This window comes from Clostridium sp. LS (assembly GCF_002760435.1).
Taxonomy (GTDB): Bacteria; Bacillota; Clostridia; order Clostridiales; family Clostridiaceae; genus Clostridium.
Genome location: NZ_AUUU01000101.1, coordinates 1 through 106,409, shown reverse-complemented (window position 1 = coordinate 106,409; position 106,409 = coordinate 1). Strand labels below are relative to the sequence as shown.

84 protein-coding genes and 1 pseudogene are annotated in these 106,409 nt (G+C 29.8%); 64 read left to right on the top strand and 21 right to left on the bottom strand.

Features of this window, described 5'->3' with window-relative positions; all coding sequences use genetic code 11:
* Positions 1-165: 165 nt before the first annotated feature.
* Together COL3_RS20535 and COL3_RS20530 are read left to right on the top strand one after the other, a co-directional pair.
* Positions 166-612, top strand: coding sequence for a MarR family winged helix-turn-helix transcriptional regulator (locus COL3_RS20535; protein WP_008421171.1), 447 nt, complete (start codon positions 166-168; stop codon positions 610-612).
* Positions 613-646: 34 nt separating this feature from the next.
* Positions 647-2,056, top strand: a complete 1,410-nt coding sequence (locus COL3_RS20530) for an MFS transporter (RefSeq protein ID WP_035282972.1) — start codon at positions 647-649, stop codon at positions 2,054-2,056.
* A 270-nt stretch (positions 2,057-2,326) separates the two neighbouring features.
* Here COL3_RS20530 and COL3_RS28930 read toward each other — a convergent pair whose 3' ends face one another.
* Complete coding sequence (locus COL3_RS28930; RefSeq protein WP_180277968.1) at positions 2,327-2,473, bottom strand: hypothetical protein; 147 nt, start codon at positions 2,471-2,473, stop codon at positions 2,327-2,329.
* 290 nt (positions 2,474-2,763) lie between these two features.
* Here COL3_RS28930 and COL3_RS20525 point away from each other — a divergent pair, with 290 nt between their 5' ends.
* The 3 genes from COL3_RS20525 (at position 2,764) to COL3_RS20515 (ending at position 7,747) form a co-directional block, all read left to right on the top strand.
* Positions 2,764-4,212: a GH25 family lysozyme gene (locus tag COL3_RS20525; protein ID WP_008421167.1), complete on the top strand. Its 1,449-nt coding sequence runs from the start codon at positions 2,764-2,766 to the stop codon at positions 4,210-4,212.
* Positions 4,213-4,386: 174 nt separating this feature from the next.
* Positions 4,387-5,175, top strand: coding sequence for a ribonuclease H (locus COL3_RS20520; RefSeq protein ID WP_242982164.1), 789 nt, complete (start codon positions 4,387-4,389; stop codon positions 5,173-5,175).
* Between the two features lie 124 nt (positions 5,176-5,299).
* Complete coding sequence (locus COL3_RS20515; protein WP_008421163.1) at positions 5,300-7,747, top strand: EAL domain-containing protein; 2,448 nt, start codon at positions 5,300-5,302, stop codon at positions 7,745-7,747.
* Between the two features lie 43 nt (positions 7,748-7,790).
* On the opposite strand, the gene COL3_RS20510 is transcribed toward COL3_RS20515, so the two are convergent.
* Positions 7,791-8,669: a DHHA1 domain-containing protein gene (locus COL3_RS20510; protein ID WP_008421161.1), complete on the bottom strand. Its 879-nt coding sequence runs from the start codon at positions 8,667-8,669 to the stop codon at positions 7,791-7,793.
* Positions 8,670-9,037: 368 nt separating this feature from the next.
* Entirely contained in the window at positions 9,038-9,412 is a 375-nt protein-coding gene (locus COL3_RS20505; RefSeq protein WP_008421159.1) for a hypothetical protein, read from the bottom strand.
* A gap of 689 nt (positions 9,413-10,101) precedes the next feature.
* On the opposite strand from COL3_RS20505, the gene COL3_RS20500 reads away from it, so the two are divergent.
* The 11 genes from COL3_RS20500 to COL3_RS20455 all read left to right on the top strand — a co-directional run bounded on the left by COL3_RS20500 (position 10,102) and on the right by COL3_RS20455 (position 24,485).
* Positions 10,102-11,322, top strand: a complete 1,221-nt coding sequence (locus COL3_RS20500; RefSeq protein WP_008421156.1) for a metallophosphoesterase — start codon at positions 10,102-10,104, stop codon at positions 11,320-11,322.
* A gap of 151 nt (positions 11,323-11,473) precedes the next feature.
* On the top strand, positions 11,474-11,599 hold the full coding sequence (locus COL3_RS29630) for a hypothetical protein (protein ID WP_008421154.1): 126 nt from the start codon (positions 11,474-11,476) through the stop codon (positions 11,597-11,599).
* 159 nt (positions 11,600-11,758) lie between these two features.
* Complete coding sequence (locus tag COL3_RS20495; protein ID WP_008421150.1) at positions 11,759-12,835, top strand: galactose ABC transporter substrate-binding protein; 1,077 nt, start codon at positions 11,759-11,761, stop codon at positions 12,833-12,835.
* 117 nt (positions 12,836-12,952) lie between these two features.
* On the top strand, positions 12,953-13,900 hold the full coding sequence (locus COL3_RS20490) for a transglutaminase domain-containing protein (protein ID WP_008421147.1): 948 nt from the start codon (positions 12,953-12,955) through the stop codon (positions 13,898-13,900).
* A 513-nt stretch (positions 13,901-14,413) separates the two neighbouring features.
* Positions 14,414-14,776: a sulfite exporter TauE/SafE family protein gene (locus COL3_RS20485; RefSeq protein WP_008421145.1), complete on the top strand. Its 363-nt coding sequence runs from the start codon at positions 14,414-14,416 to the stop codon at positions 14,774-14,776.
* A gap of 156 nt (positions 14,777-14,932) precedes the next feature.
* Positions 14,933-15,874: an ADP-ribosylglycohydrolase family protein gene (locus tag COL3_RS20480; protein WP_008421143.1), complete on the top strand. Its 942-nt coding sequence runs from the start codon at positions 14,933-14,935 to the stop codon at positions 15,872-15,874.
* Positions 15,875-16,132: 258 nt separating this feature from the next.
* Positions 16,133-18,139 carry a glycosyltransferase family 39 protein gene (locus COL3_RS20475; protein WP_008421141.1) on the top strand — a complete coding sequence of 669 codons (2,007 nt, stop codon included), beginning with the start codon at positions 16,133-16,135 and terminating at the stop codon, positions 18,137-18,139.
* A gap of 288 nt (positions 18,140-18,427) precedes the next feature.
* Positions 18,428-19,900, top strand: a complete 1,473-nt coding sequence (locus tag COL3_RS20470; protein ID WP_008421138.1) for a protein adenylyltransferase SelO — start codon at positions 18,428-18,430, stop codon at positions 19,898-19,900.
* Between the two features lie 236 nt (positions 19,901-20,136).
* Complete coding sequence (locus COL3_RS20465) at positions 20,137-21,207, top strand: HD domain-containing phosphohydrolase (protein WP_008421136.1); 1,071 nt, start codon at positions 20,137-20,139, stop codon at positions 21,205-21,207.
* Between the two features lie 17 nt (positions 21,208-21,224).
* On the top strand, positions 21,225-24,074 hold the full coding sequence (locus COL3_RS20460; protein ID WP_008421134.1) for a response regulator: 2,850 nt from the start codon (positions 21,225-21,227) through the stop codon (positions 24,072-24,074).
* Positions 24,075-24,122: 48 nt separating this feature from the next.
* Positions 24,123-24,485, top strand: a complete 363-nt coding sequence (locus COL3_RS20455) for a response regulator (protein ID WP_008421132.1) — start codon at positions 24,123-24,125, stop codon at positions 24,483-24,485.
* Between the two features lie 229 nt (positions 24,486-24,714).
* Here COL3_RS20455 and COL3_RS20450 read toward each other — a convergent pair whose 3' ends face one another.
* On the bottom strand, positions 24,715-27,054 hold the full coding sequence (locus COL3_RS20450) for a PAS domain-containing sensor histidine kinase (protein ID WP_008421128.1): 2,340 nt from the start codon (positions 27,052-27,054) through the stop codon (positions 24,715-24,717).
* Positions 27,055-27,296: 242 nt separating this feature from the next.
* Here COL3_RS20450 and COL3_RS20445 point away from each other — a divergent pair, with 242 nt between their 5' ends.
* On the top strand, positions 27,297-27,596 hold the full coding sequence (locus COL3_RS20445) for a hypothetical protein (RefSeq protein WP_008421126.1): 300 nt from the start codon (positions 27,297-27,299) through the stop codon (positions 27,594-27,596).
* Between the two features lie 507 nt (positions 27,597-28,103).
* Positions 28,104-29,321, top strand: coding sequence for an HDOD domain-containing protein (locus COL3_RS20440; RefSeq protein ID WP_008421124.1), 1,218 nt, complete (start codon positions 28,104-28,106; stop codon positions 29,319-29,321).
* Positions 29,322-29,488: 167 nt separating this feature from the next.
* Here the strand turns inward: COL3_RS20440 and COL3_RS20435 are convergent, their stop codons facing one another.
* On the bottom strand, positions 29,489-30,121 hold the full coding sequence (locus tag COL3_RS20435) for an aldehyde dehydrogenase family protein (RefSeq protein ID WP_008421123.1): 633 nt from the start codon (positions 30,119-30,121) through the stop codon (positions 29,489-29,491).
* A 343-nt stretch (positions 30,122-30,464) separates the two neighbouring features.
* On the opposite strand from COL3_RS20435, the gene COL3_RS20430 reads away from it, so the two are divergent.
* A complete protein-coding gene (locus tag COL3_RS20430) occupies positions 30,465-30,764 on the top strand; it encodes a SoxR reducing system RseC family protein (protein WP_008421121.1) in 300 nt (99 codons plus the stop codon).
* 92 nt (positions 30,765-30,856) lie between these two features.
* Here COL3_RS20430 and COL3_RS20425 read toward each other — a convergent pair whose 3' ends face one another.
* The gene (locus COL3_RS20425; protein ID WP_008421119.1) at positions 30,857-31,843 is read right to left on the bottom strand and encodes a glycoside hydrolase family 18 protein; all 987 of its coding nucleotides are present in this window, start codon (positions 31,841-31,843) and stop codon (positions 30,857-30,859) included.
* Between the two features lie 274 nt (positions 31,844-32,117).
* Here COL3_RS20425 and COL3_RS20420 point away from each other — a divergent pair, with 274 nt between their 5' ends.
* Positions 32,118-32,879 carry an SDR family NAD(P)-dependent oxidoreductase gene (locus COL3_RS20420; RefSeq protein WP_008421118.1) on the top strand — a complete coding sequence of 254 codons (762 nt, stop codon included), beginning with the start codon at positions 32,118-32,120 and terminating at the stop codon, positions 32,877-32,879.
* 110 nt (positions 32,880-32,989) lie between these two features.
* Here the strand turns inward: COL3_RS20420 and COL3_RS20415 are convergent, their stop codons facing one another.
* Positions 32,990-34,375, bottom strand: coding sequence for an MATE family efflux transporter (locus tag COL3_RS20415; RefSeq protein WP_008421116.1), 1,386 nt, complete (start codon positions 34,373-34,375; stop codon positions 32,990-32,992).
* A gap of 97 nt (positions 34,376-34,472) precedes the next feature.
* Positions 34,473-36,005 (bottom strand): sigma-54-dependent transcriptional regulator, encoded by a 1,533-nt coding sequence (locus tag COL3_RS20410; RefSeq protein WP_008421115.1) that lies wholly within the window; start codon positions 36,003-36,005, stop codon positions 34,473-34,475.
* Positions 36,006-36,393: 388 nt separating this feature from the next.
* Here COL3_RS20410 and COL3_RS20405 point away from each other — a divergent pair, with 388 nt between their 5' ends.
* Complete coding sequence (locus tag COL3_RS20405) at positions 36,394-36,945, top strand: 3D domain-containing protein (RefSeq protein ID WP_008421113.1); 552 nt, start codon at positions 36,394-36,396, stop codon at positions 36,943-36,945.
* A 234-nt stretch (positions 36,946-37,179) separates the two neighbouring features.
* Here COL3_RS20405 and nrdJ read toward each other — a convergent pair whose 3' ends face one another.
* Positions 37,180-39,273, bottom strand: a complete 2,094-nt coding sequence (gene nrdJ / locus COL3_RS20400) for a ribonucleoside-triphosphate reductase, adenosylcobalamin-dependent (RefSeq protein ID WP_008421111.1) — start codon at positions 39,271-39,273, stop codon at positions 37,180-37,182.
* Between the two features lie 460 nt (positions 39,274-39,733).
* Here nrdJ and COL3_RS20395 point away from each other — a divergent pair, with 460 nt between their 5' ends.
* Positions 39,734-39,922, top strand: a complete 189-nt coding sequence (locus COL3_RS20395; protein WP_008421108.1) for a hypothetical protein — start codon at positions 39,734-39,736, stop codon at positions 39,920-39,922.
* Between the two features lie 170 nt (positions 39,923-40,092).
* On the opposite strand, the gene COL3_RS20390 is transcribed toward COL3_RS20395, so the two are convergent.
* Complete coding sequence (locus COL3_RS20390; RefSeq protein WP_008421106.1) at positions 40,093-40,857, bottom strand: DeoR/GlpR family DNA-binding transcription regulator; 765 nt, start codon at positions 40,855-40,857, stop codon at positions 40,093-40,095.
* Between the two features lie 157 nt (positions 40,858-41,014).
* Between COL3_RS20390 and COL3_RS20385 the strand changes: the two genes are divergently transcribed.
* Positions 41,015-41,800, top strand: a complete 786-nt coding sequence (locus COL3_RS20385) for an HAD family hydrolase (protein WP_008421103.1) — start codon at positions 41,015-41,017, stop codon at positions 41,798-41,800.
* Positions 41,801-41,869: 69 nt separating this feature from the next.
* Here the strand turns inward: COL3_RS20385 and COL3_RS20380 are convergent, their stop codons facing one another.
* On the bottom strand, positions 41,870-43,894 hold the full coding sequence (locus tag COL3_RS20380) for a glycosyltransferase family 39 protein (RefSeq protein ID WP_242982161.1): 2,025 nt from the start codon (positions 43,892-43,894) through the stop codon (positions 41,870-41,872).
* Positions 43,895-44,186: 292 nt separating this feature from the next.
* On the opposite strand from COL3_RS20380, the gene COL3_RS20375 reads away from it, so the two are divergent.
* The 5 genes from COL3_RS20375 to COL3_RS20355 all read left to right on the top strand — a co-directional run bounded on the left by COL3_RS20375 (position 44,187) and on the right by COL3_RS20355 (position 48,697).
* Entirely contained in the window at positions 44,187-44,450 is a 264-nt protein-coding gene (locus tag COL3_RS20375) for a cupin domain-containing protein (protein ID WP_008421099.1), read from the top strand.
* Between the two features lie 29 nt (positions 44,451-44,479).
* Positions 44,480-45,358 (top strand): cation diffusion facilitator family transporter, encoded by an 879-nt coding sequence (locus COL3_RS20370; protein ID WP_008421097.1) that lies wholly within the window; start codon positions 44,480-44,482, stop codon positions 45,356-45,358.
* Positions 45,359-45,506: 148 nt separating this feature from the next.
* A complete protein-coding gene (locus COL3_RS20365; protein WP_008421095.1) occupies positions 45,507-45,872 on the top strand; it encodes a metalloregulator ArsR/SmtB family transcription factor in 366 nt (121 codons plus the stop codon).
* Positions 45,873-45,894: 22 nt separating this feature from the next.
* Complete coding sequence (locus tag COL3_RS20360) at positions 45,895-48,102, top strand: heavy metal translocating P-type ATPase (RefSeq protein WP_008421092.1); 2,208 nt, start codon at positions 45,895-45,897, stop codon at positions 48,100-48,102.
* A 169-nt stretch (positions 48,103-48,271) separates the two neighbouring features.
* On the top strand, positions 48,272-48,697 hold the full coding sequence (locus COL3_RS20355; RefSeq protein WP_008421091.1) for a hypothetical protein: 426 nt from the start codon (positions 48,272-48,274) through the stop codon (positions 48,695-48,697).
* Positions 48,698-48,886: 189 nt separating this feature from the next.
* Here COL3_RS20355 and COL3_RS20350 read toward each other — a convergent pair whose 3' ends face one another.
* Positions 48,887-49,795 carry a DMT family transporter gene (locus COL3_RS20350; RefSeq protein WP_008421090.1) on the bottom strand — a complete coding sequence of 303 codons (909 nt, stop codon included), beginning with the start codon at positions 49,793-49,795 and terminating at the stop codon, positions 48,887-48,889.
* Between the two features lie 305 nt (positions 49,796-50,100).
* Here COL3_RS20350 and COL3_RS20345 point away from each other — a divergent pair, with 305 nt between their 5' ends.
* Positions 50,101-51,006 carry a ComEC/Rec2 family competence protein gene (locus COL3_RS20345; RefSeq protein WP_008421089.1) on the top strand — a complete coding sequence of 302 codons (906 nt, stop codon included), beginning with the start codon at positions 50,101-50,103 and terminating at the stop codon, positions 51,004-51,006.
* Between the two features lie 132 nt (positions 51,007-51,138).
* Positions 51,139-51,948 (top strand): DUF2935 domain-containing protein, encoded by an 810-nt coding sequence (locus tag COL3_RS20340; RefSeq protein WP_008421088.1) that lies wholly within the window; start codon positions 51,139-51,141, stop codon positions 51,946-51,948.
* 338 nt (positions 51,949-52,286) lie between these two features.
* On the opposite strand, the gene COL3_RS20335 is transcribed toward COL3_RS20340, so the two are convergent.
* The gene (locus tag COL3_RS20335) at positions 52,287-53,150 is read right to left on the bottom strand and encodes a hypothetical protein (protein ID WP_008421087.1); all 864 of its coding nucleotides are present in this window, start codon (positions 53,148-53,150) and stop codon (positions 52,287-52,289) included.
* A 245-nt stretch (positions 53,151-53,395) separates the two neighbouring features.
* On the opposite strand from COL3_RS20335, the gene COL3_RS20330 reads away from it, so the two are divergent.
* The 6 genes from COL3_RS20330 (at position 53,396) to COL3_RS20305 (ending at position 62,164) form a co-directional block, all read left to right on the top strand.
* On the top strand, positions 53,396-54,337 hold the full coding sequence (locus COL3_RS20330; RefSeq protein WP_008421086.1) for an ABC transporter ATP-binding protein: 942 nt from the start codon (positions 53,396-53,398) through the stop codon (positions 54,335-54,337).
* Positions 54,338-54,349: 12 nt separating this feature from the next.
* The gene (locus tag COL3_RS20325; RefSeq protein WP_008421085.1) at positions 54,350-55,093 is read left to right on the top strand and encodes an ABC transporter permease; all 744 of its coding nucleotides are present in this window, start codon (positions 54,350-54,352) and stop codon (positions 55,091-55,093) included.
* A 29-nt stretch (positions 55,094-55,122) separates the two neighbouring features.
* Positions 55,123-56,082 (top strand): ABC transporter permease, encoded by a 960-nt coding sequence (locus tag COL3_RS20320; protein WP_008421084.1) that lies wholly within the window; start codon positions 55,123-55,125, stop codon positions 56,080-56,082.
* Between the two features lie 67 nt (positions 56,083-56,149).
* Positions 56,150-58,717 (top strand): LuxR C-terminal-related transcriptional regulator, encoded by a 2,568-nt coding sequence (locus COL3_RS20315; RefSeq protein ID WP_008421083.1) that lies wholly within the window; start codon positions 56,150-56,152, stop codon positions 58,715-58,717.
* Between the two features lie 277 nt (positions 58,718-58,994).
* Positions 58,995-61,463 carry an EAL domain-containing protein gene (locus tag COL3_RS20310; RefSeq protein ID WP_008421082.1) on the top strand — a complete coding sequence of 823 codons (2,469 nt, stop codon included), beginning with the start codon at positions 58,995-58,997 and terminating at the stop codon, positions 61,461-61,463.
* A gap of 224 nt (positions 61,464-61,687) precedes the next feature.
* A complete protein-coding gene (locus COL3_RS20305; RefSeq protein WP_008421081.1) occupies positions 61,688-62,164 on the top strand; it encodes a hypothetical protein in 477 nt (158 codons plus the stop codon).
* A 92-nt stretch (positions 62,165-62,256) separates the two neighbouring features.
* Here COL3_RS20305 and COL3_RS20300 read toward each other — a convergent pair whose 3' ends face one another.
* Positions 62,257-63,999, bottom strand: coding sequence for an FtsH/Yme1/Tma family ATP-dependent metallopeptidase (locus COL3_RS20300; RefSeq protein ID WP_008421079.1), 1,743 nt, complete (start codon positions 63,997-63,999; stop codon positions 62,257-62,259).
* Between the two features lie 508 nt (positions 64,000-64,507).
* Between COL3_RS20300 and COL3_RS20295 the strand changes: the two genes are divergently transcribed.
* On the top strand, positions 64,508-65,209 hold the full coding sequence (locus COL3_RS20295; RefSeq protein ID WP_008421077.1) for a GGDEF domain-containing protein: 702 nt from the start codon (positions 64,508-64,510) through the stop codon (positions 65,207-65,209).
* Between the two features lie 72 nt (positions 65,210-65,281).
* Here the strand turns inward: COL3_RS20295 and COL3_RS20290 are convergent, their stop codons facing one another.
* On the bottom strand, positions 65,282-66,247 hold the full coding sequence (locus tag COL3_RS20290) for a glycosyltransferase family 2 protein (RefSeq protein WP_008421075.1): 966 nt from the start codon (positions 66,245-66,247) through the stop codon (positions 65,282-65,284).
* Positions 66,248-66,420: 173 nt separating this feature from the next.
* Between COL3_RS20290 and COL3_RS20285 the strand changes: the two genes are divergently transcribed.
* The 5 genes from COL3_RS20285 (at position 66,421) to COL3_RS20265 (ending at position 71,367) form a co-directional block, all read left to right on the top strand.
* Complete coding sequence (locus tag COL3_RS20285) at positions 66,421-66,645, top strand: HypC/HybG/HupF family hydrogenase formation chaperone (protein ID WP_008421072.1); 225 nt, start codon at positions 66,421-66,423, stop codon at positions 66,643-66,645.
* The gene (gene hypD, locus COL3_RS20280) at positions 66,632-67,711 is read left to right on the top strand and encodes a hydrogenase formation protein HypD (protein ID WP_008421070.1); all 1,080 of its coding nucleotides are present in this window, start codon (positions 66,632-66,634) and stop codon (positions 67,709-67,711) included. The genes COL3_RS20285 and hypD overlap by 14 nt, the downstream gene beginning before the upstream one ends.
* 37 nt (positions 67,712-67,748) lie before the next feature.
* A complete protein-coding gene (hypE, locus tag COL3_RS20275) occupies positions 67,749-68,756 on the top strand; it encodes a hydrogenase expression/formation protein HypE (RefSeq protein WP_008421068.1) in 1,008 nt (335 codons plus the stop codon).
* A gap of 101 nt (positions 68,757-68,857) precedes the next feature.
* Entirely contained in the window at positions 68,858-71,128 is a 2,271-nt protein-coding gene (hypF, locus tag COL3_RS20270; protein WP_008421067.1) for a carbamoyltransferase HypF, read from the top strand.
* Positions 71,129-71,202: 74 nt separating this feature from the next.
* The gene (locus COL3_RS20265; RefSeq protein ID WP_008421064.1) at positions 71,203-71,367 is read left to right on the top strand and encodes a DUF3787 domain-containing protein; all 165 of its coding nucleotides are present in this window, start codon (positions 71,203-71,205) and stop codon (positions 71,365-71,367) included.
* 48 nt (positions 71,368-71,415) lie between these two features.
* On the opposite strand, the gene nifJ is transcribed toward COL3_RS20265, so the two are convergent.
* The gene (gene nifJ, locus COL3_RS20260) at positions 71,416-74,934 is read right to left on the bottom strand and encodes a pyruvate:ferredoxin (flavodoxin) oxidoreductase (protein ID WP_008421062.1); all 3,519 of its coding nucleotides are present in this window, start codon (positions 74,932-74,934) and stop codon (positions 71,416-71,418) included.
* Between the two features lie 251 nt (positions 74,935-75,185).
* Positions 75,186-76,100 carry a DMT family transporter gene (locus COL3_RS20255; protein WP_099716699.1) on the bottom strand — a complete coding sequence of 305 codons (915 nt, stop codon included), beginning with the start codon at positions 76,098-76,100 and terminating at the stop codon, positions 75,186-75,188.
* Between the two features lie 137 nt (positions 76,101-76,237).
* Between COL3_RS20255 and COL3_RS20250 the strand changes: the two genes are divergently transcribed.
* From COL3_RS20250 to COL3_RS20195, 12 genes and pseudogenes are all read left to right on the top strand, one after another.
* Positions 76,238-76,789, top strand: a complete 552-nt coding sequence (locus COL3_RS20250; protein ID WP_008421057.1) for a hypothetical protein — start codon at positions 76,238-76,240, stop codon at positions 76,787-76,789.
* Positions 76,790-76,935: 146 nt separating this feature from the next.
* Positions 76,936-78,042 (top strand): DUF362 domain-containing protein, encoded by a 1,107-nt coding sequence (locus COL3_RS20245; RefSeq protein ID WP_008421054.1) that lies wholly within the window; start codon positions 76,936-76,938, stop codon positions 78,040-78,042.
* A 280-nt stretch (positions 78,043-78,322) separates the two neighbouring features.
* Positions 78,323-80,383: pseudogene (locus COL3_RS20240) on the top strand (thioredoxin domain-containing protein).
* 225 nt (positions 80,384-80,608) lie between these two features.
* Positions 80,609-81,079 (top strand): chemotaxis protein CheW, encoded by a 471-nt coding sequence (locus tag COL3_RS20235; RefSeq protein WP_008421049.1) that lies wholly within the window; start codon positions 80,609-80,611, stop codon positions 81,077-81,079.
* Positions 81,080-81,092: 13 nt separating this feature from the next.
* Positions 81,093-82,784, top strand: coding sequence for a methyl-accepting chemotaxis protein (locus tag COL3_RS20230; protein ID WP_008421047.1), 1,692 nt, complete (start codon positions 81,093-81,095; stop codon positions 82,782-82,784).
* A gap of 53 nt (positions 82,785-82,837) precedes the next feature.
* Positions 82,838-83,647: a protein-glutamate O-methyltransferase CheR gene (locus COL3_RS20225; RefSeq protein WP_008421045.1), complete on the top strand. Its 810-nt coding sequence runs from the start codon at positions 82,838-82,840 to the stop codon at positions 83,645-83,647.
* 161 nt (positions 83,648-83,808) lie between these two features.
* Positions 83,809-86,442 (top strand): chemotaxis protein CheA, encoded by a 2,634-nt coding sequence (locus COL3_RS20220; RefSeq protein ID WP_008421043.1) that lies wholly within the window; start codon positions 83,809-83,811, stop codon positions 86,440-86,442.
* Between the two features lie 32 nt (positions 86,443-86,474).
* A complete protein-coding gene (locus tag COL3_RS20215; RefSeq protein ID WP_008421041.1) occupies positions 86,475-88,595 on the top strand; it encodes a hybrid sensor histidine kinase/response regulator in 2,121 nt (706 codons plus the stop codon).
* Between the two features lie 33 nt (positions 88,596-88,628).
* Complete coding sequence (locus COL3_RS20210; protein ID WP_008421039.1) at positions 88,629-89,054, top strand: response regulator; 426 nt, start codon at positions 88,629-88,631, stop codon at positions 89,052-89,054.
* Positions 89,051-89,446 (top strand): response regulator, encoded by a 396-nt coding sequence (locus COL3_RS20205; protein ID WP_008421038.1) that lies wholly within the window; start codon positions 89,051-89,053, stop codon positions 89,444-89,446. Before COL3_RS20210 ends, COL3_RS20205 begins: the two co-directional genes overlap by 4 nt.
* Positions 89,447-89,461: 15 nt before the next feature.
* Entirely contained in the window at positions 89,462-89,947 is a 486-nt protein-coding gene (locus tag COL3_RS20200) for a chemotaxis protein CheD (protein WP_008421036.1), read from the top strand.
* Entirely contained in the window at positions 89,907-90,980 is a 1,074-nt protein-coding gene (locus COL3_RS20195) for a chemotaxis response regulator protein-glutamate methylesterase (protein WP_099716696.1), read from the top strand. Before COL3_RS20200 ends, COL3_RS20195 begins: the two co-directional genes overlap by 41 nt.
* A gap of 96 nt (positions 90,981-91,076) precedes the next feature.
* On the opposite strand, the gene COL3_RS20190 is transcribed toward COL3_RS20195, so the two are convergent.
* Together COL3_RS20190 and COL3_RS20185 are read right to left on the bottom strand one after the other, a co-directional pair.
* Entirely contained in the window at positions 91,077-92,327 is a 1,251-nt protein-coding gene (locus COL3_RS20190; protein WP_008421033.1) for a HAMP domain-containing sensor histidine kinase, read from the bottom strand.
* Positions 92,324-93,001, bottom strand: a complete 678-nt coding sequence (locus tag COL3_RS20185) for a response regulator transcription factor (protein ID WP_008421031.1) — start codon at positions 92,999-93,001, stop codon at positions 92,324-92,326. Before COL3_RS20185 ends, COL3_RS20190 begins: the two co-directional genes overlap by 4 nt.
* A 219-nt stretch (positions 93,002-93,220) precedes the next feature.
* Between COL3_RS20185 and COL3_RS20180 the strand changes: the two genes are divergently transcribed.
* From COL3_RS20180 to COL3_RS20160, 5 genes are all read left to right on the top strand, one after another.
* Positions 93,221-95,065, top strand: a complete 1,845-nt coding sequence (locus COL3_RS20180) for a hypothetical protein (RefSeq protein ID WP_008421030.1) — start codon at positions 93,221-93,223, stop codon at positions 95,063-95,065.
* Between the two features lie 194 nt (positions 95,066-95,259).
* A complete protein-coding gene (locus COL3_RS20175) occupies positions 95,260-96,150 on the top strand; it encodes a hypothetical protein (protein WP_008421028.1) in 891 nt (296 codons plus the stop codon).
* A gap of 2 nt (positions 96,151-96,152) precedes the next feature.
* Complete coding sequence (locus COL3_RS20170; RefSeq protein WP_008421026.1) at positions 96,153-97,175, top strand: radical SAM protein; 1,023 nt, start codon at positions 96,153-96,155, stop codon at positions 97,173-97,175.
* Between the two features lie 87 nt (positions 97,176-97,262).
* Entirely contained in the window at positions 97,263-97,988 is a 726-nt protein-coding gene (locus COL3_RS20165; protein WP_008421023.1) for an ABC transporter ATP-binding protein, read from the top strand.
* A complete protein-coding gene (locus tag COL3_RS20160; RefSeq protein WP_008421021.1) occupies positions 97,981-99,615 on the top strand; it encodes a hypothetical protein in 1,635 nt (544 codons plus the stop codon). The genes COL3_RS20165 and COL3_RS20160 overlap by 8 nt, the downstream gene beginning before the upstream one ends.
* Positions 99,616-99,673: 58 nt before the next feature.
* Here COL3_RS20160 and COL3_RS20155 read toward each other — a convergent pair whose 3' ends face one another.
* Together COL3_RS20155 and COL3_RS20150 are read right to left on the bottom strand one after the other, a co-directional pair.
* Positions 99,674-100,729 carry a galactose ABC transporter substrate-binding protein gene (locus tag COL3_RS20155; protein ID WP_008421019.1) on the bottom strand — a complete coding sequence of 352 codons (1,056 nt, stop codon included), beginning with the start codon at positions 100,727-100,729 and terminating at the stop codon, positions 99,674-99,676.
* A gap of 94 nt (positions 100,730-100,823) precedes the next feature.
* Positions 100,824-101,237 (bottom strand): AsnC family transcriptional regulator, encoded by a 414-nt coding sequence (locus COL3_RS20150; RefSeq protein WP_008421017.1) that lies wholly within the window; start codon positions 101,235-101,237, stop codon positions 100,824-100,826.
* A 125-nt stretch (positions 101,238-101,362) separates the two neighbouring features.
* Between COL3_RS20150 and COL3_RS20145 the strand changes: the two genes are divergently transcribed.
* The 5 genes from COL3_RS20145 to COL3_RS20125 all read left to right on the top strand — a co-directional run.
* On the top strand, positions 101,363-101,908 hold the full coding sequence (locus COL3_RS20145) for a cysteine hydrolase family protein (protein WP_008421016.1): 546 nt from the start codon (positions 101,363-101,365) through the stop codon (positions 101,906-101,908).
* Positions 101,909-102,112: 204 nt separating this feature from the next.
* The gene (locus tag COL3_RS20140) at positions 102,113-102,673 is read left to right on the top strand and encodes a GNAT family N-acetyltransferase (RefSeq protein ID WP_008421014.1); all 561 of its coding nucleotides are present in this window, start codon (positions 102,113-102,115) and stop codon (positions 102,671-102,673) included.
* A gap of 79 nt (positions 102,674-102,752) precedes the next feature.
* A complete protein-coding gene (locus COL3_RS20135) occupies positions 102,753-104,207 on the top strand; it encodes a peptidoglycan-binding domain-containing protein (RefSeq protein ID WP_008421011.1) in 1,455 nt (484 codons plus the stop codon).
* Positions 104,208-104,469: 262 nt separating this feature from the next.
* Positions 104,470-104,982 (top strand): GNAT family N-acetyltransferase, encoded by a 513-nt coding sequence (locus COL3_RS20130; RefSeq protein ID WP_008421009.1) that lies wholly within the window; start codon positions 104,470-104,472, stop codon positions 104,980-104,982.
* A gap of 287 nt (positions 104,983-105,269) precedes the next feature.
* The coding region (locus COL3_RS20125; RefSeq protein WP_099716695.1) for an N-acetylmuramoyl-L-alanine amidase family protein at positions 105,270-106,409 on the top strand (1,140 nt) is incomplete at its 3' end.

Here is a 106,409-nt window from a genome sequence, read left to right as displayed (position 1 = left end):
ACAATCAAAAAATAACAAGTCCATTTGCCAGCCTATTTTCCATCATGCTGCGTCGGTAAATTGACCTAATAGGCCCGCTGCCTGATGAAAAATATCCATGACAACTTTGGACTTGTTATTTATTTTCATGTTCCTTAATTGTTATATGATTAGGAGGTAAAAACTGTGGAAAGAGAAAATATACATTTTCTAATGCTTAATAGTAAGATTTTTAGAAACTCACAAATTTATTTAGATAGAGTTTTAAAAAAATACGAAATAAGTAGTGGTTCCATTTCATACATATTTACTTTAGAAAAAAATGAAGGTATTAGTCAAAATAAATTAAGTAAAGAAATAGGCAATGATAAAGCTATGTCAGCAAGAACGATTGCAAAACTTATAGAGTTAGACTTTGTATATAAGAAACAAGATGAAAAAGATAGCAGAGCCTGTAATCTATTTTTAACAGCAAAAGCTAAGGAACTAATACCACAAATTCGCAAGGATATTCAAGTTGTGGTGAACTTAGTAACAGAAGATTTAACTGAGGAAGAGAAAATTATTACTACAAGGTCCTTAAAAAAGATTTTAGATAGAACACAAAAATTAAAGGAAAAGGTTGAGGAATAATTTATTAAAAGGAGGAATTTAAATGGAGGAGAATATGGAAAAAGAAAATGTTAGAGGCAAATGGTCTATATTGGTTATTGTTTTAATGTTTACAGTTATGTCTGCCTTAGATGGTAGTATTGTAAATGTAGCATTACCCAAAATGGCTACTGCTTTAAATGTAACAACCTCAAGTATACAATTAGTTGCAACAAGTTACTTAATAGTTATTGCAGGGACAGTGTTGATTTTTGGAAGATTAGGAGATATGTTTGGGAAAGCCAAGATGTTTAAATTAGGATTGGGCCTGTTTACCTTTGGATCTTTGCTATGTGGCATTACAAATTCTTTTCCAATATTAATTTTAGCAAGAGTTGTACAAGCTATAGGAGCTGCAGGAACTATGGCTAATAATCAGGGAATTATTACAGAGACATTCCCGCCAAATGAAAGAGGAAAGGCACTTGGATTTTTAGGAACTTCTGTAGCACTAGGATCCTTAATAGGACCAGGTCTTGGAGGATTAATAGTGGGTGCAGCCAGCTGGGAATTTATTTTTTTAATAAATGTTCCTATTGGTATAGTAGCATTATTTTATGCTATGAAGTTATTACCTAAAGGTCGCAAAACAGTAAAAGGAAAGTTAGATATCATTGGCGCCGTATTATTTATATTTGTTATAGTTCCGCTTTTTGGTGCCTTAGATGAAGGATTAAATGTTGGTTTCACAAATCCAATGATTTTGTTAAGCTTTGCTGCCTCCATTATTTCATTTATAGCATTTATTTTTGTAGAAAAGAAAAAAGAAGATCCATTATTACAACTGCATATATTTGGCAATAAGTTATTTTCATTAAGTATATTTTGTGCATTTATAACATTTGTGGCAATATTCTGTAATAATATTATTCTGCCATTTTATCTTCAAGATGTAATGAACTATACTCCAGAACATACAGGATTAATACTTATGGTTTATCCTTTGCTTTTAACTGTAGTAGCACCTTTAAGCGGAAGTTTATCAGATAAAATTGGATCAGAAGTTTTAACTTTTATAGGTTTATTGCTTATAAGCTTAGGATTATTATTAATGGCTACTTTAAATGTAGATTCAAATTTATTGATTACAATAATACTTATAGGAATAATGTCTATTGGTATGGGATTATTTCAATCGCCTAATAATTCATTAATAATGTCTACAGTACCAAAAGATAAATTAGGAATCGCAGGGAGCGTAAATGCCTTAGTAAGAAACTTAGGAATGGTATGTGGAATAGCTTTAGCTACAACTCTTCTATATAGTATGATGAGTTTTAAAATAGGGTATCGTGTTACAGATTATGTTGTGGGAAGAAATGATGCTTTCATATATGGTATGAGAATTGTATATATAACTGCTGGAATAATAAGCTTTATAGGAGCCATATTAACTTTCTTAAGATTACGTGGAAAGAAATCTTAAGAAAGTTAAAAACTTGATTCTTAGCATTATATAGTAAGGAAAAACTTTTGAAACTTTGTTTTGAGCATAATTTTCCTCTTTAATTTAAGATATAAAATAAAAAACGAGTAGTGTAATCAACTGGATTTACGCGATTACACTACTCATTGTGTTATTTTCATTATATTAATTTTTCTATTTGTGCAAATTTTACTAGTGATAGTTTTCGCTATACTCTTAGTAAAATTCAAAATCTTATATTAATAGAAATTATAATTTTTCATTAGCTTTTTATCTTTGAATTGTATCAGTAGATATGTTCTTATTAGAAGTTTTATTTGCACGAACATAAGCATATTCAGGAGCTTTATATCCTGGCCCGTATAATAAAAATTCGATAATTTTCTTGATTAAAGTTTTATTGAATAATTTTTTCATTTAACATCACTTCTTTCTAGTATGTATACCTATATTATATTAGAAAATTTAGAAAATTGCAACATTATTAATGAATAACAATTATTAATTATCTTTATATCGTAAATTATTATAATAAAGTAGTTTATAAATTAATTATGTGTCCAATATTTTCCTTGATACCCATAGTAAAATTATTGTTTACAGAGGTGGACGATTATATAATTTAAATGAACTGTATTTACTGAGAAGTACTGTATTAGGGCAAATCAGCATTCATAACAAAAGATGAGTAAAAGGAGAACGATTACGTGGATATTAAAAAGAAACTTGCTTCATTTGTTTTAACTTTTGCAATTATACTAAGTTTTGGTCAAGGGATAAGTGTACAAGCTGCAACTGTTGATTCAAGTAGTAGTGATACACAATCATCAAATTCAGATCCAAATCCAGGGATACCTGAAAGCAAGCCAAATGCATTAAATGCTATTTCTAAGTATAACACTCAAAATATTAATAATATTGGAAATATCAATATAATATCAAATACAGGCTGGAAAAAAGAAAATGGATATTGGTATTATTATAAATCAGATAATACAAGGGCGAGTGGTTGGATTAATCCTGATGGCTATTGGTATTACTTAAATTATGATGGTAAAATGGCAACGGGTTGGTTAAACTCTTATAGTTCGTGGTATTATTTAGATAACTCGGGTAGAATGGTCACAGGTTGGAAGCTGCTAAATAATACTTGGTATTTTCTTAATAATTCTGGTGCTATGATAACTGGTCTTAATATAATAGATAATAAAACTTATATGTTTTATAGTAATGGGGCTATGACAACTAGGTGGATGCAAATAAATAATTATTGGTATTATTTTAACAATAGTGGAAGTATGGCTACAGGCTGGATCTTAAATAACGGAGTTTGGTATTATTTATATGATACTGGTGCAATGGCAAAGGGCTGGGTCAATGTTAGTGGAAATTGGTACTTCTTAAAGAACAGTGGAGCCATGGCAACAGGCTGGGTAAGTTCAGGAAGTGACTATTATTACTTAGATCCTTTTACAGGAAGATTACTTACAAACACAATAGCAGGTGGGTATCAAATCGGTCCTGATGGAAAAAGATCAGCAAAAGTTGACTCCTCAAATAGTGATTCTGGAGCAGTTACTGGGAGTATATATAAAGGTATAGATATTAGTCATTATAATGGACAGATTAATTTCACAAAAGTTAAAGCAGCTGGGATTCAAGTGGTTTACATGAAAGCTACCGAAGGGACAACTTATGTTGATAGTTATTTAGGGACTTATTATAATAATGCAAGAAATGCAGGACTAAAAATTGGTTTCTATCATTTTTTAGTTGGGACAAGCTCCCCTGAAACACAAGCACAAAATTTCTATAATAATATAAAAGATAAACAAAGTGACTTAAAGCCAGTATTAGATGTAGAAATAAATAGTTTTGATGTTATGGATTACACAATAAGATTTATTAATGAATTTAAAAGATTAAGCAATATGGATGTATGTATATATACATATTCAGATTTTATAAGTAATTTAGATAGTAGATTAGCTAAATATTCATTATGGGAGGCTAACTATTATAGGAATATTAATAATTTACCATCCAATAATATATGGAGTTCTAGAGCAGGCTTCCAATACACAGATCAAGGATCCATTGATGGAATTAGTGGTAATGTCGATTTAGATCAATTTACACAAGATATTTTTAGGTAATATTACGATGAGAACCAAGTCAAGAAGGAGGAGGTTCTCATTTTTTTATAGTTAACTTTTGGGTTAAGGTATGCTTTAGTATGATAAATATGTTTTTTGGAATATAATTGTTAATGAAAGAGAAAAGAAAAACTAATAATCATAAATCAATTTTAAGGAGTAATAAATGTGGAAATGAAGCTTTTTACAATGGAAATTATAGATAATAATAATAATAGTTTTAAAATTAAAATAAGTAATGATAAAGAGTACTTCTTAATAAAATTTGATCCTGTAAAAAAGGAATTATATTTTATAGATGATAATAATCTAACTAATTTTTTTAAGGTTCAGGAATATCAACTTAGAAAAATGCTGCATAATAAACGCATGGATACATATTATGTAGGATTTAAAGTAAAATTTGTTATAAGAGAAGACAAAGATGTTGCTGCTTTTAATGATAGAAGTAAAATAGTTGTGTTAGACAAGCGAAACAATAACTATGACAGCTACGTTATAGATGAAAATAGTGCTGAGGAAAAAATATTTAAAATTTTCACAGATGCCAGTTACCTTGAAAATAAGAATTACGGTGGTTTTGCATTTATAATAGAAGACTTGGAAGGAAATTATAATTTGTTTACAGAAAAAGTTGAAGGAATTGGAAGCAGCCAAGCCGAACTCGAAGCAGTAATAAAAGCTCTTGAATTATTAAAAGAGGTAGAAAAAATAAGAATAGTAACTGATAGCCAATATGTAAGAAAAGGCTTAACGGAGTGGCTGCCTCTTTGGAAATTAAATGGATTTAAAACCATCAATGGAGAAAAGGCTAAAAATATAGAAAAGTGGCTCTGCTTTGATAAGATATGTGAAGAAAAATATATTGAATTCCAATGGGTAAAAGCACATTCAAACCATTTTGAAAACTCTCTTTGTGATATGTATGCCAGAGATGCAGCTACAAATAAACTATTAACTTAAGGATGGCTTTGAAAAAACATTGAATAGTTCTAAATTTAATAATAGAATTATATTATGGCAAAAAATGCTCAATTATGTAGTTATTTATTAATAGATTTATAATTATGTTTTTTTAGATTATAAAGTGAGTTTTATTAAAATATTCTATAACGGAGATGGTATTATTAAGATTACATTATTTATATTATTATTTTTATGCTGTATTTTTTATTTGGTTTTAGGTATGTATTCCTATAAAATGGATAGGAAATCAAAAATAAATCAAGTATTTTTAGGGTTAAGTATTTGTTGCAGCTTTTGGGCGGGTGGATATGCAATGATGTTAACGTCTGAAGATATAAATATAGCATTTTTTTGGAGGGCTTTTGCTGTTTTTGGCTACTGTTTTTTTAATGGGTATTGGTTATATATTACGTTTTTATTCAATAGTACAGAATGTAAAAAATCAATATCAATAGTAAAAATTTTAGCGTTCATTCCTGCAACAATATTTTTTTTAGGTAATATTTTTATTGAACCGTCAGCAGCAATGACTAAAGTATATTATGGATGGATTGATGTATCTCCAGATATGTTTAGCCAAGTTAGTTATGGTATTTGGGCTACTATTATTGATACTTCTGGACTTGTAATATTGTTTTTAAGAGGTAAATATTCCAAAAAAAATAGAGTAAAAAGGCAAGCAAGTATTATTTTAATAACTTGTATTATCAGTGTCACTATAGGAATAATTACAGATTGTGTTTTACCTCTAATTGGTGTAGTTATCTTTCCTTCAGGGGTTTTGACGGTAACTATAGCCTTGGGAGGTGTTTATTATGCAATAAATAAGCATAAAATGATGTTAACCACCCCAAAATATATATCAGAGTACATTTTTAGAACTGTTATTGAACCTATTTTTATTTTGAATTTAGACTTTATTATTGAAAATTGCAATGATGCAGCATTATCTATAACTGATTACAAATTTTTGGAATTAGTTGGACAACCATTTAAAGGATTAATGGATGATGTGGATTTTAATTTTAAGGCTATAATGGAAAAAGGTTATGTAAAGAATGTTGAAGTTAAGCTAAAAAAGAATGATGGAAATTATACGGAATTCGAATTATCAAGCACAGTTATATATGATGAGTATAATGACGTACTTGGTATAGTAATATTATTACATGATATTTCTGAAAGAAAAAGAGTATCAGAAATAGAAAAAAACTATATGATGAAATTAGAAGATGCAAATATAATGCTTAAAATGCAGATTATAGATAGAATGAGAGCAGAAGAACAAATACGTCATTTTATATATTATGATGCTCTTACAGAGCTTCCCAATAGAAAAATGATGAGAGAAAATCTTAATATGTTATTGGAAAATAAAAATAATAAATTTGCAGTTCTTTTTATAGATCTAGATGGCTTTAAAAGCATAAATGACAATTGTGGGCACCAAGTTGGTGATAAGGTTCTTAAAAATGTGGCAGCTACATTAAAAGAAGTCATAGGCCTTAAGGATGATATTAGTAGAATTGGTGGTGACGAATTTATAATTCTATTAAGAAACTTAAAATCTAAGACTTATGCTCAAGAAATAGCAGTAAGGGTTCAAAATGCACTCAAAAAACCTTTTATATTTAATGAAGAACATTTAATCGTTGGTGCTAGCATAGGAATTAGTATATATCCTGATCATGGGGAGGATACAGATACTTTAATTAAAAAGGCTGACTTAGCTATGTATGAAGTTAAGAAAAATGGTGGTTTTGATTATGCAATATATTCTTCCAAAATGAACGATGCGTTTTTTGATAAATTAAAAATGAAAAAGAAGCTGAATAAAGCATTGATAGATAATGAATTTATAGTCTATTATCAGCCTATAATGGATTTAAAATCAATGGAAGTTTCATATTCAGAAGCCCTTATTAGATGGAAACATGGAGATAGAGTTATTTCTCCTGCAGAATTTATCCCCATTGCTAAGAATGTAGGTGAAATGGTTTCAATTGATAATTGGGTATTGCAAAATGCCTGTATGCAATGCAAGAGATGGCATGAACTTGGGAGAAATGAGGTTAGCGTATCAGTAAATACATCTTATGCTCAATTAAAACAACCTGAATTTGTACCATTAGTTCAGAATGTTTTAAAGATTTATTCGCTTCCTGCAGAATTTTTAAATATTGAAATTACTGAAGATGAAGCCATGGAAGATTTTGAAACAATTATTAACGTATTGACAGAGCTAAAAAGTATGGGGGTTAAAATCTCATTAGATGATTTTGGGACAGGCTATTCATCTATTAGCTATGCCAGCAGGTTACCTGTTGATAAACTAAAGATTGATAGGTCGCTTATAATGAACTTAGAAAAAAATTATAGAAATGTAATGATTGTAAAAGCGATTATAAACACAGGACATACTCTTGGTCTTAAAATGGTTGCAGAGGGAATTGAAACTGAAGAACAACTTAGAATTTTAACTGAGCTGGAATGTGATTATATTCAAGGGTATTTAATAGGAAAACCCATGGAAATAACGGAGTTTGAACATAAGTTTATTATTTCATAGCATGGAGAACATAAAATGGGAAACAGTAAGGAGTATGTCAATTTTATGATTTTTTAAAAGGCAGCTCCTTGCACTGAAACCCTGAAGCACCTTTGTGCCCGCCTCCGCCATATTTGATTGCTATTTTAGATACATCAACTGAATCTGAATACATAGATATTTTAAATAAATCTCCATCAAATGAAAATAACATAAATATTTCATACTTTCCTTGTTTGATGCTTTTAAAATAATCACTATTGGCCATACCTAAATTTACAGCAAAGCATTTATGGCCTTCAAATATTGTATCAAAGCCCATTTTTATATATTCTTTTGCCCAGCTGTCTCTATACTTTGCCATAACAACCCCTTCATGAATCATTTCTTGTTCAAAATTGACTTTTTTAAAGAACTTTAACCAATTCTTAGAACTAGGGCTGAAATCATAGGCATCGAAGGCAATTTGAAAATAACGAGTATTATCACCAAAATCAAATTTCCAAACATCCCAATCAGCAATTAATTTTGTAAACATAGGGGCAGCTTCTGTCATTAACAAATTAAAGGGGATGATATTTTTTTGACCTTTTTGAGTCATATGATTAAGATAGCAGTAAGTTAACATACATCCTGCAACTCCATCGTATCTAACACCTCTTATTTCAGGCTCAAAATCCTTATATTTTTCTATAGATGTTTTATGGTGATCTATCCAAGTAACATCTTTAGTTATCTTCAGTAGCTCAATCATGTCATCAGGTGATATTGAAAAATCAACAATATAGACTTGTTCATTAGGGTATATTGATTTCATAGGAAACTTCGTTCTATAGTCTATTTCTATAAACTCTTTAGCATAGCTATCTGTAATCATTAGACTTTTATGTATCCAAAATCCTGAACACTTTCCATCTGAATCATTATGATAAAAACATTTCATATAAAGTTCCTCCTAAATTTTAGTTCACCATATATTAATTATAACTTTATTTATTAATTTTATAGCTTATTTTTTAAATACATTTTTAAAAATACAGCCTCATAAAAATTTAAAAGTTTTTATTTTTGCATTATCCTTTACAAGATTCCAATGTCGTAGCTGAAACCTTGTATAGGATAGGATGAACCTAATTAATAGCCTAAATCCTATTGAAAATACAAACTATGAGGCTGTCAACGGAGAAATTATAATACCATATATGATACATACAGAGTTTAATTTTCAAATATATAAATATAAAATTAATAAGCTGAGATTTTCAATAAATTTAAATCTCAGCTTATTAATTTTTATAATGCTAATACAAATTAAAGAGGGTTCTTTTTTTGATTATTAACTTTATGGACCTTTGAAAAACCATTTATAGTATGCTCATTTTTTAATGTTCTCACATTTAAATCGTTTACGCTATTTTGTAAATTATCAATTGTGTTTGTTAACTCATTTATTGATTCTGCATTTTGTATATGCCCATCAAATAAAACTTCAATTTTAGGTTTTAAGTCATTTTCAACAGTAATATTGGTTTTATCAACTTTATATACTAGCTTATCAAGTTTTTCATTAATGTCAGCTCTCATATCGTTCATACTTAATTTCATGCCAGTAATATCTGATTTCATATCTTGAACTTCAGAATACATTTTATTAAGTAAATCAAACATTTTGCTGTTACTTGCCACAAGCAGCATCTCCTTTGGTTTAGTTGGATAGCCCCATGATATTGATTATGTTTTTTGCCTTACAATTTAATTACCTCCATTTAAAAAAGTATAGTTTGAATTTTCCATTTATATGTACTATAATTATTCCCCAAATTATAAATATTATATACATTTTTCCATTATCACTAATATGTTTTGAATGGTTGATTATTTTGTATTATCTCTTTAAGCTTTTTTTTTTATCAAATAACTATTAAAACTAGTAGAAGCAATTAGAATGTATCTAATAATTTAACATTAAGATATTTAATTTTACATTTCCATAATTTACCTTTAACAAATTAGGGTTAAAATCAATAATGTATAATTTAAATATAACATAGAAAGGAGAGTCTAAAAATAAACCGAAAATCCTATTTTTCGAAATTAATATAATAATAGAATATAGATTTATCTTTAAATAGATGAGGCGGGTAAGTCTATAAGATATATGAAGGGAGTTTAGGAGATTTGATAATGAATGTTTTAATCAGTACTAATCTAATTGATGGAAAGGAAATTGATAATATTTTTGAACTACTTGAGGAGCAAAAAGATCATTAAATCAGTGAAAAAGTTATTATTTTCTGGGACAATTGTTAATTAAGGAATTCAACTAGAGCAGTGCTGAATATAAATTAAGTTGTAAAATAATGAGGTGAAAGTGTATGAGAAAAAAGAGTTTATTATTAGGAATTGTTGTATCACTTATGATGGTAACTACAGGATGTTCCAGTATAACAACGGCTGCTTCTTCACAAGGCACAGCAGGACAAGCTGCTAATTCAGGGACAATTCAAATTATATATACGTCTGATGTACATTTTGGTTTAAAAAAAGATAGCTTTCAAGGAAGTAAGAATGTAGATTCAGATGTTGTAAATAAGGCTATGGTCAAAAAGATGAATTTGATGCCAACATTAACATTGCCATCTGATGGTGGAGTCAATGCAGATAAGAAAATAGGTGCAGTTGATGCTACAGTAGTAACTGGAGATATTGCCAATAGAGAAGAAGGTAAAGAGGGTTCTGCAATTCAGAATGCCGCTGCATCGTGGAATCAATTTAAAGCAGACTTTATTGATGGATTAACATTAACTGATAAAAATAATCAAAAATCACCGATATATTTAACTCCAGGCAATCATGACATTAGTAATGCTATTGGATTTACTAAACCTATGTATCCTGACAAAGATCCTACCTCATTTATAGAAATTTATAATAGAATGATGAAACCATCAACACCACTTACAAAGGATAATTTTGACTATTCTAAAGATAAGTTACATTATTCAAAAGATATAGGTGGAATTCATATGGAATTTTTAAATATTTGGCCTGATTCAGAAGAACGAGCATGGATGGAAAAAGACCTTGCTAGCGTATCTGCTAATACTCCAGTAATAATATTTACACATGTACCGCCGGTGGCAGAAGCAAAACTTTTTACTAATCCTAATGGAAGTCACGATATTAATGGAAATGATAAATTTGAAAACGAGATTGTAGATCAACTAGCAGATGGCAACACAGTTGATTCAGCTGATACAATAGAACAAGATGCACTTGCAGCATTTATTAAAAAACATCCTAATATTGTGGCATATTTCCATGGACATGACAATAAAAATGAATTTTATGATTGGAAGGGAACAGAAAGTAATCCAGTTAATCTTCATACTTTTCGTGTTGATTCACCAATGAAAGGAGATATTTCAGCTAAGGATGAAACTAAGCTTTCATACCAATTTATAGATATCGATCCTAAGGCTAAAAAAATGACAGTTCGTGAATGTTTATATGATGCAGACCCTAGTAATCCGAATGCATCAATCTCATGGGGGGCTTCTGAGACTATAGATTTAACGCCAGGAGAGAGCAATTAATGGTTAAATAAAGTATATAATAGATTTTCATGGAATAATTAGATGAGTTGAAGGCCAAGCTGTATTATTAAGTAATAATTTTTCTACACTTCATTTTCGATTATGAATATAAACTCAATAATCGGTCAAAAATAAAAATGAGGTGATAAGAATGACAAACTATAAATTTATTACAGATAACATTGAGAATGAATCAAATAATAAATCAAATACAGTAATGCCGGCAAAAAATAGAAAGAGACATAAACCAGTAAGGGGCATTCCTAGAGATATTTAATGAAGGGGTAAACCCGGTATAAATTAAAGCAAAAAGCACAGCGCTAAGTATAGATTAGCGCTGTGCTTTTTTTGATGATAATAGAATAAATTCTTCATTTTATATACAATCTAACACTAGAGTATAATTTTGAACAATTATATGAAGCGGAGGATTATTATGAAGATATTAAAAAAGATAATAGTAGAAATTACAGTTGGAGTGTTAATTATATTTACAACTGCGAATTTCACTCAAGTTAGCACATTAGCTAACCCAAATACAGATTTAAATAATAAAAGGATTGCTAACGTTGCTGTAATAATTCACAGACTTTATGATCCGTATATGATGGAACTTAGGAAAGGCTTGGAAAGTATTGAACAAGACAAGAATAATAACGTTAAGTTTACATTTTTTGACGCAAAAAATAATATTGCTGTACAAAATGAGATAATTGATTCTGCACTTAGAAGTAACTATGATTTACTTATATTAAACTTAGCACAGAAAAATGAAAATATTGTTGAAGATATTATTAATAGAGTTAAACAAAAAAATATTCCAGTAATTTTTTTGAATATCCCTCCAGAAACCGTATCTCAAGTTTCTGGAATTTATAATAAAGCCGCTTTTGTAATACCAGATTCTAAAACAGCTGGTATAGAAGAAGGCAAAATCTTATTTAACTTATGGAATACTAATAAAGCAATTTTAGATAAAAATAATGACAACATTTTGCAATATGTTTTATTACAAGGTGAAGCGGGTGATCCTCAAGCAATTGATAGAACAAAATATGCGCAATCAATTATTACAGATTCAGGAATAAAAACGCAACAATTGGCATTAGTAAATGATAATTGGATCAGAGATTTAGCTAAAGATTCAATGAATGGTTTATTCTTAAATTACAATGGCAGAATCGAAGCGATAATTGCTAACAATGATGCTATGGCTTTAGGTGCTATTGATGCACTTCAAAAATATGGATACAATAAAGGTGATAAATTAAAAAATATTGCTGTTGTTGGAATTGATGCATTACCAGAAGCAAAGGACCTAATTGACAAGGGATTTATGACAGGAACAGTTGTCCAAGATTCTAATGTTTTAGCTAAAATGCTCTACTCTATAGGAATGAACTTGATAAACAATTTAGCTCCAACAGAAAATACAAATTATAATACTTCCAAAGGAGAAATTATCATTCCATATAACTACCAACCTTATACAAATAAAGCAAATCCATTCTAAATATTTTGGTTTATTGAGGAATAATAGCCTTAATATTCATATGTCTTATGTATTTAACAAAATTATTATTTGGTATACAATTATATTATAAAAGTATCATAAATGGGAGGACATAGAATGAAAAGGTTGAAGTTAACAAAGATTATAACTAGTTCATTAATAATTTCGTCAGCATTATTATTGAATCCAATATCAGCACATGCAGAATGGAAGAAAGATTCAAAAGGATGGTGGTATGCAAGTAAAAACTCATGGTATACAGGTTGGAAATTAATTGATGGAAATTGGTATTATTTTTATTCAAATGGTTATATGGCTCATGATACTACTATTGATGGATATTATTTAAGCTCTGGTGGAGCTTGGACAGATTCAACAAATACATCATTACGGGAGCAAATATTAGAGAATATAAGCATCGAAAATCCTACATTCAAAATCGAATATTCTAGTAATGATAGAGATTTGAAAAACGTTGAAAATATTATAAATAATGAGATAGATAAACTAAAGATTTCAAATCCATATGAGATGCTTAATGTATCAAATTATACTTTAGACATATTAAGTGATGGCTCAGGCTATATTCATATTACAATTAGCTGTACTTATAAAATGACAGCAGACATGGCAGCTGAACTGGATACAAAAGCAAGAGAAATAGTTTCTAATATCGCTCCAGACAGTATGAGCCAGTCTGATAAAGAACTTGCCATTCATGACTGGATAGTTAATAACACAGAATATGATCAAACTTTTACAATATATGATCCATATAATACATTGCTTAAACATACTGGAGTCTGTGAGGGATATTCAATGCTGGCTCAAAAAATGTTTTCTCTTGCAGGAATTAAATCAACTATTGTACAAGGTACTGCTGATGGACAAGCTCATGCTTGGAATATGGTTTATATAGACGGTAAATGGCGTCATGTTGACTGTACTTGGGATGATCCAGTATCTTTTGAGGATATCTTAAGCCACAAGTATTATAACTTAACAGATCAGGAAATGGAAGCAGATCATTCATGGGACACTTCACTATATCCAAGTGCAAATTAGGTAGATAAATAATATGTAAACTAAGGCATATATTTTATTTATAGCCCACTAATATTTACAAAGGTATTTAATTTTTAGTGGGCTTCTATTATTTTTATATCAATAATCTTGATTTTGAAGTTTATAAGACCTGACGAGAGTGTTTGTAATATATGCTATAATAAATTAATAATGGAAATTGGTTTGCTGGTAAATTTAAAGATTTTGATGAATATAGAAGGGTGATATTATTGAGAATTTTAACTTTTGAAAGTTATCAGAAAATTAGATCTGGATGTATTGTAATGCTAGGCAGATTTTTGGAATCCAAATGCATCCCCTTATACAATTTTAATAGCAATGAAGATTTTAGATAGCATAAAATTTAAAGATAATCAGCACCCTATAATGTAGAGTATTTTTAAAGTTGTTTTGGAGAATAGTTTTATTTAAATATAATATTATTAATAATATTTTGTTTTTTCAAGGCTTAAATATATAATAATTGATTAAAGTAATTTAAGGAGGAAACTTATGTTTAATATAATAATTTATATAATAATAGGTATTGCAGCAGGTGTTTTAAGCGGACTTTTTGGAATTGGGGGTGGAATAATTATAATTCCCGCGTTAGTGTTCTTACAAGGATTTTCTCAATTGAAGGCACAGGGGACTTCTTTAGTTGCAATGCTTCCTCCAGTTGGCATTCTTGCATTTTTGGAATACTATAAAAAGGGGAATACAGACGTATTAGCTGGAATAATTATATGTATTACAATGCTTATAAGCGCTAAGTTTGGAGGCCTATTAGCCAATATGCTTCCAATGAGCATAATGAAAAAAGCATTTGGGATATTTATTATCTTAGTTGGAATAAAAACTTTTTTTGGAAAATAATTAAGTAAAAGGCATTATAAAGTAAAAGAATTTTGTTTAAATAGGTATGCAAATTTTTGTATACCTTATTTGAGTTAAAAGGATTATAATGGTAATGATAGAAAATATAAAATTAAGGGATAAATAGTGCAAAAAAGATGGGGGAGATTGTGAATTATGTGTAATAAATCATACTCGAAAAATAAAATATTGGGAGGAATATGGGGACTAATAATAGGGGATGCAGTGGGTGTTCCGTATGAGTATTATGAAGCTTCTCAAATACCTAAATTAGAAGAAATAGATTTGGATCCACCAAGTTGGTTTAAAAAATCATATACTGATGTGCCGATAGGGACTTATTCTGATGATAGTGCGCAATTTTTGTGTGTATTAGATAGTTATATAGAGTGCAGAGGTTTTGATGTTGATAATTTAGCATATAAAATATTTAAATGGTTAAATAATGGGCTTTGGGCTGTAGACAAAATTGTATTTGATGTTGGAAATCAAACACTTGCTGCACTTAAAATATATGGAAATGGAGTATCACCTCTTGAGAGCGGACTAATAATCCCAGAAGGTAAAGGGAACGGTTCACTTATGAGAGTTCTAGGAATTCCATTGTTGCACAGGGGAACAGATGAAGAGTTAGTAGAATTTTCTCATAAACAATCTTTAATTACCCATGGAAATGTATGCTGCCAAGTATGTTGCGCACTTTATTCATTAATAGCGAAGAATTTATTGTTAGAAAAAGGCTTTGAAGAAGCATATAGTAATGCAGTTTCAACGTTGAAGAAGATATATGAAAGTAAAAATGAGCATCTAAATGAATTAGAAAATAATATATTGCCTGATAATATATTATTAGAGTCTGGAACAGGATATGTAGTAGATTGTTTAAAGAGTAGCATTAAAGTTATCAGGGAGAGCAATTCTTATGAGGACGTAGTTAAGAAAGCTGTAGCCATGGGATACGATACAGATACAACAGCGGCAGTAGCAGGCGGGCTAGCAGGAATTATTTATGGTTATGATAATATAAAAAAAGAGTGGTATGAAAGATTACGAGGAAAAGAAAAGATATTTAAGCTTATTGATAAAATTGAGTTTTAATGCATATTCCAAGTTTATACATATTTATTTATCTGTATATAAATATTTTAATTTATAATAATAAATTAGGTAATAGAAAAGATTATTATAGTATTAAAAAAATAAGACTAGCTTAGTATTTACTATTAAGCTAGTTTTTGATTATGGTAATTAACAAAGCTCAATGAAAGTAAAAAGTAAATAATACTTAATCCATTAAAGAATAAAATTTATATTTATATGCAATATAATGTTAAATATAATTCAGAGGTGGTAAATTTGAAGGATAAAGCAAAATTTTTAAAGGAGAATTATTTATTAATTCCTGTATTAATATTATCTGCAGTTTTAAATTTCGCAAATTTAAAACTGGAGGGATATGGAAATATTTATTATGCTGCAGGTGTAAAAAGTATGCTCCAGAACTTTAGAAATTTTTTTTTCGTCTCATTCGATCCTTCTGGGTTTGTAACTATTGATAAACCGCCATTAGGTTTCTGGATTCAAACTATATCAGCAAAGATGTTTGGTTTTAGCGGATGGAGCTTGATTTTACCTCAAGCTCTCAGCGGAGTAATTTCAGTTGGCCTTATCTATTATTTGGTTAAAAGATCCTTTGGAAATATGTCAGGAATAGTTGCAGCACTGTGCCTTGCGGTTACTCCAATATTTGTAGCAGCCAGTAGAAACAATACTATTGATAACTTGCTGGTTCTAGTTTTACTATTCGCTTGCTGGGCTCTTTCTATAGCGGCTGAAAAGGGAAAAGTTAAATATCTTATTATTAGTTTAGTTCTTATTGGAATAGGTTTTAATATCAAGATGGTCGAAGCTTATATGGTTGCTCCAGCCATATATATTACATACCTTCTGTCCTCAATGATTACTTTTAAGAGGAAAATACTTCATCTTAGCATAGGTACGATTATTCTTTTATTAGTATCACTTTCATGGGCTATAGTTGTAGATTTAATTCCAAAAGATGTGCGGCCGTATATAGGGAGCAGCACTAATAACAGTGTTATAGAACTTATAATAGGCCATAATGGTTTGGAGAGACTTGGATTAAGCAATAAGTCTAAAATAAGTGGAAAAAGTAATTCATCGAATTTTAGTATAAATGCAAGAGCAATTGATTCAACAATTAATAGAACAATGTTAAATTTAAGTGGTGGAAGCACGGTTAATATAGAAGATAGTTTAAAAGCAAATATGTTTAGATTAATTTCAAATAAAAATATATCAGATCAAATTAGTTGGCTTTTACCATTAGCTTTCTTTGGATTTTTTTCAGCCGCAATTAATGAAAAGTTAAAACCCCCATTTAACAATAGTAAAAAAATAGATTTATTATTATGGTTTCTGTGGCTGTTTCCCGAATTTATATATTTTAGCAGTACAAAAGATTCATTTCATACGTATTATTTGACTACTATGGCACCACCCATTGCAGCTTTAGTAGGCATAGGAATAATAGCAATGTGGGAATTTTATAAAGAAAAAACGTGGAAGTCCTATTTATTGCCAGCTGCAATTAGTATTAATGGTGGAATTGAAATACTTATTTTATCTTATAATTATAATAAATCGATCGTATATAAATCCGTAATTTTGGAAACTGCTATTTTAGTATTTGTATCATGCATAATACTTTCTATAGTAAATCCATTTAGAATTAATAAAAGTACTTTGGGACATATTGAAAAAAAGGAGTACGGAGATGATTACAAACTTATTAAGGTAAAAATTATAAATAAAATAGTAGTAAGTGCTGCATTAATAGGAATTTTGATTCCTCCAACAGTTTGGTCTTTTACTCCAATATTTTATAGAATGGATCCAACTAGTCCATCAGCAGGATTAGAGCTTGCAAGTAACAGGCAGATAAGTATTGTTAATAATTCAAAGTTAATAAAATTTTTAAAGGCCAATAAATCAGGTGAAAAATATCTTGTTGCCGTACCAAGTGCAATGAATTATGCGGCAGACTTAATAATTCAAACTGGTGAACCTGTGATGACAATTGGAGGATTTAGTGGATTTGATAAAATAATTACTATAGATCAGTTTGAGCAATTAGTTGCTAGTAAAGAAATACGATATGTAATTGTTAAAGAAGGCCAAGGAAGTGAGAGCTTTAATGTAGGTAATCCTAATCATCCACTTACTGATTGGATTATAAAGAATGGGAAACGTGTGAACGTTAGAGAATGGCAGGAAGTTAATACTTCAGATAATAAAGAATCTGTTGCAGATGAAAGCGTTCAGTTATATGACTTGAAATAAAGCATCATATTAGAAATAAATATGATTGAGAATTATTAATGAAGCTATTAAGAAAAATAGTTTCGTTGACTATAAATCTATATCTTTATCCAGAATATGCAGGCAAAGCTAATACTTAATAAGAGTATTTTTATACGAAAAAGTATAATAAATTAATAGAAGCAGATACTAAAAAGGATGGCATTGTTTTGATATAAAAGTATATATCCAAAATATATCATAGAATGTCATCATTTTTGTTTACGTAAAATAAAAGTTAAATACAAAAGATAGAAGAAAGGAGATACCATGGAAGATACAAAAGTAAAAATTGAAACAGGCTGGAATTTAGATAATAGTTACGCTAATTTACCAAAAAGATTTTTTAGTAAACAGAATCCAACACCTGTACGAGGACCAGAATTGGTTATTCTAAATTATAAACTTGCCACATCCCTTGGTTTAAATATAGAGTATCTGGAAAGTAAAGATGGCATAGAAGTATTTGCTGGGAACAAGATTCCTGAAGGTTCTTTACCTTTAGCTCAGGCTTATGCCGGACATCAATTTGGATACTTTAACATGTTAGGAGATGGTCGTGCTATTCTCCTTGGAGAGCAAATTACTCCATCTGAAGATAGATATGATATTCAGCTTAAGGGTTCAGGAAGGACGCCTTATTCACGAGGCGGGGATGGAAGAGCAGCTCTTGGTCCAATGCTTAGAGAGTATATAATAAGCGAAGCAATGAAAGGCTTAGGTATTCCTACAACTCGAAGCTTAGCTGTTGTTAAAACGGGAGAGTCTGTTTTTAGAGAAACTGAATTGCAAGGTGCAATTCTAACTCGTGTGGCTGCCAGTCATATTCGTGTTGCAACATTTCAATACGCTGCAGAATATGGTGGTTTTGAAGAAGTTAAAGCTATGGCTGATTATACTATAAAGCGTCATTTTTCAGATGGTTGTGCAGCTGAGAATCCATATCTTTTCTTGTTAAAAGAAGTGATTAAGCGTCAGGCTTCCTTAATAGCTAAATGGCAGTTGGTTGGTTTTATTCATGGAGTAATGAATACAGACAATATGTCTATCTGTGGCGAAACAATAGATTATGGTCCATGTGCATTTATGGATACCTATGACCCTGAAACAGTGTTTAGCTCAATTGATCGTGAAGGAAGATATTCGTATGGAAATCAACCATATATTGGAGGCTGGAATTTAGCTAGATTTGCTGAAACTCTTTTACCACTGCTTAGTGATAATCAGGATAAGGCTGTAGAATTAGCCCAAGACGCAGTTTCAGATTTTGCGGATTTATATAAAAATAACTGGCTGTCAGGAATGAGAGCAAAATTGGGGCTATTTAATGAAGAGCAAGAAGACGAATCACTTATTTTCGCACTTCTAAATATGATGAAGGAATATAATGCAGATTATACAAATACTTTTAACGCATTAACTTTTGAAAGATTTACAGATATAGATATGTTTAAAACAAATGCATTTACTGAGTGGTACGAGGTATGGAAGGAAAGAAAAGGTAGGCAGCATGAATCAAAAGATTATTCTCATGCACTAATGAAAAGTTTTAATCCTGCTATTATACCTAGAAATCATCGAGTAGAAGATGCCTTAGAAGCAGCAGAGCATGGAGATTATAGGGTTATGGAAAAATTGCTCGAGGTTCTTTCAAATCCATATGCTCATTTACCAGAGCAATCAGCTTACGCAGCATTGCCACCGAAGTCTTCATGCAGGTATAGAACTTTCTGTGGTACTTAATAGGAGAAATGTGTTAAAAAACCTCATGACTATTTTAAAAACACTTGCTAAAAGTAGGTGTTTTTTTATTTTTATATAAGAGTAATTTAAGTTATTTGTTTTATTTACATTCATTTATGAAAAAGAACTAAAATTTAACTGGTTAGTTTTGTCTAAAAACAGTATAATTTAAAATGAGGTGTATATTATTTAATGGATAATATATATATAACTAATTATTTCATTTGGAGGAAAATATGAGAGTTGTAAGTGTCTCCAGTTTGAAGGGAAACGAAATTCTTGGAAAACAGATTTATGATGAAGCCGGCAGAGTATTACTTAGCGCTGGAGTGGAATTAAAGCCGTATTTTATTGAAAGAATTAAAGAACTTGGAATTTACTCAGTATATATTGAAGATGATATATCAAAAAATGTTGTTATTGAAGAAACTATTTCTGAAAAGACAAGGCAAATGAGCAAGCATGCTGTTAAGGAGATGATTGATAGACATTGCCGTGAAGGAAAAACTGATAATAGTAGTGTTATGAATTCAGTGAATTCAGTAATTGAAGATATACTATCCAATAAGGATGTTTTAATAAATGTTGCAGAAATAAGTGCAAGCGATAATAATATATATTCACATTCAGTAAATGTCTGTGTTTTAGCGACAATAATAGGAACTCACATGGGTTATAATATGTCAAAGCTTAAAGATATAGCTACAGCTGGAATTCTGCATGATATAGGCAGAATAAAACTCATGAATGATAAGAAACTTTTATCAGAATTTAAGACTAAGGAAGAATTAGATGAGTATATTGAATTTAATCATCCTAAGGTTGGGTATGAATTTCTAGGAAGTCAGCAAATTTGGAATGCATATGTTAAGGTTACGGCCCTAATGCATCATGAAAGAAGTGATGGCAGCGGCTTTCCTTTAAAACTAAAAGGTGATGAAATTAACCAAATTGCAAAAATAATTTCCATATGTGATGTTTTTGATAATATGATAACAGGTAGAAGTACAAATGAACCTAAAACTGTATATGAGGCTATTGAATATCTAGTGGGCATGAGCAATATTTATTTTGATGAAGAAATTGTAAGAAAATTTACGATGAATATAGCAGCTTTCCCAACAGGTAGCAGCGTAATGTTAAGCTCAAAAGAAAAAGGTTTGGTAGTTAGGCAAAATAACTCTATGCCGATGCGGCCTGTAGTAAAAGTAGTATATGATAAAGAGGGTAATGCACTTTTAGAGCCTTATGAGGTGGATTTATTAGAGGAATTAACTCTTTTTATTACTAAAACTTGTGAGTTTTAAATTTTGGGAGGGAGTTTATGAGTGATATAGAGGTTAACTTAAATAGTAAGAATTCCAATGATTATCTAAATTTATTGCATAATACTTTTCATAAATTAATGGAGGCTGATAGTGTTAATTATGTAGCTGAGTTAAAAAAATCATTGGGAGAGATTGGAACATTCTTTAATTTGGATAGAATTTATATTTATTATTTTTTAGAAGATTCTACTTTTATGAAGATAGAAGGTCAATGGAGTAAGATAAATATAAAGCCTAAAAGGGAAATTGAAGAGGAAGAGGTTGTTTATGCTTTTCCTTGGTTAATTCGTAAGATTAAGGATAATGATATTGTTACTATAAATAATATTGAGGAAATTCCTTTAGAAGCAATGTTTGAAGCAGAAGCTTTCAGAAAAGAAGGAATAAAATCTTCTCTTATTATCCCATTAAAAAATCAAAATAAAACAATTGGTTTTATTGGATATGAGAGTTTATCAAAAGTTATAGAATGGGAGCAGGAAGTAATTGATATTTTAAAACACATATCAAGGGCTTTTGCATACAAAAGGGTAAGAATTACAAAAGAAAAAGAATATGAAGCAACGATTAATGGGCAAGCTATTTTACTTAATAATTCTCAATCACAGATTTGGGCCCTAAAGAATGTTACATCGTATGCGACAGTAAATGAAGCTCATGCAAAATTTTTTGGGAAAGAAAAAAGTGAGTTAGAATATCAAGATTTATATGATATATTTGATGTAGATACTGCAAATAAACTTTCTAAAAATAATTGGGAGTTATTTCAAAGCAATGAGCCTGCAGAAAAGGAACTTGAGATTAAAAACTGGAAAGGTGAAGAAAGGCTTCTTCAAATTAAGTGTAAACCTGAATTAGACGAAGCAGGCAATATTAAATACTTAATTTGCACTGCTGAAGATATTACAGATCAAAGACTTGCGGAAAAGGAATTGTATAAGGCAAAAGTGGAGGCAGAAGCAGCGAATATTGCTAAGAGCCAGTTTCTTGCTAATATGTCTCATGAAATAAGAACGCCTATAAACGGAATATTTGGATTTCTTGAGTTATTGGAAACATCTAATTTGTCCTTAGAACAAAAGGAATTTATTCGTGAAGCAAAATCTGCTTCAGAAATGTTGTTATATATTATCAACGATATATTAGATTTTTCAAAGATTGAGGCTAAAAAATTAACTATGGAAAGCATTGAGTTCAATTTAAGAACTGCAATAGAAGATGCCGTTTCACTCCTTGTACCAAAAGCCACGAATAAAGGTATTGAGCTTTATTCCATGATTAAAGCAAATGTTCCAGAAGTAGTTATTGGTGATCCATCAAGGTTTAAACAGGTATTAAATAATCTTATAAGTAATGCCGTAAAATTTACTGAAAGTGGTGAAATTTCAGTTGCTATAGATTGCTTAGTGGAAGAGAATGAAATAGCTTTACTTTCTTTTGAAGTAAAAGATACTGGAATTGGAATTAAAGCAGAGAATATTCCTAATATATTTCAATCTTTTAGTCAAGCAGATACATCTACTACTAGGAAGTATGGTGGAACAGGACTTGGACTTGCCATATCAAGTGAATTGGTTAAAATGATGGGTGGCGAAATTTGTGTTGAAAGCAAATTTGGGGAAGGCTCAACATTTAAATTTAATGTGAAATTAAAGATTGCAAAAAGGGTCGCAGAACCAATATACATGTTTGAAAAACTTGATCATGCTAATATTTTAGTAATTGATGATAATGCAAATAATCGTGAAATTGTGAAGTTATATCTTCAAGAAAACGGATTGAAAGTATATGAAGCCGGGGATGCTGGTTCTGGTATAACTACAATTATTTCCAACGCAAATACAAACAATAAAATAAATATTGCTATCATAGATTATGAAATGCCAGGAATGAGCGGTTATGAACTTGCTAATGCTCTTAAAAACATTCCTATTGCAAAAGATGTGAAACTTATACTATTGACTTCATATGCAAAAAGAGAATGCGGTAAATCGGCAAAGGAATTTGGCTTTTCATCGTATTTGACCAAGCCTATTAGGCGAGATGATTTAATCAGATGTGTAGCTGTGGCATTAGGATTGAAGCAAGAAGAGGAAGAAGAACATGAAATTGAAATGGAAAGTGGCATTAAAGAAATACAGACTCAATTAAAGCCAAGGATTTTATTGGTTGAAGATAATGAAGTAAATCGTAAGATATTCATAAGTATGTTAAAATCACATAATATGGACTGTGATGTGGCATTAGATGGCAGCGAAGCATTAAAAGCTGTATCCGAGAAAGATTATGATATTGTTTTTATGGATTGTCAGATGCCTGTAATGGATGGATATGAAAGTACAGCTAAGATAAGACAGCTTGAAGGCGATAAAAAACATACAAAAATTATTGCAGTAACTGCAAATGCCATGGAAGGTGATAGTGTAAAATGTATTAAAGCTGGAATGGATGATTATATTAGCAAGCCTATTAATTTTGATATTATGTTTAGTATGATAGAAGAAAGTATTAGACAAAAAGAACCTGAAGTTAATTACAGCAGTATTTTAGATAAGTATATTGATAATTTTATTAAAATTACAGGACTTGAAGAAGAGGATGCAAAAGAAATATTTGAAGACTATATAAGATGTCTTCCGGATTTACTGGGTGGTATTGAAGATGCTATTAAGAACAATAACTTTAATAAGTTAGCTAAGTTAACTCATGAGTTAAAGGGGTCCTCTGGAACTTTAAGAATTACATCTGTTCATGAATTAGCAATAGAACTTGAGGAAAAAGCTAAAGAACAACAACTAGATGAATGTAATAGAATTTTTATTGAAATAAAAAATTTATTTTGTTAGAAGAGCTTTAAGATTATAGAAAATTAAAGTTTTAAAGGAGTTTTTAATATGAAAAAAGTGTTAATTGTTGATGATTCATCGTATATGAGAATGTTTGTAAAAAAGATTATTAAAAGAGCAGGTGTATTTATAATGTTTGAAGCATCAACTAAAGATGATGCTATTGAGATGTTTAAGAATGCAGGCCCAGAAATTGTGATTCTAGACTTAAACATGTCCGAAACAACGGGAGAAGGAATTCAGGTTTTATCAGAAATAATGAACATTAATCCTGAAGCAGTTGTAATTATTATTTCAGCAGTAGGATATGAAGATGTTAAAGATGAATGTTTAGAATTAGGGGCAAAAGGGTATATTAAGAAACCTTTTGATACTGAAGATTTATTGCAAATATTAGAGGAATATAAATAAGCTCATATTATTTATGAAATTTACTGGGTATTAAATACATATTCCCAATATATTAATAAATTACAAGTTATACATATAAACTATAATAGAAATCATAAATAATATTTTTTTAATGTTTGACTAGAAAACTAGGTATCCGTAGTCTACAAAGGGTCTTTTGATCTAATGTAATAGATGTCTTGTACCTAGTTTTGTTTAAACATGCTTAATTGTTATATGGATTTGTCTATTATAAATAAATATCCGAAAATTCAACATTTAGTGAATTGACTAATCTATTACTTCCTTCAAAAAGTGAAGTATTTGTATCTTCGTTACCTATATGTTCGTTTATAGGCAAAGTTATTTTAAAAGCACTGCCGTTACCTGGTTCGCTTTCCAGCTCTATTGTTCCATTTAAAACATCAACTAATTTCTTTACAAGGGATAAACCTATTCCTGTTCCTTCTGCTTGTCGTGATAAATTGCTATCCACCTGTCCAAATCTTTCAAATATGAGTTCTTGTTTATCTTTTGGGATACCAAGGCCTGTATCAGTTATTTGTATTATTATTGCATTTGTTTTTTTATCTTCGCTCAGGCTTACAGTAACAGTACCACCTGCATCTGTAAATTTAATTGCATTAGAAAGTAAATTTAAGATGATCCGCTCAAGTTTTTCATCATCGGTAGAGATGTTTTTACATTTTATATTGCATTTAAAGATCAACTCAATATTCTTTTGATCTGAATAAAGTCTCACTGATTGAGAAATTTGCTTTGTTAACGATACAATATCAATAGTTTTAATATGTAATTTAAATCTGCCAGAATTTATTCTTGTAATATCTAATAAATTATTTACAAGCCGCAGCTGTCTAAATGTATTTTGTTTTATATTTTTAATTAAATTTTTTGCTTTGTCTGGCATTTCGTTAATGTAAGCATATTCAATTAGTTGCACAGCTGAATAAATTACATTTAAGGGAGTTTTAAATTCATGGGAAATTAAAGAGATAAATTCATCCTTCATAGCTAGTGCTTTTTCGATTGCATATAGTTTCTCTTGCTCTGTTTTTATAATAAGCTGTTGTTGATGTTTTATTTTATCATTGTTTTCAATAATATGTGTGATATCATGAGCAAGAACTATTCCGTATTCAAAATTTCCCTTTTCATCGAAAATAGGCACAGCGCTTATTTCAAGATGAACTTTATTATGTTCGTTTTTAATTATCACGCGTTGCTGTTTTACGGTTATACCTTTAGAAACTTTAAAGATAGGTAAATCTTTAATATCTAACTCTCTATCATTATCATCGTAATACTTTGCTTCATTAAGGATAAAATCCTCAAGTTTATCAGTAGTTGTCATAGAATGATTTTTTCTTAAGTTTTTGTTTAAGGCTTTGTTTGTCCTAGTAAAGTTACCATATTTATCTATAACTATTAATGCATCATAAATGTTATTAAGTATTACTTCAAGTTCTTTATTTTGTTTTGATATGAGATTGTTGTTTTTTACAATTTCAGTGATATCTTGAATTACTATCACACCAGTATCAAGCTGGCTGTTTTCATCAAAAATAGGAATTACATTACAATTTAAATAATATTCTTTATTATTGTAAACATATTTAAGCTTTTGGCCTTTAATTTTTATACCTTTCAATAGCTTAACAAAGCATAAATCATCATAAGGGATAGGATTACCGGAAAAATCATAATATTTTCCTACATTACATGAGTATCCAACATAATTATTATATTCACTCTCTCCAAATAAACATCTTATTATGTTATTTTGCTTAATATACTTACCGTTTTTATCAACTATTGAGATTAAGTCTTCAACGCTTTCTATAACACTTTTCAATTGCTTATTTTTTCTTTGTATATGCTTTCTACTTAAGACTCGATCATTAACGTTCTCAAGCATAGACATGATGTACTTTACTTCTCCGTCTTCAGATATTGGTGTAATAGTATTATCCCAATAATCGTTTTTCCCTAAAATATGACCATGCAGTTCAGTAAAATAAGCTGGTTTATTATTCTTTACAATATTTGTTAAGAGATTTTTTGCACCAGATGCCTCAAAATTAGGAATAAATTCATCTATACATTTTCCATATACTATATCTTTTGAGTTGAATGGTTTTGGCATATAAGATAAATATTTTTTATTTGCTTTAATAAGCTTAAAATCATTTGAAGTGTAAATGCCTATGCCTACCTTGTTATCATTTATTAAATTTTCAACAAAAAGGAGTTTATTATCTAAGCGTGAATTTTCTATTTCACTAAAAATATAAATATTGGTAATGTTGTCGATATCTTTAAACTTTTTTATGTTAACAAACCTTACTTCAAAAGTTTTAGTAAACAAAATTAATCGAGTTTCGTTATCAGATATATTAATTTCATTACTGCTTCTAAATAATTCATTGAAAATTTTAGTAATATTTTTACCACATAATTCGCTTCTGGTAAATTGTGTTAGGTTTATAAAATTATTATTAACGTCTAGTATTATCTCATCTTTCTCTTTAATTAAAGATTTTTTTGTATTATAAAACTCATTATTCAAAATAGTCCCCCCAATACACAAAATTAATTTGAATTGTACTATTAGTACAAAATTATAATATCATATAACTTGATATTTTTGTATATTTTACTAAAATGTTAGAAAATTAGAAAAAATGGAACTTTTCAAAAATATTATTTTACTGTTCATTTTTTATGGCTTAATTAGTAATTCTGAATTCTTTTTATCATATTCTAATATAAAATTAATAAATTTATTTTAAATAAGGGGGCGTATTTAAATTGACAAGAATATATAATATCACAATGAGCACTCCGTTTGGAATTCAAAAAGGCAGAATTACACTTGTGATAACTGGGAATTCTTTATCAGGTGTGCTTGAAGGGATGGGAGCTAAAAGTGAATTCTATAATGGTAAAATTAGTGGAAATAATTTTGAATTTTCGGGACAAGCTAGAAGCTTAATAGCTAGAATACAATATCATGTTAAAGGAACTTTAAGCAATGAGGTAATATCAGCATCTATTAATACTAATCATGGAACTTTTTCTGCAAGCGGAACACTTGTCTCTCAATCGTAAAATTATAAGCTTTAGAAGTAGAGAGATAGGGAAGTAATGACATCTTTAAATCTGTTTGTAAATAGAAGGAATTACGGATTGTAAGTGCTACAATTATATTAGTTTTGAATTACAGGCAGTAAATTATATTTAATAAAATTTTACTGCCTTTCCTTATTTTGCGACAACACTATTTGCATATAATTATAAAAATATATTTATATTACATATATTTACATATTATCATTAAAGTGGTATAATTAATACATATTTAGAGGTTAATATAATAATTGTTGTTTTAATATAGAAATAATTATATATAATTGGTTATCATAATTAAAGATGTAGAAGAAAATAAATAAATTTCGTAGGAATAGATTTTGAAAGTGAAAATGGGATATTAATGAAGTATCAAGGCTTGTTGGAGCTACTTTTGGTAGTATAAATGAAAATGGATATAAGCCTTCATCAAATATGAAAAATGAAGCTTTAAGGAATTGGGAATATTTAAAAGTGAGGGGGAATATTATGGACGTATTTGTGGCTAGACAAGCGATATTTGATAGTAAGAAGGAAGTAATTGCTTATGAATTACTTTTTAGAAATAGCAATATTAATGAATTTATTTCCATAAAAAATGTGAACCCGACCTTAGATGTAATTAGAAACAGTTTTCTAGTCATAGGATTTAATAAAATTACTGGAGGTAAAAAAGCTTTTATTAATTTTGATGAGGATTTAATAAAATCAGAAATTATAGAAAGATTTTCAAAGGATCATATTGCAGTAGAAGTACTAGAAACAGTAAAGCCAGATTTTACAATAATTGAGTGTTGCAAAAGATTAAAGGAAAAAGGTTACATTATTGCACTAGATGATTTTATGTATCATGAACAATTCGATGAATTGATAAAATATATTGATATAATAAAAGTTGATTTTCTTGTTACAAAAGGCAATGAAAGAAAAGAGATAATGAGGAGAATAAAAAATAAAAATATAAAATTTCTAGCCGAAAAGGTAGAAACAGAAGAAGAGTATATGGAAGCATTACGATATGGATATTCCTATTTTCAAGGTTATTTTTTTTGCAAGCCAATGATTATCTCGGGGAAGGATGTATCTGGCTATAGGTTTATCTATATGAATTTACTAGAAGAGTTAAACAAAGATAATATAAATATAAAAAAAATAGAAGCCTTAATAAAAAATGATGTACTTTTATCATATAAGTTGTTGAAAGCAGTAAATTCAGCTCATTACTGTTTAAAAAGAAAAATTAAATCTATTGGTGAAGCTATTATGATAATCGGTATTAATGAATTAAGAAGATGGATTTTTATTATTTCACTCAAACAAATGGGGGAAAACAGTATTGATGAACTAGTAAAAATGTCTTTAATTAGAGCTTCTTTTATGGAAGCGTTGAGTAAGGAAATAAGATTTGATATTCTTGAATTTGATGCTTTTTTAAGCGGGATGTTTTCATTAATTGATGCGCTTTTAAAAATACCTATTTTAAATATTTTAAATGAGCTGCCAATTTCAGATTATGTTAAAGATGCGTTATTAGGAAGAAAGAATATACTTTCTGAACTTTTGAGCTTAGTGGTAGAATATGAAAGAGGAAATTGGATTGAGGTAAATAAGTTAATAAGGAAACTTAAAATAAGTGAAGAATTTGTAAGTGATTGTTACTTAGGAGCCATATTAAATCTAAAAAATTTAGAGGAAATAGATGTGTAAATAAACTAAAAAATATAATTTCTAATCATTATTGAAAATATAAACATTTTAATTATATAATTAGACCTTATCTTTGAAAAAGATTTTTCTAGGGTAAGGGTTTTTAACTAAAAAATGCCCCATATGGGGCTAAATAATATTGAATCAAAAAAGAAAAATACAATTTTCTATAAAGCTATTTTCTCTGTATTTTTATTATCAATTGCAGAAATTAAATTTATTTTCTCATGTCCGATTAATATATTAGTATTATCAATGCTAGGCTTCTTTACTGTTGTTACGAGATTTTTAGGGCCATTTACCGATTCTATTGCGTTGTTTATTAGTTTAATAGCATGTGCAAATACTTGTTTTACATTTTCATTAGATGAAAATACTATTGCATTTCCAGCTTTAAGCATTAATATGCTATTTTTAATTATAATTTCAATTGGGTTAGCACATGAAACAATTACTCCATTAACTATATTGGAATTTTCAATATTACTTGCAGCTAATCTAGCTTCAAGATATTTATCATTTTCGCAGTTTTTTAATGCAACAGTGTTATCACAAAGGAGTTCATCATATGATTTAGAAGTAATCTCCTTGCAAGTCATTAAACTAAGTTCTTCTAAGTTAGATTGTAAAACATTAGTAACTGCCGCTATAATTTCATTTTTTCTTGACAAACTATATTTTGAGAATTCTTCGCATGCTGTATAAGCTGAATCAATTGCATCGTTCATAGTATCAAATACACCATGATCGCCTTGTTTATCTATTATAATTGCATATTGGATTGGTTTTTTAATTATCATTGATATCCGTCCCCTTTATTTTCTTATTGCTTAAAATTAATTTATACAAATACTTCATAACACCAAATTAATTGAACAAGGTTAAATAATTAACGTTAATAATTTAACAATAAATTTCAAAAAAATATAGATAAATATTTTTCATATCTTAATTCTTATTATAACAATGTGTTGCTAACTATTCAAGTGGTTGTTGAGAATTTTCTGAATTTTATTTTAAGTTGTTAAAAAACTAACTAAGGAGCGTATTGTTCTCTGAATAAGGGAAATAATATTTGAACATTAAGTAGTATTTTAACAATTTAATATGCAATAACTTAAATTTATTATTGGAGTGATTAATGTGAAAATAGAAGATCAAGAAGAAAACATTACTAATTGTAAAAGTCAATCAGGCTCAAAAGAAAAAAAAACTAATATGCTAGTAGCAGCCTTTATTATTTTTATTTTTCCGATTATATCTATATTGGTTGGTGCATTTATTGGAGGATATTTAGGTACGTTTATTGATATTTCTACTAAAATATCTGAAATAATAGGAGGAATATTAGGATTCGCATTATCTGCAGTTATAATAAAATTATTTGATAAATCAGCAAAGGCGGATGAAAAAATTGAAAAGATTCATTGGGATGATCTATGAAATGCGGTGAATTAAAAGATAAAAATCATAGAATTTAAGGCATGTCCTAAAATACATTTAGATTAAATTTATTTTAGGACATTATTATCAGATTAGTTCCTCATAATTACAGGTAGATTAATTTTTTTTAAACCTATCCAAAGTTTATTTAGAAGAATTCCTTTGTAATCTTGATTATTTTCCCAAAACATTGCTCCTCCAAGGCCTTTGGATTTTATATATTTAACTTTGTAATAAATTGATTCCTCGTCCTCATAAGTTATAAATGAATCATTCTTTTTTAAGTAAGCAGCTTTAGCTTGATCATCCCAGTATCTTGTCCAACCATGTTTATTTATATAACTTTTAATGAGAGTTTTGTATGAAAGGTATTGATGATCACGTAATCCGAAGAAAGGAATGCCCAAATTAATTTTATATGCAGGTACTCCTGCTTTGATAAGTGCAGTTACTGATTCATCACAACTTATGCTCGAGCCAAGATTATAATTTGTAGGGTATAGGTTTGCGTTGTGAGTGCGGTATGCAAAATCATAGGTCATCAAGTTTATATAATTACATATATCTGCAATTTTACTTATTTCTGTATTATTGATATAGAATTCATCTGCTCCAGCAGCTATGCTTAGTATTTGATCACATCCTATTTCAGATCGTATTGCTTGAATCAAAAGTGTGAAATTTTCTTTATCTTGTGGACTGCATTTAATCAAGTCACAGGCACCACTTACAGGATATTCCCAATCAAGATCTATACCGTCTAATTTATATTTATATATAGCTTCTAAGCAGCTATCAGCAAAGATTTTTCTTGAAGATATTGAATAAGCTGCATCAGAAAAACCATTAGCGCCCCAGCCACCGATTGAAAGAATAACCTTTAAATTAGGATTACATGACTTAAAAGATACTAACTTTAATAAATCTTTACTATTGGATACAAAAATCTTACCTTTTTCAATATTTGCGAAAGCATAATTAACATGGGTTAACTTGTGTGCATTTATAGCACTAGGCGTGCCATAAACATATCCTATTATATTATATGGAGATGTTGGAACTAATTTTTTAATTTTCATAAGTCCTCCTAAGCTTATAGGGATAAGTTCATCAAATTAGATATTATACTTACAAAGTATTAAATTAATATCTTATTTGACCTAAAAATAAATGAGCATTAATAAATTTATTAATATAATAATTTATGTAAGTACAATCAATCTTATGGAAAATCAATTTATAATAAACAAAGATAGTGTATATATATTTAAAAATTATTAGCATAATAAGAATATTATGATTTTATTACTTATTATTTAGCAACTATGTATATAAAGCAAAGGAGTGGAAATTATGAAGTTATCAGGAAACACAATTTTAATTACAGGAGGAGGATCTGGCATTGGTTTTGCATTAGCAGAACGTTTCTTAAAGTTAAACAATGAAGTGATTATAGTGGGGCGAAGAGAAGATAAGCTGCAGGAAGCAAAGAGTAAGTATCCAGAATTACATACTAGGACATGTGATGTATCAAAAGAATCTGATCGTATATCCTTGTTCAATTGGGTTAGTAAGGAGTTCCCGAATTTAAACTTTTTAGTTAATAATGCTGGTATTCAGCAAAGAGTAAATCTTTTAAATGCCACTGAAGATTGGAATTATTATTCTGATGAAATTGCAATAAATTTAGAGGGACCGATTCATCTTTCTATGCTTTTTATTCCAGAATTGGTTAAAAGGGATAATTCTTCAATTATTAATATATCATCTGGCTTATCAATCACACCAGGTGTTTGGGTTCCTATTTATAGTGCAACGAAGGCTGCGCTACATTCATTTACAGTATCCTTGAGATTACAATTAGCTAAGACAAATGTAAATGTTATTGAGGTATTTCCTCCAGCCGTCAATACTGATTTAGGAGGCGCAGGCTTACATACTTTTGGTGTAGATGTGAATGATTTAGCCGATTCTGTATTTAAAGGATTAGAAAATGAGAATTTGGAAATAGGTTATGGTGGTACAGAAAAAAGACTTTCTGCATCAATGGATGAGATCCGCCAAGGAACCAAAGCAGCATGGGAGAGTTTTTTGAGTAGAACACCTAAATTTTAAATTATCAGATATCATAATATAAGTTTATAAAAATTCAAGAGAGGCGGTAAATTATAAAATAACATTAAATAGGCTGAGGTTTAATATATAGTAAATCTCAGCCTGATTTATTAAGAACAAATTCTTCCTTGCACTTGAACATTTTCATCAGATTTTGAACAATCATTTAATAAAGGATTTTTTCTCTTATATATAAAGTAATATGGTATTTCATAAGCTAACATAAGGATCCATCCTATAAAACTTGCATATGCAACACCCGCTAGACCTATACGTGGAACGAGTATAAATACAAATATTACTCGAAAGGAAATCTGTATTAATGTAGAAACTAATGTGATTTTCATGTTTCCCATACCTCTAAAGAAGCCTTGTACTCCATTTGTAAAACCAGGAAGAACATAAAAAAAGGCCATAAGGCTTAGGTAACTGACACCTATAGTTACCATGCTTGTATCCCCTGAAGAAACAAACAGTTTCATTATTGGTTCTTTTAAGGCTAAAATAATCAAACAAATGAATATCCAATAGCAAAATTCTATGCATAATCCAGTTTTAAATCCAGATTTTATACGCTTTTTATTATTGGCACCTCGATTTTGTGCAACAAAGGTCATCATTCCATGAGATATACTTTGTTCTGGTATAATTGAAAAATCATCAACTTTGCTTACTGCATTAAATGATGCAATAGCAGCAATACCTAGTTGATTAATAGTGCCTTGTATTAATAATTTTCCAATTGGCTGACAACATTGCTGTAGAGCTGTAATAGAACCATGTACAAGAGTTTGCTTTAGAAATTTTATATCTATTTTCATATCGCTTTTAGTTAATTTTAATAATGGAACATTTTTATAAATGTAAATTATACAAAAAATTGCAGAACAAGCTTCAGCTATATCTGTTGCCAGCCCCGCCCCAAGTACGCCCAAGTTAAAGCCGCCAATAAAAACAAAATCAAGACATCCATTCAAAATAGATGCAACTGCTAAGAATCTTATAGGGGTTCTTGAATCGCCAACACTTCTCATTGCCGATGATACTGTATTATATAAATATGTAAATGGCATCGCGACAAAAATAATTTTAAGATAAAGAGTTGCAGAATAAAGAATTTCGTTAGGAACTTTAAGAAGAATTAATAAATCTTTTGAAAAAATTAAACCGAGTATTACAATTAGTAATGAGAAAAAACATCCAAATATTAAAATAGTGGATATTTCTTTTCTTAAATCCTCATACCTTCCAGCTCCAAAGAATTCGCTCATGAGTACCGAGGCTCCAATACTTACCCCAGTTATTCCTAAAATAACAATATTCATTACAGGATTAGCAGTTCCCACTGCTGCTAATGCACCTGTTCCAGAAAACCTTCCTACGACAATTGAATCAACTGCATTGTAGGTTAGTTGCAGGACGTTTCCAAGTATTAGTGGTATAGAAAAGTTTATAAGATGCTTTGTTATATTGCCTTTTGTCATATCTTTAGTCATATGTTTCACTTCCTTAGTAGTCTTTCATTAGGTTATTATACTAAAGGGATAATTACGCTTTCAACAGACTAACATAGGATTTTGTTTCATTTTGAAACTATTTTAATTTTCGCCATAAAGTACTATGACCAATTTTTAATCTTTTTTCAACTTTTACCTGATTCATACCTTCTTGTATCATTACATACTCAATAATACGCGCTTCAATATCTCTTAAGCTTCCACTAAGATCAATTGGAACTAAGGAGGCTTCTTTGTGATTATTACGTTCTATTCTTAATGTATTTTTAATTTCACTAATTCCAATATAGGAGCCATTACATGTTAGAGTTAACTGGTTTATTACTCTCATAAATTGTCTTATGTTTTCTGGCCATTCATAATTGCATAGCAATTTTATTCCGTTGTCTTTTACTCCAACAATTTGACTTGAGCATCTTACATCTAACTTAGCAAGGTACATGCTAACCATATTAGTTATTTCACTGCTATAATTTCTAAAAGGCAATAGTTCTATTCTAACTTCATCTAAAATTGAACGAAGTTGTTTTAAGAGGTTTCCGTTGCTTACACAAATTTCCACAGGAAGTTCACAAGAGGCGATTATTTTAATATCATTATTTTTATTTAATTTCTTTAATATATTAGCTATTTTCTTTTGTCCTTCTTTATTTAATGTATCTATATCTTCTAAGAATAAAGTTCCACCTTCATTATATAAATGCTCAATTATAACATTATTTAGTAAATCATAGTCATAATCTTCTGATATTAAGTAACAGCCTACACATAATAAATTTTTCCTTTTTTGAGGTCCATAGCAGGTGCATAAATATCCTACATCGCTTTTACACATTCCATCTTCACCAGTTATGATAGTTGGAAGAGGTGTATTACTTAATTCTATTATTTGAGATAAAATTGTTTGGGGAAATACTGTATGAATATGACTTGGCGAAATTTCATGGCCCTTAAAAATTTGTATAAAATCATGAGTACTACCATCATCCAGATTTTTATCATCTATATAATCGTTAACTTCAAGTGCTTTTTCCTTATCTTTAACTATAGCATTGCATAATCTTATAGCTTCATCAATAGCACTTCGAACGCCTTCTATTCCGCTTGTAAGCAATATGCTGTTTATTCCAAATTCTTGTGCTGTTTCATAAACAGTATTATCTCCAATGACAAGTTCGTAGCTTTCATTTTTTAATTCATCTATAATATTATTTATATCTTTATGCTGATTATAACACTGTGACTCTATGGAATATCCTAAGAATTCACTTAACTGCTTAAAAGACTTACTGATACTTGGATAAGCTAAAAATATTTTCTTTCCTTGATAACCTTGGGATAATTTTAAAATCCTAAGGATATCAAAGGCATTTATGTAAACTTCAATAATAGGTAATTTTGTTATCTTTCTGCAGATTTCGGCTGTACCACCCCTTGTTATAATAGCGTTATAATTTTTTTCTGCCTTTAGTTCTTGTATAAGTTTTGGGCCCTTTTCATAATTCCCTTGATAAACATCTATTTGAATATCTTTGTATTCATCTAAAATTGACATTACCAGGTCCTTTAAGCCTAAGTAGGGCGCTAAAAAAAGAATCTTTATTTTCATAGTTATTTTCTCCATTATTTATTATGGTTTTATTATATCAAAATTAATATGTAGTTTATATTTTCTAATAAATTATGAGGTGTTTTAATATGTTAAAAACTATGATTACTAAGAAATAAAATTGTGGCTTAATTACCAGAATATATGCTAAAAACCACTGTGTATGATCCTTACATATGTAAATATAGATTCTTTATCTATTATAAACATAAATTACTTGTGTAATTAAATGATTTGTAGGCTATAATAGATAGCAATACCATATCGGTGACTAATGCAGCCTAAAATATGTAAATTAATAGGGTGCAAATAAAACACAAGGAGTGGTTATTTGTTTAAACTAAATTGAAATATACTAAGAGCATTTATTCTCTTAGGAATATTTTTAATGAATCTTGGAACCAATTATTCAAGTGCTGAGCAAAAAAAAAATGTGGTAAACAAAGTTGTTGCAAGCAAGTATGAAGAAAGTTCTAAGATGGAAAATGCTGAAAGTGAAGGGCATAAAGATCCAGCAGAAGGATACACTGATATTTCATCCAATAACTTGAATAAAACACCAGTAGAAAATGAAAAGGTTGAAACTGCATCGTCAAAATCTCAAGAAAATCAAAATCCGATAGGTACGCCGATAAAAGCTGAATTAACTGCATACTCTAATGATCCTAAATGTTCAGGAGAATGGGGATCACAAACAGCAATGCAGACAAAAACAAGAGTAGGTGTTATTGCAGCTCCATCGAAAATTCCTCTTGGAAGTAAAATTTACATTCCAGAGTTAAAAAATTATAAAGCCGATGGTATTTTTGATGTCGAAGATAGAGGTGGAGCAATTAAAATTAAAAAGGATGGTACTTATGTAATAGATGTTTGGGTACCAACTTATGAAGAAGCAGTGCAATTTGGAAGGAAATATACAACAATTTATTTAATAGATTAATGTTCAAATTAAAATATATACTAATTCTTGAGTAAAAATACGTAATCCTTTACTGGGATTTTAATTAACGGCGGATTAAAAAATGCCTTTTAAATTATTTATTAACAATTTAAGATAAAAACCACACATACTATAAAGAAGTATTTATTTACGTATGTGTGGTTTTTGTTTTATAATGTATTATTTGCTTATAACAAAGGCTGCACTTTTAAGCGGTAGTTTTTATAAATATTATTATCGCACAGGGCAAACTCCATTAGCACATTCTTTATCGATTATTTCATGTTCTTCATCGTCATCAAGTTCTGCTAATAATTCATAGTCTATTGGTTTTATATTCTTTAGTCGCTTTTCGTATTCTTCTCTGCTTATAGATTCATAAGGCAAAAGAGGGTAGGTTTCATCCATTAATGGAAGGAAAGTTATTCCAACGACGTAGTCAAAATTATTATATAACCAATCTGCTACATCATCCCATTCATCATCTTTTACGTGTACAGTTATAGAAGTATTATGATCAGTCCAGTTCATCATTGATAATTTGTATAGTTCAAGTTGTTCTATAGCTCCAACATCATATTTTGTTTTTCCTTCGGGAGCTTTTATAGGAAACTCAATAACTTTCGTTGTACAGTTTTCATCATTTTGGCCATTTTCATTAAATATAGGATAGCATTTTAGTTTTTCAATCATTTTATATAATGGATCAGACACAGAAATTCTAACTCTTCTAATGTAATAATTTGAATGTGAATAATGTATACCTGAACTTACACATGGCAGTGTTGAAAGAGAGCCTTCCGGCTTAATTGTTGTCATAAGCTCAGGCGCTGAAATTCCGAGTTCGTTGGAATATCGGGTACCTTCATTTCTAACAACTTCTCTTAGATGTTTTAGTAATTTTCCTAAGCTATTATAATCCATATTTGTTTTGTTCAGCATATCCATCATACCGGTCAAAGAAATTCCAACAATTCTATCTGATTGCATAACTTCATTCCAATTTGGAAGTTCAACATTTACTAAGGTCATCCTAATTGCAACTCGTGTAGATAGTTTAAGTACTTCTTCTAGGTGCTTTACATCTAGCTCATTATCCTTATCTACAAAAGATACTAAGTTATTAGTTGATAAATTGCAACATTGGTGAGAATTAAGTAATATCTCACCACATGGATTGCAGCCCTTAAACGTCCTCTTCCTCTTTTTAGCTTCAGCTCCATTAATAAAACCAGGTTCACCATTTATTTTTATGGAATTTAATATTTGTTTTATTTTATCTAGCGATGGTCTTTCTTTATATAAAACAGAATTGTTGCTCATTTTTCGATGCGAAACTTCTAAATTCTCAATCCAATTTCCACTTACTATCTTATAAAGATTGCTTTTTGCGTTAATAACATCTTTGTCATCTTCATCGCAAATAATCATCATGGCGCTACGCCTAACTCCACCAGAGACAACATTTTCGCTTATTATAGTCGCTATATCAAGAACATCAATTGATTTTAAAGATCCATCTATAAGATTACTGCAAACCTTATTAATTTTCTCAAACATTCTTTTTAAAGATTTATGACCAGATGCTCTTCCTCCAAATCTTTTAAGTCTTTCACCTTCAGGTCTTACATAACTATAATCGAATACTACTTTTTTTATATTTATATATTCTGGTAATGTAACTAATTTGAAATAAGTTTCTAAAGCATTGCACCAGCCTTCTTTGCTATCACCAATTTTAATTGTAGCTGTAGATGGTTCATCTTTATCTAAAATTAACTTTGTATCTTCCATATATTCTTTTGGCATATATTTATGAACACCTTCAGAATATTCTCCTGCTACAGATATTTTTCTTATTTTAGGCATTTTAATTATTAATTCCTTATCAATTCTAACACCTACACCTGAACCAACCATTAATAGATAAAATATATCTACAAAATCATGGAATTCCTCAATCATTGTAAAGGAACAATTATAATTTGAAAGAGGATACTCTTTGACTATATCTGTTCCACCCATATAAAGAGTTCTTCCTGATGTAAAAGTCCTTAAATTAAATAGGTTATCAAATAGAAGTTCTGCTTCCTTAATTTCATCTTGTAAATTTATATGAAATCCATGCTTCTTCTTAAAGTCTATACCAAGCTCAATATTATATTTAGTTGTTCTAAGAACTGTTTCAAACCAATTTTCTCTTCTTTTCTTATCATCTAAATACCTTGAATAAGTTCTTAGGTAAACAAATTCACCTATAGCGCTTAATGGTGTATTCTCCAATTCTTTATATTTGCTCAAAAAAGCTTCTGATAATATTTCACTCATGTATATTCCTCCAGTTTTGTTTCCGAATAATCTAAGATTTACTTATTAATCCTAGTATTCTTTTTAGTTATAATATTTTCAAGTAAAAGGGATATTATTATTTTAATGCATTTTAATGAGAAATACAATATGTTGTGCTAGGAAAATAAAAAAACACTATATATAGACTTGTCCTGCTATTTTGAAGAAAGGGGGTATAGAGTAAAATATAAAATTATACTGGAGCATTGGAACATATTCATTAGTAAAATTGTGATATTTGTCACACTAAAATATGAAAAGGCGTGATATTATTATTTAGTTGGAATAGTGGTCATAGGGTATTTACAAAATAGCCCAAAAGTTGTAATATATAAGCGAACATAAGTTCTTTTTAAAGCATATTAATACTATTTAAGGTGTAAAAATATTTAACGATATATAAAATATAGCTATATTAAGTTAGGGGAGAGAGAAAAAAATGAAAAACGTAATTGATATTTTGCATAAAGAAAAAGAGTTAGTTAATGCAGTTGAAATGTACTTAAAATTAGAATGCTATGAATCATACAAAAACAATAATCTAGAAAGAGTATTTGAAAAAGCAAGAAATGATGAGGAAATAAAATTAAAGGTATTACATAGTATTAGCAAGTTTATTCTTAACTAGCATTTATTTATATTACATAGGACAAACTCCCAAAGGGCAGCTAATAGAAATTTTTTAATATATGCATATTTAGGAGCAAATTGAATAAAATAAATTAGCAAAAGAATCCTTAATCTAAATTAAAATTAATAAAAATAATCCAAGGAAAATTTTTTCTTGGATTATTTTTATTATATTAGGTTAACATTATATTGCCCAAGCAAAGCCATAATAGTGTTATTGGGGGGAGCTTCAGTTATTATGCTGTTAAAATCTGTTATATTAGAAAAGTTAAAAATTCCATCCAAATTGAATCTTTCGTTTGGTGCCATTAAATATAGTTCTCTTGATATACTCATAATAGCCTTTTTAGTACCTGCATCCTCAGATTCACCTGTGCTAACACTTCCATCCTTGAGATCTATACCACTGCAGCCTATAAATGCTTTATTACAACGATAAAGTTTAATTTGCTCAATAGAATGTGAACCTATATTACCTCCTACAAGGGGATTGTAATCGCCACCTATAAATATAACATGAATTTTTGAATCTAAATTAATCATAGATGATATTTCAACCATATTCGTGATTAAGGTTACACTTTTATTATTTTGTATAAGCAGCTTTGTAAGTATATAGGTAATACTTGAGGCATCTAAAAAAATGGTATCAGCTTCTTTAATTTGTTCAAATGCTTTTTGAGCAATTACTTCCTTTAAGTTAGTATCTTTTTCAACTCTTTTAAAGAAACTCTCACCATTTACTATAGTACGTTTTATATTAATAGCGCCACCATATGTACGTTGAAGAAGGTTATTCTTTTCTAAAACTTGAAGATCTTTTCGAATCATACTTTCGCTTACTTCAAATTGTGCACTTAAATCTTTAACTAATACTTTCCCGTCTTTCTCTAATAAATCTAAAATATGTTTGTGTCGTTCCTCAATAAACATAAGTTCCTCCAATTTATTCGCATTTAATTTCATTTTAACAAGGAAAGTATTAAAATGCAATTAGATTAATTGACAATTGCGAATAAGTAAAATAAAATGATATTAAATGATAATGAATTGTAGAAAACAGGAATAAACTATTATGGGGGAAGATAGTATGAAAAAAGCAGTATTTTTTGATATAGACGGTACTTTAATTGATTGTTTAAATGGGATAACAGATATTACACCAAGAGTAAAGAAGGCAATTCGTAAATTGCAGGAAAATGGAAATTATGCTTTTATTGCAACTGGCAGGCCCTATGCTTTTTTAAATGAAGCTTTATGTAATTTTGGTTTTGATGGTTTTGTCCTTACAAATGGAGCCTATGTAAAAGTCAAAGATAAATGTATATATAAAGAAGCAATAAGGAAGGATATTATAAAAGATATAGTTTATAATTTTGAAAAGTTTGAAATTCAATATATCTTGCAGGGAGAAAAATATTCTTACATTAAAGACGAATATAAAAAACTGCATTCATTTTATGACTTATATAATATATCTAAGAAGTATTTAGAAGGTAATTATAATTTAGAAGAGGTAGATATATACAAAATTGAAATGTTATGCAATCATAAAAAAGGAATAGATTATTGCTTATCTTTGGGAAATGGTGTTTTTGATTATGTTCATAATGAAGAAGGAGGTTCATTTGAACTTTACTCAAAATCAAACTCAAAAGCTTCAGGAATTTTAAAAGTTCTGGATTATCTAAATATTCCAATAGAAAACAGTTATGCCTTTGGTGATGGAAAAAATGATATAGAAATGCTATCTACAGTTGGATGTGGAATAGCTATGGGTAATGCTGAGGAATTTGTTAAAGGCTATGCTAATAAAGTAACAGATACAGTAATAAACGACGGGGTAGCTTTAGAAATAGAAGAATGTATGTTATAAATTTAAGCAGCGGTTTTTCAAATTATAAAACCGCTGCTTTATTCATAAAACTTTTAGGGAAAGAACCAATTAAAGACTTTTATCTAATTCATATATAATTATAGAATCTTCATTATCTTCATTCTCATTTTTTGATTTTGAATTTTTTGCACTTGGAGGCAACGCGGAACCGCTTAAGTCCCATCTTTCTCCATTTTTTCTTATCCAATCATCTATTTCTTTATTTTCATTTTCTCCATTTCTCAATAATGCATATTTTATTTCTCCACTTCGTACCATACTTTTAAACTCATCTAAGGTTAGAATTTTATCCTTTCCACTAAAGCCACCAATTGCAATTACTGGATCACCAGTTTTTACTATTAAGTCAGAAATGTCATTGGCTTTTTCTACTGCAAGTAAATACTTTCCATCTGTTTTATGTGCATTCAAAAAGCTAATTAATTTCTCTGTAGTAGAATTAGTGCTATTTTTCATTGGTAAAAACCAATCTTTTGCATCGAGTTCATGGTTCTTAGTATTGACTAATCTTAATCCAGCTGCTGGGGATCCACCTGACATTCGATAAACCACTGTTGTAAATGACCAGAAAGAAGGGGCTATTAATAATCCTGTAAAAGCTACAGCTAAAAGTACCTTTTTAAAAATATATTGTCTCTTTATTTTCTGATCTTCTGTATTTTTAATAAAAATACATATAATTAGTATTAATGAAGAAAAAAATGAAAATACTCCGATAACTAAAATTAATTCTTTGGCAATATAATATAATTCGTAATAGGAGAGTATTAATGATTCAATTGCCCCATTTACAAGCATTGATATTGGCAATATCCATGCTTTAACTCCACCTTCCTTATAAAGTTCCAACATGGTTACAATACCTATTCCAACTAATGCAGCAATTGAAGGTGACATCATTGTTAAGTAGTAAGCATGACCAATGCTTTTTATATAACTAAAATATATACACTCGGGAATTAAGCACATTCCCCATAATAGAGTATTTAGCTGTTTTCGCTTATCAACCACTTTTCTATATTTCTGATTAATTATTGAGGCAATTAGCCCAAGCAATGCCAAGGGTAAAAACCAGCTTATTTGATCTGATAAATTATTTTCAGAAAATAGTCTTGTAACTCCTGGATTTCCATTAGTTGAAATACTTTCATTGTTTATTGCATTTTTGGTGGTTTGACCTGGATCATTATTAACATTAGTTGTTTTAGAGCTTGACGATAAATTAGAAGGCGAACTTTTATTGATTCCTGGGAATTTAATTGAAAAATTCAATCTTTCTGCTCCATTATGACCAGCAATTAGTTCGGTAACAGTATTATTAGTGCTGCTTCCTATAAAAGGTCTATTTTGAGCAGGTACTAAATCTACAATTACTGCCCAAGAAAATGAAAAAACTGTTAGAATTACAGTTCCCAATAAAAGGTGTTGTATTTTTCTTTTTATTGAAATAGATGATGCGAATAAATAGGTTATATAAAGTGCTGGTAATATCATATAAGCTTCCAACATTTTTATATTAAATCCTATTCCTACAAAAGCTAAACTTATTAATAAGTATTTCAGACTTCCTTTTTCTGCTGCTAATGATAGTAATAAGCATGATATTATTGAGGTTAAAACAAGTAGATTATCTATTGTGTTATTTCTGCTTGCAGCAACAAAAATAGGAGTTATTGATAGGCATAATGCAGCAATAAGACCTGCTTTTTTACCAAAAGATCTATTAACAGTATAGTATAAAAGTCCTACTGATATAATGCCAGCTAAAGCTTGAGGAAAAATAATACTTAAGCCGCTAAAACCAAATATCTTCGCACTTATAGCTTGTATCCAAAAGCCAACTGGAGGCTTATCAATAGTTACAAAACCAGAAGGATCAAAGGAAACAAAGAAAAAATTTTTTAAACTCATTGTCATGCTTTTTATGCCAGCAGCATAATATTCATTTGCATATCCTTCAATTCCTAAATTTAAGAAATTAAGAATTGAGGATAATAGTAATATCATGCAAAGTTGATAATTAGATTTTAAAATATTGAAAGTTTTTATGCCTAGAATTTTAATTTTCTTCAAAGAATCACTTCCTTTAGTGAAAAAATTTTGTAGAATAGCAATATTAAATGAATTTGTGTAAATTATAGCATAATAACATATCATAATCTGTGACATAAATATTAAGAATTAATAACATTTTAATTATAAATGCATTATTATGGAATATCCGAGCAAACATGTTAAGTGGAAATTGGATCTCATAATAAAAACGAAGTATGATATTCACATTTTTTTAATAAGAATTTTATATAGAGAAATTACTCATAATAAAATAAATAATATTTTATATTAATTCAAAGGAGAAATTATTATGGATTTAGAAAATTTTAAAAGCTCAATTTTAAATAACGTATATCATATTCCAGCAGATAAAAAGGTCGAGTTACATAATCATCCAAAACATGATGAAGTTTTTTATTGTATTAAAGGCGAAGGGTTTGGTGTACTTGATGATAGTGAAATAGAATTAGCAGTAGGAAAGGTTTTTATTGTTCCAGCAGGAGTTATGCATGCTCTTCGTTCTGATAGCGATTTATATGTAGCTTCGTTCCTAATTCCAGCTGTGGAACAGTAAAATATTATTTTAAAATAAGGAGGGAAAGCATGGAGGGGAATTATAATAATCTAAAGCTAGCAGAACGCGGTGCAAGAGTGAGTATTATAGCGTATATTACCTTATCCTTGTTAAAACTTGGTATAGGGTATTTAGCAAAATCTGAGGCATTACTAGCTGATGGGGTAAATAATACTACAGATATAATAGCGTCATTTGCAGTATTAATTGGACTTAAAATATCTAGAAAGCCGGCTGATGATGATCATCCTTATGGGCATTTTAGAGCCGAGACAATAGCATCTTTAATTGCATCCTTAATTATGCTTGCTGTTGGAATGGATGTATTGTATAACGCTATTAAATCGGTTATTTTTTTTAGAGCACAAGCTCCTGACTTAGTATCTGCAGCTGTTGCGATTTTTTGCGCAATTGTAATATATATGGTATATAGATACAATAAAAAAATTGCTATAAAAATAAATAGTTCCGGTCTTATGGCTGCTGCGAAAGACAATCTTTCTGATGCATGGGTAGGTGTTGGTACTACTATTGGAATTATAGCTTCTCAATTTGGATTGCCTTGGATAGATCCTCTTGCTGCTGTAATTGTAAGTATTTTAATTTTAAGAACAGGATGGGATATATTTAGAGAAGCTTCTCATAATCTTTCTGATGGGTTCAGCAAGGAAAAGCTTGAGAATATAACACAAACTATAAAGAAGGTACAGGGAGTTAAGGATATTAAGGACATAAGAGCTCGTGTTCATGGAAATAATATTCTACTTGATGTTATAGTAAAGGTAAGTTCTGAACTAACAGTAGCTGAAGGACATAGTATTACTGAAAAAATTGATGAAAAATTGAGAATAGAATTTGAAATTACTGATGTAGTTGTCCACGTTGAACCTGATAATAATGAGCTATAGATGGAGTTATGGAGAATACCATAGCTCTATTTTAGTTGTTTGGAAAACTTGAAAATTATTCTCAATTCAATTGACAAAATATATATGTATTGCATATAATGAATATATGAATAGATATTCATATGTTCAAGTAAAGAGAGTGATAAATATGGAAAATAATAATATTGAAGTTTGTAATTGTACAATAATCCATGAGGATATAATTAATAAAGTTAAGGAAGCTATACCAGAAGAAGAAACTCTTTATGATTTAGCTGATTTATTTAAAGTACTTGGAGATTCAACAAGAATAAAAGTATTATGGGCACTAGCTGAAGCAGAAATGTGCGTTTGCGATATTGCAGCATTACTTGGAATGACACAATCAGCCATTTCACATCAGTTAAGAGTGTTGAAGCAAGCGAGACTAGTAAAATATAAAAGAAATGGTAAAGTAGTTTATTATTCATTGGATGATGATCATGTTAAAAGTATTTTCAATCAGGGGCTAATTCATATATCTGAGAAAAAATAAGTTTTAGATTGGGGGAATAATTATGGCAAGTAATATAAAAATAACTACTAGTCCAGTTAATGCAAAATTATCAATTAAGAATGAATCTAATAAAGGTAAAAAAGAATTTATAAAAAAAGAGATTTTACTTGAAGGATTATGCTGTGGTAATTGTGCTGCTAAAATAGAAAGAGAATCAAGTAATATAGATGGGGTTAAATCTGCAATGGTAGATTTTATTTCAACTAAGCTTATACTTGAAATAGAAGATTCATTAAAGCTAAATGATATTATAGATAATGTTAAGAAAATAGTTAAGAGAATAGAACCCGATGTAAAAGTGGTTGTAATAGGTAGCAAAAGTAATAACTTAAAAAATAAAGCTGAAGAAGTTGCTGAAGAAAATAATAAAAGTGAAATTATTAGGTTAATAATTGGTGCAATAATTTTTGGAATAGCAACTGTAATGAAGCTTTCTAATCCAATGGAATTATTGTTATATCTGACAAGTTATATTCTAATAGGTGGAGAAGTAATTTTAGGTGCTTTTAGAAATATTATAAAAGGTCAAGTGTTTGATGAAAACTTCTTAATGAGTATAGCAACTATTGGTGCTTTTGCTATAGGTGAATACCCAGAAGGCGTTGCAGTTATGCTTTTCTATCAAATAGGAGAAATGTTTCAAGATATGGCGGTTAATCGCTCAAGAAAATCTATCTCAGCGCTTATGGATATTAGACCGGATTTTGCTAATTTAAAGGAAAATAATGATATAAGAAAAGTAGATCCGGAAGATGTTAGAATAGGCGACGTAATAGTAGTGAAACCAGGAGAGAAAGTTCCTTTAGATGGTAAAATAATCGAAGGAAATTCAATGGTTGATACTGCTGCATTAACTGGTGAGTCTGTCCCAAGAGAGGTAGGGATGGGGGATGATATTCTAAGTGGAGTTATAAACAAGAGCGGACTTTTGACAATAAAGGTAGAGAAGGAATTTGGTGATTCTACCGTTTCAAAAATATTAGATTTAGTCCAAAATGCAAGCAGCAAGAAAGCACCAACAGAAAATTTTATAACAAAATTTGCGAGGTTTTATACACCCGCTGTTGTTTTTGCAGCATTAGCACTAGCTATAATTCCACCTTTTATAATACAAGGAGCAACATTTTCAGAGTGGGTTTACAGAGCACTAGCATTTTTGGTTGTTTCTTGTCCTTGTGCCTTAGTTGTATCTATACCTCTTGGTTTCTTTGGAGGAATAGGAGGGGCATCAAAAAATGGGATATTGGTTAAAGGTGGAAATTACCTTGAAGCCCTAAATGATGTCGAAATGGTTGTATTTGATAAAACAGGAACACTTACAAAAGGAATATTTAAAGTAACAGAAATTAAACCAGAAAATAATATTACTAAAGATGAACTTGTAGCTTGTGCTGCTTATGCAGAAAATTATTCAAATCATCCAATAGCAACATCTATTCTAAAGGCATATGATAAGGAAATAATAAGAGATAAGATAAATAATTACGAAGAAATATCAGGTCATGGTGTTAAAGCAATCCTTGAAGGTAAGGAAGTACTTGCTGGTAATTATAAATTAATGGATAGAGAAGCTATAGAATATAAACAAGTTGAAACTATAGGTACTGTAGTTCATATTGCAATAGAAAAAAAATATGCCGGGTATATAGTTATATCGGACGAAGTTAAAGAAGATTCTAAAAAAGCTATAAAAGCATTAAAAGATATTGGAGTAAAGAAAACAGTAATGCTTACAGGTGATAATAAGGTAGTTGGAACTAAAATTGCTAAAGAATTAGGCTTGGATGAAGTTCATGCTGAATTATTACCAGACCAAAAAGTAGAAAAGCTTGAACTATTATTTGAAGAAAAATCACCTAAGGGCAAAGTTGTATTTGTTGGTGATGGCATAAATGATGCTCCTGTTTTAGCTAGGGCAGATATCGGAATAGCAATGGGCGGGGTTGGTTCAGATGCTGCAATAGAGGCGGCTGATGTTGTTATAATGACTGACGAACCTTCCAAAATTGCATCAGCTATAAAAATAGCAAAGAAAACAAGAAATATAGTAATGCAGAATATTATTTTTGCTTTAAGTATTAAACTTGTAATTTTAGTACTTGTAGCTTTTGGACTCGGTACTATGTGGGAAGCAGTATTTGGCGATGTTGGAGTTGCTCTTCTAGCAGTTTTAAATGCTATGAGAGCTATGAAGGTAGACAATTTTTAATTTGGTGAAGAATGCAGTCATTAATTTGGCTGCATTTTTTATGTTGATAATATAAAAATACAAATGCAGTTTATTTTAAGTGATAGCAAATTTTATATTTCCTGCATAGTATAACATTAGGTAACTTTTAAACAAATATATCAAATTATAAAGTACGGAGGAGAAAAAAATGAGTTGCAGATGTCGTAGAAGATATAATAATGCTGGAACCCTCGGAGCAAATGTAAACAACTGTAGGAATAATGCTGGAACCCTCGGAGCAAATGTAAACAACTGTAGGAATAATGCCGGAACCCTCGGAGCAAATGTAAACAACTGCAGGAATAATGCCGGAACACTTGGAGCAAATGTTAACAATTGTAGGAATAATACTGGTACTCTTGGAGCAAACGTTAATAGATGCAGAAGAAGACCTTACCCTGGAGCAGATGCATTAGAAGATGCTTATAATGCAGGTTATAATAATGGATATTGTGATGGTGTTGAAGATGGTTTCGAAGACGGATTTTGCGAAGGATTTGAACAAGGTGAAAGAGCTGGATGCGAAAATACAAGAGAAGATGCTATAGATTGTATAAGGCGAATCAGATGTTAATTAGCAAAAAGTAAATTAAATAATTAAGAGAATATTGAGTTTTACGTCTTATTAATATAGAAATAAGAATAAGAAGTAAAAAAGTAGAGATAGTATTAGATATGTTAAAATTCAATACTATCTCTTTATCTATTAGGTTTTTTACTTATTTTGTTTATAGAGTTAGGAAATCATATATTAAAATATAATTTAGTGGTCTTCAATTTCTGGGTTAGTAGCTTTTTGATTATATATTAAAAATAAAAAGATACCAAATAGAATAGTCATGGAACCAATTAGCTGCTTCAGAGTAATTGTATCACCAAGAATAAAGAATGCTAATATGCATGTGCCAATTGGTTCGCCTAAAATACTCATTGAGATTGTTGAAGTGCTTAACCACTTTATTAGCCAGTTAAATATAGTTTGTCCTAAAATTGTTGAAACAAATGCTAAACCGAAAAAGTATATCCAGTCTGATGAAGGATAGCCAGTTAATGGGTATCTAAGTATCAAAGAATATATAAGCAAAAATAACGCACTGGATGAATAAGCAATTAAAGCATATGGAACAAGAGATAAATGTTTTCTTAAGTGTTGACCAATAAAAAAATAAACTGTTATTGTAGCAGCACCTAATAAAGCAAGTGCATCTCCGTATATAGATGTACCTCCAATGCTAAAGTCTCCCCATCCAATTATAAAGCTGCCAACGATAGCTAAAATCCCGCCACCAATAGCAAAACCTTTTAACCTTTCACCAAAGAAAAAATAACCTCCGATAAATGCAAACAAAGGCTGAAGAGTAACAAATATTGTGGAACTTGCTATTGATGTAAAACGCAAAGACTTAAACCATAGTCCATAATGCAATGCAAGAAAAGCACCAGCAAGAATACCTAATAGCCATTGGTTTTTTGTTAATCTTTGCATTTCCTTAAAATTATCTTTATGAAGAAATAACATAGGTGCTAAAATGAAAGCAGAAAACATCATACGATAAGTAGCTATAATAGGTGCAGAAGCACTTGAAAGCTTAACAAAAATAGCTGATGTTGACAGGGCAATAACCCCAATAAATAATAAAAAATAGAGCAAATAAATTCGTCTAGTATTCATAATACCTCCTCTTTTGTTTAGAAATATAGGAAATTAAGATGTTAATAAATCTTTTAACCACATTTATTTTATGAACAAATTTCTTTTTAAAAATAAGCATGTTGACATTATATAATAGAACTTTAATATCTGCAAAGTATTTTAACTTATAACTATTATTTGCATGATATAAGAAACAATATATACAATTAAAGCTATACTATCTCTTATTATCGTTTGAAGTGAGTTATGGTTAGGTATCCAATACCATTATTGACAAAAATATTTACTAATATACAATTAATATCATGCGAGGTGGAAATCAAATGAGAAAAGTTAATAAATTATTATGTCTTTTAATTTCTGTAATATTTTCATTATTTTTAATTTCATGTGGAAAAAATGATATACCTGCAGCTGAGGCAAACCTAAAAATACATTATATAGATGTTGGACAAGGAGATTCGGAATTAATACAAGTTGATGGAAAGAATATTTTAATTGATGCAGGTACAAGTGATAAGAAGGCTTTAGATTATCTGAAATCTATAGGAATTACCACATTAGATTATGTTATAGCTACACACCCACATGAGGATCATATAGGAAGTATGGATGATGTTATTAACAATTATACTGTAGGAACATTCTATGCTCCCAAGGTTACAACAGCTACTAAAACATATGAAAATATGATAAAAGCCCTAAAAGTAAAAGATTTAAAAATAAATGTGCCTAAAGTAGGAGATGTAATTAGCATAGGAAATGCAACGCTTACATTTTTGGCACCAAATAGCAGTAAGTATGATGATCTTAATAATTATTCTATTGTCTGCAAATTAAAGTATGGGAATACAAGCTTTTTATTTATGGGAGATGCTCAGGATGTATCGGAAAATGAAATACTAGAAAAACAATTAGATGTACAAGCTGATGTTTTAAAAGTTGGCCATCATGGAAGCCGTTCATCTACAACACAAGGATTCCTAGATAAAGTTAATCCTAAATATGCAGTAATAAGCTGCGAAAAAGGTAATGATTATGGTCATCCACATAAAGAAACGTTAGATAAACTTAATGAAAAAAATATTAATGTTTTTAGAACAGACTTAGAAGGTACAATTATAGCAACGTCTGATGGTAAGGATATTAAATTTAATGTAAATCCAGTGGATAAAAAATCAAATATACCAGGAAACGAAAATAAAAAATCCAATAAGAAGGAAAATTAGAATAAATAAAAACTTATTATATTAGTGGATATGATTATATTTTGTATAAAAATAAGTTTATTATATATGTATCAAAAAATGTACAAGTATCATAAACTAACAATTAAGGAAAAATTATTTTGGAGGCCTACTTTGGCATATAATAGTATTAACCAAATTGCACTTTTTGAACACAATTTTTGGTTACAAATTTTAGGAGATCATTCTAGGTTTATTCTAAATGCGCTTTCACCAAAAGAAACATATTTTGTTAAAGAAGCAAATGAATTTATTAATTTATTTGATAGTATGCTGGATAAGGCTCGTAAATTAATTTCTGAGGAAAAACTTCATGAGTTAAATTACAAATCTTATTCTGCAGCAATAAAGATAAAAGAATTCAAATTAATTATTTTATCCAAACAAATCAAAGGTAAAATTTACATTAATCTTCCTCCTACATTCCTAAATCATATGATTAATGAATTAGATGAGTACATTTATATCTTAACTGAATTAATTAAGGGAAACATACCTACTAGTAAAGATATTCATATGCATTTACTTTGGCTTCCTGATGGATCTGGTCATGCCGCAACTTTAACTAGTACTTTAGATATGACTCATAAAGAATTGATAAAAAAGGCCAAGGAATATTCAAAAGTATTTGATAACTTATATCTAAAGGCAATAGAGTATAAGGGATATATGAGAACTGGTATTTGCGAATTTCCAGCGTTAAGAAAACTTAATTTTGATGCTGAAGAAATAATGAATTGTTTTAAAAAATTTTTAAAAGAATTAGAAGCAGGCATTTTAGAAAAAGAAATTCTAGGTACTCTTTACCCATTAATGACGGACCATATGTTTAGAGAAGAATGTTATTATCTAACAAAACTTTCTATGGTTTCTGATATAGAAACTCCAAAATGTGATCCAGCAAAACCTAGAATTGAGATGTAAATATAATAAAATGTGAGTTTTTTCTCACTGTGTCATTAATAAGGAGATAGTTTCGAAGCAAATGTTTAATACAACTTAGTGGAATTTTAATAAAAATATACTAATGTGTTTTAATTCATCTTTGCTTTGGAAAGTCTCTTTTTTGTACTTTTTAAATATGGAGTATTAATATTTTAACTACCTTAGAATAATTAGTAACAAATATATTGATATTTATTTACTATATAAGTGTTTAACATAAATGTTGTTAAAAAATATTTAAAGTATATGAAAAATAATGTAATAAGATAGAGAGGAGATAAATTAAGATTTATTTTATAAATTTGAGTTGGACGTTACTACTCAATACCTATTTCACTTATCTTTAGAAATCTATTATCAAAAGATAATGTATTGAAGAGCTTTAGAGAACTAAATTTCTTATGTAAGTTAAATAGTATAAAAAGTGATAAGTATTCTTCCAAATACTTTGTTGCAATACCATGATATTTTTTAAGCCATTTTTCAAGGTTATTGGAAAAAAACTTAATCTTAATTTCATCCTTTACTTTCTTTGTATGTTCTTTATTATGTGATTTAGCAACTAAAGAAATGTATCTGTCTCCATAAGGAACTAAATAAGATTTTTTATCAATTAAATGATATATTTTCTTATTAAAGCTCCGTAAGTCCCAAAAGCCTTTTGAAATAGAGGTTGCTATCATAGAATCCTCACATCCTTTAGCACTAACTACCCATATGTTATGCCTCACGTGGGTGTTAATTTTTCTGCTTCCTTTAAAATTTTCAGGTATAAGTTTTTTACTAATATATACATTTCCAATTAATTGATTTGGTACGCTATCAAATAACAAACCATGTAGTATTTTATGTCGCCAGTAAAATGCTGTTACTAAACTAATATTTAATTTTTTTGCGCAAAATCTTAGGGATTTTCTTTCTAATACATATTCAACGAATTTTATCCATTTAATCGGTTCTTTTTTCGAATAGCTCCATATAAAATTTGTAGTCTTTGAAAATGTTTTTTTGCATTCCTTACATTTATACCGTTGAATTCCTTTAAATGAACCATACTTTATAAATTTATGGCCAAGACAATTAGGACAACTTTCTATATTTCTTTTTTGACAAACATCATTTTTTAATAATATAGAAATAAAGCTTTCTAATTGTTTGAATTTTTTATCTTTTCTAATCAAAAAAAACACCTCCATAAGTTTTGAATTGTCTTTTTAATAATGGCCATAAAATACCACTTCTAAACATTGCCAACATTTATTTTAAACACAATTATATAGAGTTTTATTTTAGATACCTACATGTAGCATCTGTAAGGTTGATTATAGGAGACAAGATATTTAATATATTAACTATATCCAATCAACCTTTCGGTTGATTACAAGAACTAGGACTAGAGAGTATTATAATCTCAGAGGTGATGATAATGGAAACAATTTTAGAAGTAAAAGATTTAAAAAAATATTATAAGGAAAATAGGGCTGTTAATGGTTTGAGTTTTAATTTATACAAGGGCGAAATACTTGGTTTTTTAGGTCCTAATGGTGCTGGTAAGAGTACTACAATAAACATTCTTTCTACTATATTAAAACATGATGATGGAGAGATTAAGTTTTTTGGCATAAATATAAAGGATAATAAAAAGAGGATTAAATCACAACTTGGGATAGTTCCACAAGAGCTTGCTATTTTCGAAGAGATATCAGCGTATAAAAATGTTGAATTTTTTGCTTCATTATATGGATTGAGTGGCAAAGAACTAAGGAATTCTGTGTTGGAAGCATTAACAGTGGTAGGTTTGGAAGATAGAAAAGATGATAAACCAGTGACTTTTTCTGGGGGGATGAAGCGTAGACTAAATATTGCTTGCGCTATAGCTCATAAGCCAAAGATTTTAATATTAGATGAACCAACTGTAGGCATCGATCCTCAATCAAGAAATCATATTTTAGAATCTATTAGAAAGTTAAGAGACAGAGGAACAACTATTATTTATACAACTCACTATATGGAAGAAGTTGAGGAAATAGCAGATAGAATAATAATAATGGATAGTGGCACTAAAATAGCTCAGGGAACAATAGCGCAGCTTATGGAAAGTTATAAGAATACTAGAATTTACAAAATATCCATAGATATGGTTAAAGACAATTTTGAATTTGATTTCTTTTATGAGATAGAAGGGATTCAAAAAGTAGAATTTTTTGATAATTGTTTAAGAATTACATCAATTAAAGAAATAGAAAATCTAGATAAGATAATTATTAGTTTAATTGATAGAAATATTAAAATAAGTCATATAACAAGCGAAGAAGGAAATTTAGAAATGGTATTCTTAAAGTTAACAGGGAAAAATTTAAGGGATTAGAGGTGAAAAGTTATGATTTTATTGAAGCTAATTAAACAAGATTTTAGAAATTTAATGGCAACTCCAGTTGTTGTAACAGTTTGTACTGTTTATCCGTGGTTATTAATAGGGGTATTTGGTTTTGTATTTTCTAGCCTTTATGGCGGAGAAGGAGTGACTTCGTATGATTATTATGGGGTAACAATGATGATGTATTTAATAATTTCATCTATAACTATAACACCAAATACCTTTATGGAAAAGAAATTAAGACAAGGGAACATTAGAATAGCCTATGCTCCCATTTCAAAAGTTTCAATTTATATGTCTAAGATTATATCTTCATTTCTCTTTATGGGAATAAGTTTTTCTATTAATATGCTAATAATGAATTATTTTAACATTGTTAATTTCGGTGGAAGAAATTTTAAATATGTTCTCATATTATTTATGACATTCTTACTATTTACAGTGACAATTGGTGGGGCGGTTTGCGTAATTATAAAGACTGAGGAGTTAACTAATATGATTCTTTCAAATATTGGCAGTATTTTTGCACTTCTTTCTGGAATGTTTTTTCCAGTGGACAGCTTAGGAAAAGTGGTAAGCAGTATAGCTAATTTATCGCCTATAAAGTGGATATTGGATTTAACCTTTAATGTGATATATGACAACAATTTTCAAAATTATAGTAATATAATATTTTGCTTAATTTTGCTAAGTGTATTTAGTCTCATTGTTATGCATGTGAATTATAAGGCAGAGGATTATATTTAGGGCATTTGAGCAGTAAGGAGTGAAGAAAGATGATAAATGTTGTAAAAGGAATTTTATATAGAATGATAATAAATAATACTTACTTGATAATGCCACTAATAATTACTCCAATAGTTATAGGAGCAGCTATATATTTTTCAAGTAGTTTTGTTGAAAGAGCTAATATTGGTGTTGTAGGAGATTATGATGTGAATTTCAATAGTAACGAAATTAACGTTATTAGGCTTGAAGCTAAAGTACCTATTTCAGAATTAGTGAAAAATAAATATGAGGCAGTTATATCTTTTGAAGATGGAAGAGCTGTTGTAGATACTATTAAAGATAACGATTTTAAAAATAAACTAGAAAGAATAGCAAACGGAGAAAAGGTTACTCTTGAAGACGGAGAAAAACGAGGAATAGCTTCTAATATTGTTGGATATATAACTATGTTTGTAATATTGCTAGGAGTAATGCTTTATAGATTTTTCTTTGATGATAAAAAAGGAATTTCAAAGAGGGTAATTAGTTCAAATATATCGTATGAACAATATGTATTAAGTCATTTTATTTCAGTATTTCTTATGATTTTTGTTCCAACAGTATTAATAACAGTTTTATCTAAAGAATTACTAAAATTAGATACAAGGGTCACTACTTTGGAATTAGCATTTATAATATTAGTTTTATCACTCTTGTCTTCAGCTTTTGGGCTATTCATGTCGTCTGTCACAAAGGAGATGGAGAGTGCCAGTATGCTTGGTACGATGATCAATATTATAACTACTTTACTTGCAGGAAGTTTTTTCACAGTCTCAAGTAACAATCTAATTAATACAATTGGAAATATTATGCCTCAAAAGCATATTTTAAGTTTTACAATTTCTTTGGAAAATGGCATTGGCATAAATTATGTTGATATAATTAGTGTTATTGTTGTTTCATTAGTGATGATAGTCTGTTCCTTTTTAATTAATAGATATAAAATGAGAAGATATAATTACATGTAGATAATTTTGTTATATGTGGATTCTATGGTAAAATATACACATAGAAATAAGTTATAAGGGTGATATAGTGAAAAATATTCTTTATACAAGATTAATAAGGCCTAAAAATAAGAGCTATGTTCTTCGTAGAAATCAGAGTATAGAAAGTAAACTTAATAGCATTTTAAAGAATAAGTTGACATTGGTAAAAGGCGGAGCAGCTGTTGGAAAAAGTACTCTTATTTCAAGTTTTATTGCTGAAAAAGAAAATTATATGTGGTTTTCATTGGATGAAAACAGTGATGATTTATCTTATTTTTGGACTTATATTTTGCATGGATTAAAAAATAATATTGAAGATTTAAATTTTTATATTGATATGATAAATCCATTGGTAAAGAGAGAAGATATTTTTGAATTAATATTATCTTTAATTAATGAACTTATAAGTGAAAAAGAATTATTCATAGTGTTAGATGATTTTCATTATTTAGAAGATAAATTTCTTATGGAAACTATTGATTACTTTATATCTAATTCATCAGATAACGTGCATTTTATTTTAATTTCTAGATATGACATTAAGATTTATTTAGGAAATATCCTTATGAAGGGTGGTATAGTAGATATAAATTCTAATGATTTTAATCTTACATTAAAAGAAACAGAGGAATTTATCAAAAATATTTCTAATGTGGAAATCGATGGACAGGTAATAAATGATATATATTTAATAACTGAAGGATGGATAGGTGCAATAAAACTTTTGTTAACGACTATAGGTAATAACAAAAATATAAAAAATATTCCTAAAGATAATAAACTATTTATAGATTATATGCATAATGAAGTTATAAATAGTTTAAGTAAAGATGAGATAGACTTTTTAGTTAAAACTTCACCTTTAAGTTATGTGAATCCAAGCATTTACAAGGAAATAAGCAATAAAGATGGCTTTGAAATAATTGGAAATCTAATTGCTAAAAATATGCTGATTATTACAATTGATGAAGAAAAAAAGATCTTTAGATATCATAATATTTTAAAACAATATTTAATGAAACTCTTTGATAAATATGATGATGTTATTAAAAATCAAATTATTGAGAAATTGAATGCTTTTTTAATAAGTGACAGTAATTATGATGAAGCAATCAGTATTTTAATAAATTACAGTAAATATGATGATGCTCTAAAGATAATAGAAAAGAATGCGCATAATATTGTAAGTACAAAAATTTTAAATGAATTTCCATTGGAGTACTATAGTAAAAGTATAGATTTAATTTTTATTTCTATATTTTATAATTACCTAAGTTTAGATTATGAAAGATGCAATCTAATAGTTAATTCAATTGGAGATAATGCGAGCAATAATGTATTAAAAAGCGCAATAAAATTATTTGCTTTAATATTAAATAATTCGTGCGTAGATGATTGTTATTTTGAGCTGCCAAAGGTAATTGATAACAATTTAAATATATTTACTAAAACAATATATTACATCTTAGCATCATGGACATTGGGATTTGTAGGAGAAGCTTCAAAGGCACTGGAAATGATGGAGTTAATCAAAGAATCTAATATTGAGCTGAATAACAGTTATGTAGATTTATTATATGAATATAATAAAGTATCTATATTAGAGTGTATGGGTAAGCTAAATGAAAGCTTAGATGGTTATAAAAAGTTAATTGAAAGAATGAATAATAAAAATTATAAATCTTGCTTTACTATTTTTAGGACTGTTGGATTGCCTGGGGTTTATATTAAGAAACTTATGCACAAGGAAGCAGAAGAACTATTAATAGAAGCTCAAGGTATGCTTAAGGATTTTGATGGGAAAGCTGCATTTAGCAGCTTAAAAGTAGGCATTGATTATAATTTAGCCGAAGTAAAATATATTCAGGGTGATATCGATGAATGTGAACGATTGTTAAATAATATACAGATTGAAGATAAAGAAAGCTATGCTTATAATCAAATACTTGCATTAAAAATTAGATTACTATCCAATGAAAATAGGGTAAAAAAGGAAGAGTATGATGAATTTATTCATATTTATGAAAAGAGGTACAAGAATTCAACTTATTCAGATAATATCGGGCTAACTTACGGAATTATTCTTTTTCATTTGGGACAATATGAAGAGAGCTTGCAAACTTTTAATAAAGTAGCATTTGTATGTAGAAAGAATGGAGTAGGATATTCCTTAGTATATTCTTTATTGTGGAAAGTGATATTATTAAATAAGGTTAATGCTAATAATACAAGAGAATGTGTAAATATTTTAAAGGAAGTAGTTTTTTATTCTAAAGATGAAGAATTATTATTTCCTTATTATATAAATAGAAAATATCTTAAAGAAATAATAAAAAAGTTTGAAGCACAATTACTCAATGACAGGGATAATAGAGAGTTTATAAAAAGATTGTGTGAATTAATAGGTGTTAAGGATGAAAAAGAAGTATTAAGTTCCAGAGAATTAGAAGTTCTTAAGGCTTTAATAGATGGATTAAGTAATAAGGAAATTGGTGAGAAGCTTTTTATATCTATTTCAACAGTAAAAACTCATATTTTAAATATCTATTCTAAGCTTGGAGCTAAGAATAGGGTGGAGGCGGTTAATGAAGGAAGGAAGGTACTTTTAGATTAAAGCAGGTTACGTAAGATATCATTTAGATTAGAAGTTAATTTTATAATGAAAATATTAACTAAAAGATAAAGAAAATCATGCAACTGTATAAAAAAGGATAAAAGATAATTTAAAATTACGTTTACATTTGTGTGTTTTTTTTGAAATTTACCTTGTAAAGTTATTTTTGGTGAAAATTATGCTTAAATATGTAGAAAAATAATGATTATTGCTTCAATAAATGGTATAATTGATTATAAATGTATGAAAATTTAAATCGAGATTATTGAGGTGAACTATGAAAACCTATAATATTAAATATAGGGACTTTGAGACGTTAAAACAGTATTTAAATAATACTGACATAATAAAATATAATAGTATTTTGGTACAAGTATTTTCAGGTATAGGAAAGAAAGCATTCATAGAAGAAATAATAGAGAACTTTAAGATATTAATACCACAATGTAAAATAATAGGTGCTACATCTTCAGGTGAAATTTTAAATGGCGATATTTTAGAGAAGGAATGCATAGTTTCTATAAGTGTTTTTGAGAAAGCTATAATTAAAACCATTATAATTGAAAAAAAATTATCAGACTTTCAAAAAGGCAAAGAAGTGGCTCGTAAGTTGATTTATCCAGATACTAAAGCTGTTATTTCTTTTGGCGATATAAGCATTGATGGAGAGGAATTTTTAGATGGAATAAATTTCATAAATAACAGTGTTTTAGTAGCAGGAGGAATTGCTGGCAAGAACGATTCTGAAGATGAAACATATATTTTTACAGAAAATGGTGTAAAAAAAGATACAGTGGTTGCAGTTGCTTTATCGGGAAAGAATTTATATGCAAGCAATGGAAGCAGCTTTAATTGTATACCAGTAGGTAAGGAATATGAAGTTACAGAGGTTGAAGGCAGCGTTATTAAAAAAATAGGCGATATAACAGCAAAAGAATTCTATAGCAAATACTTAGGTACAAGCAATAACGAACAAATTTTACGCTTGGGAGATAAATTTCCTTTATTGGTAAGACGAAATAAAAGATATTTTAGTACACGTATATCAAAATTTGTAAATGATCATGAAATACTTATGTCTTCAAGGTTAAACTGTAAAGAGAAAATAAGAATCGGATTTTGTGATTTGAGGGAAATTCTACAAGGTACAAAAGAAATGTATTATAAGATTATGAAATATCCGGGAGAGAGCTTATTTATATATTCTTGTGATTCAAGAAAAAATATATTTAAAAAAATGAAAGCTAAAGAAATAATACCTGTTAATGAGTATGTATCAGTAAGTGGATTTTATACTTTCGGTGAATTCAAATATGTCAATAATGCAAATATATTTTATACGGAGACAATGACAATATTAATGCTTTCGGAAGATGTTAATGCAAGAATTAAAATCAATGAAGAATTTAATTCTAAATATTCCTATTATACTGAGGAAGATTCAGCACTATATAATCTTATAAAAAATACTGGAGAGGAAATAAATCAATTAAATTTAAAGCTTGAGGAAAAAATTAAAGAAAAAACAGAAGAATTAGAAAAACAATATTATATAGATAAATTAACTAATTTGGGGAATAGAAACAAGTTAATTAAAGATTTATATGAAGGATTTTATAATAAGCTTGCAATTATCGATATCAATTCATTTAATGATATAAATGATTTTTATGGAAATGCTATAGGTGATAAAGTTCTGATTGATGTTTCTAAAATGATTTATTTCTATTGTAGACAAAACAAACTCCAGCCATATAGAATAAATTCAGATATATTTGCTATAGTAGATAATGATATACCTAAAGAAGAATTTGTATATAGAATAAGTTTACTGCAAAATATAATAAATAATGAGTGTTTTTACTATGAAGAAGGCAAAATTTATATAACTGTAACAGTGGGAGTGACATTTGAGCAAGAACCACTATTTGAAAAGGCTGAAATGGCATTGAAATATGCTAAGAAGAATGGAGAATTGTTCCAAATATATAAGGAAAACTTAAAAATATATGAGGGGATCAAAGAAAATATAATATGGACTAAAAAGATAAGAGATGCTATAGCAGAAAACAGAATTGTGCCCTTCTTTCAACCTATAGTTAATAACCGATTAGGAACAATTGAGAAATGTGAAGCTTTAATAAGAATGATTGATGAGAATGGAGAAATTATACCACCGTACTTTTTCTTGGACATTGCAAAAAGGGCTGGATTGTATAAAGAGCTAACAATAATAATGTTAAAGAAGGTTTTTGAAGCCTTAAATAAAACAGATTATGAAATATCTATAAATCTTCTTCTTCAAGATATAGTAAATCGTGAAATTAGATCGTTAATAATTCAAAAATTGGAAAGTGCTGCAAATCCTAAGAAAGTTGTATTTGAAATTGTTGAATCAGAAGGTATCGAAAACTTTAATGAAGTTACAGAATTTATAAAAGAAATAAAAAAATATGGCTCTAAAATTGCTATTGATGATTTTGGAACTGGGTATTCAAATTTCAGCTATCTTATGAAGTTAAATGTAGATTATATAAAAATTGATGGTTCGATAATTAGAAATGTACATAAAGATAAATCAGCAGAGATAGTTACAAAAACCATAGTTACTTTTGCAAAAGAATTAGGAATAGAGACTATTGCTGAATTTGTATCTGAAGAGGAAATTTATAATAAAATTAAAGATATGAATATAGATTATTCGCAAGGATATTATTTCTCTGAACCTAAGGAGCATATAAAATAGACTCTAAAAGGAATTGTAGGAATTATTTTTTGGTAAGTTACTAAAAAATAATTCCGTTTTTTTTATTTATAATAAATAATTGGCATTATGCATATTGATATTTGCAGAACTTGAGGTTTTAAAACATTGGATTATTTACCTTAATTAATAAGGTATAGACGTGGATTAGTGAGGGTAATATATTTTTGTGATTAATTATTAGTTAATATAAGGAGGAGATAATTATGGATCAAAAAAGTAATTACATGAAAAAGGTTGATACAGAATTTGCTAGGGAGTTAAGTGCTGTTAGAGATAAACAAGATTCTCTAGTAGAGGTAATAAACGACATTAAATCAACTTTAAATAAAAGTTTACAAAGCAGTGGAGGTAATATGCAATCTCAAGGTAACTCACAAAACAATAATCAAATATCAGGTCAATTTGTACAAGAAATACAAGGACTTAGAAGTCGTGCACAACAACAACAACAACAATTAGAACAACAATTACAATCATCTATTCAACAAGCTATAAAGGCATTAAACGATGCTAATCAACAAATGCAAGCGACTCAAGAACTTTCTCAAACCCATCAGCTTATTGACCAAGTGCAAAGCCAATTAAGTCAAATGGGTCAACAGTCTCAATCATGGCAACAAGGACAACAATCTCAATCAGGCCAACAATGGCAACAAAGCCAAGGGAGCATGCAATACTAATATTGTAGAATATTAGGTGCAATTAAATAAAAAAATTAGATACATGTGTGAAATTTTTATAGACACATGTACCTAATTTTATTAGTAATATTCTAAATAACAGCTAATTTCTTGAGTTCATCTTCATATAGAGTTTCTTTTTCTAATAGTTCTATAGCTATTTTATCAAGGTAAGCTCTATTCTCTCTTAAGAGTTGTAGAGTTTCTTCATATAGTTCATTAACAAGATTTTTACATTCTTCGATAACAGGATTTCCATAGCTGCTATATAGAGAGCCAACACTTGAAAGCTTTATAAGCCCTAGAGTTTCGCCCATACCATATTCGGTAACCATCTTTAATGCAATATCTGTAGTTTGAGATATGTCACCATGTGCTCCAGTAGAAATTTTATCTTTTCCAAATATAATTTCTTCTGCTGCTCGACCACCAAGGGAAACTTTGATTTTGTTTCTTAGATAATCAATTCTATGGTAACTAGTATCTTCTGGGATAGTCAATGTATATCCGCCAGCACCCTTAGTTGTTGGAATAATGGTTATTTTAGACACCTTGTCCTGCGGAAGAAGCAGCATTCCTACTAGACCATGTCCTGCTTCATGATATGAAGTAAGAAGCTTGTCTTCATCCTTAAGATAACTTCTTTCTTTCTTCTCATGTCCAGCTAAAGTTATTGAGTAAGCTTCTTCAATATGAGATGGTGTAATAAAATCACTATTATCCTTAGCAGCTAAAATAGCGCTTTCATTTATCAAACTTTCCAATTTCGCCCCAGAGAAGTATACAGTCTTTTTAGCAACATCTTTTATATCAATATTTTCATGTGGTTTATTTTTTAAATGCAAAGATAAAATCTTTTCTCTAGCATTTACATCTGGTAAAGATACTTCTATATGCCTGTCAAATCTACCTGGTCTTAAAAGAGCTTTATCAAGCATGTCTAATCTGTTAGTAGCGGCAATTACTACTATACCTTCTTCTTGACCGAAACCTGACATTTCAGTTAAAAGAGCATTTAAAGTTTGATCTTTTTCATCGTTACTAGATCCGTTCTTACCATTACCTCTTGCCTTACCTATAGCATCTATCTCATCTATGAATATTACGGCTTTTCCATGAGATTTCGCTTTTTTAAATAAGTTTCTTACTCTGGCCGCACCAACTCCAACATAAACTTGTACGAAGTCTGAACCGCTAAGAGCATAAAACGGAACGCCAGCTTCACCGGCTACTGCTTTTGCAAGCAGTGTTTTACCTGTACCAGGGTCCCCATAAAGAATAACCCCTTTAGGCATTCTTGCACCATATTTTTGATATTTTTCAGGATTTTTTAGAAAATCGACAATATCCATTAAGCTTTCTTTGGCTTCTTCGTTGCCTGCCACAGCATCAAAGTTTAAAGCAGCTTTTTTATTTTTGCTAAAGTCTTGCATGTCCATAGATGTTACTGAAGAAGTACCACCTTTTGCTTTATAAATAAGCATAGCCATTATTGTAAAAAGTGATATACCTAAAACTCCTGAAGGAATAGATTTTGTTAGAGGGGGAGTGGTTTCGTCCTTAACCTCTATTCCTTTTAGTAATAATTTTTCTCTTAAAGTATCTGTATGTGGATTGTCTGTAGAATATTTACTACCGTTGTTTAAAATTATAGTCATTTTAGGTGAAGTATCAACTATAACAGTAGAAATACTGTTAGCGTTTAAATCATCATTAAAGTTAGAATAACTTTTGCTAATTACATTTGTATTTAAAGATGTTACTATCATTACAATAAGTGACAGTATCGCAGTAATTATAGGAAATATAATATAATATTTTTTAATCTTATTCATTAAGTACCTCCAATTTCTCAAAAGATAACTCGAATTTGTTAAATAAAATAAAAAGTCAAATATACTAATATATTGACTTGTTATTTTTTGAAGATGTCTAATAATGATTATACAGATTTAAATTAAGAAGTCTAATCTTTTACGAGGTTTTTACCAATGTAATTTCTGGAGGAATAATAAAAAATTCTCGATTTATGAATATATTCAGAAGTTATAAATAACTATTTATGAACAAGGTTTAATTAAATATAGGAGATGAGAAAGATTTTCCCCCTAAGTATCTCTAGATAAATTGAATCAATACATGTATTTTAAATATTAATAGAACTATAATCATCAAATTAGTTTAAATAACAAAAAGTCTATATTATTAATATGTAAAGTAGTATTTTTGTGATATAATAACTTAATAAAATAGATATAATTGTTTTAATTTACATTTTTATATATTTATTATAAGGAACTTATTTAATAGTTATATGTAGGTTAATGTGTAGGGGTGAAAGTATTGTCATTAGTTGATCAATTTTTTCTAAGATTTGCTTCTTATATTATAATAACATCTGTGTTGGTATTACATATTTTGGGGTATTTAATAACCCTTATCTTGCAGGGACGTTATAATTTTTTAGTATGGTCCAGCGTTGGCGCAATAGACATGTTATTTGGATTTCGATGTGGAAAGCTAGTTGAAAACTTTTATAGAAGAGTGTTACATGATCATCTAACAGGTGTAGGAAATAGAGCACTTTTTTATTTGAAGTTTCCTATGGACGTAAATAAATTTTCACCAACTTCCATATTACTTCTTGATTTAGATAATTTTAAAAATATTAATGATACTTATGGTCATAACGTTGGGGATAAAGTTTTAAAGGAATTTGTAAGTATTTTAAATCGATGTATTGGAGTAAATGATACAGTTATTAGATGGGGTGGCGAAGAATTTGTGATTATTCTTTCAGATACAGAGGAAAAAGAAGCAGTTAAATTTGCTGAAAAAATTAGAATAGCCACGGAAAGAGCTAAAATTTATATTGATTCTGATGATATTGTAATTAGAATTACTACTAGTATAGGAGTTGTTACATGTAATAATAAAGAAAGCGGTAACACGGCTATATTAAAAGCAGATAAGGCATTATATAAAGCAAAAGAAAAAAGAAATTTGGTTATAACTTGGGATGATTCTTTAGGCAAGGCATTGTAAAGGATAGTTGAAATAAAAAACATTTCAACTATCTTTTTAAACTTTACAACAATATGATTCATAAAATGCCTCCTAGTTATTATCTTTCCCGGTTGTGATTAATTTTTCAGAAATGATGAATCTTGGTCTTTGTTTAGTTTCATTATATATTTTACCAATATATTCTCCTATTACTCCAAGAGATAAAAGTTGAATTCCACCAATAAGCCAAATAGAAAGAGTTAGGGAAGTCCAACCAGTTACTGTCTTTCCGAAAAACTTCACTATAAAAGTGTAAGTTAAGGCTATAAAACTAAAGAAGAATATGAGAAATCCTATTCCTGTAATTATCCTTATTGGCTTTATACTAAGGGAAGTAATTCCGTCTAAAGCAAAAGCAATCATCTTTTTTAATGGATATTTAGATTCACCTGCAGCTCTTTCGTGCCTTTCATATTCTATTATAGAAGATTTGTATCCAACTAAAGGTACCATGCCTCTTAAAAATAAATTTACTTCTTTAAATTCACTTAAGCCTTCTAAAGCGCGTTTACTCATAAGACGATAATCAGCATGATTATAAACCATATCAACTCCTAGAGTAGTCATTAATTTATAGAAAGTTAAAGCTGTTGTTCTTTTAAAAAAAGTATCAGTTTGTCTGCTGGATCTTACACCATAAACAATATCGCATCCATCATAATATTGTTCAACGAATCTATCAATAACTTCAACATCATCTTGTAAATCTGCATCTAGAGATATTGTTACATCTGCAACCTCTTTTGCAGTCATAAGCCCAGCAAGCAATGCATTTTGGTGTCCTCTATTTCTTGAAAGATTAATGCCACAAAATATGCTGTTTTGATTATGAAGCTCTTCTATAATGGTCCAAGTCTTATCTTTTGAGCCATCATTAACAAAAAGTATTTTACTGTCCTTAGAAATAAGTTCGTTATCTATCATAGTATTAATTTTTATTAATAATCTTTTAGCTGTTATTTGTAAAACCTCTTCTTCATTATAACAAGGAATAACAAGATACAAAGTATCGTTCATAAAATCACCTCCAATAGATTCTAAATGAATTTAATGTTATTATATTTGACCTATCTGAACAAAAGCTTAATGAATCTTAATTCTTTTTAATATGTTTTTTGTATATACATTAATGAAGCTGCTTATTTTAATTTTTCTTATTGAAAAGGAATAGAGTTTTGGGGGGATTTATTATGTGCTTAGCAGTTCCAGGTAAAGTTCTGAGTTTAAATGGATTTAAAGGAGTTATTGAAATAGGTACTATGAAAAAAGAAGTTTTTATGAACCTTATTCCAGATGTAAAAGTTGGACAATATGTTCTAGTTCACGCTGGTTGCGCGATAGAAACAATTGATGAAGAAGAGGCTTCAAAAACTCTGGAACTAATAAAGGAGTTATTAAACAATGAAATTTATTGATGAATTTAGAAATGGAGACTATGCTAGAAGCCTCGGAAAATTAATGCAGAATATTACCAATGAGAAAATAAATATTATGGAGGTATGTGGTACTCATACCATGGCTATTTTTAGATATGGCATAAGAGATATATTACCTGATAATATAAGAATAATTTCAGGACCAGGTTGTCCAGTGTGTGTAACTCCACAAAGTTATATTGATACTGCTTTAGAGTTAACGTCAAACAAAGATGTCATAATCGCAACTTTTGGAGATATGATAAAAGTTCCAGGCAGGAAAAGTTCTTTATTAAGGAGGAAAGCTGAGGGGGCAGATATTAGAATTGTATATTCACCAATGGATGTATTGACAATAGCACAAGACACACCATTAAAAAAAATAGTTTTTCTTTCAGTTGGATTTGAGACAACTACTCCAATAACTGCTTTAACTGTCATGGAAGCGAGACAAAAAGAAATTAAGAATTTGTTTTTTTTTACGGCACATAAAATTGTTCCACCAGTAATGAAAGTTCTTGTTGAAGATGAAGAAATTAATATTGACGGATTTTTACTTCCTGGCCATGTTAGTGCTGTTATTGGTAAAAAACCATATGAATTTTTAAGTAGCGAGCATAATATCTCGGGTGTTATAACTGGTTTTGAACCTTTAGATATACTTAAGGGATTAAATACACTTATTAATATGATTAATACAAAGGACTATAACATAATAAATGAATATAAAAGAATTGTAAGAGACAGCGGTAATTCTAAAGCCTTACTGTATATAAATAAAGTGTTTAAAGTTATTGAAAGCACATGGAGAGGAATAGGGGTAATTCCTAATAGTGGATATAAATTTAAAAAAGAATATGAAGAATTTGATGCTTTAAAGTATTTTAATGTGGATTACAAGGATTACGATTGCAGTTTTGGCTGCAGATGCGGTGACATACTAAAAGGAAAAATTACTCCTTTTGAATGTCCACTATTTAAAACAAACTGCACACCTGAAAATCCTGTAGGGTCATGCATGGTATCAACAGAAGGTACTTGCGCTGCTTATTATAAGTATAATTAGTAATATAGTACTGTAAATTGGTTTCTGGAGGTATAGAATGGAAGAAATTATATCATTAGACCATGGTAGTGGAGGAAAGCAAACTAACAATCTAATTATAGATTTATTTTTAAAGTACTTTAATAATGAAATCATAAGTGAAATGAATGATTCTGCACAACTTAGTTTGAATAATAAGAAAATTGCATTTACTACAGATTCCTTTGTAGTTAATCCAATATTTTTTAATGGAGGAGATATTGGAAAGCTTGCAGTTTGTGGTACGGTAAATGACTTAGCCATGAGTGGCGCAAAGCCTTTATATTTAACTAGTGCATTTATTATAGAAGAAGGATTTCCAATGAAAAAATTAGAGATTATAGTAAAGTCTATGTCATACGCTGCAAAGGATGCAAAAGTTCAAATAGTAGCAGGTGATACTAAAGTAGTTCAAAAAGGAGGAGTTGATGGAATATTTATTAATACTTCTGGAATAGGTGAAATCTATGAAAATATAAGCATTAATGCAAATAATGCTAAGGTTGGAGATGTAATTATTGTTAACGGAACTTTAGGAGATCATGGCATGACAATTATGAGCCAAAGAGGTGGAATAAATATACAGGGGGAATTAAGAAGCGATTGCGCATCTTTAAATTCTCTTGTGGATTCAATGCTAGGAGTATGTTCTCAGATTCATGTACTGAGAGATGCAACAAGAGGCGGAGTTGCAGCTGTGTTAAATGAAATTGCTGAAATAAGTAATGTATCCATTGAATTAGATGAAAATTCAATTCCAATAAGTAAAGAAGTAAAAGGATGTTGCGAACTTTTAGGATTAGATCCATTGTATATTGCAAATGAAGGAAAATTATGCTGTTTTGTGCCAGCAGTTTATGCAAGTAAAGTATTAGGAACTATGAAAGAGCATTCACTTGGAGCTAATGCAGCAATTATTGGCAGGGTTATAGAAAAAGTTCCACAAAGGGTTTATTTAAAAACTATTGTAGGTGGAAAAAGAATTGTAGATATGCCATCTGGGCAACAGCTGCCTAGAATATGTTAAAATAAAACTCTGCAAAAAGAGTTTTCTATCTTTTTGTGAAAGGCATATTTTAAGTCATAATAAATTACATTTATAACTTTTCATTATGGAAGGTGGTTTATATGAAAAGATTATGTTTGAAGATTGAGGGAATTGTACAAGGGGTGGGTTTTCGACCTTTTGTTTATAATACGGCACTTTTCTTTAACTTAAAAGGTTGGATCAATAATAATTCAGAAGGTGTATATATTGATGTTGAAGGAAAAGAAGATAATTTAAATAATTTTATTTTTAATTTAAAAAATAAAAAACCTGTTTTAGCCAGAATAGACAATATAATTGTACACGAAAAGGAAATTGTAAATTATAAATGCTTTGAAATTAGAGAAAGTGAAAGGAGGAAAGAAAAAATCACCTTAATTTCTCCTGATATAGCTATGTGCGAAGAATGTATTAAAGATATTACAAATCCGTCCAATAGAAGATATAAATATTCATTCACTAATTGCACAAACTGTGGCCCCAGGTTCTCAATAATAAAATCTATTCCCTATGATAGAGCGTACACAACCATGAAGAAATTTATTATGTGCAAAGACTGTCATAATGAATATACTGATTCTGGAAATAGAAGATTTCATGCTCAGCCGAATGCATGCAAAAAGTGCGGACCTAGCTTGTGGATAGAAGATTGTAATAGGGTAAGAATAAAAACAAGTGATGAGTTAGGATTTGTAAGACAAAAGCTCAAAGAAGGCAGAATTTTCGCAATTAAAGGACTTGGGGGATTTCATTTAGTATGTGATGCTAAAAATGAAGAAGCAGTAAAATTACTTAGGATTAGAAAAAAGAGGCCTCATAAACCATTTGCAGTTATGATAAAAAATATTGAAAAGGTAAAAAAATATTGTCATGTAAATATGGAAGAAGAAAAAGTGCTCATAGGAATAAGAAAACCTATTGTAATACTAAATCAGGCAGAAGATTATGGCCTATCCCAATATATAGCGTGTAATCAAAAAACTTTAGGAGTTATGTTACCATATACACCTTTACATTATTTATTATTTAAAGATAGTATAGAAGTTTTAATTATGACCAGCGCAAATATTAATGGATTACCTTTAGAGTATAAAAATGAAAATGTAACTGAAAATTTAAAAGATATTGCGGATTATTTTTTGCTACATAATAGAGACATCGATATACCAATAGATGATTCAGTAGTAAGAGTAGTAAATAATGAAGTGCACATGGTAAGAAGAGCACGAGGATATGTGCCGGAACCTATAAAAATGGAGAGTACAAAAGAAATTTTAGCTTGCGGTTCAAATATGAAGAACACTTTTTGCATTGGGAAAGAAAATTTTTTATTTTTAAGCCAATACAATGGGGATTTGGAGAATATTGAGAGTATTGAATATTATAAAAATAATATAAAGCATTTTCAGAATATATTTCAGTTTGCTCCAAAGTATATAGCTTGTGATATGCATCCAGGTTATGCTTCAAGTGAGTATGCTTATAGTTTGTCATTACCTAAAATTGAAGTTCAGCATCATCATGCCCATATTGTAAGCTGTTTAGCGGAAAATCATGTAAATAGAAAAGTTATTGGAATTGCTTATGATGGAACTGGTTATGGTACCGATGGAAAGGTTTGGGGAGGAGAATTTTTACTTTGTGATAATAAAGAGTTTATAAGAGTAGGGCATTTAGACTATACAAAAATGCCTGGTGCTGAAAACGCTATTAAGGAACCTTGGAGAATGGCTGTGTCATTTATATATAAATTGTTTAAAGCGCAAATTTACTCAGATGTACAAATGAGAGAAATATTGGCTAAGTTATATGGAAATAGAGCATTTAATATTATATCTATGATTGAAGCAGATATTAATAGTCCGGAAACTTCAAGCATGGGACGTTTTTTTGATGCTGTATCAAGCTTAGTTGGAATTAGAAATATTATTACATATGAAGGACAAGCGGCATTGGAACTTGAAGTAATTGCCTCACTAAAGAGTTTGGATTTTTATGATTACAATATAGTTAAGGGTGATGGCTATGTTGTGAAATTAGAGAAAATTATTGCAGGTATTATAAATGATAAGTTTCTCGGTGAGCAGGATTGTATTATCTCAGATAAGTTTCATAATACAATAGTCAAGTTTTCAAAAGATTTATGCAAACTAATTAGAAAAGATATAGGCATTAGTGAGGTAGCATTAAGCGGTGGAGTATTTCAAAATTCATACTTGCTCAAAAATTTGATTAATGAATTAGAAAAGGAAAAATTTATTGTTTATACAAATAAGCTAATACCTGCTAATGATGGTGGTTTGGCTTTAGGCCAAATTGTAATAGCAAATGAGATTTTAAAGGATAAATAAAACCTATATTTTTTATATTCATGGTAATACTATTATTAATCCAAGTTTATTAAAATATTAAAGGAGGTTTACATATGACAAATAGATTTAAAGAAAAATTTCTTGGAATGCCAATTGAAAAACATGATGCTGCTGCTTGGGCAAATATGGAGGATTCACAACCTATATCAAACGTAAATATTCCAAGCGAAATACAAGTTAGAAATGCTAAAGAATACGTGGATACAAATCAAAAATAAGATTATATAAGAAAAAATCCCCATTAAACTGGGGATTTTTTTATTAAATTAATATTGCATATCTGATAAACGTTTATAGGTATCATATCTTTCTTTTGCGTTCTTTTCTGATTCGTCAAATAATGCATCGGCTACTTCTGGGAATACATTCATTAAGGATGAGTAACGTATTTCACCATGTAGGAAGTCCTTATATGAAGCAGTAGGTTCTTTAGATTCAAGCAAGAATGGATTTTTGCCTTCTTCTTTTAGTAATGGATTGTATCTATATAGATGCCAATATCCTGATTCTACAGCTTTCTTTTCTTCTTTTATACTGTTACCCATACCAATTTTTATTCCGTGGCTTATACATGGAGCGTAAGCTATGATAAGTGATGGTCCTGGGTATTTTTCAGCTTCAGCTATTACTTTGATTGCATGATTCATATTTGCACCCATTGCTATTTGAGCAACGTAGACATAGCCATAACTCATAGCCATAAGTCCTAAATCTTTCTTTCTAGTTTTCTTACCAGCGGCTGCAAACTTAGCCACTTGACCAGTTTGAGATGATTTTGATGCCTGACCACCAGTGTTAGAATATATTTCTGTATCCATTACAAATATATTAACATCGTCTCCCATAGCAAGAACCTGGTCAACTCCACCGTAACCAATATCGTATGCCCATCCATCTCCACCAATTATCCAGTGAGATTTCTTAACTAGATAGTCTTTTCTTTCAAGGATCTCTTTAGCTATTTCGTTATTAGAATTCTTTAATACTTCTATAACTTTAGTAGAAGCTGACTTTGATTCTGCGCCATTATTGAAGTTATTTAGCCATTCTCTGAAGGCATCTTTAATTTCATCATTAAAATCAGGTGATGCTAAACCTTCGTTCATTAAATCTGCAAGTTTTTCTCTAATTTGTTTAACACCAAGGAATATACCATATCCAAATTCGGCATTATCTTCAAATAGTGAATTTGCCCAAGCAGGACCTCTTCCTTCTGCATTAGTTGTATATGCAATGGAAGGAGAACTTGCACCCCAGATAGAGGAACATCCAGTTGCGTTTGCAATTATCATTCTTTCGCCAAAAAGTTGTGTTAATAGTCTTATATATGGTGTTTCACCACATCCAGGGCAGGCACCATTGAATTCAAGAAGAGGCCTAATTAATTGACTGCCTTTTAAGGTATTTCTATCAATTAAATCTTCCTTAGGAGTAAGGGTCATAGCATATTCCCAATTTTCCTCCTGCTCTAATATTTGTTCTTCTGAAGGCTTCATTATAAGAGCTTTACCAGGAGCAGGGCAGACATCTGCGCAGTTTCCGCAGCCTGTGCAGTCTAGTGGAGCTACTTGAATTCTATATTCATAATTTTCTAGACCTTTTCCTGCTGCTTTCTTTGTAATAAAATCTTCAGGAGCACTTTTCTTTTCATTTTCATCAATTATGAATTGACGAATAGTTGCATGAGGGCAGATATATGCGCATTGTCCGCATTGAATACATTTATCAGTCTGCCATTCAGGAACATTAACTGCTATACCACGCTTTTCATAAGCAGTAGTGCCTAGAGGGAAGGTACCATCTTCCATTCCTACAAAGGCACTTGTTGGCAGCTCATCGCCTTCATGCCTTGCTAAAGGACGTTGAATATTTTTAACAAAATCCGGTTCATCTTTTATAGGCTTATCTTCATCTTGTGCATTAGCCCAGCTCTCAGGAATGCTAACTTCATTTAAGGAATCTATACCTCTATCCACGGCATCGTGATTCATTTTAACTATTTTATCACCCTTTTTGCCATATAGGTGAGAAATTGAATCCTTTAAATATTTAACTGCATCTTCTACAGGTATAACATTTGCTAGTTTAAAGAATGCAGATTGCATTATCATATTAATTCTGTTTCCAAGGCCTATTTCACCAGCAATAGCAATTGCGTCGATAGTGTAGAATTTTATATTGTTTTTGGCTATATATCTCTTGTATGGTGCAGGTAATTTATCTTCGATTTCATCTTTATCCCATGGACAGTTTAGTACAAAGATACCATTTTCCTTTAATCCTTTCAGAACATCAAAGTTATATATAAAGGATTTATTATGGCAGGCAACATAATCTGAGTTATAAACTAAATAAGGAGACCTTATTAGGCTCTTTCCAAATCTCAAGTGAGAGACAGTTGTACCGCCAGATTTCTTACTGTCATAAGAAAAATATGCTTGAGCGTATAAATCTGTATTATCTCCTATAATTTTAATAGCACTCTTATTAGCTCCAACTGTACCGTCAGATCCTAAGCCCCAGAATTTACAGCTTATAGTGCCTTCTGGTGTAGTATCAATTATTTCTCCTTCAGGCAAGGAAGTATTAGTAATATCATCAACTATTCCTACTGTGAAATTATCCTTTGGTTTTTGTGCTCTTAAATTATCAAATACAGCTATGATCTGAGATGGTCTTGTATCTTTAGAAGCTAAACCATACCTTCCTCCAACTATAGTTGGTTTACTTTCTGCATTATAGAAAAGCTTAGTAACATCTAGATACAATGGTTCTCCAGGTGCGCCAGGTTCTTTTGTTCTATCTAATACAGCTATTCTTTTAACAGACTTAGGAAAAACGTTGAAGAAGTATTTTTCACAAAATGGCCTATATAAGTGAACTTTTATCACACCAACTTTTTCGCCTTTTTCTCTTAAATAATCTACAACTTCACTGATAGTATCACATACTGAACCTATAGCTACTATAATATCCTCAGCTTCTGGATCTCCATAATAATCGAATGGGTGATATTCTCTTCCAGTAATTTTCTTCATTTCTTTCATATAATCTTCTACTATATCAGGTACTGCATTAAAGAAAGGATTTTGTGCTTCTCTTCCTTGGAAATATATATCAGGATTTTGCGCTGTACCCCTAGCTACTGGATGTTCTGGATTTAAAGCCCTGTCTCTAAAAGCTTTTAAAGCATTCTTATCTACTAGTTTAGTTACTTCATCGAAATCAGGTACCTCAATTTTTTGATACTCATGGGAGGTTCTAAATCCATCAAAGAAATGCATAAAGGGAACTCTTCCTTTTATTGCACTTAAATGTGCTACGCATGCTAAATCCATTACCTCTTGAACATTTGATGCCGCAAGCATAGCAAAGCCTGTTTGTCTGCAAGCCATAACATCTTGGTGATCTCCAAATATTGATAAAGCATGGGTTGCTATTGCACGAGCAGTTACATGAAATACTGCTGGCAAAAGTTCTCCAGACATTTTATACATATTTGGTATCATAAGAAGCAATCCTTGAGATGCCGTATATGTAGTTGTTAACGCTCCTCCTTGAAGTGATCCATGCACTGCCCCAGCAGCACCAGCTTCTGACTGCATTTCAGCAACTTTAACTGGCTGGTTAAACATATTCTTTTTGCCATGAGCAGACCATTCATCAACCCCTTCAGCCATAGGAGTAGAAGGAGTTATAGGGAAAATTGCGGCTACTTCTGTAAAATTATATGAAGCATATGCTGCAGCTTGGTTTCCATCCATTGTTTTTGTAACTTTTTGCATTACTTATCCTCCTTATATGATTTTTATTATTTATCTAAATTTTATATCTCATTTATTATTTGAAACCTGAGGAAAAGTATACATATTTCTGTAAATACTATATTGATTTGCTTAATAAAAAGCTTAATGTGAATATTATAATTAATCATATTTAATACAGCGTGATTTAAATTACATTTTAAAGGGATAAACCTCTAAGTGATTTATCCCTTTAATTTTGAAAATTTAATTTTTGATTTTTGTGATAATTTTCAGGATTTAGATATCTTTGGGGAAAATCTAAGTTGTGATAAAACTATTCCTCCAAGTATGAGAGCACATCCAGCATATCCCCGCATGCTCATAACTTCACCAAGTATAAGCATGCCACCTATAGCTCCAAATACTGATTCCATGCTCAGAATGATGGCTGCATGAGATGGTTTAGCATTTTTTTGAGCTACCACTTGCAGAGTATATGCAACACCAGCGGATAGGAGACCACCATAAAGTATAGGTATTAATGCGCCTGAAATTCCAAATAGGGTTATATTTTCGAAAGCTAGGGCTGTAACTAAACTTAATAGTGAACACGTTGCGAATTGAAGGCATGACAATTTTAAAGGATCTACTATTTTTGAAAAATGGTCAATTGATAAAATATGAATAGCCCAAAAAAGCGAGCCTATAATTTCAAGGGAATCACCATAGCTTATACTGAAATTTTCATTTATACTTAAAAGGTAAAGTCCAGCAACAGCAAGTCCAACTCCAATCCATGAATTTTTTCCGATTTTATGTTTTAAAAATACTCCTATTATTGGGACTATGACTACATAAAGACCTGTAATAAAGCTTGCCTTTCCAGCAGTTGTATAAATAAGACCAGTTTGTTGAATGCTTGAACCAGCGTATAGAATCGTACCAACTAATACTCCAGATGAAATCATTTTTTTAGCAGTTACATTAGTATAAACTTTAGTATCATTAGTGTTTTCATTTTTCTTTTTCTTATCAAAATAAATAATTAAAGGAATTAAAGAAATGCTCCCAAGTGCAAATCTTATTCCGTTAAAAGTAAAGGTCCCTACATATTTAGAACCAATCCTTTGTGAAACAAACGCAAATCCCCATATGGCAGCAGTTATCAATAAAAGTATATTTGCGCGTAATCTCTTGTTATTCAGTTTAATCATCTCCTTTTAAAAAATTATATAGGAAATAGCATAGATTTATCAATAGCCATTATAGAGTTATTAAACGTTAGAATAAATAACATTTAATAAGCAAATAATAATATTAAATATATAGAGAAGGTGAATGTATGGAGTATAGTACATTATTAGCTCTTATGACCATTGTTTTTTCTTTTATTATGTTATTTACCATTGTATCAACATTAAGGGAAAAGAATTATAATTTTCTTTTTGAAAATATTGCAGTTTATGTTTTTTATTTAGTTTTTTTAGCAATCCAATATATATTAAAATTTCAAGTCGCGTCTTTTATTATTTTCATGGTTCTATTAACTATTATTGGAGATAGTCTTATTGGGAAACATTTAAATTTTTATAATCGTTCAAAATATTATGATCGATTTCTACATGCTTTCGGTTCGTGTTCATTTTCACTTTTCTTTTATTCTATATTAAGCAAAGTAACTACATATATAATTTTTCCAAAGTTATATGGTTGCATTTTTGTTGTAGCCATAGGAATTTCATTAGGTTGTATTTTTGAAATATATGAATTTATATCAGACACAACAAATAAGATCAATAATCAGCATGGACTTATAGATACTAATTTTGATTTAATTTCAGATGTAGTGGGTGCAGTAATTGCGGGTATTGTTTCAAGGTTGATTTTCTTTTAATAAATATTAAAGATTCTAATAAAGAAAGGAAAATTTTTTTCAAATCGCCGCAATTAATTATTGACTTCGAGTTAACTCGAAGATTTATAATGTAAACGAGTGAATCTTAGCTAACTTATGATCATTGTTTTTGGAGGGATTAAAAAATGGAAAAATCAAAAGTATATTTTACTAATATGCACACAACAGGTAATGAAAATTTAATACAAAAATTGACTCGTTTAATAAGAACAGCAGGAATTGGAGAAATTGATTTTGAAAAAAAATATGCAGCTATTAAGATTCATTTTGGTGAACCAGGCAACTTAGCATTTTTACGACCTAATTATGCTAAGGCTGTAGCAGATGTTGTTAAAGAACTGGGGGGAAACCCATTTTTAACAGATTGTAATACTTTATATGTAGGTGGTAGAAAAAATGCTCTTGACCATCTTAATTCTGCGTATACAAATGGATTTAGTCCTTTTTCAACAGGATGCCATATATTAATTGCCGATGGTCTTAAAGGAACTGATGAGGCTTTAGTTCCAGTTGCTAATGGTCAATATGTTAAGGAAGCAAAAATAGGACATGCTATTATGGATGCAGATATTTTTATATCTCTTAACCATTTTAAAGGTCATGAGGCGACTGGATTTGGTGGAGCCCTTAAAAACATAGGAATGGGCTGTGGATCTCGTGCTGGAAAAATGGAAATGCATAGTAGTGGAAAGCCTCATGTTTATCAAGATAATTGTGTTGGCTGCAGCATGTGTGCTAAAATATGTGCTCACTCTGCTATTGATATTACTAATAAAAAAGCATCTATTGATCACAATAAGTGTGTTGGATGCGGAAGGTGCATAGGAGTTTGTCCTATGGATGCTGTTATGCCTGGATCAAGTGAATCTAATGATATCCTAAATAAAAAAATCGCAGAATATTCATGGGCAGTATTAAATGGACGTCCAAACTTTCATATTAGCTTAGTAATTGACGTTTCTCCATATTGCGATTGTCATGCAGAAAATGATGTGCCTATAGTACCTGATGTTGGTATGTTTGCATCTTTTGATCCAGTTGCATTAGATATTGCTTGCGCAGATGCTGTAAATAGACAACCTGTTATGGCGGGAAGTTTACTTGAGAAAAATGGCTGTAAACATCATGACCATTTTACTGATGTAAGCCCAGAAACTGATTGGAAAGTTGCAATTGATTATGCAGTAGAACTAGGCCTTGGAAATAAAGAATATGATTTAATTACAATTTAATCGTATAATCCTATTACTAAAGAAAAAGGCAATTATAGTTGTTTTACTCAAATTTAAGATAGTTTAAAAATTAAATCTCCTCACAATATATGTAAAGTTTATTGTGAGGAGATTTTTATTTATACTTATTCTTTGGATTTATGCCTCTTATTACTAGATTGCTTTCATTGCTTATAAAGTCTGCTTACTCCTATGAACAATCAAAGTTGTGTGTAAAAAGTAGTATCTTTTATTTTTTGGGGTATACTAAATTATTATATTTATGAAAGAAGGTGATAAAATGACTACAATAAATATAGCACCCAATAGATTGGCTGAAGAAAAATCACCATATCTTCTTCAACATGCGTATAATCCTATTGATTGGTATCCATGGGGAGAAGAAGCTTTTGCTAAAGCAAAGCAGGAAAATAAGCCTGTATTCCTTTCTATTGGGTATTCTTAATATTGCAGGTTATGGTAAACTTGTTGTCACTGGTGCCATGTAATGGCACATGAATCTTTTGAAGATGAAGAAGTTGCAAAAATTATGAATGATAATTTTGTAGCAGTAAAGGTAGATAGAGAAGAAAGACCAGATGTTGATAGCGTATATATGACAGTTTGTCAAGCTTTAACAGGACACGGCGGTTGGCCGCTTACAATAATAATGACTCCGGACCAAAAACCATTTTACGCAGGAACTTACTATCCCAAGAAATCAAAATACAATATACCAGGACTTATGGACATCTTGAATGCGGTGGTAAAACAATGGAGTGAAGATAAAAATAAGCTTATATCAACAAGTGATGGTATTTTATCAGAACTTGGCCAATATTTTGAAGGCGAAACTAGTTGTGTAGAGTTAACTTCCAAAACATTAGAAAACGGGTACAATCAACTTTTACAAACCTTTGATAAAAATTATGGAGGGTTTGGAGAAGCGCCAAAATTTCCAACTCCTCATAAAATAATGTTTTTACTAAGATATTATAAAAACCATAAAAATATTAAAGCTTTGGAAATTGCAGAAAAAACTTTAGTTTCCATGTATAGAGGTGGAATGTTTGATCATATAGGTTATGGTTTTTCCAGATATTCTACTGATAATAAATGGCTAGTACCACATTTTGAAAAAATGCTTTATGATAATGCTTTATTAATTCTTGCATACCTTGAAGGTTATGAAATAACAAAAAATGAATTATACAAAGATGTGGCAACTAAAGCATTGGAATATATATTTAGAGAGCTTAGTAATAAAGAAGGCGGATTTTATTGTGCAGAGGATGCGGATAGTGAAGGTGAAGAAGGAAAATATTATGTATTTGAACCATCAGAAATCTTGAGAGTATTAGGTGATGAGGATGGAACATATTTTAATGATTATTTTGATATCACACTCAATGGAAATTTTGAAGGGAAGAGCATACCAAATTTAATTAAAAATAATGAATTTGATAAAACTAATGATAAGATAAAAGCTCTTTGTGAACAAGTGCTTCTATATAGAAGTGATAGGTATAAACTACACAAAGACGATAAAATATTAACATCATGGAATGGTCTCATGATAGCAGCCCTTGCAAAGGCATATAAGGTCATTGAAGATGAGAGATATTTTGAGTATGCCAAAAAGGCAGTAAACTTTATTTTTGAAAAATTAATGGATGAAAATAATAGGTTACTTGCAAGGTATAGAGAAGAGGAGTCGCGTCATAAAGCATACTTAGATGATTATGCATTCCTTTGCTTTGGTCTTATTGAGCTTTATGAAAGTAGTTTTGACATTTCATTTCTAAGTAAAGCTCTTGATATAAATAAGAATATGATTAATTTCTTTTGGGATTATAAAAATTATGGCTTTTACCTTTATGGTGAAGACAGCGAGCAGCTAATAGCAAGACCCAAAGAACTTTTTGATGGAGCTATGCCGTCAGGTAATTCTGTTGCAGCTTATAATTTAATAAAACTTGCAAGAATAACTGGGGATTCAAACTTAGAGGAAATGGCAGGAAAACAGCTTAATTTTATTTGTGGATCTATATTAAGGGAAGAAATAAATCATTCCTTTTTCTTATTAGCTGCTTCTTTTGCATTAAGTGAATCTAAGGAATTAGTATGCCTAATAAAAGATAAAAGCGAAGAAGAAAAAATTAAAGATCTATTAAGTGAAAAAGCAATATTTAACTTAACGACTATTATTAAGACTAATGAAAATAAAGATGAAATAGAAAAATTAATTCCTTTTGTTAAAGAATATGATTTCATAAATGATAAATCAACATACTATCTATGCAAGGGAAAATCATGCTTAGCACCTGTAAATGACATTGATGAATTAATAAATTTGCTGTAAAAATATAATATTATTTTGAGTATATTAAAAACTAGCTTATAACTTTTAAGCTAGTTTTTTATTTAAAGATATGTTTAGTTTACATATTATAACAACGAAATGTAATTTTAACATGGACTTAATTTTGTTATAACTTCTATAATTTACAATTAAAAGATGAAAAATATGGCAAACTTTGTTATGTTTGATTTTATTTTATAACTTATTACGAGAGGAGGTAAAAATATGGAACCACAAGGAGGAAAATATTTAACCTTTCAAATTGCTGAAGAGGAATATGGAATTCCTATTCAAAATATTAAGGAAATTATAGGAATGATGGATATAACTTCAATTCCTAGAACTCCTGAATATATTAAAGGTGTGATTAATCTCAGAGGTAAGATTATACCAATAATGGATTTGAGATTAAAATTCAATCTAGCGGAGAGAGTGTATAACCATAGAACTTGTATTATTGTAGTTGAAATAAATTTAGCAGATACAAAAAAACTAATGGGTATAGTTGTAGATACAGTTTCAGAGGTTGTAAATATCCAAAAAGCTGAAATTGAGCAGTCACCTCAATACGGTACAGATATTGAGCAGGAATTTTTAACGGGATTAGGAAAGGTGAAAGGGAAGGTTATACTTCTTCTTAAAATAGAGAAGGTATTAAACATGGAAGAAATGGTTCTTTTAAAAGAAATGAAATAGGAGGAAAAAGGGTATGTTGAGAAATATGAAATTAAGTTCTAGAATTATTGGCGGTTTTATCTTGGTATCGATAATAACATTAATAGTTGGTATGTGTGGATGGTATGGTATTGTACAATTAACAGAACATATCAAAGAGGTTGGGCTAGTTCGTATGCCAAGTATAGATGCTCTGCTTCAAGTGGAAGTTCAACAAAATAAAGTGTTAACGGCGGAACGTGGGATAATAAATAAGGAGCTTAGTTCGACTAAGGATCTAAGAACTGCACATTATACATATATGGATAATGCTTTAAGCGATGGTGATGCGGCTTGGAAAGTATACGAGCCATTACCGCAAACTAAGGAAGAATCCGAGTTGGTTAGTAAATTCCTTCCACAATGGGATACATGGAAGAAAAAACATCAAGCTGTAATAGATATAACAAAGCAGGTTGATAGGCTTCTTGATTCAGGTGTAGATATAAATGATAAACAAATATCAGCTTTATATGATCAAGCTAATGCAGCTTCTCTTGATGCTAGGCAATCTTTTCTTGATTCACAAAATACATTAATCCAAATAATAAAGTTAAATGAAGATGTAGGGAAACAGTCTACTGCAGATTCTAGTCAAGATACAGCATTTGCAACAATTTCATCAATTGTAGTACTGATTATAGGTGTAATTGCAGCGCTTGCTTGTGGTATTTTCTTAAGCCGTTCTATTTCAAAGCCATTGCATTTTGCAGTTGAATCTCTAAATGAGGGGGCTGAGCAAATTGCAGCAGCATCTGAACAATTATCAGGTTCAAGTCAACAATTAGCAGAAGCAAATTCTGAGCAGGCATCTTCTATAGAAGAAACAGCAGCAACCTTAGAAGAAGCGACATCAATGATACAACAAAATAATGAGAATACAAGACAAGCTTCAATTCTTGCAGGAGAGGCAAAAACCTCAGCAGATAATGGAAGTACTGATATGAGAGAAATGATGGAGGCAATGATTCAAATAAAGAAATCTAGTGATGAAATTTCGAAGATAATTAAGGTTGTAGATGAAATTGCTTTCCAAACTAATATATTAGCACTTAATGCAGCAGTGGAAGCAGCAAGAGCAGGAGACGCAGGAATGGGCTTTGCTGTAGTTGCAGAAGAAGTTAGAAATTTAGCACAAAGAAGTGCACAAGCTGCAAAAGACACAGCAGCAATTATAGAAACGAATATTTCTTTATCTGAAAAAGGTGTTATTGTAGCAGAAAAGGTTTCTAAATCCTTAGACGAAATAACAGTGGAAGCAAATAAGGTTAAAGAATTAATGGATGAAGTTTCTGCAGCAAGCCAAGAACAAGCTCAAGGAATTTCACAAATAAATAAAGCAATGTCTCAAATGGAAATTGCAACTCAACAAAATGCTACTACAGCAGAGGAAAGTGCATCTGCATCAGAACAGTTAAGTGCACAAACAGAAAATTTAAGAGAGGTAGTACATCAATTAATTTCCATTGTTGAAGGGCAGGCTGCTCTTAATGGAAATATACAAAAAATTAAAAAGCCACAGGATATTGGAAATAAAATGAGAGGTAGTGCATCAATTAATAGCAGGGACACAAATAAATATTTTTCAACAGGAGGAAAAGTTCAGTTACAAGCAAGTGGAAAGAGCACGCGTATAGTAAATCCTAATGACATAATTCCATTAGATGAGGATACGGCAAATTTCTAAAATAAGCATTAGGGCATTTTCAGAGAGGAAAAAACTTTTAAGGAGCTTAATCTATGGAGTACTTTAGCCAGGTTATATTTGAGAGTTATAGGGATTTTATAAATAGAGAGGTTGGAATTTTTTTTAGTAATGCTAAAAAAGATATGTTGAAATTAAAGATTGTTAAAATGATGACTCCTTTAGGCATCACTTCTTATGATGAATATTTGAAGCTTATTAGTACAAGAAGCGGAAAGCAGTTTTTAACCGAGTTTATAAATGAAATTGCAATTAATAAAACTGACTTTTTTAGAGAAAATAATCATTTTGAATTTCTTAGGGAAAATGCGAAATTTATTCTAGAGAATAACAAAACTATTGAAAAAAATGGAGAAGTTAGGGTATGGAGTTCAGCATGTTCCACTGGAGAAGAACCCTATACCTTAGGATTTATACTAAAAGAATATTATGATACTTTGGGACTTAAAACTAGAATTTTAGCCACGGATATTGATACAAAAGCACTTAATTTAGCTATTAATGGCATTTATCCGCAAACCATAACAAGCAGTGTTGGAAAGTATTGGTTGTCAAGGTACTGTAATAAATTTAATGGAAACTATCAAATCAAGAAAGAAATTCGAGATATGGTTACCTTTAGGTTGTTTAATTTGATGAATAATTTTCCCTTTGAAAAGAAATTCGATATTATTTTTTGCCGAAATGTAATGATATATTTTGAGCCAAGTGTTCAGCAAAAAATTATTGATAAGTTTTATGACGCTTTAGAAATAGGTGGACTTCTTTTTATAGGTCATTCTGAAACATTAAATAACAAGAATCATAAATTTCGTTACCTTAGGCCAACTATTTACCAAAAGTAACCTTCCAATATTGAAAAATATAGGAGCTATAACTTTGGTTAATTTTTTAGCAATCAAAATTCTACCTTAATACGAAGATACGGATTTATTCTTTGATCATATAGAAGTAAATTTTTGCAGATATGTCTTAGTTGAAAGGGTAATAAAGAGGAGGCATAAAAGTGAATGAGTTATTTGATGTGTATGTAGATGAAGTTAAGGAACACCTTGCAATAATGAATCAGTCTTTAGTTGAACTTGAAAAAGGCACTTTTGATAAGGAGTTACTTAACAAAATCTTTCGTGCTGCACATACAATAAAAGGATCTTCCTCAATGATGGGGTTTAATATTATGGCTGATTTTACCCATAAATTAGAGGATATTTTAAGCGATGTTAGAGAAGGGAAGTTAGAGCTTAATAAAAAAATAATTGATTTATTTTTTGTATGCTGTGATTTTTTAGAGGATAATATTGAAAGTATTATCAACAATGGAAAAGAGGAAGGCTCAAAAAGTGATGAATTATTAAAGAAGCTTCACTTAGTCGTACAAGAAAAACATTCTAAGCTTACACCTAGCACAAGTGAAAATAACAAAAAGACTATTGAAGTAAAAGATTTTGATATTAGCGATGAGGATATAAGAAATATTAAGAATAGTATTATGTCCGGCTATAACGTGGTGAATATATGCGTAAATATAAGCAGCGAATGTGCAATGAAATCTCTTAGGGCATGGCTTATATTTAGAAGTATAAAAGAACATGTAAGGATATTAAAATCAATTCCAGAAGAACCAAATGATGAGGATTTACAAAATGAAAATTATGCATTTGATAGTTCGGAAATTAGAATTTTAGGAGAAACTGAAAAAGCTCGTGACTCAATATTAGAATTATTACAAGGCCAAGTAGAAGTTACAAATGCTAATGTAGATTATATTGAAATCGAGGAGAATAATTCTTTAGATGCACGAATTAAATTAATTTCTAACTTCTCGAAAGCATCCTTAAAAGAGGATAAAACAGATGTAGATATTATTGTGGATGACATAATTGGGCAAAGTGAAAATGAAATTGTAATAGAACATGAATTTACCCAGGACTTTGTATCTGCTGCCCTTGAACAAATTCAAAAAATAAATGAGAATTTAAAATTATTTGAAAAAAATAAAGATATAGAAGTTAAAAATATTTATGTTAGCTTTCGTTCATTTAATGTCATTAAAACATTAGCAAGGTTTATTGAATTTGATTTGGTCGAAAAACTTTCACATAAAGCTGAGATTATATTGGAGGATATAAGGAAAGAGAAGGCAAAATTATGTGAAGATAACATAGCTGTAGTTTTTAAATGTGCTGAATTAATAGAAAAGCTTTGCTGCAACTTAAATCTTATTAATGATTCTAATATAAAAATAGAGATAGAAAAATTACTTGAGAGCAAAGGAGATATTATTAGTGAAGAAGCAGATGAGAAATCTGAAACCAAAGAGGATGAGGACAAACTAAGCTTACTGGATACTGTACCTTTAAAAGAAGCAGAAATTGTCAAATCAGAAGAATCTCAAAATAACATGAAATCTATAAGTATTGAAGATAAAAAAACAAATATAAATGATCAAAATGATAAAAAAGCTGCTAGGACTAATTCTGATGGAGGTTATATAAGGGTTCCAACAAGAAAAATTGATAATTTAATAGATATGCTTGGAGAACTATTGATTCATCAATCACTTCTTGAAAAAGAGTCTTTAGGAAAGCTTGATCAAAATGATAAATGCATGGCTTTGTTAAATCAAATGGCGAAAATTATTAAAGATGTTCAAAAAGACTCTATGTCTCTTAGAATGGTTACTATGAAATCTACGTTCCAAAAGCTTATGAGAATTGGAAGGGATACATCAATGGAATTGCAAAAGGAAGTTGAACTTGACTTTGTTGGAGAAGATACGGAACTTGATAGAAGCGTAGCTGATAAAATATTTGATCCATTAATGCATTTACTAAGAAATGCTATATCTCATGGAATAGAGGATGCAGAAGAGAGGAAGAGTAAGAATAAGATAGAAAAGGGTCAAGTTATCGTAAGGGCATATAGTAAGCAAGGCAGTATTTTTATTGATGTAGAGGATGATGGAAGAGGACTGGCACCAGAAAAACTTATAAAAAAAGCTAAGGAAAAAGGTCTTATTAACAGTGATGCTGTTTTAACGGATGAAGAAGCTTATAGATTAATTTTTATGCCTGGATTTTCAACTCAAGAAAAGGTTAATAGTATTGCTGGCCGTGGGGTTGGAATGAACGTAGTAGAAACTGAAGTTGTGAACCTCGGCGGAAGGGTTGACATAAAGAACAAATTAGGATCAGGCTGTACTTTTACTTTAAAAATACCTATAAACTTAGCTGTAATGAATGGAACAATTGTAGATATTTTTGGAAGCCAATATATTGTTCCAACACTATATATTAAACAAATATTAAAACCAGAAGAAAGTAATTGGGTTAGCCTCAAAGGTCAACGTTCTATGTTAAAACTCAGAGATAATATTATAGAAAAAATCAATTTGAATAGAGTATTTGAATGCTCAAGTGAAACTATTCGTGATGATGAAGCAATGATCATAATACTTGAATATGATCAAAAATTAAAAGCTTTACCAGTAAGAGCGGTGCTTGAAAGACAGGAAATAGTTGTTAAGCCTTTAGGTGAAGAATTTAAGAATCTAGATATAGTGGCAGGTGCATCTATTTTAGGAGATGGAAAAGTATCTTTAATAATTAACATAGAAACATTATTTAAAGAAAAGAATTAAATTAAAGGGCTTTACTATATCGGAGGTATAATATGGAAACAAAAATCACTATAGTTCTATGCATATTAAATTTAAGTGTAATTCTTATTCTTTTTCTTTATAATAAAAAATTTAAGGATAAAAATATGGAAGAAAACATAATTTCTTTAGCTACAGTTGATGATGAAAATTCCAAGTTATTAAAAGAAAAAGAAGCAGCAGAAGCAGCCAGTCTTGCTAAAAGTGAATTTTTAGCAAGTATGAGTCATGAAATAAGAAATCCTCTTAATGGTATTATAGGAATGACAGAACTTATATCCTCGACTAATTTAAATGAAGAGCAAAGAGAGTATATTGATTTACTTAAAATTTCCGGAGAATCGTTACTTAGAATTATTAATGATATACTTGATTTCTCTAAAATTGAAGCTGGAAAAATTCAAATAAAAGAAGACAAGTTTAATATTGAGAATATGGTTAATAAAACAATTAAATCTTTTTATCATCATGCAACAGAAAAGAAAATTAAACTAAAATATGAGATTGATAAAAGTATACCAAAAGTTTTAATTGGAGATCAATTTAGGATAAATCAAGTTTTAGTAAATCTTATTGGAAATGCAATAAAATTTACCAATAAAGGTTCTATTTCAGTATTAGTAACAAAAGTTGATCAAACCAAAAAGCGTAGTATTATTTTATTTAATGTTATTGATACGGGAATTGGAATTGAAGAAAGTAAATTAAAATTACTATTTCACAGGTTCACTCAGCTTGAGGACATATATAGCAAAAAATATAGTGGTACAGGCTTAGGCTTGGCAATTTCAAAGAAGCTGGTTGAACTTATGGGTGGAGAAATTGGAGTAAAAAGCAAAGTTGGAGAAGGTAGTAAATTTTATTTTACAGTTAAATTGGATTTGCCGAAAACTATAAAACAACGACATCTAGAAGAGTATCAAAGAAAAATATCGGACTTAAAAGTGTTAGTAATTACGAGAGATGAAGAAATAAAGCGCCAAGTTAGAGAAAAATTAGAGGAATTGAAGCTAAAGGTAAAATATATTAGTACAGGTCAGGAAGCTATTGCTTTATTAAAACAAAGATCAAGACTAGATAAGATAATTGATATAGTTATTGTAGATACAATAATAGAAGATTCAGATTGCATGACCTTCATTGAACGTCTTAGAAAAATTGAAGATATCGAGCAGCCTAAAGTTGTTTGCTTGACCCCAATTGGGATAGAGAACAATTTGAGAGTTGGAATAAGGCTAAATATTTCAGCATTTTTATATAAGCCTATTGATAAGTTTCAGCTTTATGAAGTATTAATGAAAATTTTAAATGAAAAAAATCAAAATAAATATAATTTTACAGACAACTCTGAAGAGACGCAATATTTAGAAGATAAAGATCCTATTGTACTTAGTAATGTTAAAATTCTATTGGTAGAGGATAGTGTAATTAATCAAAAGCTTGTAGAGAATATTTTGAAAAAGCAAGGCTGCCAAGTTATCACTGCTAATAACGGTAAAGAAGCCTTAAATACTTTAAAGGATACAAAGGTAGATTTAATACTAATGGATGTACAATTACCTGAAACAAATGGAATGGAAGTTACAAAAGTCATCAGGGAATCAGAACATTACACAAATGAACACATTCCTATCATTGCGTTGACTGCATTTGCTTTAAATGGAGATAAGGAAAAATGTTTAAGTGCAGGTATGGATAGCTATGTTACAAAACCTATAAATAAAAATGAATTGTTCAAAGAAATTGAAAAGTTGTTGCCAAAAACAAAAATAGATATAAAAAATGAAATACAATTTGATGTTACACAAATTCTTGAAACTATAGATGGAGATAAGAAATTGTTAAATGAGATAATAAATCATCTTATAGATTTTGCTCCAAATCAAATTGATATCATAAAAAATTATTGTAGAGAAGAAAATTTGGATGAAGTAGGAAAAGCTGCCCATAAATTAAAAGGCACGTTAATAAACTTTGGCGAAAATGAAGGTTATAGGCTTGCAAATAAGGTTGAGATGGCAGCAAGAGAAAAGGATGTAGAAGGTGTTAGTAAAATAATAAGTCTTCTTGAAGAAGAAGTTAGACAAATTGTGGAATATCTTCTAAAGGTTAATGGTGAGGCTTATGAATTGTAATGTAAACTACGAAATAAATTGGAGGTGATATAAATGAAAATAATGATAGTAGACGATGAGTTCACATGCAAAAAAGTATTGAAGAAAGTTCTTTCAAACTATGGTGAATGTGATATGTTTTCAGATGGTATTGCAGCATTTGAAGCTTACAGAACTTCAATAAATGAAGATAAGCCATATGATTTAATTTGTCTTGATATTATGATGCTTGAAAAAGATGCACAAGAAATCTTAATGGAAATTAGAAGATTTGAAGATGTAGTTGGGATTGTAGGTATGGACAAGGTTAAAATAATTATGGTTACCATGAATAATGACTATGAAAATATTAACACTGCCTTTATAGAACAATGTGAAGCTTATATAAATAAGCCTATAACTAAAGAAAAGATTATACAAATTTTAACACAACTTGGGCTTATATATAGTTTACAAGATAAAGAGGAGGCTTTTGTATGAAAATACTTATAGTAGATGATGAATTTATAGGTAGACGTATATTAACAAGCTATTTGTCAAAGTATGGAACTTGCGACATAGCAAGTAACGGTCTAGAGGCTATAGAAGCATTTAAATTAGCTTATGAAGAAGGTGATCCATATAATTTGATTTGCCTAGATATAGTTATGCCTGAAATAAATGGACAGGAAGTACTAAAACAAATTCGTGAGTATGAAAATTCTATGGACATTTATGGGATGGATCAAGCAGTAGTTATAATGACTACGGCACTAGGTGATTTTGAAAATATCAAAAAATCAGCTCTTTCAAAATGTGAAGGGTATTTAGTAAAGCCCATTGATAAGGAAAAGCTTTTTGATATAATTGACAGCTATCAATTTAATGGTTAAGCAAGGTGATAATTTTTGGGTGATATAAAACAATACTATCTTCAGCCAGGGTTTATTTATGTAAGCAAGGATAATTATTTAATAAATACTGTACTTGGCTCTTGTATTTCTGTTTGCATTTGGGATTGTGAGCTCAATTTTGGAGGAATGAATCACTACATTTACAGCAGGGACAAGTGTGGTGAAAGAAATGCTAAGTTTGGGGATGTTTCAACTCCATATCTTATAAAGTTAATGAGAGAGTATGGCTCCGAAATTAAAAATTTAAGAGCGCATGTGGTTGGAGGAGGCTTTAATCCGGAACTTGGTTCCAAGATAGGAGATGAAAATTCGGAAATAGCTATAGAAATATTAAAAGCTTACAATATAATAATTGTTACAAAAGATTTGGGTGAGGCAACTGGAAGAAAGGTTATATTCAATAATTCTAATGGCGAAATACTTGTATACAAAGGAATAAATGTTAGAAGGAGTGATTGGTATAATGATAATACAAAATAAAATAAAAGTTCTTATTGTAGATGATTCTGCTATAGTTAGAAAAATAATTTCAGAAGAAATTTGCAAAGATAGTGAAATTGAAGTAGTTGGTACAGCACCAGATCCATATATTGCAAGAGATAAAATAGTGCAATTAAATCCAGACGTCCTTCTTCTTGATATTGAAATGCCTAAAATGGATGGATTAACTTTTCTCCAAAAACTTATGGAGCATTATCCTATGCCCGTAATTATTGTAAGCTCACTTGCTAAAGCAAACAGTGAAACTGCACTTAAGGCAATTGAACTTGGAGCTTTGGAAGTAATCTCTAAACCAGGATCATCTTACTCTGTTAAAGATATGAGTGAACAATTAATTCAAAAAATTAAGTCTGTAAATAATATTAAATTTGAAAGAGACTTAATAAAAACTAATAGAAATGCTCCAGTAAAGACAATAGAGACATCTATGATAAAAACAACAAATAAAATTGTAGCCATTGGTGCCTCAACAGGGGGGACAGAAGCTATAAAAAATGTTTTAATGAAGTTTCCAGCAAATATGTCTCCAATTATCATAGTACAACATATGCCGCAATTTTTTACTAAATCTTTTGCTGAACGTTTAAATACATTATGTAAAATTCACGTCAAAGAGGCTGAAAACATGGAATTGGTAACTCCAGGTAAAGCATTAATTGCTCCTGGAAATAAGCATATGATTTTAAAAAGAAGTGGTGCTCAGTACTATGTTGAGCTTAAGGATGGACCTTTAGTATTCCATCAAAGACCGTCAGTAGAGGTGTTATTTAGTTCTGTAGCAAAATTTGCAGGGAGAAATGCTATAGGAGTAATATTAACAGGTATGGGAAAGGATGGAGCAAAGGGGTTACTGGAAATGAAGAATGCAGGGGGGTATACTATTGCACAAGATGAAAAAAGTAGTGTGGTTTTTGGAATGCCAAAGGAAGCTATAAAATTAAATGCAGTTAATAGAATAGTTCCTTTAGATAATATACCTGATGCAATAATAAGTAGTTTGGCTGAGAGTTAAATATTATTTTCTAAATTAATAGAGTTAGAAAATAATGAATCTGAAAATTAGTAAACCAACCCAATTCAATTGAGTCGGTTTAATTGAATATCAGATTTATTTTATTTTAAGAAGAGGGAATGTAACAATAAAAGTAGTACCTTCAGATTCAGAGCTAAAAACAGACATTTTTCCTTTATGTGTTTCAACAATGCTTTTCGCTATGGCAAGCCCTAAGCCATAACCATCTTTTTTTCTTGCTCTAGATTCATCAACACGGTAAAAACGATCAAAAATATGAAGAATTTTATCTTCTGGAATTGGCGCACCAGTATTATTTACAGATAAGTTCACCTTGTCTTGAGTTTGAGATAAAGTTACATTAATATAGCCTTTCTCGTTACAATATTTTATTGCATTATCGATAAGAATAAAAAGCAGCTGTTTTAATCTATTATTATCTCCATTAATAAAAGCATCAGGAGATATTTCTGTATTTATTATTTTTTCTTCTTCAAATGCAATTGATTCAAAAGGTAAAACGCAATTCCAAACAATGTCGCTTAAATTAATTTTAGATAAAATGACTTCGTTTTTATTGGCATCTGTTTTTGCTAGAAAAAGTAAATCATTAACTAAGGATGTCATTCTTTCTCCTTCAGTTTTAATATAATTAATCCATTTTAATTGATTTATTATGGTGTCATTTTTATGAGATAATATTATATCAGTGTTAGCTAAGATTACTGTCAGTGGCGTTTTTAATTCATGTGAAGCATCAGCAACAAATTGACGTTGTTGTTCCCAGGATCTTTTAATAGGTTTAACAGCCCAACTTGCTAAATATAAACTAACAATAAAAAATGCTGACAAACTTCCAAGTCCAACTAAAATAAATGTTTTGAGAAGGGAGTTTAGAGTACTTATTTCTAAGCTTCTATCAGCAAATGCAATCTTTGTCCCTTTTTCATTAGGATGTTTTAAGAATCTATAATTATTATTTTGTATTAATCCAGTTATATTATTATCAGTTAAGGCAGAATTTACTAGAGTCACTAAGGTGCTATCATTAGATTTATCCATATCATTATAAAAAACATCAGTTATATTATTATTTTTATCAAGCTGTACGGCAAAAGATAGAATTTGAGGAGGCGGAGGAGGAGAATAAGTATTTAGTTCGCCTAAATTTATTTGATCTTTATGTATTTCATTTTCCTGTTCAATGGTTTTTTGCAGGATATCATTACTGTCTCTTATTAATCTATCTTTAGTGGAGATATAAGCTGCAGCAAAAGTAAAACTGAGAATAATAAATATTAGAACCATATTAATAAAAACAAACTTTTTCTTTAACTTAGTAATCATTTTTTATTCTCCTTTAAATGATATCCAAGCTTCCTAACAGTTTCTATAGTAACTGTAGAATTAAGAAAAAAGAATTTTTTTCTTAAGAAAGATATATAAACTTCTACATTATTATCCTCTGCACTGGAATCTGCCCCCCAGACTTTAAGAAGTAAATCTTCTTTAGTAATAATATTATTAGGATTAGACATTAATAATCTTAATATTTCAAATTCTTTCAATCCTAGACGTATAGATTTAGCTCCGCAAAATAAAGTGCTTGCAGCTTGATTTAAGATTAAATCTCCAAAGCTAAGTTCGTTTAATATTATTTCACCTTGTCTTCTTGATAAGGCTCTAACCCTGGCTAGCAATTCTTCAGGTGAAAAAGGTTTTGTCAAATAATCATCAGCTCCGCAATCCAATCCGGTTACTTTATCTACAACCTCATCTTTTGCAGTGAGTAAAATTACAGGCGTTTTTTCCTTATTTTCACGCATTTTACGTACGATATCAAAGCCATTCATTTTAGGCAGCATAACATCTAAAATAATTACATCATAAATACCACTCATGGCATAATCATACCCTGACTCGCCATCATTAACTATATCAGCAATATATTTATTTTGGATCATTATTTGACCTAAAGCTTCTGCTAATCTTACTTCATCATCAACAATAAGAATTCTCATGCGGATTACCTCATTTCTTCTGCAATTATATGTACTACAAGTTTACCATAGTTTCCTTAAATTAACCTGAAATATTTATTTAAGACTAATTTAAGGTTAGGGTATTACAATACAGACATAAACCAAACACAGTGCATTTAGAAAATAAGAACTTTAAAGCTTCTAATAATATGAAAGTTTATCAAAAAAATAAAATAAGTATGAAATGAGGAATGAAAGATGATAAGAAAAAAATATAATAAAATAATTTCAGTGTTAATTGCAACTCTTTTAGTAGGAAGCACATTTATAGGATGTACAAGCAAGTTGGCAAATGCTGATGCTTCAGCTACGAGCACTTCTGTTGAACAAACCAAAGATACAACAATACTTGGAAGAGTCAAAGCTATAGATGGAAGTAATGTAACTATATCTCTAGGTGAAGAAGTTACTTCTGATAATTCATCTTCAGTGGGAAATTCACAAACATCGCCACAAGGAGAGACAGCTAATGGAGGTGAAGCGCCATCACAAGGAGGAGGAGCGCCAGATGGAGGTCAGCCACCAGCTCAAGGAAGCGGAACCTCTGATGGGACTCAAGGAACACCACCAAGTGGAGGTCAACCACCACAAGGAGGCGGAGGGCCAGGAATTGGAAACAGCAGTACTACCTCCTTTAAGCTAAGTGGAGAAGAGAAAATTATTAATATTTCAAATGAAGGAATCATATCTGTTACCAAGGGAAGTAAAACTGTATCTGGTACTTTAGCCGATATAACTATAGGAGAAATTTTAAGCATAAGTTATGATAGTTCAGGAAATATTTCAGGTATAACTGTAAAATCTAATAATACTACTTACACAGGAGGATCTCAAACTGGAAGCATTGCATTAACTGGAGCATATTCAGTAAATGGTGAAACAAAAACTTCTAAAGATGAGAAAATTACTACAGCTACAGCTAACCAAAATGCTATTTTAGTAAATAATGGCGGTACTTTAACAATTTCCGGAGCAACAATAACTAAATCTGGAGATACTACTTCAGAAGATGAAAGTAATTTTTATGGAGTAAATGGAGGTGTGGTTGCAGCTGGAGCCAGCAATATAACAATTAGCGATAGTTCAATTAATACAGATTCAGAAGGATCAAATGGAATTTTTTCAACAGGTGATGCATCGGTAATTAATGTTTCAAATGTTACTATTAATACAACTAAAAATTCCTCAAGAGGGCTAGATGCAACTTATAATGGTACTATTATTGCTAAAGATGTAAATATTACAACAAAAGGAGACCATTGTGCAGCACTCGCAACAGACAGAGGCGAAGGAACAATACATGTAACTGGTGGAACTATGAATACAGCAGGGGAAGGATCTCCGGCAATATATTCTACAGGTAATATTACAGTTAAGGGAGCAACCCTCAAAGCTACAGGATCGGAAGCAGCTTGCATTGAAGGAAAAAATTCTATTACTTTATATGATTGTAATATTACTGGTGAAAAGACAAACGGAGTTATGCTTTATCAAAGTATGTCAGGTGATTCCGGAGTAGGAACAAGTTATTTTAATATGAGTGGTGGTACTCTTTCATCATCAGCAGGGGCATTGTTCTTTATTACAAATACCGATGCACAAATTAATTTACATGGAGCTAAATTAAAAAATAGCACTGGAATATTATTAAATGCAGCAGCAACATCAAGATGGGGAAATCAAGGCACTAATGGAGGAAATGTTACTTTAAATGCTGATAGTCAAACTCTTGAGGGAACTATTGCTTGTGATAATATTAGTACAGTGATTTTAAACTTAATTAATAATTCTTCTTTAACAAGCACAATTAACGGAGATAATAAAGCAAAATCAGTCATTCTATCTTTAGATAAAAATTCTACATGGACAGTAACAGGAGCATCTTATATAACAGCATTGACAGATGAAGACACAAGTTTAGCTAACATAAAAGACAATGGAAATACAATTTACTATGATTCATCTAATAGTGCAAATAGCTGGTTAAATGGAAAGACAATCACTTTAAGTGGCGGCGGGCAACTTGTTCCAATAACTCAATAACTTATTATTATATATATTTACAAGCTTAATTCAAAAAATAATAATATTATAAATAAAGAGAATCAAGAAATATGATTCTCTTTTATTATGGAGATATATGGATTATAAGTAAAAATATCTATACTAATTATTAAAAGTGGGATATTATAGTAATATCGTTTAAACATTTTTTAAAATAAGAGAGGGAAATAGTAATGAGGTTTTTACCATTTATAAAAGGTCAGGATTTTCTAATTATCTATGCTTTATTTGCAATAGTAGGAGTAATAGTTATTCTGAAAATTATAAGAGATAATGACAGTAAGGATTTTATCATTTCAAACTTAAATGAAGAAAACTATTATGTGTTGAAAAATAAATATAATGTATATAATATGTTTTACTATATAACGTACAGGCTCTATGTGAAAGGATTGTTATTAAAAGATGAAGAAGAAAATAAATTTTATGTAAATAAGGATATGTCCACTTATTTATCTAATATAGAAGAGCAAGTATATATTTTATATATTGATAAGTTCGCACCTAAGGATTTTAAACCTAATATGATCAAAGAGATAGATCTTAGGAATTATTATAATAATATTTACGAGCAACTAGTGATGGATGGATTAATTAAAGATGATAAAATAATTAAAAATAATAAATTAACTTCCAATATGGGTATGATTGTTATATTTGTTCCAGGGATTTGGAGAATTTTTGGTGGAATAGTTAATGGTATGCCAGTAAGTGGCCTTATATTTGAAATTATTATAATATTTTTTATATTAAAAGTTATTCTATCTATTAAATTAAAATATAAGTTGACTAAAAAAGGAAAAGCATCAATGGAAGCTTATGAAAGATATTACAAAGAACTAGAGGTTAACGGAAATAATATAGGCAACAATAGTGAGAGCAGCATTCATGATTTTTTAATGACAAATTCTTGGAGGTATTTTTTAGGGGTGAGCTGCGTTAATTCTAATAATAACAATTTTACTAATAATGATTCAGGAGGGGCTAGTTCCTCTTGTTCATCATGTTCGTCAGGTTCCTCTTGTTCTTCATGTTCATCTTGCGGAGGATGCGGGGGAAATTAGTTTTGAAAAGATTACTATTACAATGGCATATTACTAATAAATGTAACAAGCGCTGTAAGCACTGTTACCAAGAAGATTATTATGGAACGGAATTTTCATTAGAGGAACTAATAAGCTTTGGAAAACAGTATTTGGAACTCTTATATGAGTTTAATAAAGTTAATAATCAAAACTTAAAAGGTCAAATTAACATAACTGGTGGGGAACCCTTTATTAGAAAAGATATTTGGGGATTATTAGATTTTTTTAAAGAGAATAATAAATATATTGAATTTGGAGTTCTTACTAATGGATCACTTTTAAACGAAGATGTAGTAAGTAGATTAAAATTTTATAATCCTAAAATGGTTCAAGTAAGTCTAGATGGAAGTAAAAAAACTCATGATAATATTAGAGGAAAGAATTCTTATACTGAAGTTATTAATTCTTTAAAGATGCTGAAAAAATATAAACTGAAAACCGTAGTCTCCTTTACTGCAAATAATAGGAATTATAAAGAATTTAAAGATGTTGTGAAGGTAGCTCAAAAATGCAAAGTGCATAAAGTATGGACAGATAGAATGGTATCAATTGGCTTTGGCAATAATAAAGATATTAGAACTTTAGATAAAGAGCAAGTTATTGAATATGTTAATATAATACGAAATGAGCAGACTAAAATATTAAATATGTTTTCTAAGACAATAATTTCAGGAGAAAGGAGCCTACAATTTCTAGGCGGATGTGGAAATTGCTATAAGTGTAGTGCAGGAGATGGCCTTATTATACTGCTTGAAAATGGCGAGGTGATGCCGTGCAGAAGATTACCGATAAAAGCTGGAAATATAAAAAATTCTTCACTAAAAGAGATATATTTTAATTCTAAAGTTTTTAAGCAATTAAGGAATTTTGAGAGAACACCAAATGGGTGTGCAAAGTGCAGTTTTTTAAAGTTATGTGGCGGCGGAGCAAAATGTATATCTTATGGAGTGTATGGTGATTATAAATACGGAGATTATGGATGCATGCTTAGGGATGAAGTATAGGAAAGAAATTTAAGTTTTATTTAAGCTTTATTTAATAATTTTAAATTACTACTTTAGTATAATATTTTTAAAAGGAGGCTTATATTTATGATAAATTTAAATAACATAACAAAAAGCTATAATGGTAGTTATAATGCCGTAAATAATTTGAATTTAGAGATTAAAGATGGAAAAATTTATGGACTGCTTGGGCCTAATGGTGCAGGAAAAACAACAACTATTAAAATGATAACAGGAATAATAGCACCATCTAAAGGTAGTATTGAAATAAATGGTATTGATATTAATGTTAATCCAATTAAAGCAAAAGAACAATTTGGTTATGTTCCTGATAGCCCAGATATGTTCTTAAGATTAAAAGGCATTGAATATTTAAACTTTATGGCGGATGTTTATGGGGTCTCAAAAGAGGAAAGAACAATTAGAATTGAGGAAATATCTAAAAGATTTGAAATGGGGTCTGCTTTGGGTGATAAAATTCAGACATATTCCCATGGTATGAGACAGAAAATAGTGCTGATGGGAGTTCTGGTACATAATCCAAAAGTATGGATATTAGATGAACCAATGACTGGGTTGGATCCAAAGTCAGCATTTATTTTAAAAGAAATGATGAGAGAGCATGCAGATGCAGGAAATACTGTGATTTTCTCTACACATGTACTTGAAGTAGCCGAAAAAGTATGCGATGAAGTAGCAATAATTAATAAAGGGCAATTAATATTTAATGGTACTTTAGAGAAGTTAAGAGATGAATTTAAAGCAAATGAATCTTTAGAAGAAATGTTCTTGGAGATGACTGAAAATGAATAGACTTAAATTAATAACAAGATATTTTGTAAGAAATGCCCTTGAAGAAATGTTTGCAAGCAGCAAACTCAAGCCGATTTTTATAGTAATATTAATGATGATTATAATAAGCATGATTTCGCTACCATTTACTATTATGATTGGTGCGAGTTATGATTCATTTCATTCAGTAGGACAAGAAGGAGCGTTATTAGCTTTTGTTTTATCAATTGGAGCAACTGTATCATTTTTCTTTGGTATTTACATAATTATGAATGTTTTTTATTTCGCAGAAGATATAGAAGTAATACTTCCTCTTCCTTTTAAAAGCAGTGAAATAGTATTTGGAAAGTTTATTGCTGTTTTAATAAATATGTATATATACACTGGAATGTTGATTTTACCGCTAATAGCATATGGAATTGCATCAAAGGCAAATTTTTTATATTACTTATATGGTATAATTGTAGTTATAATTACGCCAATTCTACCAATGATATTAGCTTCAGTTATTTGTATGGTATTAATGAGATTCACTAGTTTATCTAAACATAAAGATGCTTTTAGAATGTTTACAGGCTGTGTAACATTGATATTAGTAATTGGATTTAATTATTTTAATTCAAATTCAGGAAGAAATATGAACTCGCAGCAGCTTCTTGAGAAGTTTTCACAAGGTCATAATAATTTAATGGACATGATGATTGGGATATTTATAACAAATAAGTTTTCATCATATGCCTTGTTATATAACAATGAAGTTAAAGGATTGCTATATATTCTTATAGCTTTAGCATTAAGTATAATAATGTTTATTATATATTATTTTGTTGGAGGGAAATTATACCTTAAGGGAATTGTGGGGATTTCAGAAGCGTATAGCAAGAGAGAAAATATACTAGAAACTGGAGATGCAAGTAAATTAAATAAAATAAGTTCACCTTTAAAAGCATTAATAAAAAAAGATATAAAAATAATACTTAGAACACCGCAATTTTTTATTAACTGTGTAGCAATGATATTTTACATGCCTGCAATACTTGGAATGGGATTTTTATCACATGGCGATTTATCAAAATTTGCAGATATTTTGAATAAAAACACTGATTGGTATGGAATAGCTATAGTTATTGCATTTATTGGAGGAACTACATGTGTTATGACAGGAGGAGCTGCAGCAACAGCACTTTCTAGAGAGGGAAAAGATTTTATAGTTTCTAAATATATCCCAATAGATTATAAAATTCAATTGCATTCAAAGATAATATCATCACTATGTATAAACGAAATTGGAACATTAATAATTGGGGTAGGATTAATTTTAGTTAAGGCAGCGCCAATTCTATTTTTATTGGGCGTAATTTCATCTTTAGGATCAATATTATTGATAACCTTATTTGGAATATATATGGATTTTAGATCTCCAAAATTAGAGTGGGAAAATGAAAGGGCAATGTTTAAAAAGAATTATCTGCCGCTTTTAATTATGCTTATTGTGTTTATATTAGGAATATTACTTGTAATTGCAGCTTTACTCATAAAGAGTTATCTTGTAATTTTTAGTATTTGTATGTTTGCAGTTTTAGTTGGAAGTGGTATTTTGTATAGAAGTTTAATTAAGCACGCATATAAGATATATAATGAAGATTAGCTGTGGTTTTTAATTATACCCCTTGTTCTCGCTTTTTGCGAGAATGAGGGGATTAAAGTTATTTTGTATATTCCTTGTAAGTTAAGTGAACTGTAAAGCCAGTATCATCAAATTTATAATTTGTATTTTCAAGAGGGGGCCTGCCTGTAGCTAAATTCATTCCAATAGAATAAAGAGCTTCTGCAAGATCATGAGGCTCTACAACAACAGTTCCGGTCATATAACCTTTTTGTATTAATTCTTTGGCAGCCGGCATTCCATCAATTCCAACAACAGGGATTGTTTTTCGAATATCCCCTTTATTATAGCCATATTTTTGAAGGGCTTCAACAGCGCCTACTGCCATGGCATCATTATTTGAAATTATAGCTTCTATTCGGTTGCCGTTTCCAAGAAATAGAGAGTCAATAGAACTTTTGGCACAATCCTGCATCCATTCACAATAAGGTGCAGCAAGTTCTTCTGTTTTTATTCCTGAATTATTAAGTTCTAAAATAGAGTACTTTGTTCTTAAATATGTTAATGGACTACCAATTCTGCCTCTTAACATAACATATTGCAATTTACCATCATGGTTTTTATCTATAATATCTTTGTGAGCATTCCACTCATTTGCCAGAATTTTTCCTTCCATAGTGCCAGATTGTTCAAAATCGGCTCCAATAACAACAAACTTCTTATAAGGTTTTACAAAGTTTATTATTTCTTGAGCAGGATCTGGATTTAGAATCAGAGGAATATCTTTTTCCATGATTTTGCTTAATGTACCTTTTACATCATTTAAATTAGGACTGATTATGCCTATAATAAAAAGATCATAATCATCTGCGAGGGCTTTTTCAATACTTTCATTTTGCAATGTTTGATTGTCTTTTGCATTAAAGTAAGTAAATTTTACTTTATCTTCATTTTCTTTTTCTATGGCTTCTAAATTTTGCTTTAATAGAGAAATATACATAGCATTGGAATTATCAAAGAACACTCCTATTTTAACAGGTAGCTTTTTACTGGAATTTGAGCTTACAGGGATAATGTTTTTTGAAGTTCCAGCAGTTAGAACAATTGTCACAATTGGAATAATAATAAATAATAATAATTTTTTTAATATGTTCATTGCATCCTCCAATATACCTGTTTAATTATAATAATTATTTTTAGGATGCGTCTTAATTAATAAAAATATTCTAAATTAAATTAAATTACATTGGTTATTTTATTGTAGAAGTAGATAAATTCAATCTGTAAGTGCCGTATTTCATTATATCATCGAGTAATAAGTTTATTTCATCCATATTACTGCATATTACCTTAAGCAAGTAGCACCCGTCACCGCTAATTCTATGGGATTCTTTTATTATTGAATTTGTTTTTATTAATTTTGTTATCTGCTCATGTTTAGTTGTTTTCATAAAAATAGTAATATATGCAGTAATATTTTTCCCTAGTAGTGCATCATTTGTGCATATTGTATATTGAGTTATTATTCCTAAATTCTGTAGACGTATGATTCTATTTGAGACAGCTTGGGGCGTAAGGTGAACTTTTTCACCAATTATTTTTAGTGAAATCTTAGAATTAATTTTCAGCATATCTATAATTTTTAAATCTAATTCATCAAACATATAGTATTAAATCCTTTCAATTTGAAAGTGAAACATAGCAATTATTTTCACATATCAATTTAAATTTAAGATATTATGATTATAGCAAATATAGCCAAATCAATAAATGTAAAGGTGGAATGAAAATGAAAAAAGCATTGCTAGTAATTGATGTACAAAATGAATATTTTAATGGAAAACTTAAAGTGACATATCCACAAAATAGTCTTGATAATATTCTAAGAGTTATGGATTATGCAAAGGAAAATAATATTATAATTATTCTTGTTCAGCATACAGGAATAGATGGAGAAACTTTTATAAAGAACTCGAAAGGATGGGACATACATGCTGATGTTCTTAAAAAGGATTATAATTATATTATTGAAAAAACTAAGCCAAGCAGTTTCTATAACACTGATTTAGAAGATATTTTGAAGAGAGAAAATATTGAGGGGGTAATTATTTCAGGATATATGACACAAATGTGCTGTGATACAACGGCAAGAGATGCATTTCATAAAGGATATGCTGTAGAATTTTTAAGTGATGCAACAGGGACAATAGATGTTAGTAATAAAATTGGAACAATAAGTAGCAAAGATCTTCATAATGCAACTCTAATCGCTCAAAGCTTGAGATTTAGTAATGTATTAAGTACTAAAGAATTGATTGAAAAAAATAATTTATAAGCTTAATGATAAGGATAAATATGTTATAATAAAAATATAAGATACATGAAAGAAAATAATATTATATTGTGAAAAGTTAGTGGAAAATTGATAAATTATCTGAAATAAATATTTAAGACAGGCGCTAATTTATTTATTAGGCGCCTCTTTAACGTTACAAAATTTAATTTATAAATAGTTGTTTATTATTGGGGGGAATACATAATGATAAACCATGTAGGGACTATAGCAATAGAAACAGATAGGCTTATGCTGAGAAGATTTTCGATGGAAGATGCAATAGATATGTTTCATAATTGGACCCATGATTCAGAGGTAACTAAGTATCTTACTTGGCTTAATCATAAAAACATTGAGACAACCTATAAGATATTAAAAATTTGGAAAGATAACTATAAAAATATCGACTATTATCATTGGGCAATAGAATTAAAAGAAAGTAAACAAGTAGTTGGAAGTATAAGTTTGATAAACTTGGATGATTTCAATGAAAATTGTGAAATAGGATACTGCCTTGGAAAGGAATTTTGGAACAAAGGAATTACAACTGAAGCATTATCAAGCATAATAAATTTTACATTTAATCAATTAGGTTTTAAAAGAATTACGGGGAAACACCACATAAGAAATTTGGCATCGGGACGCGTTATGAAAAAGTGTGGATTAAAATATGAGGGTGTTCTAAGGAAAATAATTAAAGATGGTAATGGAGTTTTAATTGATTGTAAATGTTATTCGATCTTAAATGATGAATATTTAAATTAAAATACTTATGAATATACCAGTAACAAATATTGAAGCTTTAAAATATAATATTTTGAAAAAAAATATAAAGAGGAATGTTATGGATAGTACAAATAGCGGAAATGTTGCGGCTAATACAGGTGCTGCAACTCCAATAGCAGGCGCTAATCAGGCAGCAAGTACTGGAAGTACTGGAGCTAATATTGGTACAACTACATCTAATACTGGTAGACTAAAAATCCAATGTTTTAGAGGGGATGACTATATTCCTATTGATAGAGCCAGGATAACAGTAAGAGGAACATCGGATTCAGGAAATGGCAGAGCTATTGAGCTTATTACAGATACAGTTGGATTAACTCAGATTATCGAATTACCAGCACCTCTACTAGAATATTCTTTAAATCCAAACAGTAATCAAATACCATATAGCTTATATGATATAACCGTTGAAAGAGAAGGTTTTAATCCAATAATAATAAGAGGATGTCAGGTATTTCCTACTCAAGTTGCATATCAAATATGCAGTCTCGAGACTAGTTTAAGCAGAGGGCCTATGAGACAAGAAGTTATAAATATACAACCAAATACTTTGAATGGAAATTTTCCACCTAAGATACCTGAGGAAGAAGATAAGCCATTACCTCCACCAACATTAGGAGTTGTACTACCTCAGCCTGTAGTTCCTGAATATGTTATTGTTCATCAAGGTGGTCCCAATGATCCGTCAGCCCCAAATTATAAAGTGGGATTTAAAGATTACATTAAAAATGTTGCTTCATGTGAAATATATTCAACATGGACAGAGTCAGCACTAAGAGCAAATATTTTTTGTATTGTATCATTTACGTTAAACAGAATTTTTACTGAATGGTATCGAGGTAAAGGTAAAAATTTTGATATTACAAGCTCTACAGCCTATGATCAAGCATTTAATTATGGAAGAAATATTTATGATAACATAAGTCAAATTGTTGATGAGATATTCTCCACATATATAAGAAGAATTGGAAAGAAACAACCACTTTTTTCTCAATATTGCGATGGAAAGAGTGTTACCTGTCCTCAATGGTTAAGTCAATGGGGAAGCCAAGAATTAGGGCGTCAGGGTATGGTACCATATGATATTTTGACATATTACTATGGAAGCGATATTGAATTAGTTACAGCTCAAAAAGTTTCTGGAAGTCCTATGTCATACCCTGGACAACCGTTAACTATTGGATCATCAGGTCAATCAGTAAGGGCAATTCAAGGGCAATTAAATAGAATTGCAAGAAATTATCCTTTAATTCCAAAGTTGGCTGAAGATGGAATATATGGACCCAAAACAGCCCAATCAGTAAAAACATTTCAACAAATATTTACATTGCCACAGACAGGCGTAGTTGATTATGCAACTTGGTATAAGATATCAGATGTTTATGTTGGTGTCACAAGACTTGCAGAGCTTACTGCTACTGAATCAAGCAGATTGTGGAGAAGTAATGAGTTTAGACCTCCGGTTATACCAGGGTTAGATGATGAAAGGAACATTCCCAAATTTTATTATTAAATAAACTAAGAAATAGTAGTTCATTTTAAGTGGGCTGCTATTTTATTGAATTTTTATTTAATAATATTAATTAAAAAATATATAAAGTAAAGAGATGCTGATTTGCTTTAGCTTATAAAGATTTAAGAGAATAATTTATTCATAGAGCAAAATTATTAAAAAATTTGAGATAAAGAGCAATAAATGGGTAAAAGAATTTTACGCCTTTAGTGTAAGGTGGTAAAATAGAAAAAGATAAATTTATAATGAAAGGAATAAAAAGATGATAAGACAAGCAACTGAAAAAGATTTAGCGGATATTCTAGAGATTTATAATGATGCTATATTGAATACAACAGCAATTTATGCATATGAAGCCCATACTCTTGACGAAAGAAAAGAATGGTATAAAAAAAAGAAAGAAGACGGCTATCCATTGCTAGTATTTGAGAAAAATAAAAAAGTTGCAGGATTTGCTACATATGGACCATTTAGGGCTTATCCGGCATTTAAATATTCAATTGAGCATTCAGTGTATGTACATAAAGATTATAGGAATTTAGGAATAGGGAAAGCCTTATTAAATGAATTAATAGATATTGCAAATGCAGAGGAATATGCAACTATGGTAGCGTGTATTGATCGTTTAAATGAAAATAGCATTAAAATTCATGAAAAATTTGGGTTTGAATATTCTGGAACCATAAAAAAAGCCGGTTATAAATTTGGTAAATGGTTAGACTTGGTTTTTTACCAATTGGCTTTAACAGGGCCTAAGGTTCCTATAGAAAAATAGTTAAATTCAATAGGGGATTCAATCCCAAAATAGCCTGAAAAAATATTTTTTATACTATTTTATCAAAAAAGTTCTAATTTCACTGAAAATCCACAAACAAAGTACATTTCCACATAAAACGGGATTGTATTTGAATACAGTCTATTATACTATTTTGTTATCAAGTAAATACTGAAGATTACTGCTATGTTCTTTATTTAATCATTTACAAATATTTATACCTAATTAGATTAATATTTTTAAGTAGCCTTCAATTACTATATTTTAACAAAAGAGGAGAATTATCTATGAAAATTAGAAAGTTAATTGCGATGGCCGTGGTAAGTACAGTAATATCAACGATCATACCAGTAGCGGCAAATGCTGCTTGGAAGACAGATTCACAAAATAATTGGAGCTGGGTAGAAAATGACAATACAGCAACAGGTTGGAAGCTAATTCAAGGAACTTGGTATTATTTTGATAGTAATGGAATTATGAAAACTGGTTGGTTAAAAGATACGGATGGAACCTGGTACAACTTAGCACCTAGTGGGGAAATGAAAACTGGTTGGTTAAAAGATACAGATGGAAACTGGTATTACCTAGCACCTAGTGGGGCAATGAGAACTGGTTGGTTGAAGGATACAGATGGAAATTGGTATAACCTAGCATCTAGCGGGGCTATGAGAACTGGTTGGTTGAAAGATACAGATGGAAATTGGTATTATCTAACATCTAGTGGAGCAATGAAAACTGGTTGGTTAAAAGATACAGATGGAAATTGGTACAACCTAGCAGCAAGCGGAGCAATGAGAACTGGTTGGATATTGGATACAGATGGAAAATGGTATTTTGCAAATTCATCTGGAGCAATGCAAACAGGTGTAATTGAAGTAGAAGGTCAAACATATGCCCTTGCTGAAGATGGTGCTATGCTAAGCGGAAATATTGTAGTTGCTGGAATAAATTATACGACTGATGCAAGTGGTGCAATTGTTGGAGACAAGCCATCAGCACAAAATAAAATATATAATAATGATGGTGTACTTATAACAGCTGCTAGCACATTTACATCAGTAACAGATAATTCAACATTAAATGATGAGGCAACATTAGGTATTATAGGAACAACAGCTACATCAAGTACTACTTCAGCGGCAGTAGCAATAACAGATGGAAGAGTAGCTATTACGTCAGAAAGCGAGGGGACAGCTATAATCACAGTAGCAGATGATTCCAATCATCAGGCGAAAATAGATGTGTCAGTAGCTTCAGGTGGAGCTATAACAATCGAAAAAATAACAAAATATGTTGCTGGATTAGATACAAGCGCAATAGATACAGAAATAGCAGCAGCGAATTCAGCAAAAAAGGATATTGTTATAAGTGCAGATGGAACAGATGTTAATGCAACTTCAAAATGGGTAACGCAAGACGTTAATGAT

What these genes read in the sequence shown, in the direction of transcription:
- COL3_RS20530 (WP_035282972.1), top strand. Translation starts at nt 647, where the DNA reads ATGGAAAAAGAAAATGTTAGAGGCAAATGGTCTATATTGGTTATTGTT.
- COL3_RS28930 (WP_180277968.1), bottom strand. Translation starts at nt 2,473, where the DNA reads ATGAAAAAATTATTCAATAAAACTTTAATCAAGAAAATTATCGAATTT.
- COL3_RS20520 (WP_242982164.1), top strand. Translation starts at nt 4,387, where the DNA reads ATGAAGCTTTTTACAATGGAAATTATAGATAATAATAATAATAGTTTT.
- COL3_RS20510 (WP_008421161.1), bottom strand. Translation starts at nt 8,669, where the DNA reads ATGAAATGTTTTTATCATAATGATTCAGATGGAAAGTGTTCAGGATTT.
- COL3_RS20500 (WP_008421156.1), top strand. Translation starts at nt 10,102, where the DNA reads ATGAGAAAAAAGAGTTTATTATTAGGAATTGTTGTATCACTTATGATG.
- COL3_RS29630 (WP_008421154.1), top strand. Translation starts at nt 11,474, where the DNA reads ATGACAAACTATAAATTTATTACAGATAACATTGAGAATGAATCAAAT.
- COL3_RS20495 (WP_008421150.1), top strand. Translation starts at nt 11,759, where the DNA reads ATGAAGATATTAAAAAAGATAATAGTAGAAATTACAGTTGGAGTGTTA.
- COL3_RS20490 (WP_008421147.1), top strand. Translation starts at nt 12,953, where the DNA reads ATGAAAAGGTTGAAGTTAACAAAGATTATAACTAGTTCATTAATAATT.
- COL3_RS20485 (WP_008421145.1), top strand. Translation starts at nt 14,414, where the DNA reads ATGTTTAATATAATAATTTATATAATAATAGGTATTGCAGCAGGTGTT.
- COL3_RS20480 (WP_008421143.1), top strand. Translation starts at nt 14,933, where the DNA reads ATGTGTAATAAATCATACTCGAAAAATAAAATATTGGGAGGAATATGG.
- COL3_RS20470 (WP_008421138.1), top strand. Translation starts at nt 18,428, where the DNA reads ATGGAAGATACAAAAGTAAAAATTGAAACAGGCTGGAATTTAGATAAT.
- COL3_RS20465 (WP_008421136.1), top strand. Translation starts at nt 20,137, where the DNA reads ATGAGAGTTGTAAGTGTCTCCAGTTTGAAGGGAAACGAAATTCTTGGA.
- COL3_RS20460 (WP_008421134.1), top strand. Translation starts at nt 21,225, where the DNA reads ATGAGTGATATAGAGGTTAACTTAAATAGTAAGAATTCCAATGATTAT.
- COL3_RS20455 (WP_008421132.1), top strand. Translation starts at nt 24,123, where the DNA reads ATGAAAAAAGTGTTAATTGTTGATGATTCATCGTATATGAGAATGTTT.
- COL3_RS20440 (WP_008421124.1), top strand. Translation starts at nt 28,104, where the DNA reads ATGGACGTATTTGTGGCTAGACAAGCGATATTTGATAGTAAGAAGGAA.
- COL3_RS20435 (WP_008421123.1), bottom strand. Translation starts at nt 30,121, where the DNA reads ATGATAATTAAAAAACCAATCCAATATGCAATTATAATAGATAAACAA.
- COL3_RS20425 (WP_008421119.1), bottom strand. Translation starts at nt 31,843, where the DNA reads ATGAAAATTAAAAAATTAGTTCCAACATCTCCATATAATATAATAGGA.
- COL3_RS20420 (WP_008421118.1), top strand. Translation starts at nt 32,118, where the DNA reads ATGAAGTTATCAGGAAACACAATTTTAATTACAGGAGGAGGATCTGGC.
- COL3_RS20415 (WP_008421116.1), bottom strand. Translation starts at nt 34,375, where the DNA reads ATGACTAAAGATATGACAAAAGGCAATATAACAAAGCATCTTATAAAC.
- COL3_RS20410 (WP_008421115.1), bottom strand. Translation starts at nt 36,005, where the DNA reads ATGAAAATAAAGATTCTTTTTTTAGCGCCCTACTTAGGCTTAAAGGAC.
- COL3_RS20405 (WP_008421113.1), top strand. Translation starts at nt 36,394, where the DNA reads ATGAATCTTGGAACCAATTATTCAAGTGCTGAGCAAAAAAAAAATGTG.
- nrdJ (WP_008421111.1), bottom strand. Translation starts at nt 39,273, where the DNA reads ATGAGTGAAATATTATCAGAAGCTTTTTTGAGCAAATATAAAGAATTG.
- COL3_RS20395 (WP_008421108.1), top strand. Translation starts at nt 39,734, where the DNA reads ATGAAAAACGTAATTGATATTTTGCATAAAGAAAAAGAGTTAGTTAAT.
- COL3_RS20390 (WP_008421106.1), bottom strand. Translation starts at nt 40,857, where the DNA reads ATGTTTATTGAGGAACGACACAAACATATTTTAGATTTATTAGAGAAA.
- COL3_RS20385 (WP_008421103.1), top strand. Translation starts at nt 41,015, where the DNA reads ATGAAAAAAGCAGTATTTTTTGATATAGACGGTACTTTAATTGATTGT.
- COL3_RS20375 (WP_008421099.1), top strand. Translation starts at nt 44,187, where the DNA reads ATGGATTTAGAAAATTTTAAAAGCTCAATTTTAAATAACGTATATCAT.
- COL3_RS20370 (WP_008421097.1), top strand. Translation starts at nt 44,480, where the DNA reads ATGGAGGGGAATTATAATAATCTAAAGCTAGCAGAACGCGGTGCAAGA.
- COL3_RS20365 (WP_008421095.1), top strand. Translation starts at nt 45,507, where the DNA reads ATGGAAAATAATAATATTGAAGTTTGTAATTGTACAATAATCCATGAG.
- COL3_RS20360 (WP_008421092.1), top strand. Translation starts at nt 45,895, where the DNA reads ATGGCAAGTAATATAAAAATAACTACTAGTCCAGTTAATGCAAAATTA.
- COL3_RS20355 (WP_008421091.1), top strand. Translation starts at nt 48,272, where the DNA reads ATGAGTTGCAGATGTCGTAGAAGATATAATAATGCTGGAACCCTCGGA.
- COL3_RS20350 (WP_008421090.1), bottom strand. Translation starts at nt 49,795, where the DNA reads ATGAATACTAGACGAATTTATTTGCTCTATTTTTTATTATTTATTGGG.
- COL3_RS20345 (WP_008421089.1), top strand. Translation starts at nt 50,101, where the DNA reads ATGAGAAAAGTTAATAAATTATTATGTCTTTTAATTTCTGTAATATTT.
- COL3_RS20330 (WP_008421086.1), top strand. Translation starts at nt 53,396, where the DNA reads ATGGAAACAATTTTAGAAGTAAAAGATTTAAAAAAATATTATAAGGAA.
- COL3_RS20325 (WP_008421085.1), top strand. Translation starts at nt 54,350, where the DNA reads ATGATTTTATTGAAGCTAATTAAACAAGATTTTAGAAATTTAATGGCA.
- COL3_RS20320 (WP_008421084.1), top strand. Translation starts at nt 55,123, where the DNA reads ATGATAAATGTTGTAAAAGGAATTTTATATAGAATGATAATAAATAAT.
- COL3_RS20310 (WP_008421082.1), top strand. Translation starts at nt 58,995, where the DNA reads ATGAAAACCTATAATATTAAATATAGGGACTTTGAGACGTTAAAACAG.
- COL3_RS20305 (WP_008421081.1), top strand. Translation starts at nt 61,688, where the DNA reads ATGGATCAAAAAAGTAATTACATGAAAAAGGTTGATACAGAATTTGCT.
- COL3_RS20300 (WP_008421079.1), bottom strand. Translation starts at nt 63,999, where the DNA reads ATGAATAAGATTAAAAAATATTATATTATATTTCCTATAATTACTGCG.
- COL3_RS20290 (WP_008421075.1), bottom strand. Translation starts at nt 66,247, where the DNA reads ATGAACGATACTTTGTATCTTGTTATTCCTTGTTATAATGAAGAAGAG.
- COL3_RS20285 (WP_008421072.1), top strand. Translation starts at nt 66,421, where the DNA reads ATGTGCTTAGCAGTTCCAGGTAAAGTTCTGAGTTTAAATGGATTTAAA.
- hypD (WP_008421070.1), top strand. Translation starts at nt 66,632, where the DNA reads ATGAAATTTATTGATGAATTTAGAAATGGAGACTATGCTAGAAGCCTC.
- hypE (WP_008421068.1), top strand. Translation starts at nt 67,749, where the DNA reads ATGGAAGAAATTATATCATTAGACCATGGTAGTGGAGGAAAGCAAACT.
- hypF (WP_008421067.1), top strand. Translation starts at nt 68,858, where the DNA reads ATGAAAAGATTATGTTTGAAGATTGAGGGAATTGTACAAGGGGTGGGT.
- COL3_RS20265 (WP_008421064.1), top strand. Translation starts at nt 71,203, where the DNA reads ATGACAAATAGATTTAAAGAAAAATTTCTTGGAATGCCAATTGAAAAA.
- nifJ (WP_008421062.1), bottom strand. Translation starts at nt 74,934, where the DNA reads ATGCAAAAAGTTACAAAAACAATGGATGGAAACCAAGCTGCAGCATAT.
- COL3_RS20250 (WP_008421057.1), top strand. Translation starts at nt 76,238, where the DNA reads ATGGAGTATAGTACATTATTAGCTCTTATGACCATTGTTTTTTCTTTT.
- COL3_RS20245 (WP_008421054.1), top strand. Translation starts at nt 76,936, where the DNA reads ATGGAAAAATCAAAAGTATATTTTACTAATATGCACACAACAGGTAAT.
- COL3_RS20235 (WP_008421049.1), top strand. Translation starts at nt 80,609, where the DNA reads ATGGAACCACAAGGAGGAAAATATTTAACCTTTCAAATTGCTGAAGAG.
- COL3_RS20230 (WP_008421047.1), top strand. Translation starts at nt 81,093, where the DNA reads ATGTTGAGAAATATGAAATTAAGTTCTAGAATTATTGGCGGTTTTATC.
- COL3_RS20225 (WP_008421045.1), top strand. Translation starts at nt 82,838, where the DNA reads ATGGAGTACTTTAGCCAGGTTATATTTGAGAGTTATAGGGATTTTATA.
- COL3_RS20215 (WP_008421041.1), top strand. Translation starts at nt 86,475, where the DNA reads ATGGAAACAAAAATCACTATAGTTCTATGCATATTAAATTTAAGTGTA.
- COL3_RS20210 (WP_008421039.1), top strand. Translation starts at nt 88,629, where the DNA reads ATGAAAATAATGATAGTAGACGATGAGTTCACATGCAAAAAAGTATTG.
- COL3_RS20205 (WP_008421038.1), top strand. Translation starts at nt 89,051, where the DNA reads ATGAAAATACTTATAGTAGATGATGAATTTATAGGTAGACGTATATTA.
- COL3_RS20195 (WP_099716696.1), top strand. Translation starts at nt 89,907, where the DNA reads ATGTTAGAAGGAGTGATTGGTATAATGATAATACAAAATAAAATAAAA.
- COL3_RS20190 (WP_008421033.1), bottom strand. Translation starts at nt 92,327, where the DNA reads ATGATTACTAAGTTAAAGAAAAAGTTTGTTTTTATTAATATGGTTCTA.
- COL3_RS20185 (WP_008421031.1), bottom strand. Translation starts at nt 93,001, where the DNA reads ATGAGAATTCTTATTGTTGATGATGAAGTAAGATTAGCAGAAGCTTTA.
- COL3_RS20180 (WP_008421030.1), top strand. Translation starts at nt 93,221, where the DNA reads ATGATAAGAAAAAAATATAATAAAATAATTTCAGTGTTAATTGCAACT.
- COL3_RS20175 (WP_008421028.1), top strand. Translation starts at nt 95,260, where the DNA reads ATGAGGTTTTTACCATTTATAAAAGGTCAGGATTTTCTAATTATCTAT.
- COL3_RS20165 (WP_008421023.1), top strand. Translation starts at nt 97,263, where the DNA reads ATGATAAATTTAAATAACATAACAAAAAGCTATAATGGTAGTTATAAT.
- COL3_RS20160 (WP_008421021.1), top strand. Translation starts at nt 97,981, where the DNA reads ATGAATAGACTTAAATTAATAACAAGATATTTTGTAAGAAATGCCCTT.
- COL3_RS20155 (WP_008421019.1), bottom strand. Translation starts at nt 100,729, where the DNA reads ATGAACATATTAAAAAAATTATTATTATTTATTATTATTCCAATTGTG.
- COL3_RS20150 (WP_008421017.1), bottom strand. Translation starts at nt 101,237, where the DNA reads ATGTTTGATGAATTAGATTTAAAAATTATAGATATGCTGAAAATTAAT.
- COL3_RS20145 (WP_008421016.1), top strand. Translation starts at nt 101,363, where the DNA reads ATGAAAAAAGCATTGCTAGTAATTGATGTACAAAATGAATATTTTAAT.
- COL3_RS20140 (WP_008421014.1), top strand. Translation starts at nt 102,113, where the DNA reads ATGATAAACCATGTAGGGACTATAGCAATAGAAACAGATAGGCTTATG.
- COL3_RS20135 (WP_008421011.1), top strand. Translation starts at nt 102,753, where the DNA reads ATGGATAGTACAAATAGCGGAAATGTTGCGGCTAATACAGGTGCTGCA.
- COL3_RS20130 (WP_008421009.1), top strand. Translation starts at nt 104,470, where the DNA reads ATGATAAGACAAGCAACTGAAAAAGATTTAGCGGATATTCTAGAGATT.